Here is a 111335-nt window from a genome sequence, read left to right as displayed (position 1 = left end):
CCTCGGTGGACCTGCTGCGCACCGTCCTGCGACACGCGGGCGGACTGCCCGAGGCACGGCTGGCCGCACTGCGCCCGCTCGTACGGCGGCTGGTCGACGCGCTGACCCGGCAGCTGGCCACCCGCCTGCGCCCGGCCCTGCACGGCACCGCCCTGCCACGCCCCAGCCGACGCCCCGGCGGCGGCCTGGACCTGCCCCGCACCCTGCGGGCCAACCTGGCGACCGCGCGCCGCGCCGCCGACGGCACGGTCCAAGTGATCCCCGAGCGACCGGTGTTCCGTACCCGGGGACGCCGGGCCGCCGACTGGCGGCTGATCCTGGTCACGGACGTCTCGGGATCCATGGAGGCGTCCACGGTGTGGGCCGCGCTGACCGCCTCGGTACTGGCGGGCGTGCCCACGCTCTCCACCCACTTCCTGGCGTTCTCCACGGAGGTCATCGACCTCACCGGGCACGTGGACGACCCGCTGTCGCTCCTGCTGGAGGTCAGCGTCGGCGGCGGCACCCACATCGCCGCCGGACTGCGGCACGCCCGCGAGCTCGTCACCGTGCCCTCGCGCACCCTCGTCGTGGTCGTCAGCGACTTCGAGGAGGGGTATCCCCTCGGGGGCCTGCTCGCCGAGGTCCGCGCCCTCGTCTCGGCCGGCTGCCACGTCCTGGGCTGCGCCAGCCTCGACGACACGGGACGGCCCCGCTACTCCACCGGAGTCGCCGGTCAACTCGTCGCCGCCGGCATGCCCGTCGCGGCCCTCAGCCCACTCGAACTCGCCCGTTGGGTAGGGGAGAAGATCGCATGAGCCCGGACCTGCCCCCGGTCGTCCCGTCCGTCACCGCCGAACTCGTCGCGGCGCTCTCGCCCCGGCTCCGCAAGCGGCTGGACTCGGGCGTCACCAAACTCATGGCGCGTCCGGCCGTCCGCGAGGGCGACACCGTGCGGATCGCCGTCGACGACGACACCGATGTCGTACTGCACGCCCCCGGCGGGACAGTGACCGCCGCGGAGGCGATCAGCTGCGGATGCCTGCTGGCCCCCGACTGTCTGCACCGCGCGGCGGCGGCCTCGGCCGCACCGGTCGCCGACGAGGCCCCGGCCCCCGCCGCGCCCACGGAGGCGCCGGACGAGACAGAGGCGGAGCCGACGGCGGACGCTCCCACCGACGAGCAGCGCGCCGCCGCCCGAGCGGTGTTCGGAGCGGCCGCCGCCGTCCTGGAGGCCGGTACGGACGGGGCCGGCGCCGTCCTCCAGGCGGAGCTCCTGCACGCCGCGCACACCGCCCGCCTGGCCGGCCTCCCCAGGGTCTCCGCCGCGGCGGTGTCGGTGGTGACCGGGGTGCGCGCGGCCCGTTCCGCCGACCCCGCACACCGGCTCACCGACCTCGCCGACGCGCTGGCCGGTGCCCTCGGCGTCGCCCACCGCCTCCCGCACGCCACCGGCCCGGACCTCGCCGAACTGCGCGGCACGGCCCGGCAGCCGTACCGCCCGGACGGCTCCCTGCGCCTCTACGGGCTCTTCTCCGAGCCCGTCCTCACGGCGACCGGATACGCGGGCGCGGTCACCTGGACGGCCGACGCCGACGGACGCCTGTACACGGTCTCGGACGTGGCACCGGGCGGGCCCGCCCGCGCGACCGGCGCCGCCGACCGGGCCGTACGGATCGGCGACACCTCCCTGACCCACCGGGAACTGTCGCGCGCCGGCCTGGCCGTGTCCGGTGCGACCGTCTCCCCGACGGGCCGACTCGGCGCGGGAGCCGGGGTGCGTGCCGTCCGCGCGTCCGGCGCCGCGTGGCGCGCCGAGCCGCTGGACCGGCTGTGGGCGGTACCCGCGGCCGAGCAGGTGACACGGGCGCTGAACGGCGGACAGGACCTGCTCTTCCTGGAGGTGACCCTCACCGGAACGGTGCGGGAGACGACGGGCGACTGCCTGCTGGCGGACTGCGCGGGACTGCCCCTGGTGCTGGTCACCGCCCATGACGACCCGTCACTGCCCTACCGCGCGAACCTCCGCCTGCTCGCCGCCGCCGCGGGCAGCCGACTGCGGATCGTCGCGCGCCTGACGCCGGGACCGACCCCGCGCGCCCTGCTCCTCGCCGCCGAGCACCCCACCGACCCGGACGCCCGGGTGGACCTCGGCCTGGACCGCCTCCAGCACGCGGACCTGCCGGCCGGTGCGGTCGCGCCACCGGTCCACGTCCTGCCCACCGGGGACGAGGCGCCACTGCACCTGCTGCGCCGACGCGTCCACCAGGCGGTGGCGGGGGGCCGGCGGGTCCTCGCCTTCGCCCGGGACCGGTCGGGCGACGGCACACGCCTGCGCCGTCACGGCCTGTCCACGGCGGCCGATCTCCTCGACGCCCTCCACACCGCCGCCGCCGACCGCTCCCGCGACGCCTTCGGCCGGCTGCTCCCGGCGGACACGGACCACTTCGCCCGGTCCTGGCTCGCCGCCGCCGTCTACACCGACGCGGTCGAACGGTCCCTGTGCGCGGACGCCTGGGGAGCCGCCGCGACCGGGACCCACGCCGCGTAGCCCGGGCGCGCGGCCCGACCGGAGTCAGGCGGCTTCGTGGATGACGAGCTTGAACTCCGCCAGGACGATGTCCCGCGCCACGCCGTCGTCATGGGTGGCGCGCACGGCGAGCGGGACGGCCGGGTCGACGAAGATGCCCCACTGCTTCGTCCAGCACTGCATGCCGGGGCTGGGCGGGCGGTGCTCCGTCGCCGTGGTGTCGTTGGGTGCCGGGGTGAGGCCGAGCGGATCCCGGACGAACTGGTCCCGCAGTTCGCCGTATCCGCCGGCCTCCCACTGGATCATCGCGTACAGCACGCCCCAGCCGGCCGTGCTGGGCCATATGAGCCCGGACCGGTCGTCGGTGTCCCAGCTCGTGATCACGTAACCGTCGGGCTGGTTGACCTGGTGCATCGTGAACCGGTCCGTGGACTCCGCGGCCCCGAACGGGAATCTGATGATCGTGTAAGGGCTGTTCGCCGGGATCGACTGCGGTGTGTCCCGCTTCAGGGAACAGACCTGCACTCCGGGCGAAGCCGTCGCATGGGTGGACATGGTTCAAATCTGCCCGTCCGGGGCCGATTTGATGTCGGCACCCCAGGCCCCACGGACCGTCAGGCCGAGGAGCCGCTGTCGATGACCAGGTCGGCGCCGACCACCGCGCCGGCCGTGGGCGAGGCGAGATAGAGCACCGCGGCGGCCACTTCCTCGGCTTCCGCGAGCCGGCCGAGCGGGTTCTCCGTCTTCACCCGCTCGGCACGGTCGGCCTCGGTCTCGCCGGGCCGCAGCGACATGGGAGCGGCGGAGGCGCCGGGGCTGACGGCGTTGATGCGGATGCCCTGGTGGATGTGGTCGAGGGCGGCGGCGCGGGTCAGCGCCGAGACCGCCGCCTTCGAGGTGATGTACGCGGCGACGTTGGGGATCCGCAGGTGTGCGCCCAGGTTGGAGGAGATGTTGACGATGGCGCCGCCGCCGTTTTCCTTCATGTGCGCGATCTCGTGCTTCATGGCCAGCCAGACGCCCGTGACGTTGGTGCGCAGCACCGCGTCCCAGTCCTCCTCGCTCACCTCACCGGCGGCCACGGTGCCGCGGAGTATCCCGGCGTTGTTGACCGCGATGTCCAGTCCGCCGAAGCGGGCGACGCTCTCGCGCACCAGGTTCCGGAGTCGGCCGGAGTCGGTGACATCGGCGGTGACGGCGGTGGCAGTGCCGCCCGTGGCCTCGATGAGACCGACGGTCTCGTGCAGGGTCGCGGCGGTGCGTCCCGCGGCGACCACGGACGCGCCCTCGGCGGCGAAGGCGAGCGCGATGGCGCGGCCGAGGCCGGAGCCGGCGCCGGTGACGAGAGCGGTCTTGCCGGTGAAGCGGTTCATTTCGATGGCTCCTTTGAGCGATGGGCGGTGATGGACAGCGATGGGCGGTGAGCGATGGGCGGTGATGGACTACGTGGCGCGGTGGTTGAGGAGGGCCACGGCGGCGAGAGCGGCCCCTGTGGCGGCCAGGGACAGGGCATCGCTGCCGAGCGCGAGCAGGACCGCGAACAGGACGGTCGGACCGACTTCCATCGCGGTGTTCAGCACACCGCCCGCGAGCCCGGTCCGCCCCCGCGGCACGCCCTCGGTGGCGAGCACGGCGGCTGCCGCGAAGGAGGCCGCCGCGCCGGCCGGCAGCAGGACGAGGCCCGGCAGCAGTCCGTACGCGTAGGAGAGGTGTGGGTCGGTCCCGGTCAGCGCGAGGAGGGCGAGCCCGGCCGCGCCGGTGCCGAGCCCGGCCACCGTGACGGTTCGGGCCCCGTACCTTCCGATGAGCGGTCCTGCCGCCCGGCCCGAGACGATCAGCGCGGCGGCGAACGGTACGAACGCCGCCGAGGTCCGCAACTGCGACCAGTCGCGCTCCTGCTGGAGTTGGAGCGAGAGAACCACGAACGTCATCGCGGTTCCGCACGCGCTCAGCGCGACGGCGGCGAGCGCGGGGACCCGCCGCCGGCCGCGCAGGAAGCCGGGCGGCAGCAGCGGGTCGCGGGCGCGGCGCTCGGCGTACCGGAACGCGGCCAGCAGCGCGGCCCCGCCGAGCAGCGGCACGAGCACGCCGGCCGACGACCAGGGGCGGGCATCGGTGACGACGAGCCCGTAACTGGCGAGCGTGATCCCGGCGGTGGCGAGCAGGGCACCGGGCAGGTCGAGGGTCCTGCCTCGGCTCGGCGACGTGTCCGGCAGCAGCCTGAACGCGAGGGGGAGGGCCGCCAGGGCCACCACGAGCGGCACGGCGAAGGTCCAACGCCAGGACAGCAGCGCCGAGATGACGCCGGAGAGCAGATTGCCCGCGGTCGCGCCGAGCACCGAGAGTCCGCCCCAGGTGGCCATCGCCCTGCCGTACGCGGGCGGGGAGGGGAAGACGGCGCGGAGCACGGCCATGGCGGCGGGCGCGATCAGTGCCGCTCCCGCGCCCTGCGCGAAGCGCGCCGCGAGCAGTGTTCCCAGGTCGGCAGCGAGCGGGGCGGTGGCCGAGGCGGCGGCGAAGAGGACCAGGCCCGCGATGAGGGCGCGCTGTCCGCCGTAGCGGTCCGCGAGGCGTCCGCCGAAGAGCAGCAGCCCGGCGAAGGTCAGTCCGTAGGCGGCGCTGAGCAGGATCAAGTCCGAGCGAACCAGGCCGAATTCGCGCCCGATGCCGGGCAGCGGCACGGCGATCGCGGCGAGCGTGAAGATCAGCGTGGCCTGGACGCCGCCGAGGAGGACGAAGGCGCGTCTCTGTCGCCGCGCCGTGGCGGCGCGGGCCGTGCCCGTGGCGGTCATGCCTTCCTCCTGATATTTGACCGATCGGTTCATTATTTGGGCATGCGGCAGCGAGCCCGGTGTGGGTTCGGTGGCTACGGTGGGTGTGGGTCAGTCCAGCAGGGCCAGGGCCTGTTCGGCCGCGTCCCGTACCCGGGCGGGGTCGTTCGACGCCTTGCCGACGATCCGTACGCCTTGGAGCAGGACGAGCAGCATGCGGGCCAGCGCACGCGGATCGCGGTCCTCGGGCAGCTCGCCCTGGGCCCGGGCCCGTACGAGCGCGGAGTGCAGCGGGGTCTCGAGGTGCTCCCAGCTGATCTCGACCCGGCGGGCCGCCGCGGGGTCGTGCGGGGCCAGTTCGGCCGCGGTGTTGGTGACGAAACAGCCGTTCAGCCTGCCCTGCGGGGAGGCGGCCTCCGCGGCGAAGCGGCGCACCACCGCCCTTACCGCGGGCAGCGCGGGGCCCGGCTGGGACAACTCGGCGAGGAGAGCCTGGTCGCGCGTCTCGGTGTACCGGTCCAGGGCCTTCAGATACAGCTCGTGCTTGCTGCCGAAGGTCGCGTAGAGGCTGGCGCGGCCGATGCCGAGGTGCTCGACGAGGTCCGCCATGGACGTCGCCTCGTAGCCGCGCCGCCAGAACAGCTCGAGAGCCGACTGGAGCGCGGCGTCCGGATCGAATTCCTTGGTCCTGGCCACGTCGAGGAGCATAGAGGTGTCTGGAATGATCGGTCAATAACTGTCGACGCGCTCGGGAACAACCGTGAGGAGGGGCGTGTTGAAGGAGCAGTCTGACATGTTCGAGTCAAATGGCTCGGGCGATGGCGGAAGGAGCACCTCATGGCACGCAGTACCGCGCGGCCGGTCGTCCGGCTGAAGTCGACGGCCGGTACCGGAGTCACCTACGTGACCCGCAAGAACCGTCTGAGCGACCCCGACCGGCTGGTCCTGCGGAAGTACGACCCGGTCGTCGGCGAGCACGTCCTCTTCCGCGAAGAACGATGAACCCCGCCTCCGTCGCCCGGCGGCGGAGGCCCCAGAGGAAGGACACCCCCGTGAGGCACGGCATCCACCCCGTCTCCCGCCCCGTCGTCTTCCGTGACCGCGCGACCGGCTTCCGGCTGCTCACCCGATCCACCATCGAGACGGAGCGCACGGTCGAGTGGGAGGACGGCGTCACCTACCCCGTGGTCGACGTCGAGATCTCGTCGGCCGGCCACCCGTTCTACACCGGCACCTCCCGCGTCGTGGACACCGCGGGCCGCGTGGAGCGCTTCGAGCGGCGCTACGGCACGCGCCGCTGACGGCGGCGGTTTCAGGCCCGGCGACGGCCGGCGAGCCACCGCACCGGCCCGACGGCCCGGCACCGCGCTCGCGATGCCGGGCCGTCCGCGGTGTGGCGCGGCGTCCCGCCGGCCGTCGCCGGGCCAGGATGGAGCGGACGCACGGTCGGGAGGCGGAGATGACGGTGAACCGGGTCGGCATGGTCGTGCACGGCGGACGTCCCGAGGCCACGGAGGCCGCTCGCACGGTCCGGGCCTGGTGCGCCGAGCACGCCGTCGCCTGCAAGGACATCGACGTGTGGAACGACGGCGGACGGCACAGCGCCCGGCAGGAGGTGGCGGCCGCCGGCGATCCGGACCTGATCGTCACCCTCGGCGGAGACGGCACCTTCCTGCGCGGGGCCCGGCTCGCCGCCGCCATCGGGGCACTCGTACTGGGAGTTGACCTCGGCCGGGTGGGCTTCCTGACCGAAGTGCCCATGACCCAGGTCCGCGCGGCGCTGGACGCCGTACGCGAGAACCGGCTGGACGTGGAGCGGCGCCTGCTCCTGACGATGCGCGCCTCACGCCGGCTGGAGGTGCCCCCGGACATCGAGGCGCTGATGAAGTACGGCCGGGGCCCGCTGCTGCCCCCGACGAGCGTGCGCTCCGACTGCGAGACGGGCGGCGAGTGGGGCGTCCCGCTGGACGTGGCCGCCCTCAACGACGTGGTACTGGAGAAGCTCGCCAGGGACCGTCAGGTCTCGGTCGGGGTGTACATCGCGGGCCGACTGCTGGCCTCCTACTCCGCCGACGCCCTGCTGGTGGCCACCCCCACCGGTTCCACCGCCTACAGCTTCGCCGCCGGCGGTCCCGTGGTCTCACCGCGCGCCGAGATGCTGGTGTTCACACCGGTCGCGCCGCACATGACGTTCAACCGCTCGGTCGTGGCCGCTCCGGACGAACCCATCGGGCTGCGGGTGCTGGAACGCTCGGGCCGCGCCGCGGTCAGCATCGACGGCCAGCTCCGCGGGGTGATCGGCCCCGGCGACTGGATCGGCGTGTACGCGTCGCCCCGCAGACTGCGGGTCGCACGACTGGGCCCGATGGACTTCTACGGCCGCCTCCGTGACCGCATGAACCTCACCGACGCGCCCGCCGCCGTGGCCGACGGCGTGCCCGCACCCCTCTGGCCGGTGAGCAGCCCGCCGCCGGGAGACCTGGCCCACCTCGCCATGCCGCACGCCACGGCCGCGGCCGAGTGACCCGATATCGAGGTGCGCCCGGCGACGACCGTCTCGTACCGTGCGGTGATGCGCGTCGTTTTCACCAAGGGCCCCGGCACGAGCTACGACATCGCGGTGCACCGCGAGACCGGGGCGGCGCTCGCCCCCCGGAACGGGCCCGGCGGGCATCCGTATCTGCCGCACGACCTGGTGCACTTCCTCGTCGAGGCGGAGGCGGGCATCGAGCTCGGGGTCTACGGTCGGCTGGCCGCCGGTGACAACGGCCTGTTCTGGCCCGCCGACCCGGCGGAACGCGCCAAGGCCGCCAGACGCCGCAAGTCCAAGCCGGTGAAGTCGTCCCCCCGGGCCCAGGCGGACATGGCCCTGTCGGAGCACCTGGCGGGCATCGCCGTACCCGTGTGGGAGGTGCGGCGCGGCCACGCGGAGCAGCTGCCCGCCTATGTGACGGCGGGCGAGATCCCCCCGGTGGTCGACCGGATCGTGGCCCGGTTCGACGAGCACGCCGACCGCTGGCACACGCTGCCCGTCGGCGGTTCACTCACGCTGGCGTGGTGACGACCCGGCCCGCACCAGCCCCGTACCCCCACTGACCTCACCGGCGTTCGGAGCGGTTGTGGCGGACGGACGAGTGGAACGCGGCGCTGATGAGCGTGACGCCGACGAGGCCGGTGACGATGTCGTTGATCTCGTACTGAATGCTGACGAGCAGCATGAGGGCGAGCGCCCCGATCGCGTAGTGGGCGCCGTGCTCCAGATAGACGTAGTCGTCGAGGGTGCCCTGGCGGACCAGGTAGACCGTGAGGGACCGGACGTACATGGCGCCGATGCCGAGGCCCAGGGCCATCAGCACGATGTCGTTGGTGATGGCGAAGGCGCCGATCACGCCGTCGAAGGAGAAGGACGCGTCCAGGACCTCGAGGTAGAGGAAGGTGAAGAACGCGGCCTTGCCCGACAGGGGGACCGCGGACCCGCCTCCCGGCCGTTGCCCGCGCTCTTCGTCGGCCAGCCTGCCCTCGAAGAACCCCGAGAGCCCTCCGACGACCAGATAGGTGATCAGTCCCGCGACGCCCGAGACGAGGACCGTCTGCGCCTTGTCGGCGTGGGTGCCGCCGTGCTGGTGGGCGTGGGCGGCGAATGTCATGGAGGTGGCGAGGAGAACGCCGAGAGCGAGACAGACCGACAGCATGTCGATCCGGCCGAGCCTGGCCAGGGGCCGTTCGACCGGGCCGATCCACTTGGTCTCGCGGTCCTCGAAGACGAAGTCGAGGAAGATCATCAACAGGAACATCCCGCCGAACGCGGCGATCGACGGATGCGCGTCGGTGACGAGTCGCTGATACCGCTCCTTGTCGGTGAGCGCGAGGTGGACGGCCTCGGACGGCGCGAGCCGCGCGCTGACGGTGACGATGACGACGGGGAAGAGCAGCCGCATGCCGAAGACGGCGATCAGGATGCCGATGGTGAGGAAGATCTTCTGCCAGAAGGCACTGAGCCGCTTCAGGATGCCGGCGTTGATCACCGCGTTGTCGAAGGACAGCGAGACCTCCAGAACGGCGAGGATGGCGACCAGTCCCAGAGCCGTCCAGCCGTCGTACAGCACTCCGGCGACCAGGCCGAGGGCCGTGACGGCGAAGGCCCAGCGGAATGTCCTCAGCAGCACGCTGCACTCTCCGCTCTCTCGTCGCGCCCGTCACCGGACGACGGGCCTCCTTCCCGTGCCCCGCGCGGGAGTCAGCGGCGCCGGCGGCGTACGAGGCGGCGGAACGCCCTCGGCCCGCCGGCCGGCGCGGGCAGTGCGCCTGCCACCGCGTCGGCCAGCAGGGAACCGACGGTTTCGGCCGCGCAGGCACGGTTGGCACCGATGCCACCCGAGGGCCCGCGTTTGATCCAGCCGACGACATACGTACCCGGCCTGCCGGTCACCCGGCCGTGCTCGTGCGGCACGGTCCCAGTGGCCTCGTCGAACGGCAGCCCCGCCTGGGCCACCCCGCGGTATCCGACCGCCCGCAGGACAAGACCGGCCGGAATCTCCAGCTCACCGGTGCCGCCGGTGACGCGCACGGCCCGGGTGCCGTCCTCCCCGCACACCGCCACCGGGGAGGAGAGGAACCGGAACACGATGCGCCGCTGCCGTCCTTCCGCACCAGGCGACAGGGACCAGTCGACGGCTTCCCGTGCCACGCCCCGCAGCACCGCCGCCTTGTCGTCCGGGCCGGCGGAATCGATCGCCCCGCCGATGCGGGGATCGTGGTCGTCGACGAGCAGGTCCACGCCCGGGAGGTGCTTCAGGGCGAGCAGCTCCGGCCTGGTGCACGCCGCGTGCTCCGGGCCGCGGCGCCCGAGCAGCACCACCTCGCGCACCTTGCTGCGGCGCAGCTCCGCCAGCGCGTGACCGGCGATCTCGGTGCCCGCCAGCCCCCCCGGGTCCGACACCAGGATCCTGGCCACGTCGAGCGCCACGTTTCCGTTGCCGACCACGACGACCCGCTCGGCCGACAGGTCGACGGCGTCCGCGGCGACCTCCGGATGCCCGTTGTACCAGGCCACGAAGGTGGTCGCGGAGACGCTGCCGGGCCGGTCCTCGCCCGGGATGCCGAGCCGCCGGTCCGTGGCGGCGCCCACCGCGTAGATCACCGCGTCGTGGTGGGCGGCGAGTTCCTCCGCCGTGATGTGGGTGCCCACGTCGAGGCCCAGATACATCCGCACCCGCGGATGGGTGTGGAAGCGGGCGAAGGCCTCGCCGGCCTTCTTGGTGGCCGGGTGGTCCGGCGCCACGCCGTACCGGACGAGCCCTCCGGCGACCGGCAGCCGGTCGATGAGCGTGATCTCCGACCGCGTGTGCAGCAGCAGGTCCTTGGCGGCGTACATGCCGGCCGGACCGGTGCCGACGACGGCGACGCGCAGCGGCCCGAAGTCCGAGGGCAGTACGCGGTCGAAGGTCGGTTCGCCCCAGGCGTGGAAGACCGGGCTCGGACCCGGCGGTTCCTGCGCCGCCTTCTCCGCCGGCTCGGAGGACCGCTCGAAGTGGGCCGCGTTGATCCGCGCGTACTCCCGCTGCGCGCCCGTCAGCCGGTCGACGGGCAGGATGGCGTCCACCGGACAGGCGTCGGCGCAGGCACCGCAGTCGATGCAGCTCTTCGGGTCGATGTACAGCATCTCCGTGCTGCCGAAGGACCGTTCCTCGGGTGTGGGGTGAATGCAGTTGACCGGGCAGACGGACACACAGGTGGCGTCGTTGCAGCAGGTCTGGGTGATCGCGAAAGCCATGGTCGTCCGCTCCGCCGAAGGCCGGAATCGAGGTGGGGGCTGAAGGGTGTCAGATGAGGTTGGCGCGCTTGTAGAAGTGGAGCGCGGGCCCGGTGAGCAGGCCCACCGAGGCCAGGAACTCCATCAGGCCCGAACAGCTCGCGCGCATCATCGACTTGTGGTGCTCGTTGGCCTTCGCCTCGCGGACCGCGCGTTCCTCGTCCAGACCGGCGTTCGCGTAGACCTTCCGGTTCACCATGCTGGTGACGATGACATAGGCCGCGACGGCGATCAGGAGGGAGTGGACCTGACGGCGTACGCGCCCGGCGCGCGCGAGGTGCCTGCGCGTCTCCTCGCGGGCGAACTTCATGTGCCGCGACTCCTCGACGACATGGATGTTGTTGATGGTGCGGACGAAGGGGACGACCCGCTCGTCGCGCATCCAGTCGCGCTGCATGACGTCGAGGACCTCCTCGGCCACCAGGATCGCCGCGTACGCGGCCTCCCCGAAGGCGACCGTCTTGAAGAGCCGCCCCAGTTCGACCGCGATCCGGTGCGGGCGGTAGGCCGGGGCCCCGAGCTTCTTCGCGCCGCGGGCGAACATGATCGAGTGCCGGCACTCGTCGGCTATCTCGGTGAGCGCCCACTGGACGGTGTCGTCCGTCGGGTCCTTGGCGTAGATGTCCCGCAACACCATCTGCTGAAGGATCATCTCGAACCAGATGCCGGTACTGGCGACGGACGCGGCCTCCTGGCGGGTCAGCGCCTTGCGCTGCGCCTCGGTCAACTCCTCCCAGTACGCCGTTCCGTAGAGCGTGCTCCACTCCGGGCTGGCGCCGTGGAAGCCGGTGTCGAGCGGCGTTTCCCAGTCGACCTCGGTGAGCGGATCGTAGGAGAGCTGCGCGGACGAGTCGAGCAGCCGCCGGGCTACGCCGTCGTCGTAGGGCTGGTTCGTGCCCTCCGACGGGGAGGTGCTGATGGCCATGCTGAGGCTCCTCGAGTCGACTCCATGCACCATTACCACGGGTAACCCCCGCGCTTGCTGACGAACCTTATAGCAAGAGGAGCCGGGTTCCTACCCCCAAGTAGCAGTCGGAGTCGACGCGGGAGCCCAGGTGCGCCGCCCAGGTCAGTCGACGCCGCTGGGAGTGGGCTGCGGCGTGCGGCCGGCCAGGACTTCCTGGAGCCGCTGCGTGCCCTGCTCCACGGCGGCCGTGGTGGTCTCGTGAGCGGCGCCGTCGAGCCCGCCGTTGGTGACGGTGATCGCGTTCTCGCCGATCTGCACGACGGCGACGTCCAGGGTGAGGGTCACGGGCTCACCGTCGCTGGAGCCCTTCACCGTCACGGTCAGACCCTGCCGGGCGTCGCCCTCCTCGGGCAGCGACGCCTCGACGACCTGGACGGTGCGGTCCTCGTTGTCGCCGCCGGTCAGGGTGAACTGGTCGCAGGTGTCGGGAAGCGACCTCAGCCACGTCATCGACTCGTCGAGGTCCGCCTTCTCGTAGGCGGCGACCTGGTAGAGCAGCCGGGAGTCGCCCTGCTGGAAGCCGTTGAGCGCCGACGCCCCGGACGGGCGGCCCAGCAGGGTCTCGTCGTAGAGCGAGTCGACCAGACGCTGACAGTCCGCCGCGTCGCTCCTGCCCTCGATGAACGCGGCCACGTCGACCTGTCCGACGAGCAGGGAGTCCTTCCAGTCCTGAGGGTTCCTGACCTGGGTCCAGTCGTCCTCGATGTCGGCCGCGGTGATCAGCGCGTTCCGCGCGCCGGTCTCGGTGAGTTCGGCGGCGGGTGACGTCGTGGGGGACGTCGTGGGTGACGTGGTGGGCGAGGTGGTCGGCGACGGTGACGTGGGTGGGGTGGTCTGCGCGGCGGCCCGCTCGACCGCCGTGGTGGCGGCCCCCTGCTCGGGTGGCGCACCGTTGTCCGCGCTCGAACAGGCAGCCGTGGCGAGCAGCGTCCCGGTGCCCAGCACGGCGGCCAGGACGCGGGACGAGCGGACGATCGAGCGAGGGGTGGTCACGAATGCCTCCTGAGAACCGGTACGACCGCCCCCGGCGCCGACCTGCCGTGGGCGTCTCCTTCCCTTGCTCCTCCCACGGCACCACCGGTCCGGCCGGGCGACCAGCGCAGTTGGGGCATACAGGTGAGAACCGTCCCCAAGGGGCCTCCCGGTCCGCGTCGCGGGACACGTCACCCGGGCCGGTGCGCTGTCGGGCGCCTCCCCGAAGACGCTGATACGTTCCGTTTCCTACGGCTTGTCCCGGAAAGGAAGCCAGCCACGTCCCCCACCGACAACGGGCCCGTGCCCCCCTCCGCGGCGGTCAGCCGCCACCCGACCCTGTTCCGTGCCGCCATGCGCCGGCGCAATCCGCGGCTGCGCCGGTCGGACATCACGGTGACGGACGAACGGGCGGTCAAGCGCGCGGTGAAGGCAGCTTCCCTCGGCAACGCCATGGAGTGGTTCGACTTCGGCATCTACGCCTATCTGGCGGGCACCATCGGCCGGGTCTTCTTCCCCTCCGGAAGCGACACCGCGCAGTTGCTGTCGTCCTTCGCCACCTTCGCCGTCGCCTTCCTGGTGCGTCCTCTCGGCGGCATGGTCTTCGGGCCGATGGGTGACAAGGTCGGCCGCAAGAAGGTGCTCGCGCTCACGATGATCCTCATGGCGATCGGCACGGCCGCGATCGGCATGCTCCCCACGTACGCGGCCGTCGGTTTCTGGTCCCCGCTGCTGCTCATCGTCTTCCGGCTGCTCCAGGGATTCTCCACCGGCGGCGAGTACGGCGGCGCCTCTACCTTCATCGCGGAGTACGCCCCCGACAAGCGGCGCGGCTACTTCGGAAGCTTCCTGGAACTGGGCACGCTGGCGGGGTACACCGGCGCGGCGGGCCTGGTCACGGCGCTCACCACCTGGCTCGGCACCGACACGATGGACGCCTGGGGCTGGCGCATCCCGTTCCTGGTGGCCGGGCCGCTGGGCATCGTCGGCATCTACCTGCGGCTGAAGCTGGACGACACTCCGGCGTATCTGAAGCTGGAGCAGGGCAATGTCCACATCACCGAGGCCGCGGACTCGGTGGAGACCACCGCCCACGGCGACCTCGCCAAGATCTTCCGGGAGTACTGGCCGACGCTGGTGCTGTGCATCGCCCTGGTCGGCGCGTACAACATCACCGACTACATGCTGCTGTCGTACATGCCGACGTACCTCTCGGACGAGCTGCACTACAGCGAGACCCACGGACTGCTGATCCTCGTGGCCACCATGGTCGTGCTGATGCTGATCATCAATCAGGTGGGGCGGCTGAACGACCGGTTCGGCCGCAGGCCCCTGCTCATGACCGGCATGCTGGGCTTCTTCTTCCTGTCCGCCCCGGCGTTCCTGCTCGTGCGGCAGGGCAGCCTGCTCGCGGTGTCGGCCGGCATGCTGACGCTCGGCCTGTCGCTGGTGTGCCTGCTCGGCACCATGTCGGCGGCGCTGCCGGCCATGTTCCCGACACCGGTGCGCTACGGCTCCCTGTCGGTCGGCTACAACCTCTCCGCGTCGCTGTTCGGCGGCACGACACCCCTGGTCATCACCGCCCTGATCGACGTGACCGGCTCGGACATGATGCCGGCCTACTACTCGATGGCCGCGGCCCTGGTCGGTGTCGTCGCGGTGGCCTGCATGAAGGAGACGGCGCAGCAGCCGCTCGACGGTTCACCGCCCTCCGTGCAGACCGAGGAGGAGGCGGCGGAGCTGGTGCAGGCGCAGGCCCCGACACCGAAGTTCTGAGCGCCCGTTGCCCTGTGACCCCACCGCGCGACGACGGGCACGGCGGGAAGTGCCGCGTTAGCATGCGTGCCATGTCGGACTCGCGGCCTCACCCGGAACCCTTCACCCCGCGGACCGAGTCCGCGACGCTCGACGACCTCCGCGCACGGCTGCGTGCGACGCGCTGGCCGGACACGCCCGAGGAGGCCGGCTGGTCGCTCGGGACCGATGTCGCCTACCTGCGGGAGCTCACCGCCTACTGGGCGGACGGCTTCGACTGGCCGGCCCAGGAGGCGGCACTCGCCCGGCTTCCCCGCTTCCGCGTCCGGCTCGGCGGCCTCGGCATCCACTTCGTGCACGCCAGGGCGGTCGCGCCGGCCGGCCCCGTCCTGCCGCTGGTCCTCAGCCACGGCTGGCCCGACTCGTTCTGGCGCTACTCCAAGGTCGTCCCGCTGCTGACCGATCCCGGCGCCCACGGAGCCGACCCCGCCGACGCGTTCGACGTGGTCGTACCCGACCTGCCCGGCTACGGACACTCCGACCGGCCGAGCGGCCCGCCGCTCGACTCCATCGCCGTCGCCGGCCTGTGGGCCGAGCTCATGGACGTCCTCGGCTACCCGAGGTTCGGCGCGGCGGGCGGGGACCTCGGCAGTCATGTGAGCCGTTACCTCGCACTCGACCACCCCGACCGGGTGGCGGCCGTCCATCGTATGGACGCCGGTCTGCCCGTCCTCACCGGCGACCCGGCCGATCTCACGGCCGAGGAGCGCGCCTGGTTCGACGAGGTCAGGGCCTGGGGCGCGAGCGAGGGCGCCTACGGCGCCGTGCACCGCACGAAGCCCCAGACCGCCGCGTTCGGACTCACCGACTCGCCCGCCGGGCTGGCCGCGTGGATCGTCGAGAAGCTCCGAGCATGGAGCGACTGCGGCGGCGACATCGAACGGAGCTTCACGAAGGACGAGATCCTCACCAACGTCACGCTCTACTGGCTCACGGGGACGATCGCGTCGTCGATGCGCATGTACCACGCGAACGCCGCCATCCCGCCCGAGCAACTCGCACGCCGGGTCGAGGTGCCGTCCGGTTTCTCGCTCTTCCGCGGTGACGTCGTCCGCCCGCCCCGCGCGTGGCTCGAACGCACGACGAACGTCGTGTACGTGAACGAACCCGCGCGGGGCGGTCACTTCGCACCGTTCGAGGAGCCCGAGGCCTACGCGGAGGAACTGCGCGCGTTCTTCCGCCCCTACCGGACGGCGACGGGCTGACGACACCCTACGGGCGCGGACTCACAGCCCGGAGACCTTGCTGCTCGCCGAGACCTCGTAGACGAGGGTGACCGTGCGCCGGCCGCCGGGGGCCAGCGGGACGTCCCAGCGGACGATGCCGTCCTCGTCGATCGTGTCGGGCGCGGGGGAGCAGGCGTCGCGGCGCAGCCGCACCTCCACCGCCGAGACCTCGGAGACCGGGACGCGCTCCCGGACGACGATCACCCGGTCGCCGTGCTCGCCCGGCGCGGAGAACCGGGAGAGGTGCAGCCGCACCGTGCGGGTGAGGACCGTCCGTTGAGTGAGTCCGGTGGTGTCACGGGTCTCCTCGGTGTGCCGCACGACCCGGTGGTCGTCCCGGCTGCCGAAGGCGAGCTCGACGGGGGCACTGGGGGCGGTGAAGTCGAGGGTGCCGCGTCCGCCGAAGCCGCTGCCGCCGATGAGGTCGACGGGCCCGGCGAGCAGCGCGTGCCCGGACAGGTTGTCGAACCGCACCACCTGACTGACCAGGGTCGACAGCTCGGGCGAGCAGGCGTACTCACTGCGGGCCGGCGAGGTGAAGGAGGAGAGCGGAACCCGGTGGGCACGGCCGTCCGAGGGCACGGAGACGGGCGCGGGGGAGTGGAGCACCCGTACCTCGCCGCCGTCGTCCACTCCCGGCAGCCCGAGCACGGGGGCGGGCCCCAGGTCCGCGATCTCCTCCTCCCGCAGATCGACGTGGACGGTGCGGCGCTCCGCCGCGGAGCGATCCTCCAGCGTCAGCCGGTCCTCGCCGAGCCGGGGCGGTTCCGTGGCCCGCGCGGAGCGGGCCGTCGACAGGGTCAGCCGTACGTTCGACCAGTCCTCGCCCGTGCGCTGCCAGACCGTCGCCTCCGTGTCCAGCGTGAGGGAGTCCCCGTCGAGTACGGCCCGATAGGCGGGGCGCCACAGCGCGCACGGGGTGAGGTGGCTCAGACGCAGCTCGGCCGGCCCGGTGGCCGCGGCATGGACGGTCAGCTCGATGTGGCCGACCAACTCGGTGGGTCGCGTCTCGGAGAGCTCCAAGGCCCGCCGCGTCTCAAGGAGTTCGGAGGCGACGGCGGTCAGCCGGGCCTCCACGGCGCGCAGTTGCTCGCCGTGCTCTTCGCGTTCGCCGTCCACCCGGTCCAGTTCCCGGGTCCAGCGGTCCCGTTCGGCCTCCCCGAAGCCGGCGCCCTCGCCGATCTCCCGCAGCAGATCGGCGGCGAGACGGCCGAGCAGATCGCGCCGGGCGTGCAGCCGGTCACGCCGCTGCTCCAGGTCCGTACGCTCCTCGCCCAGGGCCGTCAGATGGCGGCGCAGGGCGGAGTCGTCCTCGGCGGGCTTGGGCCCGCGCGGGGTCCACGTGCGCACGATCCGCACGTCCAGCACGGTCGCCGGGTGGTCGGCCGTCAGCTCGGCATGGAGGGTACGGTCGACCGCCGTCGCGCCGACCGGACCGAGCCGCAGCCGCTGGGTGCCGGCCCGCAGCTCCAGCACGGTGGTGCGCTCCACGTGGGCCCGGTCCTCCGTACAGGTGACGGCGGTGACGGGGAGGGGGATGGGCTCGGAAGAGGTGGACATGACTGTGTCAGCTCCTGCGGTTGCCGCCGGTCAGGGCCTTGCCGGCCGGGATGCGGATGTCGTAGCCGCCGTCGAGGGCGGCGGTGCCGCCGGCGGGCAGCTCGATCCGCCACAGGCGGGTGCCGGGCTCGTGGTGCTCCGGGCCCGCGCCCTCCTCGGGCGCCGTCCAGTCGGCCCGCTCCTCGATCCGGACGTCCGGGTCGGAGGTGACGGGCACGCGCTCGCGCACCTCGACGGAGACGGGCACCGCGAGCCGGTTGGCCAGCTCCACGTGGACGCGGTGCTCCAGCACGGTGACGTTGTTGCGCAGACCCGAGGTCGACTCGTGCAGATTCGTACGGCGGGTGACCCCGATGGCCTCGGCCGGCCCGAGCCCCACCCGGCACACACCGCCCGGGGCGAGGGTGGGCAGGGCGGTGGTCAGCACGTAGTCCTCGTCCACCCCGACCTCCACCGGGCCGGCCAGCAGGGCCTGATCGGTGGCGTTGGACAGCACCAGCGTCGTGTACACGGTCTGCTCCACGGACGGTACGCAGATGTACTCGGTGCGCAGACCGACCGGGATCTCGCCGACGGTGACGGTGTGCCAGGTGCCGTCCGAGGGAATGTCGGCGGGGGCGGCGGCGTCGAACCGGTGGTCGAAGGACCCCGCCGACTCACGGGGCCGCACGGCGTGTCCGGGAAGGCGCAGCGCGGCCACCGTCTCGGCGCGGCGGCGGTACTCGGCGGTCACCGGGTCGAAGCCGGCGCCCGGGAACAGCCTGCCCCGGCGACCGTCCGGCTCCTCCGGGCCGCACAGGACGAGCGCGGTGTAGTCGAGTTCGGCGCCGTCCGGCTGGGGAGGACCGGCCGCGGGCGCCGTCGGTGCGGACTCGACGGGAGCCCCGGGCGCCGGGGGTGGTGCCGCCCCGGGAGCCGCGGGTGCCAGTGGGGCGCGGGCGGCCGCGGGCCGGGCGCCGGTACGGGGCTTGCCGCGCGGCGGGGACATGGACGCAGGCGCGGAGGCAGCGGGGGCACCCCCGAAGGCCGCCTGGGGGAAGGGGCCCTCCGCGCCACCGGGCATGGGAGGCGGGGCGGGCGGCCCGCCGTAGGCCGGCGGTGCGGGCGCGGGCGGCAGGGGAGCGGAGCCGGCTACGGCCGCCGAGCGTGAACCGCCGGTGTCGGGCCGGGGACCCGCCGTGTCGAAACCGGCGAAGAGGTCGGTCAGCCCGGCCGGTGGTTCACGCCAGCCCGAAGGGGCGGGAGCGGGCTGGCTGCGTCCGATCCGGACCGAGCGGAGCCGGGGCAGATCGGTGCGCCGGCGCAGGTCGGCGGTGGCCAGGGCGATCCGCACCCCGGTCCAGTCCTCACCCGTGCGCTGGGCGACCGAGGCGCGCAGCAACAGGCTTCCCGAGCCCTCGCCCTGACGGTGGGTCAGGCGGTACGTGGGCACCCAGACCGCGCCGGGCACCCCGTACTCCACCTCCACCTCCACCTCCGCGTCGCCCGCGCCGTCGAGTGTGAGGACGGCGCACGACGAGCGGGCCACGTGGGCCGACGGAGCGTCGTCGGAGGCACGGGAGAGCCTGTCCTCCGCGACGACGAGCTCGTGCTCGACCTGGCGCAGCTCCTCCTCCAGTTCGCTGAGTCGGCGGTGCAGCCCGGTCAGGCGCTCGTCGACGAAGTCGGAGAGCTCCAGCCAGGCGTCGACCGGGGTGCGGCGGTGCGGATCGTCCCGTCGGCGGGCCGGCGGCACCGGACGCAGCGCCCCGACCTCCTCGATCAGGCCCAGTTGCCGGTCACGGCGGCCCCGCGCCGCCGCACAGTCGTCGAGCAGCCGCTCCACCTCGCGCTGCAACTCGTCGCGCAGCTCCGTGTCGAGGGCCTCGGCCTCCACCTCAACCCGGGCCTCGGTGACGCGTGCTCCGGACGCACCGACGACGCGGGCCCGCAAGGACTGCGGGTCGAGCGAGCGGGGGAGTCCGGCCACCCGTACCCGTCCGTCCGGCGGCACGGTGCCCCGGGCCAGGCGACGGCAGAGCGCGCCCTGCGCGTACACCACCACCGAATCGAGTGCCGACGCCCACCTCGGTGCCGTCCCTGCCGTCATGCGCTTCCCCACCCCGCCGTCTCGTGCCGAGGGCAGCCTACGCCGTGGCGCACGGCTGATCACCCCGATCCGTCACCTCGGGCCGGCCGCCGCCACACGCCGTCTCACCAGATCAGACACCAGTAGGCGCCGTGGTGTCCGATGCCGATACGGCTGTTCCACGGAACCAGGCCGGGATCCGGCTGCCCCACGGCCGCCATGGCGCAGACGGGGTCACCGACCCGCCCGGCGGCGGCCATTCGTCCGGCGGCGGCCGTCGCGGCCGACGAGGTGTACCACGTGGTGGTCACCCGTTTGCCGACGCCGCTCGTCGGTGTCGGTGTCGTGCGCTGCCGGGTGGGTGACGCCGGCGCGGAGGTCCTGACGGGCGGCGGCGACACATGAGTCGAGGGTTTGGGGCGGGTCGTCGGCGTTCGCGCCGAGCGCGAGTCCGAGGGCGCAGGTGTCGCGGCGGGCGGCGGGTGCTTGGGGGTGGCGGACCGGGGCGGGGGCTCGGGCGTCGCGGACCGGGGCGGGTGCTTCGGCTCCGCGGTCCGTGCCGGCGGCTTGGGCGCTGTGGATCGCTTCGGTGCCGGCGGCGACGCCGGTCTCGTCTTCGGGGGCCGGGCGGCCGACGTGCCGGTCGCGGTCGGGCGGGCCTCCGGCCGGCGGCTGTGCGGTGCCGGCTGACTGGCCGGCCGCCGGGTCGCCGGTGCGGGCTGCTCGGCCGTCCGTTTCGGGGCGGGCGGTACCGGCTGCGTCGCCTGCTCACGGGTCGGCCGGCCCGGCTCGGTGGTGGGCCGTTGGCCGGGCGGTACCGGCTGGGTCGTCTGCCCCCGGCTCGGTGGTGCGGGCTCGGTCGTGGGCCGTTGGCCTGGCGGCACCGGGCGGCTCGTCGGCCCCTGGCTCGGCGCGGTCGGCTGACGGGGCCGGGACGCGGTCGGCGTGGGAGACAGCGTGCGGGGCGGCGTTCCCGGTGCCGTGGTCGACGGCTCCGTTTCGAACGTCCACGACGGCAGCGGGTTGAGCGTCGGAAGGGACAGGTCGTTCGTGGCCGAGGGCTCGGGCCGGGGTGTGCCGCCGTCCTGCCCGACCAACACCCACACACCGATGCCGCCGAGGACGAGCACGGCGGCGCCGCCCGCGATCCACGGGGCACGCCGGGGTGGGCGTCGGTGACGGTTCATGGTCTCACTGTCCTACGGGACCTGGCGGGGTGCCTGTCGCGTCGGGCTGGATGCCGTGCCACCCGTCAGGTCGGTCCGCCCGTCCGGGTGACGCGCACGGTGTGCGGGGCGGGGTCCCGTCAGCCCCGTGCGTCGACCTCGCGCCAGAAGGCGTCGACGCGGGCGTTGAACACCTCGGGCGCCTCTTGGAAGGGCTGGTGCGCCTCTCCCGGCAGCACTTCGAATCCGGCGCCCGGGATCCTCTCCGCGACTTCCCGGCCGAGGCGTGGTGGCGTGGCGATGTCCAGCTCTCCGGCCAGGACGAGCGTCGGCACGGTGATCTCCGCGAGCCGGTCGAGCGTGTCGTGGCCGCCGAACCCGGCGAGCTGCCGCTGGAAGGCCTCGGTGGACTGGGGGTGGGGGAAGGCCAGCGCCTCGTCGATGATCCGGTCGACCGTTCCGTCCGCGTGCGCACGCGGTGTGTAGACCCACAGGTAGAACGCCTCGAGCATGGCCCGCTCGCTCGGGGCGCGCTCGGCCATCCAGTGCCAGAAGCCCGTCATGGTGCGGAAATAGGCGTCCGGCCGGGCGCAGGTGCTCATCAGGACGAGACTGCGGACGAGTTCCGGATGGCCCAGTGCCAGTTCCTGGGCGATGAAGCTGCCCCCGGAGAAACCGGCGACGTGGGCGTTCGGGACGTCCAGCGCGCGCAGGAGTGCCGCGGCGTCCTCGGCCATCCGGGGCACCGAGAGCGGCCCGTCGGGCAGCGGTGTGCGTCCGGCACCGCGGTTGTCGAAGGCGGTCAGGCGGTAGCGGTCCGAGAGCCCGTCGAGCTGTGACTGCCACGCCTCGGCGACATCGCCGAGCCCGGCGATGAGGAGGACGTCGGGACCGGTGCCCCGACGCTCGACCCAGAGGTCGACGCCATCCGCATTGATCATTTCGCCCACGTCCAGCCTCCCGGCCCGCGCTCGGCTTCCACGCCTCGCCCCACGGTCTCACAGCCCGTCGGGGCCGGCCTTACCTGACAGGTCATCGCGCCCCGACCCTCCCGGGTGCCAGGATCACGGACGTACGGAGTCGAACGGACCGGAGAGGACACCATGCCCGCCTACGCCATAGCCCATTTGCAGCCGGCCGCACCGCACCCGGATGTCGTGGAGTACATCGAGCGCATTCCCGCCACCTTCGAGCCGTACGGCGGCCGTTTCCTCGTGCACGGCACGGAGCACGAGGTGAAGGAGGGCACCTGGCCCGGGCATGTCGTGGTGATCGGCTTCCCCGGGATCGCGGAGGCGCGGACCTGGTGGGACTCGCCCGCCTACCAGGAGATCGCCCCGTTGCGCTCCCGGCACATCGAGGGGGACATCATCCTGGTCGAGGGCGTGCCCGACGGCTACGACTCCGCCGCCACGGCGAAGGCCATGCGGGAGACGTTGTCCGCCGACTGAGTCGAGGAAGTCCGGCACGGCGACGGGGCCGGCACCGTTCGGTGCCGGCCCCAGCGGCGGTCGGGCCGCCGTGCCGCGTGGTCAGCAGCTGAGGTTGCCGCCGGGATCGACGCCGAGGAGGCCGGCGAAACGCGTGTAGTTGTCGATGCGGCTCTGCACCTGTGCCGGGTTGCCGCCGTCGCACTCGAGGCTGCCGTTGATGGCACGAATGGTCTCGCCGAACCCGGCGCCGTTCACCATGGCGTCGTGCGGTGTCATCGTGCCGGGCCCGCTCTGGGTGTTCCAGTACCACAGGCCCGTCTTCCAGGCGACGGACGCGTCGTTCTGCACCAGGTCGGGGTTGTTGAGCAGGTCGACGCCGAGGGCGTCACCGGCGGCCTTGTAGTTGAAGTTCCAGCTCAGCTGGACCGGTCCGCGACCGTAGTACTTGTCGTTGCCGGCGGGGCAGCCGTACGGCTGGGTCGCGTCGCAGTAGTGCGGGTAGTTGGCGGTGTTCTGCTCGACGACATGGACGAGCCCGCCGGTCTCGTGGCTGACATTGGCGAGGAAGGCGGCGGCCTCCTGCCTCTTCACGGTGTCGCTGCCGGTGTTGGTGAAACCGGGGTAGGCGCTGAGCGCGGCGGTGAGCCCGCTGTAGGTGTAGAAGGGGTTCCGGTTCGGGAACATGGCGTTGAACTGCGCCTCGCTGACCACGAATTCCGCGGCGGCGGTGTGCCGGTCGGTCTTCTGGGCCGTGGCCGTCGGGGCCAGCGCGAGGGTGCAGAGGGCAGCGGCCGCGCCGGTGGCGGCCAGCAGTGGGAGGGTGCGGGGGTGCACGATATCGGCTCTCCTGCTCGGTGGTGGGGGGAAGACGCGCGCGTCGTGACCGGGCGGCGGTCTCCTGTCAGCCGCCGACGTTGACGTCGATGCAGGCGTAGAAGGCGTTGGTGGTGTCAGCCACGTTCCAGACGGCGAGGACCTTCTGCTGTCCGGTGAGTCCGCCGAAGTCGACCTGGTGGTTCACCACTTCGCCCGGCTGGGCCCCGCCGTCGTCGAACACGGCGATCCGCTGACCGCCGACGTAGTACTCCCAGGTGCTGGTCGCGTGGCGTGCGGTGAGCTTCCACGAGAAGGTGGTGTTCTTCGGGACCGGTGTGACGGTCCAGCCCTTGCTGTCGTCGTCCAGTTCGGCGAAGCGGCTGTTCCCGCCGCTGCAACTGCTCAGCCCCTTGGGGCCTTCGACGCTCTGCGGTTCGTAGGTGATGTCCCCGCAGGAGACCGTGCCCGCCGCGCACTGGGCCTGGCGGCTGGGCGGATCGGAGATGTAGCCGTGGGCGCTCGCCGACGAGGCGGGGAGGCTTACGGCGACCACGGGGGCGAGAGCCGCGCCGATCAGCGCGGCGGTCTTCTTGCTGGTACGCATGAGGAACTCCTTCACATCGGATCGTCCCCGGGGCGTGCGCGGTCAGGGATGTGGGGGACCGCGCACGCGACGGGACGACCGCTCGTGGGTGGGGCCAAGAGGCGCGAAGGTGGCGCGCACTCACCGTCCTCGCGGGGAAGTGGTCGGGGCCCGCGAAGGATCAACTCACAAAGCGGAGCGGTGAGTTCTGTTGGACTAGACCATACAAGCGGTAAGCGTGACCCTGTCAAGAGTGGGCGACGGCGTGCCCGGGGGCGTCTCGGCGGAGAAGGCCGGACAAGGACAGGGCGCCGGGCCCGAAGAAGACCAGGAGCAGGAAGCCCCAGCAGAACAGGGCCGGTGACAGGCCGCCGTTCTGAAGGGGGAACAGACCGTCCTTCTGGTGTTCGGTGAAGTACGCGAAGGCCATCGCACCCGAGCTGAGGAACGCCGCGCCGCGGGTCACGACCCCGAGGAGGATGAGGCAACCGCAGACGAGCTCGATCACGCCCGCGTACCAGAACGGCCAGTCACCCGTCGGGCTGGCCTTCCTGTCCAGTACGCCGAAGACCGTGGCGGCGCCCTCGCTGGTGAACAACAGGCCGAGGACAATGCGGAACAGGCCCAGAACGAGAGGCTGATGGCCGGCGAGCCGGTCGTTCAGGCGTGCGGTGCTCATCGTTGTGCACTCCTTGTATCGGTCGGTGCGGCACAGATGTGCCGCACCGGGGGTGACGCGGACGGGAGACGTCCGTCCTTCTCGTACGCAAGCGCTGGTCCGACGGTTCAGCCGCGGCACGCACCGGAACCGGAGCAGCGAGTCCCCGTATCTTTGACACGCACGGAGGACGGGTGCGCGGGTCATGCCGTCGGACCCTGGCGCGGGCGAAGGAGGCGGGGTGCCGGAGCGGAACATCGAGTTCGGCAAATACGGGGCTCGCGCCGCCACAACGTCGCCAGGTATCTGCTCGCACGCCTGAACCGCCGGGGCCGCGGCACCCGCGTCGAGTTCCACCCGCTCAACCAGTCCCAGGTCGACCGCCGGCGCCAGCGCGTGGTGTCGTTCCGCACTCTCAACGTGCGGCACTGGGACCGGATCGTCGACGCGTGGGCCAGGGAGGACGACCAGCTCCTGGACGACGCCTGGGTCAACGACGCCATGGTCGATCTTGGCTCCGAGTGGGGTCAGTACGAGTACGTCACCAACATTGGCTTCGCGGCCTGACCGTCGTCCGCGGCGGTACCGGAGCGCCCGGCCGAGTCCGCTTTCCTCGCGAACCAGCGATGCGGAATTCGCATGGTGTATGAGTGACGCCTGGTAGATTTGCTCTCATGGGTATGAGCCTCGACGAGAGGGTTCGGTCCGCGGTGGCGGCGCTCCTGCACGCGGCCGGGGAGTCGCAGACCGAGCTCGCCTCGGCCCTGGGAGTGAGCCAGGCACAGGTGAGCCGCCGTCAGTCGGGAACGGCGGCCTGGAGCCTGACCGACTGTGAGGCCGTCGCCGCGCACTACGGCATCGACGTCCTCGACCTCCTGGCTGGACCGACCCGGGCCGTGGAGGCGCTCCCCGTCGAGCGGCGCCGTGTTTCCGGCCGCCGGGTCGGCACCGTACGTCCCGCGGCCGTCGACGGAGGCCTGCGATGACTGACTTCGGTGCGATCGACGCGCTGCTCGCCGCGGCCAGGAAGGAGATTCCGCTGCGTCGCCCGACGAGCGGCGCACCCTGCGCGAGGAGCTGAACCTCTCGCGCGTCCAACTCGCCCGGGCCCTGGGCGTCAGCCCGTCGACGGTCGAGGGCTGGCAGTCCGGACGCGACCCGAGCGGCGATGTGCACGAGAAGTACGCGTACTTCCTCGAGGGAGCGAGGACGAAGCTGGCCGCCGGAGCCCACGCGGACCACCGGCCGTGCGGAGGCTTCCGGCCGCCGGCGCGGCCCCGAGCGCGGCGTGCGGGTCGTACCCGTGGGCCGTCGTCTGAGGACGGACGACGCGCCGGACCTGATCGGATCCGCGGTCGCCGCCGCCCTCGCCGAGCACTCCGGGGATGTGGAGGCGGCGACCGGGGCCTTGGTGAAGCGGGTGATCCCGGACGCGATGGCACTGCTGGACCACGCCATCGGCGACCACCACGACCGGCGCCGCGCCGGCGTGCACCTGATCACCCCGCCCGTCTGGGAACACGACGCCGTCCTGCCCAACCCGATCGGCAGCCGGGACGAGCCGGGGCCACCAAGGGCCTGCTGGAGAAGTTCCGCGTCGCGCTGAAGGACGCCCGGGACCGGGCGATCGCCGAGGGCGACGAGGTGACGCTGGAGTACGTCATGGCGATGTACTCGAAGTTCGTCTCCACCCTGGGGGAGTCGAACTACAACCGCGAGCTGTACCGCACCGACTGGATGCACCTCATCCGCTCCCAGGCCTTCGCGAACCTGTGGTGGAAGGCCCACCGCGCCGACGACGAGGGGCTGATGGTCGTCCGCGCGATGGGCACCGACGAGCTGCACGTCATCGGTGACTGGCGCGCCGTCTTCGCCGAGGGCCGCGGTGTCACCGAGGTGAAGATCAAGGACGTCTACGCCGTCGGCACTCCCGGGACGGCGGACCAGTGAGGCACCGCCCGTCGTCCTGAGGAGGAGCCGGCGCGCTCGGGGCGGGCCGGCAATTGCCCTCAGGCGGCCGCCCGGCCGTCGACGGGGACGTCCAGGCGGCCGGCCACGGTGGTGAGGGCCGTGCCGAGCGGCAGTGCGACCCGGGTGAGGGCGTACCGGTCGCCCCGGGTCGGGTCCCGGTTGATGATCAGGACCGGCTTGTCGGCCTGGGCGGCCTGGCGGACGAACCGCAGCCCGGACATCACTGTCAGTGAGGAGCCCAGGACCAGCAGCGCGGCGGCCTCACGGACCAGAGCGCGGCAGTGCTCGACCCGCCGCGGCGGGACGTTCTCGCCGAAGAACACCACATCCGGTTTGAGGATGCCGCCGCAGACGGTGCACGGCACCACGTGGAAGTCGCCGACCTGCGCGTCGGTGAGGTCGGCGTCACCGTCGGGGTTGATCCCGGCGGCGACCGGGTCGAAGCCGGGGTTGGCCTCCTCGAGCCGCTGGGCGAGTTCGCGCCGCGGGCTGAGGTCGCCGCAGGTCAGGCAGACGACCCGGTCCAGGCCACCGTGGAGTTCCACGACGTCCTCGCTCCCGGCGGCCTGGTGCAGGCCGTCGACGTTCTGGGTGATCACACCCGAGAGCAGGCCGTGTCGCCCGAAGGCGGCCACGGCCCGGTGCCCGGCGTTGGGGTGGGCACGCCCGAAGGTGCGCCAGCCCAGGTGACTGCGGGCCCAGTACCGGCGTCGGGCCTGCGCGCTGCCGGTGAAGTCCTGGTAGGTCATCGGGGTGTGCCGGGTCAGGCTCCCGCCTTCGCCCCGGTAGTCGGGGATGCCCGACTCCGTGGAGATGCCCGCACCGCTGAGGACCAGCACACCGCCGCCGCGCAGCGCGTCGGCGACCGGCTCGAGATCGGTGGTGCCCGGCGGCAGGTCCTCGGGAGGGGTCCAGCTCAGAGTGGGGCGCATGTGCATGCCGCAAGGGTACGGAACGCACCGGCCTCGGGGGCTGGAAGGAAAACAGTAGCCATGTACATAGTAGCTATGTATGGTTTATCGGGTGAGTGAAGCAGCGGAGAGCGCCACCGCGGGGTTCCTGGTCTGGCGCCTGTCGATGAAATGGCGGGTCGCCGTCGACCGGGCGGTCGCGCCCCTGGGTCTGACCCATGCCCAGTACGCGGTGATGGCGTCGTTGTACGGCATGGCGCGTTCCGGGCTGCGGCCCAGCCAGCGCCGGCTCGCCGACCACACGGGGCTCGAACCGTTGTACGTGTCCAAGCTGGCCCGTGCGCTGGAGGCCGCCGGGCTCGTCACCCGCACCCGCGACCCGGACGACCCCCGCGCCATGCAGCTGGCGCTCACCGAGCGCGGACGCGACGTCACAGGCCGCGCGATCACGGTGGTCCAGGGCCTGCTGGACCAGTTGCTGGCACCGCTCGGCGGACAGCACGGCCCGCGCACGCGCGAGTTCACCCGTGAGCTGGCGACCCTGCTGGACGTACCGCTCGATCCGCGCACCGACAACGACGAGGAGCAGCCATGACCATCACCGCACCCACGGTCAACGGCCGGGTCATCGCCCTGGCGCACTTCGCGGGGCGCGCCCTGCTGGAGGACGTACTGGCACGCCACGGCGTCACGTTCCACCAGAGCGTGACGCTCCGGGCCGTGGTGGCCGCGGGCGGGTCCATCGGCTCCGGCGAGCTCGTCGAAGACGTCACCGGCTCGCTGAAGGCCGACGCGTCGGTCGTACGCGGCTTCATCGAGGAGCTCACGGCCGCGAAGCTGCTGGAGGAGGACCCGGCGGAGGCCTCCCGGATACGGCTCACCGACGCCGGACGGGAGCTGTACGAGAGCTGCACGGCGGAGACCGCCGAGATCTCCGCCCGCCTGTACGCCGATATTCCGGCCGAGGACCTCGCCGTCGCGGGCCGGGTACTGGCACTGGTCACCGAGCGCGCGAACGCGGAACCGCCCCACAGCTGAGGGCCGCCCGGCCGATGGCCGTGCTCCGAACCGGTGGTATCGGCGTGACGGTACGGGCCCGGACCCCGAAGCCGCGACGACCGGTGCTTGTCCGCACCCAGGACAGCCAGAACACCATCGCGTTGCTCCAGATGCATGCTCATCGAGCAACTGCGCGGTCTGGAGCTCTTCCAGTGGTTCGTCCGCGCGCACCTGGAGTCGAGCGGCGGCAGGCTCAGCACCCGTGGCGCCACCACCGAGACCGGTGCAGCCGACCAGGCCGCGGACCAGGCACGCAAGCAGCCGTGACCGTCGCTTCCGGCGCGCCGCGCGGTCATACGCGGCCACGCGCGAGTTTGAAGCGTGCCAGCCCGTCCGCGAGGTCGATCAGCGGTTCGGGGTAGTCCAGCCGGGCCCGCCGCGCTTCCGGGAGCCGCCAGGGCTCGTGCACGGACCCCTGCGGCACGTCGCGCAGTTCGGGCACCCACCGGCGTACGTAGGCTCCCCGCGGATCGAAGCGTTTGCCCTGGACCACGGGGTTGAGGACACGGTGGGGCCGGGTGTCCGTGCCGGTGCCCGCGACCCACTGCCAGTTGAGCTGGTTGTTGACGATGTCACCGTCCACGAGCAGGTCCAGGAAGTGCCGGGCCCCGATCCGCCAGTCCACGTACAGCGTCTTGGTCAGGAAACTCGCCACCAGCAGACGCGCCCGGTTGTGCATCCAGCCCTCGTGCCGCAGTTGGCGCATCCCCGCGTCGACGACGGGGTAGCCGGTACGGCCCTCGCGCCACGCGGCGATGTCCTCGGCCGCCTCGTCCTCGCCCCGCCAGCGGTCGTGCCGGGTGCGGTAGTCCCGGGCGGACGCCTCGGGCCGGGCCGCCATCACCTGGTGGTGGAAGTCGCGCCAGCACAGCTGACGCACGAACGCCTCCGCCCCGGGGCCGCCCCGCACACGGGACCGCTGGACGAGCTCCACCGGCGACAGGGCACCGAAGTGCAGGTACGGCGACAGCCGCGAGGTCGCGTCACCCTCCAGGTCGTCGTGCCGTTCCTCGTACGCCGCCAGTTCCGCCCGCGCCCACCGGGCGAACCTGTCCCGCCCCGCCTTCTCCCCTCCGACGGGCAGGTCCGGTGAGGTGCCGGACACGGACCCGCGGGGCGGCAGCGGTTCGCCGCGCACCTCCTCGGGCACCCGCACCGTTCGCGGTGCCCGGAGGGGCTCGCGCAGTCGCTCGGCCGACCAGCGGCGGAAGTAGGGGGTGAAGACCGCGTAGTGGTCGGAGCCGGACGGGGTCACGGCCCCGGGTGCCACCGCCGTGATCACGCCGTCGTGCACCCGCAGGGCGACACCCTGTCCGCCCAGTGCGTCGCGCAGCCGGTTCTCCCGCCGTTGCGCGTACCCGGTGACACCGGCCGCGATGTGCACCTCCGTCGCACCGCACTCGGCGACGATCGCGCCGACCTGCGGGCCCACCGGCCCGGTGCGCACGACGAGCCGGCCGCCGCGTCGCCGCAGCGAGGTGTCGAGGTCCGTCAGGCAGTCGGCGAGGAAGGCGCGGCGGTTGGGCGCGTCGAAGCCCAGCTCGTGCACCCCGGGATCGCGGACGAAGAGGGGCACCACCTCGTCGGCCGCCGCGAGCGCCGCGTGCAGCGGCGGATGGTCGTGCAGCCGCAGGTCCGAGGTGAACAGGACGACCGCGCGCCTCATGTCGTCACTCCCGGTGATGTGGGTCCCCGGGCGCTCATGCCCTTGGCGGCGGCCCGGGAGATGTTGCGGGCCATACCGCCGAAGACGACGGAGTGGAACGGTGAGACGGCCCACCAGTAGGCGTGGCCGAGCAGCCCGCGCGGATGGAACAGGGCGCGCTGCCGGTAACGGGTGCGTCCCTCGGTGTCCACCTCGGCGTACATCTCCAGCCAGGCGAGGCCGGGCAGCCGCATCTCGGCGCGCAGCCGCAGCAGACGGCCCGGTTCGATCTCCTCGACCCGCCAGAAGTCCAGCGAGTCACCGACCCGCAGGCGTTCGGCGTCCCGTCGTCCGCGTCGCAGTCCGACCCCGCCGACGAAGCGGTCCAGCCGGCCGCGCGCCGCCCACGCCAGGGGGAAGGAGTACCAGCCGGTGTCGCCGCCGATGCCCTCGATGACCTTCCACAGCGCGGCGCGGGACGCGTCGACCGTCAACTGCCGCTCGTCCCGGTAGAGACTGCCGCCGGCCCAGTCCGGATCGGTGGGCAACGGGTCACTGGGGGCGCCGGGTACGGCCGCGGACGACCAGCGGGTCGCCACCTGGGCCTCCCGGACCCGGCGCAGCGCCAGTGCCACCGCCTCGTCGAAGGGCAGCGGCCGGCCCGGGGCGTCGGGTACGTATCGGGCGATGTCGTGCTCGTCGCAGACGACCTCGTGACGCAGCGACTCGGTCAGCGGCCGTGCGAGGGAGGCGGGCACCGGGGTGACGAGACCGACCCAGTGACTCGACAGCCAGGGTGTGAGGACCGGAACCGGAACGACGATCCGCCGGCTGAGGCCGGCGACGGCGGCGTAGCGGGCCATCATCTCCCGGTAGGTCAGGACGTCCGGCCCTCCGATGTCGAACGCCCGGTCGACGTCGGCCGGCATAGGGGCCGAGCCGACCAGGTAACGCAGTACGTCGCGGACTCCGATGGGCTGGGTGCGGGTGTGCACCCAGCGCGGGGTCACCATCACGGGCAGCCGCTCGGTGAGATGGCGCAGCATCTCGAACGAGGCCGACCCCGAGCCGATGACGACGGCGGCGCGCAGCACGGTGGCGGGCACCGGGCCGTCCAGGAAGACGCGTCCGACCTCGGCCCGCGAGCGCAGATGGGGGGAGAGGGAGGACTCGGGCACGCCCTTCGGGGTGAGACCGCCGAGGTAGACGATGCGGCGTACCCCGGCGGCGTGCGCCTGCTCGGCGAAGGTGCGGGCCGCGCGGCGGTCCGTGTCCTCGAAGCCCGGGCCGGATCCGAGGGCGTGCACCAGGTAGTAGGCGACGTCGACTCCGCGCATGGCCTCGGCGACGGAGCCGGCGTCCGTGACATCACCGCGGACGGTCTCGGCGTCCGGCGCCCAGGGGTGGTCGCGGAGCTTGCCGGGGGAGCGGGCCAGACAGCGGACCCGGTGGCCGGCCCCGAGCAGCTCCGGGACCAGCCGTCCTCCGATGTACCCGGACGCCCCGGTGACCAGGCAGTGCAGCGGCTCCGCGTCCCGTTGTCCGTCCGTCGTGGCCACGGGTTCCTCCCGGTGTCTCGTGCCGACGTCGCCCTCTGGTGTCCGATCATGGCCGCGGCGACGTGGCCGTGCCCGTCGCCGCGGCCGTTCGACACCCTCACCCGCGGTCCCGGAGGGGACGGCCACGCCGCGGCGAAAGGGGGGCGCGCATACGCCGAACAGGTCAACCGGGCTGTCGCTCAGCCACTGCCGACGTCGCGCGTCGTGGTCCTGTCCGGCGGGTTCCCGCTGTCCGCGGGTTTGCCGCCCTCGCGTGCCAGGGCGCTGGGCCACCAGGCGCGCGGACCGATGTCGAGCACCAGCGCGGGAACCAGGAGCGATCGCACGACGAGCGTGTCGAGCAGAACGCCGAAGGCCACGATGAACGCGATCTGGGCCAGGAAGGCCAGCGGGATCACCATGAGCGCCGCGAACGTGGCGGCGAGCACCACGCCCGCCGAGGTGATCACCCCGCCGGTGGTGGTCAGCCCGCGCAGTACGCCCTGCCGGTTGCCGTGCACGAGTGCCTCCTCCCGCACCCGGCTCATGAGGAAGATGTTGTAGTCCACGCCGAGTGCCACGAGGAACACGAACCCGTACAGCGGCACCGACGCGTCTGTGCCGCCGAAGCCGAGGAGGTGCTCGAAGACGAGCGTCGACACCCCGAGCGTCGCCAGGAAGTTGAGGGCCACGGTCGCGACCAGCAGGACCGGTACGAGCAGGGAGCGCAGCAGCAGGACCAGGATCAGCAGGATGATGCCGAGCACCACCGGCACGATGAGCGTACGGTCCTGGGCGGCGGTCTGCTGGGTGTCGTACTGCTGTGCCGTGTAGCCGCCGACCAGCGCGTCGGCCCCGGACACCGCGTGCACGTCGGCGCGCAGCCGCTCGACGGTCTCCTTGGCCGCGTCACTGTCCGCGGCGGCCCGCAGGGTGGCGTCGATGCGGACCCTCCCGTCGACGACCAGGGGCTCACCGGCTCCCGGCCGTCCGGACGCGGTGACGGCACCGGCCGATGCCACGCCCTCCGTTTCCCGTGCCGCGGCCGTCACCTGAGCGGTGCGGTCGGCGTCGGCGATGATGACGGCGGGGTTGCCGGAGCCGGCGGGGAAGTGTTCGCCGAGCGCCTGCTGGGCGGCGACGGAGGGCGCGTCGTTCACGAAGATCTCGTCGAGGGGCACTCCCTTCGCGGACAGCGACGGGGAGAAGGCCGCGCAGGCGGCGAGGACGAGAGCGGTCACCACCCAGGTGCGGCGCGGCCTGGCGTCGACCTTCGCGGCGACGCGATGCCACACCCCGTGCCCGTCGGCGGGCACATCCGGCGTCCTGGACCGCGCGGGCCAGTACGCGGTCCTGCCCAGCAGCGCCAGCGCGGCCGGCAGGAACGTCAGGCTGGAGAGCACGGCGCAGACGATGCCGATGGCGCCGACCGGGCCGAGGGCACGGTTGTTGGTGAGGTCACTGGCGAGCAGGGCCAGCAGCGCGAGCGCCACGGTGGCCGCGCTCGCCGTGATCGCGCCGAAGGAACCGCGGACGGCCGCCAGCGCGGCCGAGGGCCGGTCCTCGCATCGGGCGAGTTCCTCACGGAAGCGCGCGGCCAGCAGCAGCGCGTAGTCCGTCGCGGCGCCGATCACGAGGATCGACAGGATGCCCTGCACCTGTCCGTCGACCCGCAGCACGTCCCGGTCGGCCAGCACGTAGACCACCGCACACGCCAGGCCCAGGGCGAAGACGGACTGAAGGATGATCAGGAACGGCAGCAGCACGCTGCGGTGGACCAGCAGCAGGATCAGCAGCACGGCGACCAGCGCCACACCCAGCAGCAGACCGTCGATGCCCGCGAAGGCGTTCGACAGGTCGGCCTGGCTCGCCGCCGGTCCGGCCAGGTGCACCGTGGTGCCCGGCACGCCGCGCGCGGACTCGTCCACCTCGTCCAGGACGTCGCTCAGTTCGTCGCCGAGGTCGGGTTCCAACTGGACGACGGCCTGCAACGCCTGCCCGTCGTCGGAGCGCAGGGCGGGCGACGGAGCGCCGACGACCCCGGGCCGTCCGGTGAGCCCGTCGACCGCGCGGGTGGCGGCCGCGCGCTGGGCCTCGGTGACGTCGGCCCCGTCCGTCGTCCAGACGACGATCGCGGGCAGGGTCTCCGACTGGTCGAACGCCTCGCGGGCCTTGAGTACCCGGGTGGACTCGGCGCTCTGCGGCAGGAACGAGGCCTGGTCGTTGGTGGCGACCTCGCCCAGTTTGCCCGCGTAGGGCCCGAGCGTGCCGCCCACGCCGAGCCAGATCAGCAGCAGGGCCAACGGGACGAGCCAACGGGCCCGGCGTGGCGCGGATCTCACAGCTGATTCCCATCGTCACAGGATCGAGGATCGGAGGAAGTAAAGGTCAACGACAAAGTAAGCCGACGACAAAGTAAGCCGACGACAAAGTATCTCAATGATTGAGTGACCCTATACTGGGGGCATGCACGGGACCGACAGCCCCACAGCGCCTCTCCCTCCCGGGGACGACCCGACGGGCCTTCAGTCCTTCGCCGTCCTCCTCCGCCGGATGAACGGCGAGTTCAACCGCATCGCCCACGAGTTCGCCCAGGCGCAGGGACTGCATCTCACGGATGTGCAGGCCCTCGTCGCGATCCTCGACGCCGACCCCGACGAAGGGCCCATGACGCCCGGGCGGCTGCGCCGGCGGCTGGACCTCACCTCGGGTGCGGTGACCGCGTGCATCGACCGGCTGGAGAAGGCGGGCCACATCCGGCGCGTCCGCGCGGCCGACGACCGCCGTGTCGTCCACCTGCACTACGCGGAGGCGGCCAAGAGTGTCGCCAGGGACTTCTTCCAGCCCTTGGCGCGCGGTACCGACGCCGCACGAGCGCGCTTCCGTGACGAGGAGCTGATGGTGGTCGCCCGTTTCCTGGACGAGATGAACCGGGAGCTGGCCCTCCTGCGCAGCGGGCCCTCCGGGCGCTGAACGCGTCAGGGCGCGGACGGCTGGATGCACGCGTCGCGGCGCACCCCAACTCACGGCGGTGCGGCGGCCATTGACGGAGCCCTGTGACGTCCCTAGCATGACGCCCCGTCATTACATCGATGTAAAACGCTGTGTGGCCCCTACCTCGTCATGGCCTTCCGGCCGAGATCCGCTCCCGGAAAGGACCCCCCTGTGCCTCCAAGGCCCCACCTCCGCTCCCGCGGGCACATCTGTCTTCTCGCCGCCGCCCTGCTCGGGCTCGTCCTGGGACTGCTTCCCGCGGCCGTCGCCCTGCCCGCCGCGGCGTCGCCCAAGGCTCCCGAATCACGGGCCGCCGCCGCGGCGGCCGGTACGTTCCGCAACCCGCTCAACACCGGGCCCGACCCGTTCATGACGCACTGGAACGGGAACTACTACCTCACCACCACCCAGGGAAACAGCATCCGCATGTGGCGCTCCCCGTCCCTGGGCACCCTCCTGACGGCCGACCCGATCACCGTGTGGACGGACTCCGACCCGTCCCGCAACCGCAACATCTGGGCCCCGGAGTTCTACCGCTTCAACGGCCGCTGGTACCTGTACTACACCGCCGACGACGGCATCGACGAGCACCACCGCCTGTACGTCCTGGAGTCGGAACGTGACGACCCGGCCGGCCCCTACCACTTCAAGGCGAAGCTCGCCCCGCCCAACCACGCCGACGACTTCGCCATCGACGCGGGCATCCTCCAACTGGGCGGACGGCTCTACCTCGCGTACAGCGGAATCAACCAGTACCAGCACAACGGGATCAACATCGCCCCGATGTCCAACCCGTACACCGTCTCCGGCAACGCCGTCGCGATCAACGCGGCCGGCGGATGCCCCGAGGTGCGGGAAGGGCCCGAGTTCCTGTACCGCAACGGCCGGGTCTGGATGACGTACTCCACCTGCGACACGGGCAAGCCGGACTACCAGGTCTGGATGATGTCGATGCCGCTGGGCGCCGACCCGCTCGTACCGGGCAACTGGCGGCAGCACCAGGGCGCGGTGTTCTCCCGGGCAGACGACCGGGGCGTGTTCGGGCCCGGCCACCACGCCTTCTTCAGCTCTCCCGACGGCACCGAGGACTGGATCGTCTACCACGCCAAGACCACGTCGGTGAACACCTACAGCAACCGCACCACCCGGGCGCAGAAGTTCACCTGGCGTGCCGACGGGAGCCCCGACTTCGGCCGTCCACTGGCGATGGGCGCCACCCAGGACCTGCCCTCCGGCGACCCGGGGTCCGGCAACTACTGGATCAACGACGACGGCCGCTCCAGCGGCCCCGGCGGCGTCACCTACACCGGCAACTGGAACTCCGGCACGGGCTGCGCCACCCAGTGCTTCTGGAGCGACGACCACTGGAGCGACCGGGCCGGTGCCACGGCCACCTTCTCCTTCACCGGCACCCGCATCGTCCTGCTCTCCGTCAAGGACACCGGCAACGGCTACGCGGCCATCAGCATCGACGGCGGCCCCGAACAGCAGGTGGACTTCCACAACTCGATCCGCGTCGGCGAGGCGGTGCAGTACACCAGTCCACGGCTCGCCCACGGCAGTCACACCCTCCGGGTCCGGGTCACGGGACAGCACAACTCCCAGTCAGGGGCGTCCTTCGTGAGCGTCGACCGCGCCGAGGTCTACGTGAACTGACACACCCCACCGGCCGTCGGTGCCCCTGACGCACCGACGGCCGGGCACGCCACTCCGACCCCTCCCGGGTGGACGCGCGCGCCGACGACTTTGTCTCACGCGAGGAAGAAGATGAGGGACTGCGCGCGAAAGGGGTTACGCGTTCGGGCCGCGCCCGCTAACTTCCTTGAAATGAACCGGTCATAACCCTGTGCGGGTGACGGCCGGTGTCCCCACGGCGCGACGGCGCGCGCCCGTACTCCTTCACGGCAGGCCCCCGGGCCCGCCGCCACCCCCCATATCCCGGGAGACATCCGTGCGCAGGAAACCGCTCGGACACAGACGTATCCGCACACTGCTGACCGCCGTGGCGTGTGTCATCGGCCTGGCGCTGCCCCTGGGCCCTGCCGCGGCAGCACCCACCGCCGCCCAGGCCGGACCCGAGGCCGCCGCGGCCGTCGACTTCCAGCAGGTCACCCTCGCCAAAGGCGTGGCCGAGACGGGCGAGCCGATGACCCTGGCCGTCCTGCCCGACCGCTCGGTGCTGCACACCTCGCGCGACGGCACACTGCGGCTCACCGACGCGGCGGGCACCACCACCGTGGCGGGCAGGCTGGAGGTCTACAGCCACGACGAGGAGGGCCTCCAGGGAGTCGCCGTCGACCCCGGCTTCGCCTCCAACCGCTTCGTCTACCTCTACTACGCTCCCAAGCTGAGCACTCCGGCCGGGGACGCCCCGGCCGACGGGACGGCATCCGACTTCACCCCGTTCGACGGCGTCAACCGGCTGTCCCGCTTCGTCCTCAGGGCCGACGGCACCCTGGACTTGGGCAGTGAGAGGAAGATCCTCGACGTGCCCGCCTCCCGCGGCCTGTGCTGTCACGTCGGCGGCGACATCGACTTCGACGCGGCGGGCAACCTCTACCTGTCGACGGGCGACGACACCAACCCCTTCGCCTCCGACGGCTACACGCCCATCGACGAGCGCTCCTCGCGCAACCCCGCCTACGACGCCCAGCGTTCCTCGGGCAACACCAACGACCTGCGCGGCAAGGTCCTGCGTATCAAGGTGAACGCCGACGGCACGTACAGCATCCCGGCCGGCAACCTCTTCGCCCCCGGCACCGCCCGAACCCGCCCCGAGATCTACGCGATGGGCTTCCGCAACCCCTTCCGGATGAGCGTCGACAAGGCGACGGGAACCGTCTACGTCGGTGACTACGGCCCGGACGCCGGCACCGCCAGCGCCTCCCGCGGTCCCGGCGGGCAGGTCGAGTTCAACCGGATCACCAAGGCCGGCAACTTCGGCTGGCCGTACTGCACGGGGAAGAACAACGCCTACGTCGACTACGACTTCGGCACCGGAGCCTCGGGCGCGGCCTTCAACTGCGCGGCGCCGAAGAACACTTCACCGCGCAACACCGGTCTGACCGACCTGCCGCCCGCCCAGCCCGCCTGGATCCCCTACGACGGCGGTTCCGTCCCGGAGTTCGGCAACGGTTCCGAGTCGCCCATGGGCGGACCCGTCTACCGCTACGACGCGAACTCCACCTCCGAGGTGAAGTTCCCCGCCGAGTACGACGGGGACTTCTTCGCCGGTGAGTTCGGCCGCCGCTGGATCAAGCGGATCGAGGCCGGCGGCGACGGCACCGTGCAGTCCATCAACGCCTTCCCCTGGAGCGGCACCCAGGTGATGGACATGGCCTTCGGTCCCGACGGTGCCCTCTACGTCCTCGACTACGGCACCGGCTACTTCAACGGCGACGCCAACTCGGCCCTGTACCGCATCGAGCACGTGACCGGCGGGCTCGCCCCGGTGGCCCAGGCCAAGGCGAACACCACCTCCGGCACCGCACCCCTCACCGTCGGCTTCTCCTCCGCCGGCAGCTCCGACCCCGACGGCGGCACGCTCACCCACGCCTGGACCTTCGGCGACGGCGCCACCTCCACGGCGGCCAACCCGTCCCACACCTACACCGCCAACGGCCAGTACACCGCGACGCTGAAGGTCACCGACCCCACCGGCAAGTCCGCCACGGCCTCCGTACAGATCACCGTCGGCAACACCGCCCCGACCGTCCGGCTCGACACCCCCGTCGACGGACGCATCCACGACTTCGGCGACGCCATCCCGTTCAAGGTGACCGTCACCGACCCGGAGGACGGCACGATCGACTGCGCCAAGGTGAAGGTCACCTTCATCATCGGCCACGACAGCCACGGACACCCGCAGACCTCGGCCACCGGCTGCACCGGCACCCTCCAGACCCTGGCCGACGGCGAACACGACCCCAACGCCAACATCTTCGGCGTCGTCGACGCCGAGTACACCGACAAGGGCGCGAACGGACAGACCGCGCTCACCGCCCACGACCAGCACATCACCCAGCCCAGCCACCGGCAGGCCGAGCACTACGGCGACTCCGCCGGCGTCCAGGTCATCAACCACGCATCCGCGCACGGCGGCAAGACGGTCGGCGACATCAACAACGGCGACTGGATCTCCTTCACGCCCTACAGCCTCGACAACACCACCGGCTTCACCGCCCGTGTCTCCTCCGCGGGCGCAGGCGGCACCCTCGAGGTCCGCGCCGGTTCCCCGACCGGCACCCTGCTCGGCACGGCCACCGTGCCGGTCACCGGCGACTGGGAGACCTTCCAGGACGTCACGGCGTCGCTGAGCAACCAGCCGGCCGGATCCACCACCCTCCACCTCGTCTTCAAGGGCGGCAGCGGCGCCCTGTTCGACGTGGACGAGTTCTCCTTCACCACCTCAACCGGCGGCACCCGCACGGGCGAGGTGAAGGGGGTCAACGGGAAGTGTCTGGATGTGGACAACGCGGGCACGGCGGATGGTACGGAGGTGCAGATCTGGACGTGCAACGGGTCCGCGGCGCAGCGGTGGACGGTGGCCGGTGACGGCACGTTGAGGGCGCTGGGCAAGTGTCTGGACGTGTCCGGTGGTGGGAGTGCGGACGGCACGAGGGTGCAGTTGTGGACGTGCAACGGGACGGGGGCGCAGAAGTGGGCGGCCCAGTCGGACGGCACGGTCCGCAATCCGCAGTCGGGCAAGTGCCTGGATGCCTCGGGCGGTACCTGGAACGACGGGACACCGGTCCATCTGTGGACCTGCCACACCGGAGCCAACCAGAAATGGACCCTGCCGTAGAAAGGAGGCGACCCGCGATGCGCACCATGCTCAGAACAGCGCTCGGCCTGTGCGCCGGCGCCATGCTCTGCCTTGCACCCCAGGCCACGGCACTGCCCGGCGCCGCACCGGCCCCCGACCACGTCGCGCACGCCCCGGCCCGCGCGGCCACCGCGGCGGCCGACCCGGCGTACCAGATCCTCGTCTACTCCCGGACGGCGGGCTTCCGGCACTCCTCGATCGACGAGGGCATCACGGCACTGCGCGACCTGGGAGCGGCGAACAACTTCACCGTCACCGCCACCGAGGACCCGGCAGCCTTCACCACCGCCAACCTCGCCCAGTACCGGGCCGTGGTCTTCCTGTCGACCACGGGCGATGTGCTTGGCCCCGCCCAACAGACCGCCTTCGAGCAGTACTTGGGCGCCGGTGGCGGCTACGTCGGCATCCACGCCGCCGCCGACACCGAGTACGACTGGCCCTTCTACGAAGGACTGGCCGGCGCCCTGTTCCAGTCCCACCCCGCCATCCAGCCCGCGACCGTCAAGGTCGAGGACCGCGCGCACGACGCCACCGCGCATCTGGACCGCACCTGGCAGCGCACCGACGAGTGGTACAACTACCGCACCAATCCCCGCACCACCGCCCACGTCCTGGCATCGTTGGACGAGTCCAGCTACTCCGGCGGCACCATGTCCGGCGACCACCCGATCGCCTGGTGCAAGGACTACGCCGGTGGCCGGGCCTTCTACACCGGCGGCGGCCACACCGAGGAGTCCTACGCGGACCCCGCCTTCCGACGGCACCTGCTCGGAGGCATCCGCTGGGCCGCCGGCACCACCAAGGCGGACTGCCGCCCGGAGACCGGCTACACACCCCTGTTCGACGGCACCGGCACGACCGGCTGGAAGCAGGCGGGACCCGGCGGCTTCACCCTCGCCGACGGCACCCTCACCTCGCACGGAGGACTGGGACTCCTCTGGTACCAGGCGAAGGAGTTCACCGGTGACTACTCCCTGAAACTGGACTGGAAGGCGAGCGGTGACGACAACTCCGGTGTCTTCGTGGGCTTTCCGTCGTCCGACGACCCCTGGTCCGCGGTGGACAACGGATACGAGATCCAGATCGACGCCACCGACGCGGCCGACCGCACCACGGGTGCCGTGTACGGATTCCAGTCCGCCGACCTGGCCGCGCGCGATGCCGCGCTGAACCCGCCGGGGGAGTGGAACACGTACGAGCTCCGCGTCACCGGTGAGCGGCTGGAGATCTTCCTCAACGGACGGAAGATCAACGACTTCACCAACACCGACCCGGCGCGCAGCCTCAAGCAGGGCCACATCGGCCTCCAGAACCACGGTGACGGCGACGAGGTGGCCTTCCGCAACATCCGGATCAAGCAGACCGGAACCCCCTCCGATCCCCGCACGGGTGAGGTGAAGGGGGTCAACGGGAAGTGTCTGGATGTGGACAACGCGGGCACGGCGGATGGTACGGAGGTGCAGATCTGGACGTGCAACGCGACCGCGGCGCAGCGGTGGACGGTGGCCGGTGACGGCACGTTGAGGGCGCTGGGCAAGTGTCTGGACGTGTCCGGTGGTGGGAGTGCGGACGGCACGAGGGTGCAGTTGTGGACGTGCAACGGGACGGGGGCGCAGAAGTGGGCGGCCCAGTCGGACGGCACGGTCCGCAATCCGCAGTCGGGCAAGTGCCTGGACGCCTCGGGCGGTACCTGGAACGACGGCACACCGGTCCACCTGTGGACCTGCCACACCGGCCCCAACCAGAAATGGACCCTGCCCTGACGGGCGGCACCACCGGCCGCAGCCCCGCATGAAGGCGCGTCCGGGCCCGGTTCGCTTCCCCACCGGGCCCGCACGCGCCACCGCGGGCGCCCCCACCCGCTACCGTGACCGTGTGGACCAGGATGAACGGCTCCTTCACGCCTCGTCGTTCGGGTCGGCGGCGCCCGCGTACGCCGAACACCGTCCGGACTACGCGCGGGCCGCGGTGCGTTGGGCACTGGAACCCGCGCCCGGCGCACGCGTGCTCGACCTCGGCGCCGGAACCGGGAAACTGACCGGCACGCTGGTCGCCCTGGGTGCCGAAGTCGTGGCGGTCGAGCCCGACCCGGCGATGCTGACGGAGCTGCGCCGCTCCCTGCCCGCCGTCCGTGCCCTGCCGGGCAGCGCCGAGTCGATACCGCTGCCGGACGCCTCCGTCGACGCGGTCCTGGCCGGCAACGCCATGCACTGGTTCGACATGGCCGTCGCGGGACCCGAGATCGCCCGGGTCCTCGCACCCGGCGGCGTCCTGGCCGGCCTGTGGAACGTGATGGACGACGAGGTCGAGTGGGTCGCCGGGCTCGCGCATGTCTGCGGGAGGGCAGCCGTCGGCCCGCGTGACACGCCCGCCGCATGGCGTGCCGAGACCGCCGACGCGCACCTTCCGAAGACCGGCGCGGCCGCCCGGTTCGGCTCGCCTGAGCAGGCGGAGTTCCCGCACGGCCAGCGCCGCACGGCCGACTCCCTCGTCGCGACCCTCGCCACGCGCGCGGGGATGCTGGTCATGCCGGCACGGGAACGGGAGGCCGCCCTGGGCAGGATCCGCGCCTACCTCGCGAGCAGACCGGAGACCGCCCACGGCGCATTCACCCTTCCGATGCTGACCGGAGTACTGCGCGTCCGGCAGCTGTGAGGCATCACGCGAGCCCCTGACAGCAGTCGGGTGAGACCGGCGCCGGACTTGGTCGCCCGAGCGGTGTCCCGCACGGCGGTGCCCGTACCGGACGTGATACTCGTGCCATGCCCCGCGGAGTCCGTCACCGTGTTCTGCCGGCCTCGCAGCGCCGGTCTCTGGAGGAATTGACGCAGGACCTCGACCTGTCGTCCGGGGACACCGGGGCCAAGCTCTCGGCGTTCTGGACAATGCTGGTGCTGTCGGCGGTCATCGCGGCCTGCGGGGTGCTCACGGACTCGACCGCCACCGTGATCGGCGCCATGATCATCGCGCCGCTGTCCACCCCGATCATGGGTATCGCCGTGGGTTCCGTGCGGCGCCGTCGCACCGGAGCGGTGAGGACGGTCCTCCTCGCCGCACTGCTGGTCATCGCGATCGGGACGGTGTTCTCGGTGGTCGTGCCCGGCAACTACGCGCTGCTCTCCAACAGTCAGATCGCGTCGAGGACGTCCCCGGGCCTGCTGGACCTGCTCGCCGCCCTCGCGACGGGACTGGCGGGCGCGGTGGCGCTGGCCCGCCGCGACGTCGCCGCGGTGCTGCCCGGTGTGGCGATCGCCATCTCCCTCGTTCCGCCCCTGGTCGTCGTGGGGGTGTGTCTGGGGCAGCTGGCCGGATGGCTGGCGCTGGGCGCGCTCGTCCTGTTCGTGTCCAACCTCTTCGCCCTGGTCTTCGGGGGCATGGTGACCTTCGCGGCCCTCGGTTACGGCACGGAGACGCCCCAGCCGGCGGGGCGGCCCGCGCGCAGGGCGTACGTCGCCATGGCCCTGCTGTTGGCCGTCGTGTTCGTGCCGCTGGCGGGGCACGCCGCGCTCACCCTGCTGCTCAACACCTGGACGGGCCGTGCCAAGGACGTGGCGGAGCAGTGGCTGGCCGGTGAGCCCGGCGCGTTGGTCACCGACGTGGACACGGCCTCGAGGACGATGCGCATCCACGTCCTCGTCCCCGGCGACCTGCCGCCCGTCGGGCGCCTTCTCGACCGTCTTGAAGGGCAGATCCCGGACGGCATCCCCGTCGTGGTGGAGCAGACGAACGGCCGGCGCGTCGACGCGGGCAAGGTCGGCGGCTGAGCGACGGTGCCCGGACGTCGCCCCCGCCGAGCGATGCGGACCCCCTCCGCACCGCGTGTGGCCTGGTGGCGCGGCCTGCCCCAGGCGTCGGCCGCGCGAGTGAGAGCGCTGCACGCTCGGCTCGAGGGCCGGTTCCCGGTGATCACGCGTCTCGTGGATCGCCTGGTGTCGGTGAACGTCTTCGACTCCGCCACCCGACTCGCCGCCCAGTGCTTCCTGACCGCGGTCCCGTTGCTCTTCGTGATCAGTGCCTACGCACCCACGGCGATGCGGGATCAGCTCGCGCGTTCGGTGAGTGACGTCTTCGGTCTGACGGGGGAGGCGCGGACCCAGTTGGAGCAGGTGTTCCGGCCGCCCACCGACGACCTGCGGCAGGCCACCGGGGTGGTCGGCGGACTGATGGTGCTGCTGTCGGCCACCGCCGTCAGCCGCGCGATGATGCGGCTGTGCAAACGGGCCTGGAGCATCCCGCGGGCCGGGACGAGGATCGCTCCCTGGCGGTGGCTGGCTTGGATCGTCGTCTGGCTCGGAGTGCTGATCGTGCAGGGTCCGCTGCGCGACGGGTTCGGCCTCGGTGCCTGGCTCGGGGTTCCGGTCACCCTGGTCACGCAGACGGCCCTGTGGTGGTGGACCCAGCACCTCCTGCTGGGCGGGCTGGTCCGCTGGGCGCCCCTGCTGCCGGGTGCCATGGTCACGGCCGCCGCGGTGACCGGTCTGTCGGCGACCGCCCACATCTACATGCCGCGGGCCCTCAACCGGGCCACGGCCGAGTACGGCCCCGCGGGTTCGGTCTTCGTCCTGCTCTCCTGGCTGATCGTGGTGTGCGTGGCCGTCACCGTCAGCATCAGCGTGGGCGCCGTCGCGGCCCGGGAACCCTTCCTGGCGAGCCGCCTGGGCGACCCGGCTTCCCCGAACCGTGCGACGAAGCACAGGTGATCACTCCGTGCCCCAGAGCTGTCGCAGGGCCGCGTTGACGGCGTCCGGTTGCTGGGTGTGGGGGTAGAAACCCGGGACGCGCAACAGCCGGGCGCCGAGGGTGTCCGCGAGGATCTCGGCGCATGCCATCAGTGGCTCGCCGACATGGGTCCGGTAGATGTCGGGGGCGTCCTCCCAGGTGCCGCAGATGATCTGCGTCGGCCACGGGGCGGAACGCAGGGGTTCCAGGGGCACGTGTGCCTCCCAGATGGGCCGTTCCCGCATCGACGTGGCCACCGCCCGCAGCCGCTCTGCGGTCGGCTCCGGCATGGGCAGCCCGATGCCTTCGGTGGAGGCGCGCAGGAACTCCAGAGGGGTCACGGACTCCGGCAGGTCGCCAGGCGCCGACTGGGCGACGCGTTCCAGCATCGTCGCGACGGTGGGGTGCTCGGCGGCGGCCGTGAAGGCGGAGGGCTGGATCAGCGTCAGTGACCGGACCAGTTCGGGACGGCGGGCGGCGGCGAGCATGGCGATCACCCCGCCGTTGCCGTGTCCGACCAGGTGCGCCGGGGCACGGGGATCGTCCGGCAGGGTCCGCAGGTCGTCGAGCAGGCCGACGACGTCGTCGGCGTCCGTCTCGAAGTCACCGAGCTCGGTGTCCGGACTGCGGCCGTACCCGCGCCGGTCCACGAGCAGCAGGCAGTGCTGCTCGGCGAGCGGGCGCTGGGCCGCGAAGCCGTACAGGTCGTCAGCGCCCCAGGTGAAGATGTTGTGCACGAAGACCGAGGGCGTCGTTCTCCGGCCGCCGGTCTCCTCCCACCTCGTGACGTGGACCGGTGCCAACGGTGCCGGCGCCTCACCATCCCCACCGGGCGGCCCCTCCCACCCGCGCATGTGCCGGTCGACCCGGTCACGCACCTGCCGCCACAGCCCCGCGTCCAGGCCGGCGTCCATTCCCTCCGCCGCGAACACGGCGTCGGTGAAGCGGTCCGCGTCGGAGGGGGGTGCTGTCTCCAGGGCCCGCTGCTCGTGGGGCGGGAGGCAGAAGCCGAGCTCGACGCAGAGTTCGTACAGGAGTTGCCGAACCGCGGTCCTCGGGTCGCGTGGGGTCATGGCACCGCATGGTCGCATGGTGCCGCCGGGCCGAAGAAGCCCATGCCGGGCCCGGGGCCGGCGCGCCGATCACCGACCACAATGATCGTCGTGACGTCACTTCACACCAACCCGCTCTTCACCCGGCTCGCCGATTCCGAACGAATCCTCGTCGCGGGCGCGGGCGGCGGGTTCGACATCTACTCCGGCCTGCCGCTGGCCCTCTCCCTCCTGCACCAGAAGAAGGAGGTGCATCTCGCGAACCTCTCCTTCAGCGCCCTCGCCGGGCTTCCTCCCGACAACTGGGCCGCCGACGACCTGGCCGTCGTCACTCCCGACTCCGCCCCGCACCAGACCTACTTCCCGGAGCGGACGCTCGCCCAGTGGCTGCACCTGCACGGTTACCCGGCCACCGTGTACGCCTTCCCGCAGATCGGCGTGCGCCCGCTGCGCGCCGCGTACCAGGCACTGGCCGAACTGCACGGCATCGACGCCGTGGTGCTGGTCGACGGCGGCACGGACATCCTGCTGCGCGGTGACGAGGCCGGCCTCGGCACGCCCGAGGAGGACCTGACCAGCGTGGCGGCGCTGGCCGCGCTGGACGCAATACCGAACCGGGTCGTGGTGTCGCTCGGGTTCGGTGTGGACGCCTACCACGGAGTGAACCACGTACAGGTCCTCGAGAACATCGCGGCCCTGGAGCGCGACGGCGCGTACCTCGGAGCGTTCTCCCTCCCACGCGCCACCCGTGAGGGGGCCCTGTACCTGGACGCGGTGGCGCACGCCCAGCACCACACCCCCGAGCACCCCAGCATCGTGAACGGCTCCATCGCGGCGGCCGTGCGCGGCCAGTTCGGCGACGTCCGGTTCACCGAACGCACCCGGGGCAGCGAGCTGTTCGTGAACCCGCTGATGTCCCTGTACTTCGCCTTCGACCTGCCGGGCCTGGCGGCCCGCTGCCTGTACCTGGACCGGATCGAGGACACCTATCTGATGCGTCAAGTGCACTCCCGAATCGCCGAGTTCCGCGATTCCACGGTGCCCCGCCCGCCCCGCACCTTCCCCCATTAGCGACGGGACCACCGCCCCTGCGTTCAGGCCTTGGCGTTCGCGCCCTGGGTCTTCTTGCGCTTCTTCCTCTGTGGTGGTGCCGCGGGGTCCCCGGCCGGAGTCTTGACCCCGATGGCGCTCTGACCGAAGAAATAGCCAAGGATGATCAGAAAGCTGTTGGAAAGAAGTGTGGACGGAACGATCTTCAGAAACATGGAGACGATGAACACGATGGTCAATATGATCAGCAGGGCGGCGCCGACGAGCGTGGCCATCGGCTCGCGAGCCACCCGGCGGTTCCATTTCCGCTCCGCGATCTCCTCGTTCAGGAGTCTTTCCTCGCGCAGTTTCTTGAGCTCGTCCCTCGCCTCCTCCTTCTCCTCCCGTTCCTTCTGCCAGCCCTCCACGACCATGGCCTGAGCTTCGCTGTCCACCTCTGCTGCCACGCGCTCCCGCTCGCGAGCGGCGGCAGCCTCCGCTTCCAAGGCCGTGAGCTGTCGCTTGAGTTCGTCCTTCTCATTTCCGGGTGGAAGCCGCTCGACGAGGTCCTGGAGGCCACCCAGTCGTTCCTGGCTCCGCAGCTCCTTGATGCGGTCCAGAATCAGTCGCTTACGGTCAAGAAGGAACGGAAGGATTCCAATGGAGACACTCGGGGTCTCGACCACCCAGACCTTTGCGGAACTCTGGGCCTGAAACATGCCGAATTGTTCCGGATGGCTGATCGCCTCGTTGACTCGCGTGAGGGCTTGTTCCAACTCCGGCAGGTCGTAGTCCTTGATGGCCTGTACCGAAAGGCCCAGGGCGTCCAGGAGCGGCTCGTACATTCCCCTCAGTCGAGCCATCGCGTCCGCAGCCGGGACAATTCTCTCGCCGACCCCCATACAGCCCTCCCCGGGACAAGATGTTCGAGGCGCTCATCCTGCCAAGCCGGCCCCCCGAGCACAGCCCGATTCCCAGAACCCGGGCGGCGAATTCATTCACGCACGCTGAACCTGGCCAGAGCCCAGATGGCCAGCAGGTCGAGCGTCATCAGGCTGATCGACCACAGGGGGTAGTACGGGATGAACATGAACTGGGTGATCAGGCTCACCGCGCCCACCGCCACGCCGGCCCCCGTGCCCCAGCTCTTGCCGAGCAGCACGCCCAGGCCCGCGGCCACGAGCGCGATCCCGATCACCAGGTGGAGCCAGCCCCAGGCTGTCAGATCGAACCGGTAGACGTACCGCGGTGCCCTGAAGATGCTGTCCTGGGCGATGCCGGTGATCCCCATGAGGATGCTCAGTGAGCCGCTCAACTCCAGCGCCAGACCGGCGAACAGATGTGGGCCGACCGACCACTGCTGTTGCGTTGCGCCAGGTGTACCCGCCATGGTCACCGCCTCCTCGGCATTCACCCTCACCCCACCGCTCCCATGCCGCGACCGCACCAGGCCGTCCGGGTGACGACCGCCGTGTGACCCGGCGAGGGGCGCGATCATGGGAGGCCCGCGGCGTACTCCGTGCTAACGTCCACTGTTTGCGTGTCGCTGTGCCGGTGCTTCGTTCGGTGTCCTGGCCGGTGACCGCGTCCCCGCCGCGCCTTCCTCGGTACGGTCCCCTCGGAGGAAGGCTCTCGGTGAGCGAATCAGTACACGGCGATGCCCGGCGGCAGCCCACGGCTGCGTCCTTCGCGCAGCTGGGGCTGCCGGCCGAGATTCTGCGGGCGCTCGACGAGCACGGTGTGACCGTGCCCTTTCCCATCCAGGCGGCGGCGCTGCCGAACGCGCTCGCGGGACGGGACGTCCTGGGCCGGGGCCGCACGGGCTCCGGCAAGACGCTCGCCTTCGGCCTGGGGATGCTCGCCCGGACGGCCGGGCGGCGCGCGCAGCCGAAGGAGCCGCTCGCGCTCGTTCTGGTGCCCACCCGGGAGCTGGCGCAGCAGGTCGGTGAGGCGCTCACCCCGTACGCCGAGGCGCTCCGGCTGCGGCTCGCGACCGTGGTGGGTGGAGTGTCCATCGGACGCCAGGCCGCCGCGCTGCGGGACGGCGCCGAGATCGTCGTCGCCACGCCCGGTCGGCTCCACGACCTCGTCGAGCGCAAGGACTGCCGGCTGGGACGGGTGCGCATCGCGGTCCTGGACGAGGCCGACCAGATGTGTGACATGGGGTTCCTGCCGCAGGTCACCGGAATCCTGGACCAGGTGCGTTCCGACGGGCAGCGGATGCTGTTCTCCGCCACCCTCGACCGCGACGTCGACCAGCTCGTGCGGGACTACCTGCGCGACCCCGCCGTCCACTCCGTGGACCCCTCGTCCGGCGCGGTGTCCGCGATCGAGCACCACGTCCTCGTCGTCCACGGCCCGGACCGGTACGCCGTGACCACGGAGATCGCCGCCCGGGACGGCCGCGTCCTGCTGTTCCTCGACACCAAGCACGGAGTCGACCAGCTCACGCGGCATCTGCGGGCAGGCGGCGTGGCCGCCGCCGCCCTGCACAGCGGGAAGTCCCAGCCGCAGCGCACCCGGACCCTGGCCCAGTTCAGGGACGGGCAGATCACCGCGCTGGTGGCGACGAACGTCGCCGCTCGCGGCCTGCACGTCGACGACCTCGACCTCGTGGTCAACGTCGACCCGGCCACCGACCCGAAGGACTATCTGCACCGGGCCGGCCGCACGGCGCGGGCCGGCCGCTCCGGCACCGTCGTGACACTCGTCCTGCCGGGACAGCGCCGCGAGACGAGCCAGGTCATGGCGGACGCCGACGTCGCTCCCAAGGTCACCAAAGTGCGGTCCGGAGAGGCGGAGCTGAGCCGGATCACGGGCGCCAAGGCCCCCTCCGGAGAGCCTCTCGACGGCGGGTCGGCCGTATCGCGCCCCAAGAACCACAACGCCCCGTTCCGCGGCCTGGGCAGCACCAAGGACGCGAAGAGCGGCTCCGGCGGCCGGTCGTCCCGCAGGAGCAGCGAGGCCCGCAAGCTCGCGGAGGCACGCAGGGCGGCCCGGGTGCGGCGCGGCGGCTGAACCGGGCTTCCCGGAGTGCCGGGCGGTGGCGGCTCACGCACCGTCCGTCCGCTGATCCCGTCCTCGCGTCGGCCGTTGCGCCGTTTCCTCCGTCCCCCCGCGCGTGGTGTCGGCGCCGATGGACTGACGGCGGGCACAGTGGCACGTCGGAGGGGCCGGTCGGCCCTGCCGGGTACCCCACGGGCAGAGGAGGGTGGGGACGTACGGGGACGTACGGATCCGCGAGCACCTCCGACCGAGACCCGATCCGCAGAGGAGCCCATGATGTCCGTCGACACGCATCAGGCGTCCGCCTCGCTCACCGACGGCGAGCTGAGGACGCTGGACGCCCACTGGCGCGCCGCGAACTACCTGTCCGCCGGTCAGATCTACCTCATGACCAACCCCCTGCTGACCGAGCCGTTGCTCCCCGAGCACGTCAAGCCGAGGCTGCTGGGGCACTGGGGTACCTCGCCCGGGCTGAACCTCGTGTACACCCACCTCAACCGGGTCGTCCGGAGCCGTGGCCTGGACGCCCTGTGCCTCTGGGGACCCGGGCACGGCGGCCCCGCGGTGGTCGCCAACTCCTGGCTGGAGGGGTCGTACACCGAGATCTACCCCGACGTCACGCGGGACGCGGCCGGAATGGCACGGCTGTTCAAACAGTTCTCCTTCCCCGGCGGGGTGCCCAGTCACGTCGCGCCCGAGACGCCCGGCTCCATCCACGAAGGCGGCGAACTCGGATACTCCCTGTCCCACGCGTACGGCGCCGCCTACGACAACCCCGGTCTGCTCGTCGCCTGCGTGATCGGCGACGGCGAGGCCGAGACCGGGCCGCTGGCCACGTCCTGGCACTCCAACAAGTTCCTTGACCCGGTCCACGACGGCGCGGTCCTGCCGATCCTCCACCTCAACGGGTACAAGATCGCCAATCCGGCCGTCCTCGCCAGGCTGCCCGAGTCCGAACTCGACCAACTGCTCAAGGGATACGGCCACGACCCGATCCACGTCACCGGCGACGACCCGCACACCGTCCACCGGGCCATGGCCCGGGCCATGGACACCGCGCTCGACCGCATCGCCGCGATCCAGCACGCGGCCCGCGCGGAGGGCGCCGGCGAACGCCCCCGCTGGCCGGTGATCGTGCTGCGCACCCCGAAGGGCTGGACCGGCCCGGCCGAGGTCGACGGACTTCCCGTCGAGGGCACCTGGCGCTCCCACCAGGTGCCGCTGCCCGCCGTCCGGGACAACCCCGACCACCTGCGGCAACTGGAGTCGTGGCTGCGCTCCTACCGGCCCGAGGAACTCTTCGACGAGCACGGCACTCCGCGTCCGGACGTGCTGGCCTGCGTCCCCGACGGCGCCCGACGGCTCGGTGCCACCCCGCACGCCAACGGCGGACTGCTGCTGCGCGAACTGCCCATGCCGCCGCTGGAGCGGTACGCCGTCCCCGTCGACAAACCCGGCGTGACCCTGCACGAGCCCACCCGCGTCCTGGGCGACCTGCTGGAGGACGTCCTGCGGGGCACCGCCGACCGGCGGGACTTCCGCCTCGTCGGCCCCGACGAGACCGAGTCCAACCGCCTCCAGGCCGTCTACGGGGCCAGTGGCAAGGCGTGGCAGGCCGGCACCCTCGACGTGGACGAGCATCTCGACCGGCACGGTCGCGTGATGGAGATCCTCTCCGAGCACACCTGCCAGGGCTGGCTGGAGGGCTACCTGCTGACCGGGCGGCACGGCCTCTTCTCCTGCTACGAGGCGTTCGTGCACATCGTCGATTCGATGGTCAACCAGCACATCAAGTGGCTGCGCGTCACCCGCCGACTGCACTGGCGCGCGCCCATCGCCTCCCTCAACTACCTGCTGACCTCCCACGTGTGGCGCCAGGACCACAACGGCTTCTCCCACCAGGACCCCGGTTTCGTCGATCACGTCCTCAACAAGAGCCCCGAGGTGGTACGGGTCTACCTGCCGCCGGACGCCAACACCCTCCTGTCGGTCGCCGACCACGCGCTGCGCAGCCGCGACTACGTGAACGTGATCGTGGCCGGCAAGCAGCCCTGCTTCGACTGGCTGACGATGGAGCAGGCGAAGTCGCACTGCGCGCGGGGCGCCGGGATCTGGGAGTGGGCCGGCACGGAGAGCGGCGAGCGCGAGCCCGATGTGGTGCTCGCGGCGGCCGGTGACGTCCCCACGCAGGAGGTGCTGGCCGCCGCCCAGCTACTCCGCACGCATCTCCCCGAGCTGACGGTGCGGGTCGTGAACGTGGTCGACATCGCCCGGCTGATGCCCGCCGAGGAACACCCGCACGGGATGACCGACTTCGAGTTCGACGGCCTGTTCACGCCGGACAAGCCGGTCGTCTTCGCCTACCACGGCTACCCCTGGCTGATCCACCGCCTCGCCTACCGCCGTACGGGCCACCAGCACCTGCATGTGCGCGGCTACAAGGAGATGGGCACGACCACCACACCGTTCGACATGGTCGTCCGCAACGACCTGGACCGCTACCGCCTGGTCATGGACGTCGTCGACCGCGTCCCGGGCCTGGCGGCGCGCGCCGCGGCCGTACGCCAGCGGATGGAGGACGCCCGACTGCGCCACCACGAGTGGATCCGCGTCCACGGCACCGACCTGCCGGAGGTCGCCGACTGGTCCTGGGAGGGCTGACAAGACTCCGGGGCCGGCCCGGCCGGCGGTGAGCCGGGCCGCCTCTGGCTCGACGCACACCCGGTTCACGGCCGGGCGACCGGCTCCTGCTCGATCGTGGCGTGCAGGCGCCGCGTGTGGTCCACGTGGCGCTCGGCTCCGGTCAGCGTGATCCTGGCCGTCAGCCGCGGATCCGCGCTGGAGGCGGCCAGCCGCAGCTCCAGCTCGCCCGGTTCGACGACGCGCCGGCCGTCGCGTCCCGTGAAGGAGGCGAGGTCGGCCGGGACCGTGGCACACAGGCGCCGGGACTCGCCCGGCTCCAGGTCGACCCGGGTGTAGCCGACCAGGCGCTGCACCGGCTGGACGACGGAGGCGACCGGGTCGTGCAGATAGAGCTGGACGACCTCGGTTCCGGACCGGCCGCCGGTGTTGCGGACGGTGAAGGCGAGGGTGAACTCGCCGTCCGTCGGGGCCTCCTGGACGTCCACGGTCAGGTCCGTCCAGTCGAACCGCGTATAGGACAGGCCGTGACCGAAGGGGAAGGCGGGGGTCGGGTCGACGGTGGACACCTCGCTGGCGTGCGCGAGCCGCGCCCCGAGGTACGTGGCCGGCTGGGAGCCCGGCCCGCGCGGCACGCCGACCGGGAGGCGTCCGGAGGGATTGGTACGGCCGCTGAGCACGCCGGCGATCGCGTGAGTGCCTTCCTCACCCGGGAAGAAGGACTGCACGATCGCGGCGGACTCCTCCACGGCGCGGCCGAGGGCGTACGGTCGTCCGGCGAGCAGCACGGTGACCACGGGTGTCTCCAGGTCGAGCAGGGTGTCGAGCAGTCGCTGCTGCGCGCCGGGCAGGTCCAGCGTCCCGACGTCGCATCCCTCGCCGCTGGTGCCCCGCCCGAAGAGCCCGGCGCGGTCGCCGAGCACCACCAGGGCGATGTCGGCCTCGCGTGCCACCTGCGCGGCCTCGTGGATGCCGGAGAGATCCCCGTCGTCGATTCCGGTGCCGCGGGCGACCGTGATCTCGGCGTCGGGGAACTCGGCGGCGAGAGCGTCGCGCAGCGTGGGCAGCTCGATGCCGAGTGGGGTCCCGGGATGGCGGACGCCGATGTGCTGGGGGAAGGAGTAGCAGCCCAGTACGGCGGTGGGCTCGTCGGCGTTGGGGCCGAGCAGGGCGATGCGGCGCGGCCTCCCGAGCGGCAGGGTGCCGTCGTTGCTCAGCAGCACGACCGCTTCCTCGGCGACCGTGCGGGCCAGCGCGCGGTTCTCCGGACCGTCCAGGTCGATCCGGCCGCGCAGGGCGGCCGGGTCGTCCAGGTCCGCCCCGTCGAGCGCGGCCGGCACGGGGTTCCAGTCCGGGTCGAGCAGGCCGAGCATCGCCTTCTGGGTGAGGATCCGGCGCAGGGCGCGATCGACCAGCGCCTCCGGTACGCGGCCGTCGGCGACGGCATCGGCCAGGGGCGCGCCGTACGTCTTGACGTTGGGGAGTTCGACGTCGACGCCCGCGCGTAGCGCCGTGCCGGCGGCGCCGGCCCAGTCGGCGGCGACGCCGTGGAGGGTCGTCAGGAAGGCGATGGCGAAGTAGTCGGCGACGACGGTGCCGTCGAAGCCCCAGGTGTCGCGCAGCAGCCCGGTGAGCAGGTCCTCGTCGGCCGCGGAGGGCATGCCGTCGGTGTCGGTGTAGGCGTTCATCACCGAACGGGCGCCGCCTTCACGGATCGCCATCTCGAAGGGAGGCAGCAGGACGTCGGCACGCTCACGCGGGCCCACGGAGGTGGGAGCGAGGTTGCGTCCGGCGCGCGAGGCCGAGTAGCCGACGAAGTGCTTGAGGGTGGCGACGATCCCGGCGGACTCCAGGCCCTGCACATAGGCCGTCCCGATGGTGCCCACGAGGTACGGGTCCTCGCCGATGGTCTCCTCGACCCGGCCCCAGCGGGCGTCGCGCACCACGTCCAGGACGGGTGCGAGTCCCTGGTGGACGCCGACGGCCCGCATGTCCCGCCCGATGGCGGCGGCCATGCGCCGCACCAGGTCCGGATCGAAGGTGGCGCCCCAGGACAGCGGCACGGGGTAGGCCGTCGCCCCCCAGGCGGCGAAGCCGGCCAGACACTCGTCGTGCGCGAGAGCGGGGATGCCGAACCGGTTCGTGGCGGCGATCCGGGTCTGGGTGCGGGCCAGGGAGAGCGCGCCCAGGGCCGGGTCGACCGGGACCGTGCCGAAGGGCCGCGTCAGCTGGCCCAGTCCGGTGGGCAGGAGCGCCTCGAGATCGACGGCCTCCTCCATGTCGTGCTGATGGGGGGCCACTTCACCGCCCTGATCGGAGGCCCCCACCCACACTCCGTACAGTTGGGCGGTCTTCTCCTGAAGGGTCATCGCGTCGATCAGCGCGTCGACCCTCGCGGTGACGGAGACGGTCGGGTCGTTCCAGAGCGCGGTTGCGGGGATGTTCTCTACATCCATGTCAGCGTTCACTTTCCTCCTACGCCCGTCGGGCCCCTGTCCGGGGCACGACGGGCGTACAGGTAGACGTGCGGAGGCATCGTCAGTGGCGATCAACGGCTGAATCCGGCGGTCAGACCGCTCAGCAGCTGGCGGCGGCCGAACGCGTACAGCACCAGGACGGGCAAGGTGGTGAGGACGACAGCGGCGAGGACCGCGGGGACGTTGACCCCGTACTGGCCCTGGAAGGACCACAGTGCCAGCGGCAGGGTCCGGCGGTCGGGGCTCTGGGTGAGGACCAGCGGCAGCAGGAATCCGTTCCAGATGGTCAGTGCGTTGAAGATGGTCACGGTGAGGATGGCCGGCCGGGTGAGCGGTGCCGCCAGCCGCCACAGTGTCGTCCATTCGGTGGCGCCGTCGACCCGCATCGAGTCGAACAGCTCTTTGGGCACGTCGCGGATGAAGTTGGCGAGCACCAGCACGGACAGCGGGATGGCGAAGGCGATCGACGGGAGGATCAGCGCCAGCAGGCTGTCGTACAGCTGGAGTTTGATGATGATCAGGTAGACCGGGATCACCGTCGCCTGGAGCGGGATGGCCAGGCCCATGAGGAACAGCCCGTTCACCGCGCGGAGGACCCGCATGCGCCAACCGCGAACGATCGCGTAGGCCGCCATGAAGGAGAACAGGACCGCCGGCACCACGGCGCCGGCGGTGACCACGACGCTGTTGACGAAGTAGCGAAGGAAATCGGACTCGATGACCAGCCGGTAGTTGTCCAGTGTCGGGTCGCCGGAAGGCACCAGGGGGTTGCTCGCGTAGTAGCGGCTCTGGGCCTTGAGGCTGGTGATGAGGGTCCAGTACAGGGGTACGGCGACGACGACGAGCCAGAGCCACCCGGCCAGGCCGCCGGCCCAGTTGCGTCGGCGGGCCGCATGGGGGGAGGGGCGTTGCCGCTCGCGGTCGGTGGTCTTCCGCGGTCGTCGTGTCTCCGGCAGCGTGGTGGTCACCGTCAGGCTCCCTCGAGTTGGCTCGCGCCGGGGTCCCGGCCCCCGAGGCGGCGCAGCAGCAGGGCGAGGGCCAGACCCACCAGGACGAGGATGACCGCGATGGCGCTGGCCGGTCCCATCAGGCTGGCCTGGAATCCCCGCTTGTACATGTCCAGTGCGAGGACCCGGGTGGCGTCGCCGGGGCCGCCCTCGGTCAGGACGAAGATGAGGTCGAAGAAGGTCAGCGACCCGACCACCATCAGCGTGGATGAGGTGATGATGGTGTACTTCAGCTGGGGCAGCGTGATGCTGAAGAACTGCCGGATCCGTCCGGCCCCGTCCAACTGCGCCGCTTCGTAGAGGGACTTCGGGATCTGCTGGACACCGCCCTGATAGATCAGGGAGTGGAACGGGATGAACTGCCAGGAGACGACGAAGACGACGACCCCGAAGGCGAGTCCGGGCCGCCCCAGCCAGTCCTGGCTGAGCGCCCCGATCTTCAGCCCGGCACCGAGCCCGAAGTTGGGGTCCAGCAGGGCCTTGTACGCGATCGCGATCGCCGCGGAGCTGAGCATCAGCGGGACGAAGTACACCACGCCCAGCACCGCACGGTAGCGCTGGCGGCCTGCCAGGAACGTGCCGAGCAGAATGCTCAGCGGCGTCTGAACGGCCCAGGACACGGCCATCACCAGGAACGTCACCCAGAGGGCATGCGGCAGCCCGGGGTCGGTGAGGACCGCACGCCAGCTGGTCAGTCCTGAGGCCTGGATGCCGCCGATCCCGTCCCATGTGGTGAAGCTCAGGACGAAGACCCCGATGAGCGGGATCACGGCGAAGCAGATGAAGACCGCCAGCGCCGGCGCTGCCAGCCACGGCAGGATGCTGCGCGGCTCGCGGCGCGGCGGATGGCTGGTGAGCGCGCTCATGCGCCGGTGACCGCGTTGAGGTTGGTGGCGAACTGCCGCGGCGATATGGACAGTTGGAACAGCTTGACGATGTTGTCCAGCAGCGTCTCGGCGGCCGTCGGGCTGAGCGCCTGGTCCCAGGACTGTACGAACGTCTTGGCGTTGCTGGCGATGTTGTAGGTGAGCTGGAGGAAGTCGGCGCTGTCGGAGGCGGCGAGCAGCTTCTCCGTGCCCAGCCGGACGGGAACCGACCCGTTGCCGATCCACTTCTTCACCTCGTCGTCCTGGAGGACGCCGGTCGCGAAGAATTCCTTGGCGATCTCCTTCTCCTTGGCGCCGGCCTTCGAGGAGATGGACAGGTACTGGGCGGGGTTGCCGACGGCGTTGGCCGGATCGCCCTTGCCGCCTTCGACGGGCGGGAAGTTCATGAAGCCCAGCTTGCCGCCGGAGACGAAGTCGCCGCCGTCGGCCTTCTGGATGCCGTACGACCAGGCGCCGTGCAGCATCATCGCGGCCCTGCCGGTGTACAGCAGCGCCTGGTCCGCGTTGGAGTCCGCGGTGATCGAGGAGAAGCCCTTGATGAAGCCGTCGGCCTTGACCAGATCCTGCACCCTGGTCAGCGCGGTGATGGCGTCCGGGTGGGACCAGGCGTTCTTCTCGCCTTCGATGATGGCCTGGAACACCTCGGGGCCGCCGATGCGGTCGAACAGGAACTCCAGCCACATCATGTTCGTCCACCGGGACTGCCCGCCGAGGGCGAACGGCGCTATGCCCTCGTCGTTGAACCTGGGCACCAACGCCATGATGTCGTCCCAGGACTCCGGCGGCTTCACGCCGACTCGGTCGAAGACCTCCTTGTTGTAGAAGAGGACGATCGGCTGCACGTTCTCGCACGGCATCGCGTAGATCTTGCCGTCGACGGTCGCCGCCCCGAACGCGGCCGGGAACAGCCGGTCCTTGACCTCGGAGTGCTCGTCGAACCACGAGGTGAGGTCCTCGACCTGGCCCGCTTCCGCGTAGGTGCGCAGTGTCCCGCCGCCCCAGCCCCAGATGATGGTGGGCGCCTGCCCGGCACCGATGGCGGTCTTGATCTTCGTCTTGTACGCGTCGTTCTGGAAGGTGGTGTCCTCGATCTGCTCCTCGGGGTGGGCCTTGTTGAACGCGTCCACCGCGCCGGCTCGGACACCTTGCTGCGGCTGGCCGCTGAGGTACCAGTACGTGGCCCCGCCACCGCTCTTGCCGGGTCCGGACGAGCCGCAGGCCGCCAGTGCCGCGGAGACCGGCACGCCGGCGGCCAGGGCGAGGAGGGTACGTCGGGAGAGCGCCATGTTTACTCCGCACTCGAGAGCCACAGGCTTCTCGTGAGTCATGGTGAAAGGTTTTCGAAACAGCCTTCTTCGAGCTCTGTTCGTGCAAATTAGGTTTCGGGCTGACGCGCTGTCAAGGCATGTGCAGGTGCGCGTTGCAGAGCCATAGGAAGCCGCCTGGTACCGGGCCTGAGCGACTCTCAAGTAGCCTCGCAGGAGGGCGAAACGTTTTCGAAAGTCTCTGGTTGAAGGCGAGGGGCGACATGATGACCGCGGCTGACACACTGTCGGTGCAGGTCATGCCGCGCAGGCAGTGCCCGGTGCCGGGTTGCCGTACGGTTGACCGGCTCCCCCCGCGTTGCCGGCCCGGCCGGCGGCTCACCACACCGGTGGACGTACAGCTGAGAGGAACCGATGCGACCGAACGGCAGGCGCACCACGTTGGCGGACATCGCCCGAGCTGCGGGGGTGTCCGTCGCCACCGTGTCCAAAGTGGTCAACGGTCGCGGTGACGTGGCGCCGCACACCCGTACCCGGGTGCAGGAACTGCTGCATCAGCACCAGTACCTCGCGCCCGTGTTCCGGCACATCGAGGTCGTGGAAAACCCCACCATCGAGGTGCAGTTCCAGGGCGGCCTCAAGTCGTACGTGGCCGAGACCCTGGAAGGCATCATCGACTCCGCGGCGGAGTCGGGGGCCTCGGTGGTGATCAGCAAGGCGTCCCATGCCCCGCACTGGGCCCGGGACCTGGCCTCGGCCGGGCGGCGCGCCGTCATCGCGGTCACCAGCGTGTACACCGCGGCGCACCTGAAGGAACTGGCCCGGGCCGGGCTGCCGTTGGTCGTGCTGGACCCGCTGCACCTTCCGGACAGCCGGGTCAACAGCGTGGGGGCGACCAACTTCGCCGGCGGCCTGGCCGCGACCCGGCACCTGCGCTCCCTCGGCCACCGCCGCGTCGCCTATCTCGGCGGACCGACCATGGCCGTGTGCAACCAGGCGCGCATGCACGGCTACCGCGCCGCCATGGAGGCGGAAGGAGCGCGGGTGCCCGACGCCTACGTCCGGCCCGGAGAGTTCACGTACGAGACCGGCCTGCTCGGCGCCGAGGAGCTCCTGGCCCTGCGAGAGCCCCCCACGGCCATCTTCGCGGGCAACGACGAGATCGCCCTCGGTGTCATCGAGGCCGCCCGCGCCCGCGGCCTGCGCGTCCCCGAGGACCTGAGCGTGGTCGGCTTCGACGACACGAGCCTCGCCCAGATGGCCTCACCCCCGCTGACCACGGTGCGCCAGCCACTGAGGGAGATGGGCGCTGCCGCCCTGCGCACCGCCCTCCGGCTCGCCAACGGCGAGAAGGTCGAGTCCCACCACATCGAACTCGCCACCGAACTCGTGGTACGCGCCTCCACGGCGCCGCCCCGCGAGGGCGGCGAGTAGGCGTCGTCGACGGACCGGAGACGCCTCGAAAGTTTCGATCATTTCCCGCACGCTTCGACGACACAAGCTAGGAACGTGGGTTCCTCCGGTCAAGGCCTGGCGCCGAACTGTCCATAAACGGCGCCCGTGGGCTCGTCTTCCTGCTTGCTGGGGGATTAGAAAGTTTCGATCGCTGAATCGAAACTTCTCTTGCGAAAGGTATTGACGGGTCATCATCAACGCCCCGATCATCCCTGTCTGAGAAACCGGCCGTAGTTCGAGATGTCGGACGACGTCGGACTGCGCCACCCCCGTTTCGTGTTTCTACCTTGGAGGCACAGCCATGGGCTCGTATGCCCTTCCCAGAGCCGCAATCCGCCGGAGGATCCGCGGCCCGCTCCTGGCGCTGGTCGTCGGCGTCGTCGGTGCGGCCACCGCACTGGTCTCGCCGCCGGCCGCACACGCCGCCGAGAACACGCTCGGCGCCGCGGCGGCGCAGAGCGGCCGCTACTTCGGCACCGCCATCGCCTCCGGCAAGCTGGGCGACTCGGCGTACACGACGATCGCCAACCGTGAGTTCAACTCGGTGACGGCCGAGAACGAGATGAAGATCGACGCCACCGAACCACAGCGTGGCCAGTTCAACTTCACCGCCGCCGACCGCGTCTACAACTGGGCGGTGCAGAACGGCAAGGAGGTGCGCGGCCACACCCTGGCCTGGCACTCCCAGCAGCCCGGCTGGATGCAGAGCCTCAGCGGCAGCGACCTGCGCCAGGCGATGCGGAACCACATCAACGGCGTGATGGCCCACTACAAGGGCAAGATCGCCCAGTGGGACGTCGTGAACGAGGCGTTCGCCGACGGCAGTTCGGGGGCCCGGCGCGACTCCAACCTCCAGCGCACCGGCAACGACTGGATCGAGGACGCGTTCCGCACCGCGCGCGCCGCCGACCCGAGCGCCAAGCTCTGCTACAACGACTACAACGTAGAGAACTGGACCTGGGCCAAGACCCAGGCCATGTACAACATGGTCCGGGACTTCAAGGCGCGCGGCGTGCCGATCGACTGCGTGGGCTTCCAGTCGCACTTCAACAGCGGCAGCCCCTACAACAGCAACTTCCGCACCACCCTCCAGAACTTCGCCGCACTCGGCGTCGACGTGGCCGTCACCGAGCTCGACATCCAGGGCGCCTCGGCCACGACCTACGCCAACGTGGTCAACGACTGCCTGGCCGTCTCGCGCTGCCTCGGCGTCACCGTCTGGGGTGTGCGCGACATGGACTCCTGGCGATCGGGGGACACGCCGCTGCTGTTCAACAACGACGGCAGCAAGAAGGCCGCCTACACCGCCGTCCTCAACGCACTCAACGGCGGCTCCACCACGCCCCCCACGGATCCCCCCACCGATGCCGGACAGATCAAGGGCGTCGGTTCGGGCCGCTGCCTGGACGTGCCCAACGCCAGTACCACCGACGGCACCCAGCTCCAGCTGTGGGACTGCCACACCGGCACCAACCAGCAGTGGACCCGCACCGACGCCGGTGAGCTCAGGGTCTACGGCAACAAGTGCCTCGACGCCGCCGGCACCGGCAACGGCGCCAAGGTCCAGATCTACAGCTGCTGGGGCGGCGACAACCAGAAGTGGCGCCTCAACTCCGACGGCTCCATCGTCGGCGTCCAGTCGGGCCTCTGCCTCGACGCAGCCGGCACCGCCAACGGCACCCTGATCCAGCTCTACTCCTGCTCCAACGGCAGCAACCAGCGCTGGACGCACAGCTGAGGGGAGTGTTCGTCATAGCGGGTTGCCCGGTGGGGATCAGTGCCCCCACCGGGCAACCCACTTGAGGCCCTAGAAGAAGCCGAGCTTCCGAGGGCTGTAGGAACACAGAATGTTCTTCGTCTGCTGGTAGTGGTCCAGCATCATCTTGTGCGTCTCCCGGCCGATCCCGGACTGCTTGTAGCCGCCGAAGGCCGCGTGGGCGGGGTAGGCGTGGTAGCAGTTCGTCCAGACGCGGCCCGCCTGGATGGCGCGCCCGGCCCGGTAGGCCGTGTTGATGTCACGGGTCCACACCCCCGCGCCGAGGCCGTACGACGTGTCGTTGGCGATCTTGACCGCGTCGTCGAAGTCGTCGAAGGAGGCCACCGAGACGACGGGGCCGAAGATCTCCTCCTGGAAGACGCGCATCCGGTTGTCGCCCTCGAAGATGGTCGGCTGCACGTAGTAGCCGCCCTTCAAGTCGCCGTCGTACTCGGCGCGTTCACCGCCCGTCAGGACCTTGGCGCCCTCCTGTCGGCCGATGTCGATGTAGGACAGGATCTTGGCCAGCTGCTCCCCGGACGCCTGTGCGCCGATCATCGTGTCGGTGTCGAGCGGGTGCCCGGGCCTGATCAGCTCGGTGCGGGCGACGGCTGCGGCAAGGAAGTCCGGGTAGTTGCCGCGCTGGATCAGCCCGCGTGAGGGGCAGGTGCACACCTCGCCCTGGTTCAGCGCGAACATCGTGAACCCTTCGAGGGCCTTGTCGCGCAGGTCGTCGTCCTTCTCCCACACGTCGTCGAAGAAGATGTTCGGCGACTTGCCGCCCAGCTCCAGCGTGACCGGCTTCAGGTTCTCGGCCGCGTACTGCATGATCAGCCGTCCCGTGGCCGTCTCGCCCGTGAAGGCGATCTTCGCCACCCGCGGACTGGAGGCGAGCGGCTTCCCGGCCTCCGGGCCGAAGCCGTTGACGATGTTCAGCACGCCCGGCGGCAACAGGTCGGAGACGAGGCTCAGCCAGTAGTGGATGGAGACCGGCGTCTGTTCGGCGGGCTTGAGGACGACCGCGTTGCCCGCGGCCAGGGCGGGCGCCAGCTTCCACGCCGCCATCAGAATGGGGAAGTTCCACGGGATGATCTGGGCGACGACGCCCAGCGGCTCATGGAAGTGGTAGGCGACCGTGTCGTCGTCGACCTCGCTGAGCGAACCCTCCTGGGCGCGCACGGCGCCGGCGAAGTAGCGGAAGTGGTCGATGGCCAGCGGGATGTCCGCCGCCAGGGTCTCCCGTACGGGCTTGCCGTTCTCCCAGCTCTCCGCGACCGCGAGTGCTTCGAGGTTGGCCTCCATGCGGTCGGCGATCTTCAGCAGGATGTCGGACCGCTCGGTCGCCGACCCGCGCCCCCAGCCGGGTGCGGCCGCGTGGGCGGCGTCGAGTGCCGCCTCGACGTCCTCCGCCGTGCCCCGCGCCACCTCGGTGAAGGGCTGCCCGTTCACCGGGCTCGGGTTCTCGAAGTACTGCCCCCTGGCCGGAGGTACGTACTCCCCGCCGATGAAATGGTCGTAGCGGGGCAGATAGGAGACGATCGCGCCCTCGCTTCCGGGCGCCGCGTAACGAGTCATGCGGAACTGGCCTCCTTCAGCAGCGCTGCCCGCCGTTGGACAGCTCTGCGCCGGAGCGTAAGGAGGCGGACGTTGCATCCACGTTGCGGACGGGAAGCGGCGCTACCGGCCCTGGAGGCGGGCCCAGCCGTCCGGGGCCGACAGCTCCGCTTCGAGCGCGGCCAGCCGGGCCCGGTTCGCCGGCGTCGGCCGGGCCGTGGCCAGTGCCCGCCACACCTCCAGGTCCTCCTCGCCCCACGGCGCGTGGACCCAGTCGGACAACAGGTCGGGGTCCGAGCGGGCGATCAGCGCCGCGCGCAGCCCGTCGGCGAGACGGCGCCTGAGCCGTACGACCGCCGGGGCCCGGGACGCGGGCAGCAGCGGGCCGGGGTAGCCGGCCAGGGCGGTGGTGACCGCGCCGGCCGCCAGCCGGCGTTCGACGACCGCGACGTCCGACTCCACGGGCGCCGTGAGCCGGTAGGGGCGCGACGCGAGCAGTCCCGGCCCCAGTGCCTGACGCAGCCGGGCGAGCTCCGCGCGCAGCGTCACCGGTGTCACCGACTCGTCCTCGTACAGGGCGCACAGCAGTTCGTCACCGGTCAGGCCATGGGGGTGCGCGGCCAGAAGCACGAGGATCTCGCTGTGCCGGCGGCTGAGCCGTATCCGGCGGCCGCCCGTCGTCAGCACGGCCTGGTCGCGGCCCAGCGCCGCCAGCTCGAGTCCCCCGGCGGCCGGGCGTCCCGGGAGGAGCAGTGCCAGATGGGACTCCGCCGCGCGTGCCACGGCCTGCACGAAGCCCAGGCTGTGCGGATGCGCGAGACCGTCCCCGCCGGTGATGTCCACGGCACCGAGCACCCGCCCCGTGCGGGGGTCGTGCACGGGGGCCGCCGCGCACGTCCACGCCTGCACGCGCCGCACGAAGTGCTCGGCCGCGAACACCTGCACCGGACGGCCGACGGCGACCGCGGTGCCCGGCGCGTTCGTCCCCACCGCGCTCTCCGACCACCGGGCGCCCGGCACGAAGTTCATCCGCCCCGCCTGACGCAGCGTCGACGCGTGCCCCTCGACCCACAGCAGCCTGCCGCGCGCGTCGCACACCGCCAGCAGATGCCGGCCGTCGGAGGCGAACGTGCCCAGCAACTCCCGGAACAGCGGCATCACATGAGCCAGCGGATGCTCGGCACGGCAGGCCCCGAGGTCGCCGTCCGTGAGTTCGACGTCGGCGGTGCCGTCCGGGTGCACTCCGGCGCGCGCCGAGCGCCGCCACGACTCGGCGACCACCCCGCGTACCGGGCGCGGCACCGTCCCGGCCTCGGTGAAGGTGTCGTGCGCCCGGTGCAGCACGCGTACGCGCTCGGCAGGGTCGGCTCCTGGCTCCAGGGCCACCCAGGAATCGGTCACCATGGCCTCCCGCGGGGCGTGCGCTGGGGGACATCGTCGCTCGGGGTGCGCGTGGCGACAACCGTCCCGACGCGGACGCGAGTCGCGGTGCCCCGCGCCCTGCGGAACAATGACTGAGCGGGCCATGGCCGTTGGCCGGCCCGGGAACGACGGGTGAGACCTGGTCTCACGGCCGTCTGTCACGAGGGAGACGCTCATGTCCTCGAAGAGGCGCCGCAAGAAGAAGTCACGCCGCAACCACCCGGCGAACCACGGGAAGCGGCCGCAGTCCTGAACGCGAGCACCACCGTCCGTCAGAGGACGTCGTAGGTCAGGTGGGTCGCGGTCGATGTGGGGATCACGGTCCGCTGCACCAGCGTGCGCGGCGCGGTGCCGGTGAACAGTGGCGTCCCGGCGCCCAGCACGACCGGCGCGAGGTGCAGTGACAGCGTGTCGACCAGCCCGGCGGCGAGGGCGGAGCCGACCGTGGCGCCGCCCCCCATGACGATGACGTCGAGTTCCTTGCCGCTCGCTGCGGACGCCGCCTCGGCGCGCCGGCGTGCGGCCGCGACGGCGTCGTGGAGACCGGTGCCGACGAACGTCCAGTCGAGATGGGTGAGCCGCACCGACTCCGGAGGGGAGCCCGTCACGACGAAGAACGCGGGCGTGCCGACCTCACCGGCGCCGTAGCCGGTGGTGTCGTCCCAGCCGTGCGGTCCGTCGACCACGTCGAAGAGGCGGCGGCCGAGGACGACGGCGCCCGAGCGGTCGGTCGCCTCGCGCAGGATCCTGCGGTCCTCGGGATCGTCGGAGAAGGCCCAGGTGTGCAGGGCCTCGCCGCCGGTGCCCAGACCGTTCTCCGGGCCGGGGTCGGGGCCGGTGACGAAGCCGTCGAGGGAGACGGAGATGTCGGCGATGATGCGTGTCATACCAGGGTGGACCCGATTCGTCGCCCCGACTCATCGCTGAGACGCCCGGTGCGTGTCCCGGGCCGACGGGACACGCGGCTCACCCGGCCGGCGACGCGCGGACCGCCGTCGCGAGGGCCTGGCCCATGACCCGGGAGCCGAGCGCGTTGGGATGCAGGGGCGCGGCCACACCCGTGGGTGCCAGGCCCTCGATGTAGCGCTCGGCGGGGGCGGCGCAGATGTCGTGTCCGATGCCCGGCGTGTAGGTGTCGACGAAGGTGGCGCCGTGACCCTCGGCCGCGTCCCTCACTACGGAGCCGAGGTGATTGATCGCCCCCTGGAGGTAGTCGGCGTCCGCCTTCCAGAAGGGCTGGACGGGGTGGCAGCCGCCGGGGCGGAAGTAGTTGCCGTAGCCGACGACGAAGATCTCGGCGTCCGGCGCCCGCCGGGCGATCTCGTCCAGAACGGTGCCGAAGACCGGCGCCCACGCGTCGATGCGGGCCCTGAGCTTGTCGGTGCCCCCGGCCGTGTTCTCCTCCGCACAGCTGACGCCATGGGGCTCGGGCAGGACGTTGACGCAGCCCAGCGCTTCGTCGACGAGGCCGACGTCGTTGCCGCCGATGGTGATGCTGACGATGTCGGTGTCGGGTGTGAGCGCGTCGTACTGGGGCGCGGTGCCCGGGTACTGGGACGCGCTCAGGTCGTCGCTGGTGGCGGCGGAGCAGCTGACGTCGGTGAGCGTGGCCCCGAGCGCCTCGGCGGCGACACCCGGATAACCCGCCAGGGAGCGCAGACACGCCAGGCCGTCCGGGTCGGGCGGCGGCACCAGCGGTGCGGCCGCGTAGGAATCGCCGAGGGCGACGTACCGGAGAGGGTCGTCGGGTGCGTCCTCGGCCGCCGTGACCGGCGCGGTTGCCGAGAGTGCACCTATGGACAGAGCGGTCGCCAGGATCAGGCGCGGGGCCGTCTTCAAGGACGCCTCCTTCGCATACGGGCGGTTGGGTGGTTCTGCCTGGTGCCGAGCCTGCCCGGAGAGCCGGGCCGCCGCACGGCGGCCCGGTCCGAATGCGCCGACGCCCTGCTGGACCGGCCTGCCCGTCCGAACCTGGTCAAGCGGGAGGCCGAGCGGGTTCGGGGTCGTCGAGGGGGAGGCGGAGGGCGAGGATCGCCATGTCGTCCCGGCCGTCGCCCGGGTGATGGTCGGCCAGTGTCCCGACGAACTCCTGAAGTGGGCGTGAGGCGTGGGTGGTGGCGAGGTCGGCGAGCATGGTCAGGCCCTCGTCGATGGAGCGGGCGGGGTGTTCGACGAGCCCGTCGGTGAAGAAGACCAGGATGGAACCCGGGGGCAGGGGGCGGGTGTGATCGGGACGATGCTCGTCGGCACTGACCCCGAGCGGCAGGCCGGGCTCGGCGTACAGGTACTCCGCCTCCCGGCCGGGGCTGATCAGCAGGGGCGGGAAGTGCCCGGCCGTGCTCCAGCGCAGCACCCAGCCGGATTCATCGGGTTCGACGCGCGCCAGGCAGGCCGTGGTGATCGGGATGTCCGTGGTGGCGTGCAAGGTGCGGTCGAGTTGGGTGAGTACTCCGCTGGGCGGGGTGCGGCGGTCGTAGAACAGCGCACGGAGCATGCTGCGGGCCTGGGCCATGGCGGCGGCCGCGTACAGGTCGTGGCCACCGACGTCTCCGATCATGACGCCGAGCGAGCCGTCGGGCAGCACGAGGGCGTCGTACCAGTCCCCGCCGAGCCTGTTCGGTTCGGCGGCGGGCCGGTAGACGGCGCCGGCGGAGAAGGGCCGCAGGTCGGACAGGGTGGGCAGCAACAGGCGTTGGAAGATCTCGGCACTGTCGCGGACCTGCGCGAACAGGCGGGCGTTCTCGATCGCGATACCCGCGGCGCCGGCGAGGGCGACGACGATGTCCTCGTCGTCACGGTCGAAGGGCCGCCCGTCGTGGCGTTCGGACAGATAGAGGTCGCCGTAGATCTCGCCGCGGACGCTGATGGCGACCCCCAGCAGGGTGCGCATGGGCGGGTGACCGGGCGGAAAACCGGCCGAGGCGGGATGGGACGGGATGTCGCCGACCCGCAGCGGCTCGGGATGGTGGATCAGATGTCCGAGCACTCCCCGGCCGTGGGGGAACTCCACCCCGGCCAGGTCGGCGCGCTCGGCCTCACTCAGCCCCGCCGTGATGAACTCCTTGAGGTACTCGCCGGACTCGTGCAGCACTCCCAGGGCGCCGTAGCGGGCGCCGACCAGGTCCATGGCGGTGGTGACGATGCGCCGCAGCACCACCGACAGGTCCAGTTCCCTGCTGATGGCGAGCACGGCGTCGAGCAGTCCCTGGAGCCGGTCCTTGGCATCGGTCAGGGCTCGCAACCGCGCGCCGACCTGCTCCAGCCCGTCACTCGGACGCGGGGGCAGGTCGGGAACGTCCGGCTGCTCGGGCCGGCCCTCGTCACTCACCTCGGAGGCCTCCGTCGCTGACACGACCGTGCTCGACCAAGGGCTCAGCGTGACACGGGTGCTGAGTCGAGCCCTCCCATTACTCCGAAAGCGGCATGCCGCCCGGCGGTCGACGGGTGCACCGCTTCAGGGTGCGGTGGCTGAGGCCACGAACACGGGCAGTGCCAGGAGCAGGCGGTCGGTTTCGGCCCGGGTACGCTGCTCGGCGGTCCAGTTGTCCGTCCGCTCGCGGGTGACGGCGCCGGCGGAGCAGGCTCGTTCTGCCAGTCCGATGATCATGGGCAGCATCGCGGGCCCGGTGGACACGCTCGTGTGGACTTCGACCGCCACGTCGCGGAAGCCGGCGTCCAGCAGGAGGCCGCGGTAGCGGCGGGCGGCGTGCGGGCTGGTGGTGAGGTCGGCCCGGGCGTGCACGATGGTGCGGGTGAGAGCGGGGTCGTCGGCGTCGATGACGAGGGTGTCCCAGTCCTGGCCGGCCAGCACGATCCTCCCTCCGGGCCTGAGCACCCTGCGGGCCTCCGCCAGCGCCCGCCCCGGTTCGGACAGTTCGTGGAACACCTTGTCGGCCCGGTAGCCGTCCACCGAGGCGTCGGCCAGCGGCAGGTCGTACGCCCCCGCGACACGGAAGTCCGCCGCGGGCCGGCGCCCGCGTGCCGTGGCGATCATGAGTTCGTCCGGGTCCACGCCGACGGCCCGCACGCCCCGTTGGTCCAGTTCCGCCACCGCCCGTCCGGCGCCGCAGCCGACGTCGACCACACAGGTTCCCGGCCGGGCGCCGAGCAGGTCATAGGAGAGGGCCCGCAGCGCGTCGGCGCCCGGCAGGCGGTCGGCGGCGTCGAGTCGCGCGATGAGATCGTCGGCCGGCTGATGTGTCTGTTCGGTTCTCCTGGTCATGCGGGCCAGGCTGGGTCTTAATGTCGGCATGAAGTCAAGCGAGCACGGGACGATGAGTATCGGCGTTCTGGCCGGACGCGTCGGTGTGGCCACGCACGTCCTGCGTCACTGGGAGACGATGGGGCTGATCACGCCCGAACGGGACGGGGCCGGCCGGCGCCGTTACGGGTCCGCGGACGTCACACGTGTCGCCGTCATCCTGCGGGCCAAGGAGGCAGGGCTCGCCCTGGACACCATCCGCTCGCTGATCGCCACGGATGGCGCCGTGGGGCGACGGGACATCCTGTCCCGGGAGGCCGAGGCGCTGCGCTCCCGTATCGCTGCCGCGCGGGCCTCACTCGAACTCATCGAATGCGCCCTGGGCTGCGATCGGGACGACCACCTCCAGTGCGCCCATTTCCGGCGGGCGGTCGCGGACCGGGATGTCCCAACAGTGCGATGACTCCGGCTATTTCGGGTCCTCCGGCAGGGGCGCCTTGATCACCGGTCACCTCAGGCCGGTTGCCAGATCCGGGCGAGCGTCGAGGCGGTGAGGAGCTGCCCGGGGTGCCCCTGGCCCACCAGGTGCCCCTCGCGGAGCAGGAGGCAGGCGTCGGCCGAGCGGGCGGCGTCCAGGTCGTGTGTGGCGTGCACGACGGTCACGCCGTCGGCGACCAGGTCCGACAGCAGCGTCGCTATGCGTTCCCTGGCCTCGGGGTCCAGCCCGGTCGTCGGCTCGTCCAGCAGCAGAAGGTCAGATTCCTGGGCGAGTCCCTGGGCGATCAGAGCGCGCTGTCTCTGCCCGCCCGACAATTCGCCGAGTTGACGCGCGGCCAGGTCGGCGATGCCCAGGCGGTCCATGGCCGCCTCCACGGTGGCGCGGTCCCGCCGGGTCAGCCGGCGCCAGGGGCCGCGATCGCCCCAGCGCCCCATCTCCACGGTCTGCCGGACCGTCAGCGGCAGCGCGTCGCCGACCGCGCCGCGCTGGGGGACGAACGCCGGAGGCCGATCGCCGGTGTGGTGCAGCTCGCCGGCCGTGGGCTGGATCACACCGGCCAGGACGCCGAGCAGGGTGGACTTCCCGCTGCCGTTCGGGCCGACCAGAGCCGTGGTGGCCAACGCCGGTATGTCGGCCGCGAGTTGGTGCAGTACCGGATGACCGGTGTAGCCCGCGGACAGGTCGGTGAAGCGGATGCGGAACGTCGTGTCCAGGGGGGTGGGGAGCGGGGGGCCCGGTTTATTGAACATGATTGTCATTGTAGTGTGCTCGCATGGAGTGGTTGACAGGCCCTTTCGAGGTGACCTTCGTGCAACGGGCCTTGTGGGGCGGAATTCTGGTGTCGGCGATCTGTGCCCTGGCGGGCACCTGGGTGGTCCTGAGGGGAATGGCCTTCCTCGGTGACGCCATGTCCCACGGGCTGCTGCCCGGGGTCGCACTGGCCGCGCTGCTCGGCGGCAACCTGTTGGTGGGGGCGCTGCTGAGCGCGGCCGTGATGACGGCCGGCGTGACGGCCCTCGGCCGCACCCCGAGGCTGTCCCAGGACACCGGCATCGGTCTGCTCTTCGTCGGGATGCTGTCGCTCGGTGTCATCATCGTGTCGCGCTCGCAGTCCTTCGCGGTCGATCTGACCGGTTTCCTCTTCGGTGACGTCCTCGCCGTCCGGGAAAGGGACTTGACGCTGCTGGGCGTGGCCCTGCTGCTGGCACTCGTCGTGTCGGTCCTCGGCCATCGCGCGTTCCTGGCCCTCGCCTTCGACGCGCGCAAGGCCCGGACACTGGGCCTGCGTCCCCGACTCGCCCACGCCGTACTGCTGGGGCTGCTGGCACTGGCCATCGTCGCGTCCTTCCACATCGTCGGCACGCTGCTGGTGCTGGGCCTGCTCATCGCCCCGCCGGCGGCCGCGCTGCCGTGGGCGCGGAGCGTGCGGGCCGTGATGGTGCTCGCCGCCCTGCTCGGTGTGACCGCCACGTTCTTCGGCCTGCTGCTGTCCTGGCATCTGGGCACCGCGGCCGGAGCGACCGTCTCGGCCCTGGCAGTGGGCCTGTTCTTCCTCTCCCACCTGGCGTCCGGCATCCGCCACCGCCACACACGCCCGGCCGGCATCCGTCCGGCGGCAACCGACTGAGAGAAAGCCCTGAGGCGATGTCCTTGTTCGTCCGAAGAAACGTCAGCGCAGGCGCGCCGGCCGCGCTCGTGGCCCTCGCGCTGCTCACCGCCGGCTGCGCGGAGCAGGACGACAACACGTCCTCCCCGAAGAGGAGTTCCGCGGCCTCCGCCACTCCGCACGGCTACGTCGAAGGAGCACAGGAGGCGGCCGAGCAGCAGTCCCGGCTGCTGCTCAACGACCCCGCGACCGGAGACACCCGGGTACTGGACCTGATCACCGGAAAGGCACGAGAGGTGTCCCCGACGAAGGGAGCCGCGCAGCTCACCACGGACGGCCGGTTCGGCTACTTCCACACCGCGCGGGGCACACATGTCCTCGACGGCGGCGCCTGGATGGTCGACCACGGCGACCACGTGCACTACTACCGCGCCGCGATACGCGACGTCGGCCGCATACCCGCCGGCACCGGCGCACACGTGCGCGGTGACGCCGCGGTGACCGCCGTGACCGGCGAGGACGGACGGGCCGTCACCTATCGCCGCGCCGACCTGGAGGAGGGCCGCATCGGCTCCCCCCGCACGCTTCCCGGGAAGCACGCCGGGGCGGTGGTGCCGTACGCGGAGCACCTGGTGACCCTCACCGACGACGGCAACGGCATGCCTGAGGTCACGGTCCTCGACCGTGACGGCGGGCGCTCCGCGTCCCCGGACGCCACCTGCGAGGACCCGATGGGTGACGCCGTCACCCGGCGGGGCGTCGTCCTCGGCTGCGCCGACGGCGCCCTGCTGATCAGCGAGGACGACGGACGGTTCACGGCCCAGCGGATTCCCTACGACCGCCAGGTGCCCGCAGACGAACGGGCGACGTCCTTCCGTCACCGCTCGGGCAGCGACACGCTCACGGCGCCGGCCGGGGACCGCGCCGTGTGGGTGCTGGACGTCACTGAGCGCACGTGGACCCGGGTGGAGACCGGTCCCGTCGTCGCCGCCAACACCGCCGGCGAGGGCTCCCCCCTCCTCGTCCTGGAGACCGACGGGGCGCTGCACGGCTACGACATCGCCACCGGCAAGCAGACCGCCCGGACCAAGAGGCTCCTGACGGGGGACCGGCGGGCGGACGCCGACGGCAGCGAACCGGTCGTCGAGGTCGACCGCAGCCGTGCCTACGTCAACGACCCGGCGGGCAGCCGCGTGTACGAGATCGACTACAACGACGGCCTGCGCATCGCCCGCACCCTCGATACGGACGTCAAGCCGGGACTGATGGTGGAGACCGGACGATGACGACACCGAAGCGAACCGTGCTGCGGCTGCGCCGGCTGCCGGCGGCGCTGATCGCCCTCGTCTGCGCGGGCACCGTCACCGCCTGCGCGAGCGGCGACGACCGGCCCCAAGTGGTGGTGACGACCAACATCCTCGGTGACGTCACCCGGGAGATCGTCGGTGACGAGGCCGACGTCACCGTCCTGATGAAGCCCAACGCCGACCCGCACTCCTTCGGCCTGTCGGCCGTGCAGGCCGCCGAGTTGGAGAACGCCGACCTGGTGGTCTTCAACGGGCTCGGCCTGGAGGAGAACGTACTGCGCCACGTGGAGGCCGTCCGCGAGTCCGGGGTCGCCGCCTTCGAGGTCGGCAAGGCGGTGGACCCCCTGACCTTCCGCGCGGACGCCGACGGAGGCCCCGAGGGGGAGGCCGGGCAGCCCGACCCGCACTTCTGGACCGATCCCGACCGTATGCGCAGAGCCGCCGCCCTGATCGCCGACGAGGTGATCGAGAACGTGGACGGCGTGGACAACAGGTCCGTCCGCCGCAACGCCGCCCGCTACGACGAGCGACTCGCCGGTCTCTCCACCTGGATGGAGGAGTCCTTCGACCGCATCCCCGCGAACCGGCGGTCCCTGGTCACCAATCACCACGTCTTCGGCTACCTCGCCGACCGCTTCGGCTTCCGGGTGATCGGCGCGGTCATCCCCAGCGGCACCACGCTCGCCTCACCCAGCTCCTCCGACCTGCGCTCGCTCACCGACGCCATGCGCGAGGCCGGTGTGCGCACGGTGTTCGCCGACTCCTCCCAGCCGACACGGCTGGCCGACGTCCTGCGCACCGAACTGGGCGGCCGGGTCGAGGTCGTCGAGCTGTACTCCGAGTCGCTCACCGCGAAGGGCGAGGGCGCCGACACCTACCTGCGGATGATGCGCGCCAACACGACCGCCATGACCGACGGCCTGACCACCCACTGAACCCGCGGCACCGCGCCGACACCGGCACGACCGGCCGACCCCACCCATCCCACGAAAGGCATGCACCGAAGTGAGCAAGCGCATACACACCAGAGCCGTCACCGGTACGGCCCTCGCCCTGGCGATGTCCGCCGTCCTGACCGCCTGCGGCGGAGGGGACGACGCCTCGTCCGACACGAAGGCGGCAAAGGAGAGCGCCACACCCGCCCAGGTCGAGAACCCGCTGGTCGCCACCTTCGACGGGGGCCTGTACATCCTGGACGGCGCGAGCCTCGAACTCACCGGCACCATCGAGCTGCCCGGCTTCAACCGGGTCAATCCCGCCGGAGACGACGACCACGTCATCGTCTCCACCGACAGCGGCTTCCGGGTCCTCGACGCCACCGGGCAGTCCCTCACCGACATCACCTACGAGGGCGCCAAGCCCGGCCACGTCGTCCGCCACGCCGGGAAGACGGTGCTCTTCACCGACGGCACCGGCGAGGTCAACGTCTTCGACCCCGCCGACCTGAGCGCCGGCAAGAAGCCCGAAGGGCGCACCTACACCTCCGCCGAGGCACACCACGGCGTCGCCATCGAGCTGAGCAACGGCGAACTGCTCAGCACCCTCGGCACCGAGGAGAAGCGCACCGGAGCGCTCGTCCTGGACAAGGACAACAAGGAGATCGCGCGCAGCGAGAACTGCCCCGGCGTCCACGGCGAGGCCGCCGCCAAGGGCGAGGCGGTCGCCGTCGGCTGCGAGGACGGTGTCCTCCTCTACAAGGACGGCGAGTTCACCAAGGTGGACGCCCCCGACGACTACGGCCGCATCGGCAACCAGGCCGGCAGCGACGTCTCCCCGGTCCTCCTGGGCGACTACAAGACCGACCCGGACGCCGAACTCGAGCGCCCCACCCGCGTCTCCCTCATCGACACGGAGACGGCGAAGCTGCGCCTGGTCGACCTCGGCACCAGCTACTCCTTCCGCTCCCTCGGACGCGGACCCCACGGCGAGGCGCTCGTCCTCGGCACCAACGGCGCCCTTCACGTCATCGACCCGGAGACGGGCCGGGTGGAGAAGAAGATCAACGTCGTCGACGAGTGGCAGGAGCCCCTCGACTGGCAGCAGCCCCGGCCCACCCTCTTCGTCCGCGACCACACCGCGTACGTCTCCGAACCGGGCACGCGGAAGCTGCACGCCGTCGACATCGAGTCCGGTGAACGGCTCACGTCGGTGACCCTGCCGAAGAGCACGAACGAACTCTCGGGAGTCGTCGCCGGCCACTGACGACAAGGCCCGGCACAGGCACCGCCCCCACCCGGTGGGGCGGTGCCGACCGCGCACTGATCCTCATGACACCGCAAGATGGAACGAAGGGATCGGCGGAACCGGGAGGTGCGGTGATGCACGACAACGCCGAGGACGAGGAGGCGCTCGTCGAGGAGGGTGACCCGTACGACGGCGAACCCGTCCCGGAGGCCACCCTGGCCGGCGAGGGAACCCCGGACGTCTTCCTGGATGTGCCCGTACTGAAGGTCGACGAGATCGACCTGGACGTCGAGAACCTGCGGGCGCACGTCTCGCTCCAGACCGAGGTGCTGGATCTGCTGAGGCTGAACGTGGGCGCCGACGTCACCCTCGGCCGAGTGCACCTGGGCATTTCAGGCGTGGAGGCACAGGCCCAGCTCAAGGTACGGCTGGACAATGTCGCCGCGATCGTCAATCGGGTGCTCACCACGCTCGACCGCAATCCGGAAATCCTGCACGACCTCGCACGAGGCGTCGGATCCGCCGTGCGCGACGTCGGTGGTGGAGCCGGTCAGGCCGTGGGTGAGGTGGGTACGGGTGCCGGACACGCCGTCCGGGACGTTGGCCACGGTGCCGGGGCCGCCGTGCGGGACGTGGGCCCCGGGGTCGGCTCGGTGGCGGAGGACGTCGGCCGAGGGGCCGGCAGGGCCGTTCAGGACGTGGGCGGGGACGTAGGACGCACGGTGGAGGACCTCGGTGGGGAAGCGGGCCGGGCGGCTGTCGGTGTGGCCGGCGCGACGGAAGAGACCGCGCGGACGGGCCGCCGTGCCGACGTGGACCCGACGGAACGCACCGCACGCCGAGCCGGGTCGGGCACACGGAGTGCGCGCACGCCGGGGGAACGGACCGTCCGGCGCCAGAGCGCCACCCGCAAGCGCCGAGTCCGCGCCGAGGACGAGGAGCCGCCACCGCGCCCCAGCCGTCGCCGCGCCGCCGAGGACCGCGAGGAACCGCCCTGAACGGCGGCGGGAGCGGACAGTCCGGTGCGGGACATCTCGTTCCGGTCGACGGTCCACGCGGACCGTCTCCGCTTCAGGCAACAGCCCCGAACAGCCGTCCGCTTCCCGGGCACCGGCGACCGGGAGTCGACGAGCCGCAGCGATCGCGGCCACCTTCCCGAGAGGGTCGAGCCGGGACGCGACTACCACGATGTCACCGTTGACTACCGCCTGGAATCCGGGTTCACCGGGCCGCTACTTGATCAGGGCGTTCGCCGCGATGATCACTAGGCCGATGGCCATGTCGGTGGCCCCGGCCCGGAGGGAGGCCGCCCATCCACGGCCCGCCCCACGCGCGGTCCACACTCCCCAGCCGGCGAGGATCAGCGTATTGAGCACCAGCGCGGTGTTCACCGCCTCCGTCTCTGTCCACCAGGACGGCACCGCGGTCAGCAGCAGTACGACGGTGGGGGCGGCCGCCACGACGACGGGCCACTCCGCGAGCATGGCCCGCAGCCCGACCCCGGCACCGGAGTGGTCCCCCGACCGCCGGTGTGCGACCACATGGGCATAGCCGTGGGCGGCCGCCGAGGCCAGAGCGGTGAGCAGGACCCACAGCGCGTCGGACCCGGGATTGTCCGCCTCGCCGGGGGAGTCGAGTGCCGCAGCCAGCGCACTGGCGAGGACGAGCCCGTAGACGCCGCTGAACAGCGTTGTCTCCGACGGCTGGTGAGATGTCGCCCGCTGGGGGGTGGTCGCCCGGCGGAAGCGGTAGGCGCGGTGGTGCATCGACACAACTGTCGCCCTGGGTACGTGGCGCGGCAACACGGCACGAGTCGGACGGGTGGTGCCTGTCCCTTAACCTCGTGCATGGGGACGTCAGGCGCCGTGTCCGTGTGCCGGCATTGGGGAGGCAAGGGTGTTCGGAAGGGCCACGCGGTTGCTCGGGGGTGCCGTGATCGCGGTGTGCATGCTGCTCCTCGGCCCCAGCGCACCGAGCGGAACTCCCTTCGCGACGTCCCTGCCCGTCGTGGCCGACCGGGATGTCGTGCCGAATCGGGTCATGACCTGGAACATCTGCAACCCCTGCGGGGAGAGCGACGTCGACCGGGCGGCGGAGATCGCCGGATTCGCGCCCGAGGTCATCGGCCTGCAAGAGGCGTGCGTACGTGACGTCGAGAGGATCCGGGAGTATCTGGAGAGCCTGCACGGGCTGGTCTATCACGTCGAGTACGGGACGGTTCTCCGGAATTGGGGCCGTTGCGGGGGCATGCCGTGGAGTCCTGGAGGCTACGGCCAGGCGATTCTCTCGGCGGCACCGATGACGGAGCGGGTCAGTGTGGAGTACCCCGACGGAGGATCCGAAGACCGTGGATACATGGCCGTCACCACCACGGTGGGGGGCCGATCCGTCCGTGTCTTCAACACCCACCTCGCGGAACGGCGTCAGGAAGAGGTCCGGGCGGACCAGGCCGAGGTACTCGCGGGAGTCGTCGCCCGGCACGATCGCGCGATCGTCCTCGGGGACTTCAACGCCGTACCGGACGCTCCCGAACTCTCCCCGATGTGGGCACTGGCCGAGGACACGGACCCGCGGTGCCGTCCCTCGTCCGCCGGTGCCTGCGAGCAGACCACCGACTGGCACCTCAAGTTCGACTACGTCTTCCTGCGGGGCATCACCCCGCTCCGGCACCGCGTCCACCACACCCGGTACTCGGACCACCACATGCTGCACACCGACCTGGACCTCACCTGAACCGTGCCGGACGTCCCGGTTCCGACTCCGCGGCGCACGCAATGCCGTACCACCCGCTGCCGGCCCTGAGCCCTGATCCTTTCGGATGGTTTCCCGGCCACCGGGGACTGGTGCATGCCCTCCGCCGGCAGGACGCGCTCAGCGGGCGGTCGTGCGCTCAGGCGGCGGCCGCCCGACGACCCGTCGCCGAGGAAAGGACGCTCCCGCGACCGCGCCCGCCGTCATCGATCACCACGCCACCGGCTACAGCCTGCGGCACGCCTACTGTCTGGCCCAGGCCCCGGGCACAGCCTCGGCGGCGCACGCATGTATCTGGAGGAGCCGCGGCCGCGGCCGACGGCGTCCACACCTTCGGCCGGCCCCGCACCTGCGACAGCGGACTCGCCACCGCCTACAACACCGGCTTCAAGAAGCGGATGTACCGCTTCGTCAACACCAACGACGTCGTGCCGCAATTGCCCCCGCCGCCCGCGTACACCCACGTCGACGCAATCCGGTACGTCGACTCGCACGGGGTGGTCCGAGACTCCATGCCTCTGATCGGCGGCCTCACGGACCGGGCCAGAGGCAGGACAGCCGACCTCTTCGCGCCCGCCGGCGACGGCGTACGCGGCCACTTCATCGACAGCTGTCCGACGGCACTGGAGCAGAACCTGAAGTAGGGGGACGCGGTGCGAGCAGCAGGGGGAAGGCGAGGAGCAGGGCCCCAGCCACCAGGAGTGTGCTCACCCACAGCGGGCCGAGGTTCCCGGCCGAGCCGCCGAGGGTGGACGCGGCGACGAGAGGGCCGACGACGGCGCCGGCGTTGAGCGACGCGGTCGCGTACGACCCCGCCATGGTGGGGGCTCCGGCGGCCTCGTAGAGAACCCGGGTGATCAGCGTGCTGCCCAGCGCGAACGACAGCGCCCCCTGCGCGAACACGAGGATGAGCAGCGCGGCCGGCTCGTCGGCCAGCACGGCCGCGGCGGGCCAGCCGACGAGCAGCAGCGGACCACAGACCGCGACGACCGGACCGGGATGCCGGTCGGACAGCCGGCCGGCGACGGTGACCCCGGCGAAGGAACCGGCGCCGAACAGCACTAGGGCGACGGAGATCCACAGTTCACCCAGCCCGGCGGTGTCGGTCACGACCGGAGCGAGGAAGGTGAAGCTCGCGAACGTCGCCGCGTTCACCAGCGCGCCGAGCAGCATGACGAGGACCAGCCTCGGCCCGGTGAGCTGGGCCAGCTCGGCTCGCAAGGCCGGTCCGCCGGCCGCCTCGTCCCTCATGCGTCCCGCCGGGACCCCCTTCAGGACGCCCAGAGCCGCGGGCAGGCAGAGGGCGGCCACTGTCCAGAACGTGGCCCGCCAGCCGAACACCGCGCCGAGTACCGACCCGCCCGGGACACCGGCCACCGTGGCCACCGTCGTACCCGACAGCAGCACGGCCAGCGCACGTCCCTTCCTGTCCGGCGGGACCAGTGCGGCCGCCGCCGTCAGTGCGACGGCGAGGAACCCCGCGTTCGCGAGCGCGGCGACGACCCGGGTGGCGAACAGGACCGGGAAGCTCGTGGTGCCGGCGCCCACGGCGTGGGCCGCCGCGAAGGCGAGGAGGAACACGAGCAGGCTGGAGCGCCGGGGCCAGCGGCGGGCGAGCGCCGCCACGAGGGGAGCGCCGACGATCATGCCGATCGCGAAGGCCGGGGTGAGCCCGCCGGCGGTCCCGATGGTGACGTCGAGGTCCCCGGCGATGTCCGGCAGGAGGCCGGCGAGCATGAATTCCGAGGTGCCCATGGCGAAGACGGCCATGGCGAGCAGGTACAGGGGGAGAGGCATCGAGTGGCTCCGGGGTGAGGAGAGGCACGAGAAGGTCATCTCGTCACCGCGGCCAACCCCACGGGCACGCTCGTCCCACCGCGGGATGCGGTGCGACGGCGGGGTCAGAGGCTCAGTGGTTCAGGGGCTGACGGCGTGACCGAAAGCCCCCACCCTGTCCGACTCAGGACTCGACATGGCCCGCACGCTACCCGACCGGCGCCCGTCGAGGCACCTCGGTTTCACCACGCCGCCGGGCTCACCCGCGACTCACCCGCCGTGCGGCGGATCGCCCGATTCCCGAGTGCCGTGAGCCGACGACCGCTCACCGGCCGGCCTCCGGACGTCCGCGTTCTCGTCCGGCACGGTCGGCGCGGTGCCGTCCTCGACGGGCGGGCGCCGGATGCTCAGTACGACGGACACGGCCAGGACCGTGGCGATGACCGCCAGGCTGATCGGTGACGGGATCTCCGGGATGCTGTCGCTGAACAGCTCGTGGGACGCCTGGAGGATCAGCTTCACGCCGATGAAGGACAGGATGAGCGCAAGACCCCTGCTCAGATAGTGGAACCGGTCCAGCAGTCCGGCGAGCAGGAAGTACAGGGCGCGCAGGCCGAGGATGGCGAACGCGTTGCTGGTGTAGACGATGAAGGCGTCGTCACTGACCGCCAGCACGGCGGGCACGCTGTCCACGGCGAAGATCAGGTCGGCCGCCTCCACCGCGGCGACGACCGCGAGCAGCGGGGTGGCGACCCGCTTGCCGGCCTCCTTGACGAAGAACCTCATCCCGGCGTACTCGTCCCGAACGGGCATGATCTTGCGCAGCAGGCGCACGGCGACGCTCTTGCCGGGGTCGAAGGTTTCCTCGTCCCCCTTGAGGATCTTGTAGGTGCTGTAGAAGAGGACGGCCGCGAACCCGAACAGCACCGCGGTGAAACGGCTGACCACGGCCACTCCCGCTGCAAGGAAGACGCCTCGGAAGACCAGCGCGCCCATGACGCCGAAGAACAGCACACGGTGCTGGTAGGCGCGTGGCACCTTGAAGTAGGCGAAGATCAGCGCGAAGACGAACAGGTTGTCGACCGACAGGCTCTTCTCCAGCAACCACGCGGTCGTGTACTCCACGCCCGGTGTCACACCCAGCACCAGGAAGACGACCGCGCCGAAGACGAGGGCGAGACCGATCCACACCCCGCTCCAGGCGGCGGCCTCCTTGAAGCCGATGACATGCGCCTCGCGGTGCGCCAGCAGGTCCACGGCCAACGACACCACGACGGTGACGGCGAACACCGCCCACAACCAGAACGGCACATCGAGCACGGCGGAAGATCCCTCATGCGGGCAGGGAGGAAAGACGTCTTTGTGAAAGTCTGCCCCAATACTCCGGGCTTGTCGCCCGCGTCGTCACGTCGTCCAGGGGTGCAGGACGATCTTTCCCACATGACCCCTGCGGGCGAGTTCCTCCTGCGCCCGCGCCGCCTGGTCCAGGGGGAACGTCGCGGCGACCACGGGGTGGATCTCCGCCCGTCGAGCCAGGTCCATGAGCAGGCCGAAGTGCCTGGGCGTGTGCATCGCGGAGCCGATCACCTGCGCGTTGTGCAGATAGAGCCGGCGCACGTCGAAGGCCACGTCGTACCCGCCGAGAGCGCCGGCGACCACCCACCGGCCGCCCTCGCGCAGCAGCGGCAGTCCCTCACTCACCAGGTCCCCGGCGACGACGTCGAGGGCGACGTCGATGCCCTCCGGGGCGGCGGCGCGGATCTGCTCCGCGACGTCCCGGCCGCGGTCGACGACCTCGTGGGCGCCGGCCGCGCGCACCGACTCGATCTTGCGTCCGCTGCTGATCGCGACCACCCTCGCACCGCGGGCGAGGGCGATCTGCACCAGCGCGATGCCGACACCGCCGGACGCCCCCGAGACCAGAACGGTCTCTCCCCTTCGCAGACGACCGCGTTCGATCATGCCCAGCGCGGTGCCGTAGGCGATCGGCAGGGTCGCCAGCTGATCGTCCGTGAGCGGGGATTCGGTCACGTCGTGCACACGCTCCACCGGGGCGGTCACGAACTCGGCGTAACCGCCGTCGCGTTCGCTCCCCATCAGGCCCACCGGGTTGGCGTCCGGCCCTTCGGTGTCGTAGACGGCCGGGTCGACGACCACACGGCGACCGACGAGACCCTGGGACCGGTCGGCGCCCACCGCCACGACCCGGCCTGCCGCATCGGCACCCTGGATGCGCGGAAAGTCGATCGGACCCCGCCAGCCCGACCGCGCCGTCGGGTCCCCCGGGCGACCGTACGCGCCCTCCCGGGTCCACAGGTCGGTGTTGTTCAGCGCCGCCGCGCCGACCCGGACCAGTGCCTCGCCGGGCTGCGGGGCGGGCACGGCCACCTCCACGAGTTCGAGAACCTCCGGCCCTCCGTGCTCCCTGATCCTCATCGCGCGCATGCTTTCGGGCGTACCCACCGCTTCGACCTCCTCGCGGGTATACTGATCTGTGAAGTTACGGCCACGGTACACCGATCAGTGAAGAGGCGCGCCCGATGCGGGAAGCACGGCCCATGACACCGGCCGGCCGCCGCATCGTGGCGGCGGCGGAGGAACTGTTCTACGAGCGCGGCATCACGGCCGTCGGCGTGGATCTGATCGCCGAGCACTCGGGGGTGACCAAGCGGACCCTGTACAACCAGTTCGGTTCGAAGGACCACCTCGTGGCCGCCTGCCTTGCCGAACGCGACCGGCGGTGGCGATCGCTCGTCCGCGCCGAGGTCGACGCCTGTGACGACCCCGTCGAGGCAGTCACCGCCCCCTTCGACGCGCTGCGCACCTGGAGCAGGACCAGCACCCGCGGATGCGCGTTCATCAACGCCCTGGCCGAACTCCCCGACCCGTCGCATCCCGCGTACCGCATCGCCGAGAACCAGAAGCTGTGGCTGCTGAACCTGTTCGAGGAGCTCGCCACGGCGGCGGGCTGCTCGGGCCCCCCCATGCTCGCCACCCGACTCCTCGTGCTGCACGAGGGCGTCCTCGCCACGCGGCCGCTTTCCGTCGACACCCTCGCCACCAGCACCCACCTGGCACGATCCCTGGTCCGCGCCGACGCGCCACCGCGTTGATAGGGTGCGCGACAGTGGCACCGCTGGGGGAGCCGCAGCAGAGTCCAGGGAGGGGCCGGGCGACGATGCAGGCGTCAGAGGTCTCACGCGCGGTGGCCTCGGCCACGTCGACCGCCTCGTCACTCGGCCTGACAGCCGACGACGCGATCATCCTTCACAACTCGAACAAGCTCACTCTGCGCCTGCTGCCCTGTGACGTCCTGGCCCGGGTGGCACCTGTGGCGGATCAGGTCGCCCGGTTCGAAGTCGAGCTCGCACAGCGGCTCGCCGAATCCGGGTGCCCGGTGGCCGCGCTCGATCCGCGAGTGGAACCGCGCGTCCATGAGCGTGACGGCTTCGTGGTCACGTTCTGGACCTACTACGAACCCGCGACGCCCGGGCAGCTCTCACCGGCCGACTACGCCCACGCGCTCGGACGGCTGCATGCCGGCATGCGCCGACTCGATGTCCCGGTACCCCACTTCACGGACCGGGTCGAACAGGCTCAGCGACTCGTGGCGAACCGCGACCGCACTCCGGCGCTGGCCGAGGCGGACCGGGAACTGCTCGGCGACACGCTGCGGAGACTGAGACGAGTGATCGGCGAGCGCGGCGGTGCCGAGCAGCTGCTGCACGGCGAGCCGCACCCGGGCAACGTGCTCGGCACGAAGAACGGGCCGCTGTTCATAGACCTCGAGACGTGTTGCCGTGGGCCCGTCGAATTCGACCTCGCACACGCGCCCGAAGAAGTCGGCGAGCACTGTCCGGATGCCGATCAGGACCTGCTCCGCGAGTGCCGGATCCTCGTACTGGCGATGGTCACGGCGTGGCGCTGGGACCGGGACGACCAATTCCCGGACGGGAGACGGCTGGGTACCGAATGGCTCGGCCGAATCCGAGCGGCACTCGACCGCGACAACAGCCCTGACATCCCCGGCTGATCGCGGACCCCGGAGGGGGGAGACCGCCCAGGCGCCAGGAACTATCGTCGCGGGCATGGTCGAACACGATGCCCTCGGCACCACCCGCGACGCCTACGATGCCGCTGCCTCCACCTATGCGGAGCTGTTCCGCGACTCGCTGCGCGACAGTCCTCTGGACCGCGCCTTCCTGGCCGCCTTCGCCGAGGTCGTACGCACGAGTGGGGGCGGGCCGGTCGCGGACCTGGGGTGCGGACCGGGCCACATCACCGCCCACCTCCACGAGCTGGGACTCGACGCGTTCGGCGTCGACGCCTCGCCAGAGATGATCAAGCTGGCTCAACAGGCCCACCCGGCCCTGCGGTTCGACGTGGGCTCGATGGCCGCGTTGGACATCGCCGACGGCGCGCTGGGCGGCGTACTCTCCCGTTGGTCCGTCATCCACACTCCGCCGCGGGAACTGCCCGTCATTCTGGCGGAGTTCCATCGCGTGCTGGCCCTCGGCGGCCACCTCCTGATCGGCTTCTCGGCCACCGACGGTCCGTCCCACCCCCACCAGGTCTTCGACCACGCGGTCGTGCCGGCCTATCGGTGGTCGCCGGATCACCTCGCCGCGATGCTGCGCGAAGTCGGGTTGGCCGAGGTGGCCCGGATGGTTCGCGAGCCCCGGCCCACCGATCGACGGCAGTTCCAGGAGATCCACCTGCTCGCCCGCAAAGCCACGGCGGAGGCAGCCTGAGACGCATGGACGAAATAGGTCACGGACTGTACGCGGCCGACCGGAAGAGGCCCTCCGGGTCGTACGCGGCACGGGTGCGCTCGAGCCGCTCCTCGTGCGAGCCGAAGACCGCACCCCGCAGCTCACCGGCGTCCTCGCCGAGCCCCGCGAAGTTGACATACGTCCCACCGCTGGAGAACGGCTTCATCGCGTCCCAGGCCGCGCGTGCCCAGCCGATCGCGGTGTCGTCCAGCGCCGGGTCCTGCCAGCCGGCGTCGATGCTGACGTTGTAGCGCGCGGACCGGTGCGCGAAGGCGCTGTCGTCCGGGCCGACGCGCCCCACGGCGCCGCCCAGGGTCCGGACGACGATCAGGCTCTCCGGAGTCGGCCGCCGGGAGTACCAGTCCAGAAGCGTCCGTATGGCCTCGTCGCTGAGCTCGTCCATGAAGTGCGACTTCATGAAGTACCGCTCCCCGTCGGGGAACCGCCAGGTGTTGGCGCTCTGCAACGCGACGTAGGGCACGGTTCCGCTCAAGTCCATGAGCGGCCGGCCCAGTTCGCGCTGCGGGGCCAGCGCCGCGGCGGCACCGTCTCCTGGCGGTCCCCCGTAGACGGCGCCGACCATCACGCAGTCCGCCCGGTGCAGTTCGGGCGGGATCGCGGGGTCCGCGGGGACACTCCAGAGCAGCAGCTCCGGCGTGACCGTCTCCGGCGCGACGGCCGCGGCGTCCCGCCAGGCCCGCAGCACCTCCTCGGCAGTCTCGTACGGGTGGAGGACCAGCACACCGGCCACTTCGGGGCCGAGCGGGTGCAGATCGAACTCGAACGAGGTGACGACACCCATGCCCCGGCCACCGCCGCGCGCCGCCCAGAACAGTTCGGGCTCCTCGTCCCGGCCGGCGGTGCGTACCGTACCGTCCGCGGTGACGACCGTCAGTGAGCGGACGTTGTCGCAGCTCAGCCCGAACGTCCGCATCACGAAGCCGAAGCCGCCGCCGAGGGTGAGGCCGGCGATCCCCGTCGCCGAGATCTCCCCGCCCGGCGCGGCCAGCCGGTGCAGCTGGGTCTCGCGGTCGAACTCGCCCCAGGTCACTCCCGCCTGGGCCCGAGCCGTGCCCGCGACCGGATCGACGTGCACGCCCTTCATGGGCGACACGTCGATCACCAGCCCGTCGTCGCAGACCGCGCTGCCCGCCACCTGGTGGCCCCCACCGCGCACACTGACGACGGGACGGTACTTCCGCGCCGCCCGCACCGCCTCGACCACGTCCGCGGTGCCCGAGCACCGGGCGATGACCGCGGGACGTCGGTCTATCAGCCCGTTCCATACGGCTCGGGCCTCGTCGTAACCCGGATGGCCGCGGTCGATCACCTCACCGCGCAGCGAGGAGCGCAGCTCGTCCACCAGGGCTTGCTCCGCTACGGGTGTCGACGTGGCACCTTGGATCTCCGGCATGGGCGTCACCTTCCCGGGTGCGCGCTGCTGGCTGCTGCCGCCGATGGTCCCCACGCTAGTGCGCGGTCAGTGGGTCCGCATGTGGATCCGAGGGCGGCGTCAGCGCACGCTGTTGCGCAGCCGGGTGACTGCGGCCTGCAGATTCTCGAAGGCGTGCTGCTCATGACGCGGGGTGGTGCGCGCCGCCGGCAGGAGGCTGTCGCGCGCCGCCCGCGCCCGGGCGTAGGCGTCGAAACGGGCGACGACTTCGTTGACGAGATCCGAAGGAGGGGGAGTGGGCACGTGGGGGTCGTCTTGGGACGGCATGGCGGGTCATTTCCGGGCAGGGGGGCGAGGTGTCGAAGTGGCGGACCGGGCGCTGGACGCACGGCCGCGCACGTCGCGGTGAACCATACGCGGACGCCTCTCGCCCCGGCAGGCGCACAGGTCGGCAACCTGGCGTGCCGCCACATTGCCGGAACCGGCCATGGTGGGCCTCAGGACCGACCCGACTCGCCCTGGGCGGACTCCGTGGCCGGGGACTCGGTCGCCGCCCAGCTGGCGAGGAGACGGAGCCGGTCCTCCGCGGCACCGCCCGGCTCGGCGGTGTAGACGGTCAGGTCGTGCACCTCCCGGTTGGACACCGGCAGGTTCATGGAGCGGTAGGTCAGCTCCACGCCGCCGACCTCGGGGTGCCGCAGCCGCTTGACGCCGTGGTGGTGGACACGGACGTCGTGCCGGGCCCACAGGGTGCGGAACTCGGGGCTGAGCGTGGACAGTTCGCCGATGAGTTCGCGCAGGGCCCGGTCGTGGGGATCGCGCCCGGCTTCCGCACGCAGCATCGCCACGCTGATCCTCGCCCCGGCCTCCCAGTCGACGAAGAAGTGGTGGGAGCCGGGGTCGAGGAAGAAGTAGCGGGGGAAGTTGGCCTGGCCCCGCTCGTTGGTGGTGTCGCTGTCGAACATGGGTGAGTACAGGGCTCGGCACAACGGATTGCTCGCCACGATGTCCATGCGGCCGCTGCGTACGAAGGCGGGGGCCATCGTCATGGCGTCGAGCATCCATTGCACCGATGGCGGGATCTCGGCGTTCTTGCGACGCGGTGGCGTGCCGCGCGTCGGACGGGCCGCCCGGGCCAGATCGAACAGATAGGTGCGCTCGTCCTCGCCCAGGCGCAGTGCCTGGGCGACCGCGTCCAGCACGTCCTCGGAGACGCCGCTGATGTGGCCCTTCTCCAGCCGCGTGTACCACTCGGTGCTCACACCGGCGAGGACGGCGACCTCCTCGCGCCGGAGGCCCGGGACCCGGCGCCGGCCGCTGGTGGGCAGCCCGACCTGATCCGGGGAGAGCTTGGCGCGTCGGCTGACGAGGAAGCCCCGGATGTCGGAGCGGTTGTCGGCGTCGTCGCCGGGTCGGGAAGCCATGGCATTCAGCGTAGCCGGGGACCTGCGGGCAGGGAGGTCGAGCTTGTACCCCCCATAAACGCAGCCTTCCCCGCCTGCGCCGACGCCGGTTTCGTGGCATCGACAGCCCGACCTCCGAAGGGGCACGCATGTCCTCCGAACTCCCTGACTCCGCCGCTGCGCCCACCCGATCCGACGGGCCCTCCCCGGCGCCGACGCGGCGCACCTTCATCGCGACCACCACCACCGCCGTCGGCGTCGTCGTCGCGGGCGGCACGGTCGGCACCCTGCTCGCCGAGGGGGAGGCGGCGGCCGTCCAGGCGCCGCCGGGCAGCCGGGTCTCCCTGACGGTCAACGGCGCCCGGCGGACGGTGACGGTGGACAACCGCACGTCGCTGCTGGACCTGCTGCGCGAGCACGTCGGCCTCACCGGTACGAAGAAGGGCTGCGACGCCGGTGCCTGCGGGGCGTGCACGGTCCTGGTCGACGGACGCCGGGTCAACTCGTGCCTGACGCTCGCGGTGCGCCTCACCGGCGCCGAGGTCACCACGGTCGAGGGCTTGGCCGACGGCGACGAACTGCACGCGTTGCAGCAGGCGTTCATCGACCAGGACGCCTTCCAGTGCGGCTACTGCACCCCAGGTCAGATCGTGTCCGGCGTCGGCTGCATCCGGGAGGGCCACACCGGCTCACCGGAGGAGATACGGGAGTGGATGAGCGGCAACATCTGCCGCTGCGGCTGCTATCCGAAGATCGTGCGCGCCATCGAGCAGGCCACGGGCCGGAAGTGAGGGCCTGATGTACCCGTTTGCCTTCACCAAGGCGTCCGACCTCCGCGAGGCCATCGACGCCGGCCGCCGGGGCGGCCGTTACCTCGCGGGCGGTACCGCCCTCGTCGACCTGATGCGGGAGACCGTCGAACGCCCCGAGACCGTGGTCGACATCTCCGGCCTGCCGCTGCGGGGGATCACGGTCACCCAGCGGGGGGCCCTGCGGATCGGCGCGCTGGTGCGCATGGCCGAGGCCGCCGCCCACCCGGAGGTACGCGCGCTGTATCCCGTCGTCTCCCAGGCACTGGAGCTGAGCGCGTCGGCCCAGCTGCGGAACATGGCGACCATCGGCGGCAACATCATGCAGCGCACCCGGTGCACGTACTTCCGCGACATCACCGCGGCCTGCAACAAGCGTCAGCCGGGCGCAGGCTGCTCCGCCCTGGAGGGCTTCAACCGCGCTCACGCCATCCTCGGTACCTCGGGCCAGTGCGTGGCCGCCCACCCGTCCGACGTCGCCGCGGCGTTCGCGGCGCTGGACGCACGGGTGCACCTGCGCGGCCCGGACGGCGAACGCCACCTCCCCCTCACCGACTTCCTGCTGCGTCCCGCCGGCACACCGGATCGCGAGCAGGACATCCGGGCGGGCGAGCTGATCACCGCCGTGGAGATCCCGGCCCATCCGCGTCCGCTGCGGTCGGGCTACCTGAAGGTCCGCGACAGGCGGTCCTACGAGTTCGCCCTGACCTCGGCGGCCGTCGTCCTGCATGTGCGCGGCGGGGTGATCCGCGAGGCGAGGGCCGCCGCCGGTGGCGTGGGCACCGTGCCGTGGCGGCTGCCCGAGGTCGAGCGGCGACTCGTCGGTGAACGCCCCTCCGAGGCCCTGTGGTCGGCCGCCGCCGCGCGGGCCGCCGACGGAGCCCGTCCACTGCGGCACAACAGCTTCAAGACCGAGCTGCTGAAGCGGACCGTCGAACGCCAGCTGCGCATCGTAGGAGGTATGGAGTGAGCCCTCAGCCGCAGGCAGCCGTGGGTGCGCCGCTGTCCCGGGTGGACGGACGGCTGAAGGTCACGGGACAGGCACCGTACGCCGCCGACCACGCGGTCGACGGGCTCGTGCACGCCGTGATCGTCGACAGCGCCGTCGGACGCGGTCGCATCGCGTCGATCGACACCCGCGCCGCCCTGGCCCACCCGGGCGTGCTGCGGGTGATCAGTCACCGCAACGCGCCGAAGCTCCCGTACCGCGACGTTCCCGACTCGATGAACCCACCCGGCCGCCGGCTGCGGGTCTTCCAGGACGATCGGGTCCTCTTCCACGGCCAGCCGGTCGCCGTCGTCGTCGCCACCACCCTGGAGGCCGCGCAGCACGGCGCGAGCCTGGTCGACGTCCGCTACGACGCCGAGCGGCCGTCGACGGACCTGCGGGCGGCCGAGCCGGACGAACCGACGAAGTACGCCCGTGGGGACGCCGAAGCCGGACTGAGTTCCTCGGCTGTCCGGATGGACCTGAGCCACCGGATGGCGCGCAACCACCACAACCCGATGGAGCCGTACGCCACCATCGCCCGCTGGGAGGGCTCCAGGCTCACGGTGTGGGACAAGACGCAGTGGGTCGCCGGCACACAGCGGGAACTCGCCGCGGCGTTCGGCCGGCCCGACGATCTGGTGCGGGTCATATCGCCCTTCGTCGGCGGCGCCTTCGGCAGCGGCCTTCGCTGCTGGCCGCACGTGGTGGTCGCCGCCCTGGCCGCGCGGGAGACCGGGCGCGCGGTCAAGCTGGTGCTGACCCGCAGGCAGATGTACTTCGGCACCGGCTTCCGTCCCTCCTACGAGTACCGGCTGCGATTGGGCAGCGACCGCCGGGGCCGCCTGAGGGCCATGGTCCACGAGATCGACGCCGAGACCTCGTCGTACGAGACCTACACCGAGGAAGTCCTGCCCGCGGGGCAAACGCTCTACAGCACGCCCCACGTGAGCCAGGCGTACCGGACGGTGCCGCTGGATGTGAACACCCCGCTGTACATGCGCGGCCCCGGCTTCGCCACGGCCTCGTTCGTCATCGAATCGGCCCTGGACGAACTCGCGCACCGACTCGGCGTCGACCCGATCGAACTGCGCCGACGCAACGAACCGGCCGAGGACGAGTCGTCCGGACTGCCGTTCTCCACCCGTCGGTTGCGCGAGTGCTGCACCGTCGGGGCCCGGGAGTTCGGCTGGCACCGCCGCGCCCTCAGGCCACGCGGCCGACGCGAGGGGGACTGGCTGATTGGCATGGGCATGGCCGTGGGCCTCTACCACACCAACCGTATGACGGCGCAGGCCGGAGTCCGTCTGGACGCCGACGGCACCGCCGTGGTCCGGGCAGCCGCGAGCGACATGGGCCCCGGCACCTACACCGCCCAGACCCAGGTCGCCGCCGACGCCCTGGGGCTGACCATGCGCAACGTCACCTTTCGGCTGGGCGACACCCTCTACCCGTCGGCCCCGCCGCACGGCGGCTCACTGACCATGGCCAGCGTCGGCTCCGCCGTCCTCGACGGCTGCGACCAGGTACGACGGCAGGCCATCGAACTGGCCACCGGGGACCGCGAGTCACCGCTGTACGGGGTCGCCGCCGCCGACGTCGTCGTACGCGGCGGCCGACTCCAGTCGCTGCGCGACCCGGCCCGCGGCGAGACGTATCGGAGCCTGCTCACCCGCAACAAACGCTCCCATCTCGAAGCGCTCGGCACCTTCACCGCGCCGTCCGGTCCCGAGCGGCGGTCCATCTACGCCTACAACGCCACCTTCGCCGAGGTCGGCGTCGACGCGACACTGGGCCTGGTGCGAGTGCGGCGCCTGCTCGGTGTGTACGACGCGGGCCGCATCATCAGCCCCAAGCTCGCCGAGAGCCAGGCCATCGGCGGCATCGTCGGAGGCATCGGCACCGCCCTGCTGGAACACACGGTCACCGACCACCGTGACGGCCGCATCGTCAACGCCAACCTGGCCGACTACCTCGTCCCCGTCAACGCCGACGTCCCCGACGTCAAGGCGATCTATCTGGACGGCGAGGACCGCGACGCCGACCCGCTCGGCGTCAAGGGACTCGGAGAGGTCGTCCACGTCGGCGTGGCCCCCTCGATCGCCAACGCGGTCTTCAACGCCACCGGCCGCCGCGTCCGCGAACTGCCCATCAACCCGGAGGCCCTGCTCTGACACGAGCACCACGGCCGCCGATCACCTCAACCACCACTCAGCCATTCAGGAGCATGACCATGACCAGCAAGACCGTACTGATCACCGGCGCCACCAGCGGGATCGGCGCCCACACCGCGCGGTTGCTTCTCGACCGCGGCCACCGGGTGGCCGTCACCGGCCGCGACGAGGCGAAGCTCAAGGCCTTCCTCGACGCGGCCGGACACCCCGACCGGCTGCTGGGCCTCGTCGCGGACGCGGCGGACTGGGAGGCCACGCTGTCCGCCGTCACCCGCACCGTGGAGCGCTTCGGCGCCCTGCACGCCGCGGTGGCCAACGCCGGCTTCGTCTCCGCCGACGACCTGCGCACCGAGGGCCCGACGATCAGCGACGGCGATCCGACGCTGTGGCCGCCCATGGTCCTCACCAATGTCCTCGGCCCCGCCCTGCTGGCCAAGGCCACCCTGCCCCACCTCGAAGACACCGGCGGGCGGCTGGTGGTCATCGGCAGCGTCGCCGGGACGAAGAACGCCCCCGCCAGCCTCTACTCCGCCACCAAGTGGGCCGTCACCGGACTCGCCGAGAACCTGCGGATGCACGCCACGACCCGCGGCATAGGTGTCACCCTCGTCAACCCCGGCGTGATCGACACCCCCTTCTGGCAGGACGCCGGCGCACCCCCCTTCGCCCTGCCTCCCCAGCACGTCGCCGAGGCCATCTGCTTCGCCCTGGACCAGCCGGCGGGCGTCGACCTCAACACCCTGACCGTCCGGCCGATCGGACAGCCCATCTGACCCATCTCGTCGAGCAGAGGGCTCGTGGCCCGGAACACGACGGTCGCGACCCCCTGCCGCGGCGCCGGACCTCGTATCCGGGGATAATCGGTTGCCTGCCGGCGAGGGTGGCGGATGCAATGTCCGCCATGGTCACCCAGGCGCGACTGCCACGGCACGACGACACGACCGCGGGCGGAGCGCCGGTCCGGGTCGGTGTCCTCGTTCCGCTGACTCGGCCCGGCTGGGTCGAGGCGGGCCGGCACCTGCTCGCCGGACTCGAACTGGCCGTTCGCGACGTCAACGACGGCGGCGGGATCGCCGGAAGCCCCCTCGAACTGCTTGTCCGGGACACCGCGGCCGACCCGCGGCGGGCCGCCGCCGCCGTGGACGAACTGGCCGGCCTGGGCGTGGCCGCCCTGGCGGGGGAGTATCACAGCGTCGTCGCTCGCGCCGCCGCCGCCCGGGCCGAGGCCCTGGACCTGCCGTTTCTCTGCTCGTCAGCGGTCCTTGACACGCTCACCGAACAGCCGGCCCAAGGGGTCGCGCGCCTCTCCCCGCCGCAGTCGCGGGGCTGGCAGATCTACGCCGACTTCCTCCTGGGCTCCGGCCACAGGCACATCGCCGTAGCGGCCGAGCCGAGTGTGTACTGGGCATCCGGAACCCGCGTTCTCCGCGACTACGTCACATCGCGCGGCGGAACCGTCATCGAACTCGACATGCGCGCGCTCACCCCCGAGGCCGTGTGCGACGAACTGGTCGACCACCGCGCGACAGCCCTCCTTCTTCTGGTCGGCCACCCGGAGCCGGGCGTGTCGCTCGTCAGGTCCGTCCGACACGACCGGCGCCTCACCGACATCGTGATCGGTGCTCCGGCCGGGCAACCGGAGTTCGAAACCTGGGCGACCCTGCTGGGCGACGACAGTGCCGCGATCCCGTTCCTGCGCTACCTGCCCGAGCATCTCACCCCGCTCGGGACACGGGTCGGGACGGCGCTCCGTGAACGGCTGGCCCGAGAGCCCTCGTTCGTCGCCTTCGAGGGCTACGACACGGGTGTCGTCCTCGCCGAAACCCTGCGCTCGCACGGCGTGGACCGGGCGCGCACGGCGGCGGCCTGGCCGCGTGTCGCGGTCGAGGGCACCCGCGGGCGGATCCGGTTCATCCGCACGCCGGGCACCGGCGTGTGGCAATGGGCCGGGGCGCCCATCCAGGTCGTCGACCGGGATCCGGCGGCACCCGATCGCTTCCGGGTCCTCCACTCCGGCTGAGCGAGCACCGGTGGATCGGAACCGCGGCAACGGGTCCCGCCGGCCCGGCATTCAAGGGGTCAGGGCCGTGTCCTCGGCCGGACGGCGGTAGGTGCCGTCGCTCCGGTGCAGATGGTGCAGGTCGACCAGGTAGCGGCGCAGGGTCACATGGTCGAGTCGGCTCCCCTCGCACCAGGCGCGCAGTCGGTCGTTGACTTCGCTCTCCGTGTAGTCCCGCTCCGTCTCGAACGTGCGCTCAGCGATGTGGTGCAGTACGAGCTTCTTGCGGTTCCACTGCGCCGGCAGCTTCATCAGCCGTCCGTCCCGTACGAACGTGCGGAGCACCGTCTCCAGCCGCTCGTCCCCGGTGCCGTGGTCCTGCGCGGGCCGGGGTCCGGCCGCGTCGCGGGCCAGGCCGCGGAACGTGTCGTAGGAGACGGCGAGTTCGTCGCCGTTCGCCGCGACGGCTCCCCGCTGCTCGAGCCGCCGCAGCGCGAGGAGCGCCTCCTTGGGCGGCAGCCCGGTCCGTTCGACGATCTCAGCGGTGCTCGTCGCGCCCAGTGCCACCGCGGCGAAGACCCGCACCCGGGTCTCGTCGGCGAACAGCCCGACCACGTCCTCGGCCGTCATGCTCCCTCTCCGTCCCTTCCGGGGCGCGGCGCACAACCCCCGCACCGCCCCGTGGACGGTACCCCCGCGGCACATGGGACGCCCCTCATTTTCCGCACGCACGCTCCTTGCGCCGAGCCCACCGGCAGCGGTGGGGTCGGCGCGGGTCACACCCGGTTCACCGGGAGCGTACGAAGGCCTCCAGGAACTCGTGGACGGTCTTCGCGGGGCGGCCCAGAGTGGTTACCAGCGTCGGGTCGGCAACGTCGAACTCGCCCCGGCGCGACGCGGCGAACATCGTCAAGCTGAACTCGGCGGCCGGCCGCGGCATGCCGCCGGCGACTGCCGCGGCGGTCCAGTCGTCGTCGTCCATGACGACTCTGGTGACGGTCCGGCCGGTGATGCGGCTGAGAATGTCGGCGACGTCGGCGAAGTCCAGCGTGTGAGGGGCGGTCAGCGGCGCCGTGACCCCTTCGAGTGCCCCTGCCCCGCCCTCGGTCAGAGCGACGACCGCCGCTTCCGCCAGGTCCTCGTGTGCCGTCCAGGACACCGGGCCGTCCTGCGGCACGGCGAGCGTGCCGGTCTCCAGCGCGGAGCCGATGTAGTAGCCCAGCGTGGAGGCGTAGAACCCGTTGCGCAGGGCGGTGTAGGGGACTCCCAGTCGGGCGAGGTGCTCCTCGGTGGCCGCGTGGACCTTCTGCGGCGGGAAGAGCGACGTGGGAGAGGCGGCCTGGTGGCTCGTGTACAGAATGCTCCGGGCGCCCGCGTCGAGGGCCGCGTCGATCGCGGCCGTGTTGGCGGTCAGTGCTCCGGTGCCCCGTATGGACGCGGAGACGACCAGGACGCGCTCGGCCCCCTCGAAGGCGTGCTTCAGACTGTCGGGCTCGGTGAAGTCCCCGGCACGCACTCGGACGCCGCGCTCGGCGAGGCCGGCGGCCTTGCTCACGTCGCGCACACTGACGCCGATCCTGTCGGCCGGTACCCGCTCCAGCAGGCGGTCGACGATCAGCCCTCCGAGGTGGCCGGTGGCTCCCGTGACGATCAGCATTGACGAACTCCCGTCGGACGATGTTTCCAATGGAATCACCAAGACGGTATCACTGATATTTCCAATGGAAGCAACGATGGCAGGCGGCAGTTCTGGTGATGAGCGGTTTAAGCAGGTCAGGGGATGGATCACGCGATGAAGCATGTCCGTATCAGCGATAACATCGCCTGTCACGCAGGGGCGATACCATCGTCCCCATGGCATCGAACACGCAGCGGCGAGACATCACCCGGGACCGCATCGTGAGGGCTGCGGCCGACCTGCTGTGCGATCACGGTCCGGCCGCTGTGACCACGCGCCGTGTGGCCCACGAGGCCGGGCTGCAGCCTCCCGCCCTCTACCGCTTCTTCCAGGGCAAGGACGACCTGCTGGTCGCCGCCGTGGAGCAGGTCTTCGCCGACCATGTGGCGAACAAGGAGGCCACCGCGCCTTCGGACGACCCCGTGGAAGACCTCCGCGCCGGATGGGACACCCAGATCGGCTTCGGCCTGGCCCACCCGTATGTCTACGGCCTGCTGCTCGACCCGGCCCGCGCGCGTGACACACCGGCACAGGTCAAGGGCGTACTGGTCCTTGCCGAACGGGTGCACAGAATCGCCGCTGCCGGTCGGCTGCGGGTGAGTGAGGAGCGCGCCGTCAACCTCATCCGCTCGGCGGGGGTCGGGACCATCCACACCCTGCTGACCCAGCCGCCGGAGCAACGCGACCCGCACCTGGCCGACGCGGCGTTCGACGCGATCACCAGCGCCATCCTGGTGGACGGGCCCGCTGTCCCCACCCGGGACCAGGCGGCCGTCGTCGCGGCCTTCCGTGCCCTTCTGCCCGAACTGCCCGGTCTCAGCAAGGCCGAAGCCGCGCTGCTCGACGAGTGGCTGCGACGCTGACCGGAGGGCGAGCCCCGCGCACCCCTCCCGTCCGGCGCGGGTCGGCGTGTCAGCTCGTACCGGCCGGCGGGTCGGCGAAGACGCCCTGAAGCATTCCGGTGGCCTGCCCGACTTCGATGAGATAGCCGTCCGGGTCGCGCAGATAGCACCGCAGTTCGGCCTTGCGGTCGAGGGGTTCGGTGAGGAATTCGGCTCCCTTGGCGCTCCACTCGCGATGGCACGCCTCGATGTCGGCGACGCGGATGTTCAGAAAGCTGCTCGCGGTGCTGGGGTCGGTGGGCGGGCGCAGGGTGACGTCGGGCTTGTCCGGGGTGGGGCCGCCGCCCGGGTTCATGATGATCCATCCGTTGGCGAGCTTGACGATGCAAGGGTTCTCGGCGAGCACCACCTCACCCCCCAGCACGTCGGCGTAGAAGGCGCGCGAGCGGGCGACGTCGGCCACTGTCAGGAAGTGGGTGAGAACCATCCCGGTGTCCGGGGCGGGAAGATCATCGCGGCGCATACGAGGCCTCCAGGCGAATCGGATGTTTCCGTCCATAGTGAAGTAAGGAGGTCCGTGTCGATGTATGGACACGATGGGGCGAGGCCGGACATTGCCCCCGGCTGCATTCTCTGACTAAGGTCAGAGAATGCAGAGGGAGCAGGTGGATCAGGTAAGACGCTTCAACCGGACCGTCGCCGAGCGTGTCGGAGTGCTGCACGATCAATACCTGGGCGGTGCGCGCCCCTACGGTCAGGCACGGTTGCTCTGGGAGATCGGTGACGGCGGCACGCACGATGTCCGCGGCGTTCGGGACCGACTCGACCTCGACTCCGGCTATGTCAGCCGGCTGCTGCGGGCACTGGAGCGGGACGGTCTCGTCGAGGTCGAGACCCACCCCCGCGACCGGCGGGTACGCACCGTACGCCTGACCGAGGAGGGCCGGCGGGAGCGCGCCCTCCTCGATGACCGCAGCGACGCACTCGCGACTTCGCTCCTCTGCCCGCTCGACGCCCGGCAGCGGGACAGGCTGACCTCGGCCATGGCGGAGGTCGAGCGACTGCTGACCGCCTCGGTGGTTTCCCTGTCCGTGCTCGACCCCGACCACCCGGACGCGGTGCACTGCCTGCGGTCCTACGCCACCGAACTGCAAGAACTCTTCGAGAGCGGATTCGACCCGGCGAACAGCCTGCTGCCCGACCCGGGTGCGCTGCGCGCACCACGCGGACTGTTCCTCGTCGCCCGGCTGCACGGCGAGCCCGTGGGATGCGGCGGGATCAAGCTCCCTACCGGCGCCCCCGCGGAGATCAAACGGCTGTGGGTCGCTCCGCGTGTCCGAGGACTCGGGCTGGCCCGACGCCTGCTGGCCGAGCTCGAGGACCGTGCGGCCCGGCACGGCAGCGAGCTGGTGCGGCTCGACACCAACAAGGCGCTGAAAGCGGCCACTCGCCTCTATCGCGACACCGGGTACACCGAGGTTCCCGCCTTCAACGACGAGCCCTACGCCCACCACTGGTTCGAGAAGCGGCTGATCCCGGCAGCGCAGTAGGGCCGAGTCGGCACCGTATTCGACGGCCACTCGGCTGTGCCCGTGTTGTGACGTGATCGGCGCCGGCGCACGGTCCGGCCCCATTAGCGTCGGCTCCATGATCGTATGGCTCAACGGAACGCACGGCGCGGGCAAGACGACGACCGGGCCGCTCGTGCAGCGACTCCTCCCGGACTCACGGGTGCTCGATGCCGAGAAGGTCGGCGAGACGCTCATGGACATCACGCCCGGGTTGCCCGGGACGGACAACTTCCAGCACTGGCCGCCGTGGCGGCAACTCGTCGTCGAGACGGCCCGCCGCGTGCTCGACTACACGGGCGGAACCCTCGTGATGCCGATGACCGTCCTGGTCGAGCAGTACTGGCGGGAGATCAGCGCGGGGCTCGCCCAACACGACATTCCCGTACGGCACTTCGTACTCCACGCCGACCAGGACACCCTCCGGGGGCGCATCGAGGGGGACACCGTCCTCGGCCCCTCGTCGTTCCGTCTCGCCCACCTCGAGCCCTACGCCGAGGCCGCCCGCACCTGGCTGCACCGCGAGGCCCGGGTCGTCGACACCACACACCTCACGCCCGCCGAGGCCGCCCTGGAGATCGCGGAAGCCGTCAAGGCCGAAGCGTGACCCTCGCGTCGTAGGCGGCGCGGGCATCGTCGATCCGGCCGAGGTGCGCGATGCTCCAGTCGAGCAGGGGCGCGGTGGCCTCGCGCAGGGTGATGCCCATCTCGGTGAGCTCGTAGCTGACGTGCGGCGGCATCACTTCGTGGACGGTACGGGTCAGGATCCCGTCACGCTCGAGGCTGCGCAGCGTCACGGTGAGCATGCGCTGGCTGATGCCGTCGATGGCCCTCTTGAGCTCGGTGAATCGGCGCGGCCCGTTCCTGAGGTTGCGTACGACCAGCAGCGACCACTTGTCCCCGACGATGTCGAGCACCACGCGGGTCCGGCACGCGTCGCTGGGCCCTGCTGCCGCGTCCATGGTTACCTCCCGGGAACCGGGGCACCGAAAAGTGCCTTATTGCCTGCGCATGGTGACTGCACCAGCATGCTGACAGTACTCAAACAGTACCGAGGCACGAAAGGTAACCAACGACATGGCCACATTCCTGCTGGTGCACGGTGCTTGGCACAGCGGACAGTGCTGGGAGCGGGTGGTGCCGCTGCTGGAGTCCGCCGGGCACCGGGTGTTCGCGCCCTCCCTGACCGGCTACGGAGACAAGGCGCACCTCCTCGGTCCCGAGGTGGGGCTCGATACGCACGTCGAGGACGTGGTCGGGCTGATCACCGAGGAGGACCTCAGTGACGTCGTACTCGTCGGCCACAGCTACGCCGGGCTGGTGATCTCCTCCGCGGCCAACCGCATTCCGGAACGCATCGCGCACCTCGTCTACCTCGACGCGATGGTCCCGGAGGACGGCGAGTCCGCGGTCGACGTCCAGCCCGTGACGCGGCGGCTGATCGAGCTCGCCGAGAAGTCGGAGAGCGGCTGGCGCGTGCCACCGATGCCCGAGCAGCCCGCGCCCTTCGGCCTGTTCGGCGTCACGGACCCGGCGGACGTCGCCTGGCTGCGCGGGATGCTCTCGGACCAGCCGGTGCGCTGTCTGCAACAGCCGGTGCGGCTGGACAACCCGGGCGTGAACGCGATCCCGCGCACGCACATCCACAATGTCGGCGCGATGCCGGCGGGCGTCACCCGTCGCCCCGTCCCCCCGATCCAGCCCAACAACACCCCGGCGCAGGTCTGGGAACTGCCGACGGGCCACGACTGCATGATCACCATGCCGGGCGAGCTCAGCGAACTGCTGCTCAAGCTCGCCTAGGCCGAGCCGGACACGCACCTCACTCCGGTGGCTCCGAAAAGTCCGTCAAGGCGGTATTGCGCTGTTAATGTCGCCTGAGTTGATGTGCGCGACGACGGTGTCGCCGCCCTGCCGCGCGCCCAGGTCGCCGTCGACCGCCGATCCCATGGCGAGGAGCCACCGATGTATCCGCCCACCGTCTATCACTGGATCATCACGTTGCGGTGGGAGGTCGCCGGAACACCGGCCCTGCGCACCGTCGAGGGCACCGTCCAGATCGAGTCGGGGCAGACACGCCAGGAGGTCTACCGGCGCATCGTCGCCTCCGTGAACGAAGAGGTCGGCGCCGCCGAGTCCTCGGTCGTCTTCTTCGCCCTGGAACCCGACCAGGTGTAGCCGCCCCTCACCCAAGGAGCCGCGTCGTGCAGCAGCCCGTCATCGCCGGGGTCGACGGCACTCCCGACAGCCTGGTCGCGGCGGGCTGGGCGGCGGAGGAGGCACGACGGCGCGGGGCGCCGCTGACACTGCTCTACGGGTACGCGCCGCCGTCGGGAGCACACCGGCTGCTCACCGGCGACACCTCCCGCGTGCACGACGCGGCCAGGCAACTCGTCGACGATGCGCTGGCATGGGTGCGGGAGCGCTACGACGACGTCGAGGTCGACGCCGAGTTCGTGGTGCAACCGGAGGCGGAACTGCTCGCCGAGCGCGGCCGACGGGCGCAGATGATCGTGCTGGGATCCCGGCGGCCGGGTCCGGTGGCCGGTTTCCTCCTCGGATCGGTGGGACTGCGCGTACTGAGCCGGGCCACCTGCCCCGTGGTCATGATCCGAGGCGGCACGGCAGGCCGCCCACCGCGGGACGGTGAGATCGTGGCAGGCGTCCCCGGACAGGAGGCCGAGGCCGAAGCGGTCCTGGACTTCGCCTTCCGGGCCGCCGCCGCGCGCGACGCGCCGCTGCGTGCCGCGCGTGCCTGGAGCCTGCCCACGGTGCTCACCTACCGACCCGGGCTGCTGCGCCGCTCGGACGAGCACGGTGGGCTGGAGGCGATGTACCGGCACGACCTGGCCGCCCTCCTGGCGCCGTGGCGGCAGCGCCATCCCGAGGTGACCGTGGTGGAACAGGTCGAACCGGGGCCGGCCTCGGAAATGCTGGTGACCCTCGCCGCCTCGGCCCAGCTCCTCGTCGTCGGTCGCCGTACCGAACCGGGCAGCCGCTATGTCGGACACGTCGCCCACGCGACCCTCCACTTCGCCGACGCGCCCATGGCCGTCGTCCCCACCCGATGAGATACCCCGTCCGGGCCAAGGGGACGGTCATCGATGTGTCACCGAGCAGTCACATGATGTAACAGTTTTATATGATCTCTAGGAGAAATGCCCCTATAGACAACGTGTGCGGCGCGCGCAGGAGTGGCATCCGAGTCGCCATGATCGTCCTGATCGCCGCGACCGCCCTGGGCACGACAGCCGAAGCGATGGCGTCCCAGTCGGCCCCCCGGGCGACCGACTGGGACGCCATCGCGGCATGCGAATCCGGGGGCAACTGGAAGACGAACACCGGCAACGGCCACTACGGCGGCCTCCAGTTCACACAGTCGAGCTGGGAGGCGGCCGGCGGACTCAAGTACGCCCCTCGCGCGGACCTCGCGACCCGCGAGGAGCAGATCGCCGTGGCCGAGCGGCTCGCCCGGATCCAGGGAATGTCCGCCTGGTCCTGCGCCTGACCCGTCCCCGCGAGGTCGCGGGGAAGTGGACGCGGACCGCGTCCAGACGCCGAGTCGAGGAGGGACATGGCTGACCGGAGCGAGGAAGCGGACCGCATCGTGGTCGGAGTGGACGGCTCGGAGTCGTCCAAGCAGGCGCTTCGCTGGGCGGTGCGTCAGGCACGACTCACCGGTGGTGCGGTGAAGGCGCTGACCGCCTGGGACTTCCCGTCCTACCACGGCGCGCTCGGCTGGCTGCCGCCGTCGAGCGGTGATGAGGCGGCCATGGAAGCCCGGGCACGGGAACAACTCGAAGAATCCGTTGAACAGACCGTGGGAGCACGCCCGCCCGCACGGGTGAGCGCCGAAGTGCACTACGGAACGCCCGCGAGCGTGCTGCTCCGCGCGGCCCGCGACGCGTCCCTGCTCGTCGTCGGCAGCCGCGGTCTCGGAGGGTTCGCGGGGCTGCTGCTGGGATCCGTCGCCCAGCACTGTGCTCAGCACGCTGCCTGTCCGGTCGTCGTGGTCCGCGCGGAGAGTGGACCCGACGGCCGGGACGAGAGTGAGGTGTGAGGGCAGCCGGTCGGCCGGCCGACGGGGCGTTATTGGATCGCTCCGTGGACCCGATCACGTTACGTTGACGGGATGTCCGAGCTGAGAACCGAGCGCCTTGTGCTGCGTGGGTGGCGGGAGACCGACCTCGCCCCCTGGGCGGCGATGAACGCCGATCCGGAAGTCCGCGAGTACTTTCCAGGGGTACTCACCCGCGAGCAGAGCGACGCGTCCGTGGCCCGCTTCCAGGCGGACATGGACCAGCGGGGCTGGGGCTGGTGGGCGGTCGAGGTGATCGCCACCGGTGAGTTCATCGGGTTCACCGGCTTGGATCCGGTGGAGGACGGCATGCCGTTCACGGGAGTGGAGGCAGGCTGGCGCCTGGCCCGCTCGGCCTGGGGACACGGCTATGCGACCGAGGCGGCCCGGGCAGCGGTGGACTTCGGTTTCACGTCCCTGGAGTTGCCCGAGATCCTCGCGGTCACGGCGGCCACCAATCTCCGGTCCCAGGCTGTGATGCGTCGCATCGGCATGACCCGTGATCGGGCCGAGGACTTCGACGACCCGACCGTGCCGCCCGGACCGCTGCGTCCGAGCGTGGTGTACCGACTCCCTCGCGGCAGGCGGCGGACCGTTGAGCAGTAGCGATCACGACCGGATGGACGCTCGTTTCCTCGGCATCGCCGAGCTGGTCGAGACCCCGCCCGTGGCGGTCGTGGTCGACGTCATGCGCGCCTTCACGGTGGCTGCCTGGGCCTTCGCCCAGGGGGCGGAAAGGATCGTTCTCGCCGAGTCACTGGACGACGCCCTGGCACTCAAGGCCCGCCACCCGGACTGGGTGGCGCTCAAGGACGGTCCGCCCGCGCCCGGGTTCGACGCCGTCAACTCGCCGGGACTGCTGCGGTCCGTCGACCTCGGCGGACGGACCGTCGTGCAGAAGACCACGGCGGGAACGGTCGGCGCCCTCGCGGTCAAGGAGGCGTCGCTGGTGCTGTGCGCGAGCTTCGTGGTGGCGGAGGCGACGGCCCGGCTCCTGCGGACGGACGGGTGCGACCGGGTCACGTTCGTGGTCACCGGCGAGGACGGGCGGGCCGACGAAGATCTGGCGTGCGCCCAGTACATCGCGCGCAGGGCCACCGGGGCCGGGACGGACGCCGCCGAGTTCCTCCGCCGCGCCGGCGAGTCGCGTGCCGCCGCCGAACTGGCGGAGGGTGTGCGTCAAGGCGTCCACCCTGACGACGTCGCACTCTGCCTCGAACTCGACCGGTTCCCCTTTGCCATGGTGGCGGCCCCGGAGGACTCGCTGATGGTGCTGCGCCCGTGCGCCGGGCCTTCACCCGAAGGCCCGGCAGGCCCGGGCGCCCGTCGAGGGCTCGGGCGCGCCTCTCGGGTTGGGTGACCGGCGTCACATCCGGTTCCTGTCAGCAATCGGGCGGCGGTCTCGTTCAAGGGGCACGCGAACGAGACAGGAGCAGCGTCATGAAGCACCGCATCGTCGTACTCGGGGCCGGATATGCCGGAGCCTTCGCCGCGGGGAACCTGGCCCGTCGGCTCTCACCGGCCGACACCGAGATCACCGTCGTCAACGCCGCGCCCGACTTCGTCGAGAGGATGCGGCTCCACCAGGTCGCGGTCGGCCAGGACTTCACGGCCCGTCGGCTCGCCGACGTGTTCGCGGGCACCGGGGTGCGGCTGCGCCTGGCGCGCGTCACCGGGCTCGACCCCGAGCACAGGACCGTCGCCGTCACCGGCGATGACGGTGACGACGCGCTCGCCTACGACACACTCCTCTACGCGCTCGGCAGCTCCGTCGCCGACCACGGCGTCCCCGGCGTGGCCGAGTACGCCTTCGACGTGACCGGCTGGTCCTCGGCGCTGCGTCTGCGCGAGCGCCTGGCCGATCTGGGCGCGGGCGGCACCGTACTGGTCGTCGGTGAGGGGCTGACCGGCATCGAGACCGCGACCGAGTTCGCCGAGTCCCGGCCCGACCTCTCGGTCGCGCTCGCCGCCCGCGGGGAGCTGGGCGCCTGGCTGTCCCCGAAGGCCCGCAGCCACCTGCGCCAGGCCTTCGACCGGCTCGGCATCACCGTCCACGAGCACACCGCCATCGAAGCCGTCGAGCCGACACGGGCGATCGCCGCCGACGGCAGGTCCATCCCGGCCGAGGTGACCGTGTGGTCGGCCGGGTTCGCCGTGCACCCCATCGCGGCCGCCGCCGGACTGGAGGTCGCCGAGACCGGCCAGATCGTCGTCGACCGCACCATGCGCTCGGTCTCGCACCCGGACGTCTACGCCGCCGGTGACTCGGTGTACGCGATCGGCGAGAACGGCCGGCCGCTGCCGATGTCCTGCGCCTCGGCCGGCTTCACCAACATGCAGGCGACCGCCGCGATCATCGCGCGGCTGACGGGCGGCAAGGTCCCGACGACCGGGCTGAAGTACTACGGCAACCACATCAGCCTCGGACGGCGGGACGCCATCTTCCAAATGGTGGACGAGGAGGCCCGGTCGAAGTCCTGGTACCTGGGCGGCCGGACCGCCGCACGGCTCAAGGCGGGCGTGCTCAAGGGGGCCGGCTGGGGCATCGCCTACCCGACCTTCGGCATGCCGAAGCGCAGGCGCCGCCTGGCCACCGCGCCCGCCCAGGTCGGGGCGAGGGTCGCCGCATAAGCTGATCCGCATGGACAGCGCAGCCATCGATCGGTTCGAGGCCAGCCGGGGCCGGCTGGCCTCGCTCGCGTACCGCCTGCTCGGTTCGGCCGCCGACGCCGAAGACGCCGTGCAGGACACGTTCCTGCGCTGGCAGGCAGCCGACCGCGAACGGGTCGAGGTACCGGAAGCGTGGCTGACCAAGGTCGTCACCAATCTCTGCCTCGACCGGCTCCGTTCGGCGCAGGCGCGCCACGAGCGCGCGGCCGGCGCCTGGATGCCCGAGCCGCTCCTCGACGGCGACCCGATGCTCGGCCCCGCCGACACCTACGAGCAGCGGGAGTCGGTGTCCCTGGCCGTACTGACCCTCATGGAGCGCCTCTCCCCGGTCGAGCGGGCCGTCTATGTCCTGCGTGAGGCCTTCTCGTACAGCCACGCGGAGATCGCCGGGATCCTCGACATCACCGAGTCCGCGAGCCAGCAGCATGCCCACCGGGCCCGGATCCGGGTGGCCGCCGAGCGCCGCCGCGGAGGCGAGGCCGACCCCGAGTCCGCGCGCCGGGTCGTCGAGGAGTTCCTGGCCGCCGCCACGACGGGGCGCACCGAACGGCTGGTGGCGCTGCTCACCCACGACGTGAAGGCGGTCTCGGACGGCGCCGGACTGGGCAAGCGGCTCCTGTGGGCCAGGACGCGCGAGCGGGTCGCCTCCTACGTGCGGGCAGGCTTCAAGCCCACGCCGGCGAAGCGGAGGATGGCGGGCGGCTCGCCCACGATGCACATCGCGCGGGTCAACGGCTGCCCGGCCGTCCTCGCCGTGGTCGACGACCGGGTCGTGGGTGTCGTCGCGTTCGAGGTGAGCGAGGACAGGGTCTCCTTCCTGACCGGCGTCGCCGCCGCAGCCCGGCTCTCGCGCCTCAACGAGGCCTGGCGGCAGCACGAACCCGACGCGCCGGTCATCAGCACGTGGTGACCGGACGAGGCCACGCGGTCCGTCGCCCCTCGGCCGCGTACCGGGGGAGGGGACATCCGAGGGGTTCTCGCGCGTCGCGATGAGTCCTGCCGTGTCCGGCGGTCGTACTGTCGAGCCCACGACCGAGGAGGACCCCCGATGCGCAACGTGACCTATTCGATGAACGTCTCACTCGACGGCTACATCGTCGGGCCGGACGGCGACTTCGACTGGAGCGGGCCCCAGAAGGACGTCTTCCGCTTCTGGATCGACGAGATTCGACAGGTCGACGTCCACCTGTTGGGCCGACGGCTGTACGAGACGATGCTGTACTGGGAGACCGCCGACCAGGACTCATCGCTCGACGACGCGGAGCGCGAGTGGACCGCGCTCTGGAATCCGCTCCCGAAGGTGGTGTTCTCCACCACGCTGTCGACGGTGCGGGGCAATGCCCGGCTGGCCTCCGGCGGCCTCGCGGAGGAGATCGAGCGGTTGCGAGCCGAGCCGGGGGAGGGCGAGATCGCGATCGGCGGCGCGACCCTCGCCGCCGAGGCGGCCTCGTTGGACCTGATCGACGAGTACCGGGCCATGGTCTACCCGGTGCTGGTCGGCGGCGGCATTCCGTTCTTCCCCCGGCGCGAGCGCCGGGTGGACCTCGAACTCGTCGAGACCCGCACCTTCGGCTCAAAAGTCGTCTACCTCAGCTACCGCGTGGATCGGGGCTCGGAGACGACGAGCCGGTAACCGACGTCGATGGTGTCCAGCGCCGACAGGTCGGCGTACCGGGAATGCCAGCGGCCCGTCGCCAGGTCGGCGCCGAGTCGGGTCAGCCCCGGCGCGAGTGCGTCGTCACCGGTCTGGGCCAGCATGGAGATGCCGGCGCGCACCCGCGGGTCGAGGTAGGAGTGCGGGCGGCGCCAGTAGGCCGCGGCGAAGCCGTCGACGCAGTCGTGGGGGATGCGGACCGGCTCCTGGCGACCTCCCCCGAGCAGGTCGATCAGCCGGTCGGTCGGGATGGCGCGGGTGTCGTCGAAAGCGGCGGCCTCCGGGAGATAGTCGCGTACCAGCCAGAACCGCTCGCGGAAGACGCGCTGATCCCACGTCAGGATGACGATGCGGCGGCGGGCGACCCTGCGCAGTTCCGCGATTCCGGCCGCCGGGTCGGCCCAGTGGTGGATGGTCAGCAGCGCCATGACGGCATCGGCGGCGTCGACGGGGAGCGGGAGGTGTTCCGCCACCGCCCGCACGGCCGGCGCCGCTCCCGGCGGTCGCTGGGCGATCATGACCTGGCTGGGTTCCACGGCGAGGACCGTCCGTGGCGGCTCGTAGGAACCAGCGCCCGCTCCGACGTTGATCACGTCCGAGGCATCGCCGAGTGCCGCGTGGATCTGCGCGGCGATCCGTGGATCGGGCTGTCGTGTCCGGGCGTACGTCGCACCGAGCGTGTCGTAGGTGGCCATGGCGGTCAGTGTGGCCGCTCGGACGGGGCCGCGTCCGGGCGGAATCGGGCCTTGATGTGGACGCGTTCGCCTTGCGGTCCGAGGATGCTGAGGAATTCCACCGATCGGTCGTCGGCGTTGCCGAACCAGTGGGGGAGGTGGGTGTCGAATTCGGCGACCTCGCCCTCCGTGAGGACGAAGTCCTTGTCGCCGAGCACGACGCGCAGGCGGCCGTTGAGGACGTACAGCCAGTGGTAGCCCTCGTGCGACCGGGGATCGGGTTCGCGGCCGTCGGTCAGACCGGCGGGCAGGATGTGCTTGAACGCCTGGAGTCCGCCGGGTTTGCGTGTCAGCGGCACGACGGTCATGCCGTTGCGGGTGAACGGTTGCGGATACACCCGGGGGTCCAGATCGGCCGGGGCGCCGATGATCTCGTCGATCGGTACCTGGTAGGCCCTGGCCAGGGGCAGCAGGACTTCCAGACCCGGTTTGCGGTGCCCGGACTCCAGCCGGGACAGGGTGCTGACCGGGATGCCGGTGGTCTCCGAAAGCGCGGTCAGTGTGGCGCCGCGGCGACGGCGCATCTCACGCAGCCGGGGGCCGACCGCGGCCAGCACCGCGTCGAAGTCGTCGCTCATACGTCCACTGTGCCCACGCTTTGCGTTTTCCGCAAAGAACTTTGCCCGATCGCCAACGTGGGTGCACCTTGGCGCCGGACGCGGTCGCCGACCGCGACCGAGTCACCAGAGAGAGGACCGGGCATCATGGACGCCGAGCACTGGGACGAGATGTATCGCGGTCGCGACCGGATATTCGGCGGCAACCCCAACCCCGTACTCGTCACGGAGGTCACCGGTCTGCCGCCGGGCCAGGCGCTCGACGTCGGGTGCGGTGAGGGCGCCGACGCGCTCTGGCTCGCCGGGCGCGGCTGGCAGGTCACCGCGGTCGACGTCTCCCGAGTCGCCTTGCAACGTGCCGCCGCCGCTGCCACCGGCATCGAGGGCCGCGTCGCGTGGGCACGGGCCGACATCACCACCACACCGCCGCCCGCCGGCGCCTTCGACCTCGTGTCCGTCCAGTACTTCCCGCTCCGGCGCCGGCCGGGCCACGCGGCGCTGCGCGGCCTGCTGAACGCCGTCGCACCCGGCGGCACCCTGCTCTTCGCCACCCACGCCCCCGCGGATCTCACCCAGCGCGAGGACTTCGATCCCGCCCACTACTACCAGCCCGACGACATCGCCCAACTCCTCGACTCCGCCTGGAACGTCCTGGTCAACGAGACCCGCCCCCGGGCCACCGCCGCCCCGGCCGGCACCCACCACACCCACGACACGATCCTGCGAGCACAACGCCGTCCCTGACACGGCTCTATGTCGTGGTGCTCGGCGTGGGCGTCGCGTCGGCGCTCGCCCGGAGGATCCCCTCGACGCCGTGCAGGAAGGTCTCGGAGACCAGTCGCGGGTCGAAGAGACAGCCGGCCGCCATGGCGCCGTCCCGGAGCATGACGAGGTGCCGACCGGCCGCGTCAGCGGGCTCGTGGCCTGTCCCTGCCAGCAACTCGGTGACGGTCTCCAGGAACCACTGCCGGTGGGCCAGCACGGCTTGGTGGATGGGGTGGGCGGGGTCGGGATACTCGGCCACCGCGTTGAGGAAGGCGCATCCGCGGAAGCCCGGGGACCGGATGCCTTCGACGATGGACCGGCTGACCGCCCTGACCTTCTCGGGGGCCGACTCGCTGCTCGCGCGTGCGGCCGCCACCTGCGCCCGGATTCCCTGGTCGGCCCGGTTGAGGTAGGCGAGGACGAGTTCTTCCTTGCCGGCGAAGTGCCGGTACAGCGTGGCCCGGGTCACCTGCGCCTCCGCGATGATCCGGTCCACGCCGACGGAGTGGATTCCCTCCGCGTAGAAGATCCTCGTCGCCGTGTCGAGCAGCCTGGCTCGTGCCTCGGACGTGCTGCCGCCTTCTGTGCCCCGACTCATGGGTCCCACCCTACCAACCCGATGAGGGAGAACGTTCGGTCTTGACAGTCACCGCCGCGGTCCTCTTTGATGCTCGGTAGACCGAACGTTCTCCCTCATGCGGCACTGAAAGGCACGCACATGGACACCCTCGTCGACACCCACCCCACCAGCGCTCCCACGGCCCTGCGGAAGCTCTACTTCGTACGCTTCGCGTTCGCCGCCGTATGGGCCGGCCTGCTGTTCGCGACGGCCGACACGCTGGGCCCGCTGAGCGGGACCCTCCTGGTGATCTACCCCCTGTTCGACGTGGCGTGCGCCGTCGTCGACGTGCGCTCCGCCAGGACGAACGGCGGTCCGGTACGCGGGCTGTACGTGAACATCGCTCTCAGCGGCCTCACCGGCATCGCCCTCGTCGTCGCCGCCACGTCCGGGGTCCCGGCGGTCCTGCGTGTCTGGGGCGTCTGGGCCGTCACGGCGGGCCTCGTCCAGCTCGTCGTCGGTGCCGTCCGCCGCCGCCTGGGAGGCCAGTGGGCGATGATCGCCAGCGGCGCCATCTCCACCGTCGCCGGCGCGTCGTTCTTCGCCCAGGCGGGCAAGGACGACGCCTCCCTCGGCAGTCTGGCCGGCTACGCCCTCCTCGGAGGCATCTTCTTCCTCGTCTCCGCCCTCCGTCTGAACCGCGCCGGAAACGTCGGATGACCGTCTAGGGGGCGGCCGTCTCGTACCGCGGGCGGCCGGTGGTGCGGTAGGTCTGGATCGTCAGACCCTTCGGGGTGGACCGGAGATCGACCAGCTCGAGTCCCAGGTCCGGGCCCGTGGCGGGGAAGAGCCGTGTGCCTTGGCCGACGACCACGGGATAGGTGAGCAGTACGAACTCGTCGATCAGCCGATGGTCCAGCAGCCAGTGGACCAGGGTCCCGCTGCCCCACACTTGCAGCTCTCCGCCCGGCTCGGCTCTCAGCTCCTCGACGGCGCCCTCGACGTCACCGGACAGGACGGCCGTGCCCGCCCATCGCGGATCGGTGAGCGTGGTCGACGCGACGTACTTGGGCCGCGTGTTCAACGCCTCTCCGACGGGGTTTCCCGGATCCATGCCGGCTCCCCAGGAACCGGCGAAGATCTCGTACGTCCGCCGGCCGAACAGGAACGCGTCGGCGCGCCGGAAGGTCTCGCTGATGAACGTCGAAGCCTCGTCGTCGAGCAGTGGCGGAGCCCAACCGAAGCGATCGAATCCGCCACTTCCCTCCTCGGCCGGCGCACCGGCTTCGCGCCCCCGGATCCCCGCGTCAATCCGTCGATGCCCCTGCGTCACTCCGTCGACGGAGACGTTCGTGACGGTCGTCAGCTTCATGAGCGGTGTTCCCTTCGCGCTGGTGTCGTTGACTACGACCGGCCCGGAGGGCCGATCTGATCGGTCGTGCACGGTCGTCCACGACCGGCCCGCGTTCATTCCTTCTCGATGCCCAGCAGATCCAGGAACGCGGCGGCCGCCGGGGTGTGGCCGTCCCGGCCCCAGACCACGTACTCGGCGCGGGCCGGTGCGTCCGTGACCTCGATCGTGGCCATACCGGAAAGACCCTCGACGTACGTGGGCGGGAGCAGGGCCACGCCCAGGCCCGCACCGACCAGACGCGCCAGGTAGTCCGCGTTGGTCACCTCGAAGGCGATCTCGCGGGTGAGACCGGCGGCGGCGAAGGCCAGATCGGACTGCGCCCGGCCGGCGGTCTTCGCGGGAAGGTCCACGAACACCTCCGAGGAAAGCCGACGCAGGTCGACCGAACTCTCGTGGGCGAGCGGGTGATCCGGGGAGACCACGGCGACCAGCCGCTCCCGGCCCAGCTCCCGGGCCACGACGCCCCGGGGGCGGGCCGAGGCGGGGATGCCGATGAAGGCCAGCTCGATCTCGCCCTGCTTGACCTGTTCGACGAGTTCGTCGCTGGCTCCCACACTGAGGCTGATCCGGGCCTTCGGATGCCGCTGGTGGAACTCTCCGAGCACGGTGGGAACGTCCACGGCGGCGACCGTGGGGATGAGCCCCAGCGTGAGACGTCCGCGCACCTCCCCGACGGCCGCCGCGACCTCGGCGGCGGCCCGCTCCGCCGCGTCCAGGCACTGGCGGGCGGCCGGCAGGAACGCCGCGCCCGCCGCGGTCAGCCGGACCCGACGACTGGTGCGTTCGAAGAGCCTCGCACCCAGTTCCTTCTCCAGGCGCGCGATCTGGTGGCTGAGCGCGGACTGCACCACCAGGCAGCGCTGAGCGGCCCTCGTGAAGCTGTTCGTCTCGGCCACGGCGATCACGTAGCGCATCTGCTGAAGCTCCATCGATCCATCGTGATACGAGATGCATCACGTGACAAGCATGTGTTGGACTCATAGATGCCCCGGGCCCGACACTGGTGGTGATCGCATTCCGGCGGCCCGCGGCCCGCGGCCCGCGCCGCCGCTGCCCTCTCCCTGCTCCCGTACCTGGGTGTATCCCCGCCGAGGCATGCCTGCGTGCGCCCGTGACACCGAAAGGACGAGCGACCACCATGACCACCACCAAGCCGACCCTCACGGCGGCCCTGACCGGCCTGGCGCCGGCGGTCTGGGGCAGCACCTATCTGGTGACCACCGAACTGCTGCCACCGGACCGGCCGCTCCTGGCGACCACCGTGCGGGCCCTGCCCGGCGGCCTGGTCCTACTGGCCCTCGGACGACAGCTTCCGTCCGGCATCTGGTGGTGGCGCGCGCTGCTGCTGGGCATTCTGAACATCGGCGCCTTCAACGCCCTGCTCTTCACCGCGGCCTACCGGCTGCCGGGCGGTATCGCCGCCGTGATCATGTCGGCGCAGCCCATGTTCGTCGTGGTCCTGGCGGCCCTCTTCCTGGGCGAAAGGATCAGAGCCCTGCACGCCCTGGCCTGGGCCATGGGTGTGGGAGGGGTGGTGCTGCTGGTCGTCAAGGGAACGATGTCACTCGATCTCGTGGGAGTCCTCGCCGCGGTCGGCGGAGCGCTGTGCATGGCCTCGGGCATCACCCTGACCAAGCGGTGGGGCCGGCCCGACGGCGTCAGCCTGCTCACGTTCACCGGATGGCAGCTCACCGCGGGCGGCCTGGCCCTGCTGCCGTTCTGGCTGGCACTGGAAGACCTTCCCGATGGTCTCACCGCCACCAACGTCGTCGGGTTCGCCCACCTCATCACCCTCGGAGCGGTCCTCAGTTACATCGTCTGGTTCCGGGGCATCGAACGCCTGCCCGCCGTGGCGGTCTCCTTCCTCGCGCTGGGCAGCCCGGTCGTGGCGACCCTGCTGGGTTACCTCGTCAAGGACCAGACGCTGTCCGCCCTCCAGATCGTCGCCGTGGGCGTCATCTTCCTGGCGATCCTCCTCGGCCAGCTTCGCCCACCGGAGAAGAACTCCGAGCGAACTCCGTCGGCCGCACCCCGCGCCGCCACCCCGCGCCTCGGCCACCGACCCGCTCGCGAACGGGAACGCGTCGGCTGACAGCGGGACCTCCCCACCACGTGGCGGTGCGGGTGAGGCGGGCGCGGTGTAGAGAGGAGTCATGTCGCAGGGTCTCGATGGAGTGGGCCGGCCCGATCGAGCGAGCCGGGCGCTGGTCGCCATCCCGATCGCGTGGATCGTCGCGGTGTCCGTGATCGACGTACTCGCGCCGCCCCACATCCACCTGGGTCCGCTCCTCGTCGCGGCCCCGGCGATCACGCCGTCGTTCGGCGGGCCCCGAACGGTGGGACTGGTGGCGGCACTGGCGGTGCTCGCCCAGACGGTCATCGGGGTGCTGCGCGATCCCGACGAGCTGCTCTCGGCCAACCACGAGGCGCAGATCGCCGCCCTGTTGCTCGTCGGAACGAGCCTCGTCGTCTTCTGTGTCCTGCGCGAGCGTCGCGCGAAAGAGCTGATGCAGGTGCGGCATGTGTCCGAGGCCGCCCAGCGTGTGGTCCTGCCTCCGCTGCCCAGGCAGCTCGGCCCGCTGCGCGCCGCCTCCCTCTACCTCGCCGCGGAGGCCGAGGCGCAGATCGGCGGGGATCTGTACGCGGCGGCCCGCACCACCTCCGGCACCCGGCTGATCGTCGGCGACGTACGGGGCAAGGGGATGACCGCGGTCAACGACGCCGCCCTGCTGCTCGGAGCGTTCCGCGTCGCGGCTCACCGCCAGGCGAGCCTCGGCGAGCTGGTGGCCTATCTCGACCGGAGCGTGTGCTGGGAACTGGCGGAGCCGGGGGAGACGAGCCGCTACGGAGAAACGTTCATCACCGCCACCATCCTGGACATCCCCGACCGGGACGGCCAGGTCCAGATGATCTCCTGCGGGCACCCGCCGCCGGTCGTCCTGCGCAACGGCCGGCCGACGACGATGGACGCCCGCCATCCCGCGCCTCCGCTGGGACTGGCCGAACTGACGGCTCCGCACTACCACGTCGACAGCTTCCCGTTCGATCCGGGAGATCTGTTGTTGCTGTACACGGACGGCGTCACCGAGGCCCGCGACTCCACCGGCACCTTCTACCCACTCGCCGAGCGCATCACCGGCTGGGCCGAGAACGACTGCGACGCCTTCGTCAGCCGCTTCCGGCGCGATCTGCTGCACTACGTCGGCGGTCACCTGGACGACGACGCCGCCATGATCGTCATTGCGCGCCCCGCCACCCCCCGGGCCTGACCACTCCGCCGTACCGGCGTGGGGGGGGGGGGGGGGGGGGGGGGGGGGGGGGAAAAGGGAGAGGGGAGGGGGGGGGGGGGGGGGGGGGGGGGGGGGGGGGGGGGGGGGGGGGGGGGT

General features: G+C 71.5%; 109 protein-coding genes and 3 pseudogenes (1 of these 112 cut by a window edge). 63 read left to right on the top strand and 49 right to left on the bottom strand.

The window, feature by feature from the left end; genetic code table 11:
- Both ACZ470_RS14325 and ACZ470_RS14320 read left to right on the top strand, forming a co-directional pair.
- Positions 1 to 797, top strand: partial view of a vWA domain-containing protein gene (locus tag ACZ470_RS14325; RefSeq protein ID WP_468427171.1) — the 3' portion only. It extends 2734 nt beyond the left edge of the window; only the last 797 of its 3531 coding nucleotides appear in the window; its start codon lies beyond the left edge, outside the window; its stop codon occupies positions 795 to 797.
- A complete protein-coding gene (locus ACZ470_RS14320) occupies positions 794 to 2530 on the top strand; it encodes a hypothetical protein (protein WP_468427170.1) in 1737 nt (578 codons plus the stop codon). Before ACZ470_RS14325 ends, ACZ470_RS14320 begins: the two co-directional genes overlap by 4 nt.
- A 24-nt stretch (positions 2531 to 2554) precedes the next feature.
- Here ACZ470_RS14320 and ACZ470_RS14315 read toward each other — a convergent pair whose 3' ends face one another.
- From ACZ470_RS14315 to ACZ470_RS14300, 4 genes are all read right to left on the bottom strand, one after another.
- A complete protein-coding gene (locus ACZ470_RS14315; protein ID WP_468427169.1) occupies positions 2555 to 3064 on the bottom strand; it encodes a hypothetical protein in 510 nt (169 codons plus the stop codon).
- 59 nt (positions 3065 to 3123) lie between these two features.
- Complete coding sequence (locus ACZ470_RS14310) at positions 3124 to 3882, bottom strand: SDR family NAD(P)-dependent oxidoreductase (RefSeq protein ID WP_468427168.1); 759 nt, start codon at positions 3880 to 3882, stop codon at positions 3124 to 3126.
- Between the two features lie 69 nt (positions 3883 to 3951).
- Positions 3952 to 5301 (bottom strand): MFS transporter, encoded by a 1350-nt coding sequence (locus tag ACZ470_RS14305; protein ID WP_468427167.1) that lies wholly within the window; start codon positions 5299 to 5301, stop codon positions 3952 to 3954.
- 90 nt (positions 5302 to 5391) lie between these two features.
- Entirely contained in the window at positions 5392 to 5976 is a 585-nt protein-coding gene (locus tag ACZ470_RS14300; protein WP_468427166.1) for a TetR/AcrR family transcriptional regulator, read from the bottom strand.
- 141 nt (positions 5977 to 6117) lie between these two features.
- Here ACZ470_RS14300 and rpmG point away from each other — a divergent pair, with 141 nt between their 5' ends.
- The 4 genes from rpmG to ACZ470_RS14280 all read left to right on the top strand — a co-directional run bounded on the left by rpmG (position 6118) and on the right by ACZ470_RS14280 (position 8341).
- On the top strand, positions 6118 to 6282 hold the full coding sequence (gene rpmG, locus ACZ470_RS14295) for a 50S ribosomal protein L33 (protein WP_468427165.1): 165 nt from the start codon (positions 6118 to 6120) through the stop codon (positions 6280 to 6282).
- 50 nt (positions 6283 to 6332) lie between these two features.
- Positions 6333 to 6581, top strand: coding sequence for a type B 50S ribosomal protein L31 (locus tag ACZ470_RS14290; RefSeq protein ID WP_468427164.1), 249 nt, complete (start codon positions 6333 to 6335; stop codon positions 6579 to 6581).
- 158 nt (positions 6582 to 6739) lie between these two features.
- Positions 6740 to 7804, top strand: a complete 1065-nt coding sequence (locus ACZ470_RS14285) for an NAD(+)/NADH kinase (protein ID WP_468427163.1) — start codon at positions 6740 to 6742, stop codon at positions 7802 to 7804.
- Between the two features lie 48 nt (positions 7805 to 7852).
- Positions 7853 to 8341, top strand: coding sequence for a hypothetical protein (locus tag ACZ470_RS14280; protein ID WP_468427162.1), 489 nt, complete (start codon positions 7853 to 7855; stop codon positions 8339 to 8341).
- 37 nt (positions 8342 to 8378) lie between these two features.
- Here ACZ470_RS14280 and ACZ470_RS14275 read toward each other — a convergent pair whose 3' ends face one another.
- The 4 genes from ACZ470_RS14275 to ACZ470_RS14260 all read right to left on the bottom strand — a co-directional run bounded on the left by ACZ470_RS14275 (position 8379) and on the right by ACZ470_RS14260 (position 13052).
- The gene (locus tag ACZ470_RS14275; protein ID WP_468427161.1) at positions 8379 to 9446 is read right to left on the bottom strand and encodes a DUF475 domain-containing protein; all 1068 of its coding nucleotides are present in this window, start codon (positions 9444 to 9446) and stop codon (positions 8379 to 8381) included.
- Positions 9447 to 9517: 71 nt separating this feature from the next.
- Positions 9518 to 11053: an FAD-dependent oxidoreductase gene (locus tag ACZ470_RS14270; RefSeq protein WP_468427160.1), complete on the bottom strand. Its 1536-nt coding sequence runs from the start codon at positions 11051 to 11053 to the stop codon at positions 9518 to 9520.
- A gap of 49 nt (positions 11054 to 11102) precedes the next feature.
- A complete protein-coding gene (locus tag ACZ470_RS14265) occupies positions 11103 to 12017 on the bottom strand; it encodes an AurF N-oxygenase family protein (RefSeq protein WP_468427159.1) in 915 nt (304 codons plus the stop codon).
- A gap of 144 nt (positions 12018 to 12161) precedes the next feature.
- The gene (locus ACZ470_RS14260; RefSeq protein WP_468427158.1) at positions 12162 to 13052 is read right to left on the bottom strand and encodes a hypothetical protein; all 891 of its coding nucleotides are present in this window, start codon (positions 13050 to 13052) and stop codon (positions 12162 to 12164) included.
- A gap of 333 nt (positions 13053 to 13385) precedes the next feature.
- Here ACZ470_RS14260 and ACZ470_RS14255 point away from each other — a divergent pair, with 333 nt between their 5' ends.
- Positions 13386 to 14807: an MFS transporter gene (locus ACZ470_RS14255; protein WP_468427212.1), complete on the top strand. Its 1422-nt coding sequence runs from the start codon at positions 13386 to 13388 to the stop codon at positions 14805 to 14807.
- A 71-nt stretch (positions 14808 to 14878) separates the two neighbouring features.
- Positions 14879 to 16051, top strand: coding sequence for an epoxide hydrolase family protein (locus ACZ470_RS14250; RefSeq protein WP_468427157.1), 1173 nt, complete (start codon positions 14879 to 14881; stop codon positions 16049 to 16051).
- Between the two features lie 21 nt (positions 16052 to 16072).
- Here ACZ470_RS14250 and ACZ470_RS14245 read toward each other — a convergent pair whose 3' ends face one another.
- The 4 genes from ACZ470_RS14245 to ACZ470_RS14230 all read right to left on the bottom strand — a co-directional run bounded on the left by ACZ470_RS14245 (position 16073) and on the right by ACZ470_RS14230 (position 21807).
- Positions 16073 to 17632, bottom strand: coding sequence for a mucoidy inhibitor MuiA family protein (locus tag ACZ470_RS14245; RefSeq protein ID WP_468427156.1), 1560 nt, complete (start codon positions 17630 to 17632; stop codon positions 16073 to 16075).
- A gap of 7 nt (positions 17633 to 17639) precedes the next feature.
- Positions 17640 to 19721, bottom strand: coding sequence for a DUF4139 domain-containing protein (locus ACZ470_RS14240; RefSeq protein WP_468427155.1), 2082 nt, complete (start codon positions 19719 to 19721; stop codon positions 17640 to 17642).
- Positions 19722 to 19825: 104 nt separating this feature from the next.
- Positions 19826 to 20011: a hypothetical protein gene (locus ACZ470_RS14235; protein ID WP_468427154.1), complete on the bottom strand. Its 186-nt coding sequence runs from the start codon at positions 20009 to 20011 to the stop codon at positions 19826 to 19828.
- Between the two features lie 995 nt (positions 20012 to 21006).
- A complete protein-coding gene (locus ACZ470_RS14230) occupies positions 21007 to 21807 on the bottom strand; it encodes an alpha/beta fold hydrolase (protein WP_468427153.1) in 801 nt (266 codons plus the stop codon).
- 162 nt (positions 21808 to 21969) lie between these two features.
- On the opposite strand from ACZ470_RS14230, the gene ACZ470_RS14225 reads away from it, so the two are divergent.
- Positions 21970 to 22317, top strand: coding sequence for a DUF1330 domain-containing protein (locus ACZ470_RS14225; protein ID WP_468427152.1), 348 nt, complete (start codon positions 21970 to 21972; stop codon positions 22315 to 22317).
- Positions 22318 to 22398: 81 nt separating this feature from the next.
- Here ACZ470_RS14225 and ACZ470_RS14220 read toward each other — a convergent pair whose 3' ends face one another.
- The 3 genes from ACZ470_RS14220 to ACZ470_RS14210 form a co-directional block, all read right to left on the bottom strand.
- A complete protein-coding gene (locus tag ACZ470_RS14220) occupies positions 22399 to 23133 on the bottom strand; it encodes a chitinase (protein WP_468427151.1) in 735 nt (244 codons plus the stop codon).
- Between the two features lie 67 nt (positions 23134 to 23200).
- Positions 23201 to 23719, bottom strand: coding sequence for a lytic polysaccharide monooxygenase auxiliary activity family 9 protein (locus tag ACZ470_RS14215; protein WP_468427150.1), 519 nt, complete (start codon positions 23717 to 23719; stop codon positions 23201 to 23203).
- Between the two features lie 226 nt (positions 23720 to 23945).
- Positions 23946 to 24377: a DoxX family protein gene (locus ACZ470_RS14210; RefSeq protein ID WP_468427149.1), complete on the bottom strand. Its 432-nt coding sequence runs from the start codon at positions 24375 to 24377 to the stop codon at positions 23946 to 23948.
- Positions 24378 to 24629: 252 nt separating this feature from the next.
- Between ACZ470_RS14210 and ACZ470_RS14205 the strand changes: the two are divergent.
- The 5 genes and pseudogenes from ACZ470_RS14205 to ACZ470_RS14185 all read left to right on the top strand — a co-directional run.
- Positions 24630 to 24923: pseudogene (locus ACZ470_RS14205) on the top strand (transcriptional regulator); the annotation flags it as partial.
- A 107-nt stretch (positions 24924 to 25030) separates the two neighbouring features.
- Positions 25031 to 25342, top strand: a complete 312-nt coding sequence (locus tag ACZ470_RS14200) for a helix-turn-helix domain-containing protein (protein ID WP_468427148.1) — start codon at positions 25031 to 25033, stop codon at positions 25340 to 25342.
- Between the two features lie 79 nt (positions 25343 to 25421).
- Positions 25422 to 25481 (top strand): annotated as a pseudogene (locus ACZ470_RS14195) (hypothetical protein); the annotation flags it as partial.
- Positions 25482 to 25659: 178 nt separating this feature from the next.
- Positions 25660 to 25962, top strand: a complete 303-nt coding sequence (locus ACZ470_RS14190; RefSeq protein ID WP_468427147.1) for a hypothetical protein — start codon at positions 25660 to 25662, stop codon at positions 25960 to 25962.
- Positions 25963 to 26000: 38 nt separating this feature from the next.
- Positions 26001 to 26306, top strand: a complete 306-nt coding sequence (locus tag ACZ470_RS14185) for a hypothetical protein (RefSeq protein WP_468427146.1) — start codon at positions 26001 to 26003, stop codon at positions 26304 to 26306.
- A 59-nt stretch (positions 26307 to 26365) separates the two neighbouring features.
- Here ACZ470_RS14185 and ACZ470_RS14180 read toward each other — a convergent pair whose 3' ends face one another.
- Positions 26366 to 27265, bottom strand: a complete 900-nt coding sequence (locus ACZ470_RS14180) for an NAD-dependent protein deacetylase (RefSeq protein WP_468427145.1) — start codon at positions 27263 to 27265, stop codon at positions 26366 to 26368.
- An 85-nt stretch (positions 27266 to 27350) separates the two neighbouring features.
- Between ACZ470_RS14180 and ACZ470_RS14175 the strand changes: the two genes are divergently transcribed.
- The 3 genes and pseudogenes from ACZ470_RS14175 to ACZ470_RS14165 form a co-directional block, all read left to right on the top strand.
- On the top strand, positions 27351 to 27833 hold the full coding sequence (locus ACZ470_RS14175) for a MarR family winged helix-turn-helix transcriptional regulator (RefSeq protein ID WP_468427144.1): 483 nt from the start codon (positions 27351 to 27353) through the stop codon (positions 27831 to 27833).
- Entirely contained in the window at positions 27830 to 28276 is a 447-nt protein-coding gene (locus ACZ470_RS14170) for a MarR family winged helix-turn-helix transcriptional regulator (protein WP_468427143.1), read from the top strand. Before ACZ470_RS14175 ends, ACZ470_RS14170 begins: the two co-directional genes overlap by 4 nt.
- Before the next feature lie 135 nt (positions 28277 to 28411).
- A pseudogene (locus ACZ470_RS14165) lies at positions 28412 to 28564 on the top strand (DNA starvation/stationary phase protection protein); the annotation flags it as partial.
- Between the two features lie 25 nt (positions 28565 to 28589).
- Here ACZ470_RS14165 and ACZ470_RS14160 read toward each other — a convergent pair.
- From ACZ470_RS14160 to ACZ470_RS14150, 3 genes are all read right to left on the bottom strand, one after another.
- Complete coding sequence (locus tag ACZ470_RS14160) at positions 28590 to 29963, bottom strand: cryptochrome/photolyase family protein (RefSeq protein WP_468427142.1); 1374 nt, start codon at positions 29961 to 29963, stop codon at positions 28590 to 28592.
- Positions 29960 to 31501 (bottom strand): SDR family oxidoreductase, encoded by a 1542-nt coding sequence (locus tag ACZ470_RS14155; protein ID WP_468427141.1) that lies wholly within the window; start codon positions 31499 to 31501, stop codon positions 29960 to 29962. Before ACZ470_RS14155 ends, ACZ470_RS14160 begins: the two co-directional genes overlap by 4 nt.
- A gap of 179 nt (positions 31502 to 31680) precedes the next feature.
- Positions 31681 to 33822 (bottom strand): MMPL family transporter, encoded by a 2142-nt coding sequence (locus ACZ470_RS14150; RefSeq protein ID WP_468427140.1) that lies wholly within the window; start codon positions 33820 to 33822, stop codon positions 31681 to 31683.
- 124 nt (positions 33823 to 33946) lie between these two features.
- Between ACZ470_RS14150 and ACZ470_RS14145 the strand changes: the two genes are divergently transcribed.
- The 7 genes from ACZ470_RS14145 to ACZ470_RS14115 all read left to right on the top strand — a co-directional run bounded on the left by ACZ470_RS14145 (position 33947) and on the right by ACZ470_RS14115 (position 43999).
- Complete coding sequence (locus tag ACZ470_RS14145; protein ID WP_468427139.1) at positions 33947 to 34453, top strand: MarR family winged helix-turn-helix transcriptional regulator; 507 nt, start codon at positions 33947 to 33949, stop codon at positions 34451 to 34453.
- A gap of 150 nt (positions 34454 to 34603) precedes the next feature.
- Complete coding sequence (locus ACZ470_RS14140) at positions 34604 to 36130, top strand: family 43 glycosylhydrolase (RefSeq protein WP_468427138.1); 1527 nt, start codon at positions 34604 to 34606, stop codon at positions 36128 to 36130.
- Between the two features lie 295 nt (positions 36131 to 36425).
- Positions 36426 to 39278, top strand: a complete 2853-nt coding sequence (locus tag ACZ470_RS14135; protein WP_468427137.1) for a lectin — start codon at positions 36426 to 36428, stop codon at positions 39276 to 39278.
- 17 nt (positions 39279 to 39295) lie between these two features.
- Entirely contained in the window at positions 39296 to 41062 is a 1767-nt protein-coding gene (locus ACZ470_RS14130) for a lectin (RefSeq protein WP_468427136.1), read from the top strand.
- 112 nt (positions 41063 to 41174) lie between these two features.
- Positions 41175 to 41954, top strand: coding sequence for a class I SAM-dependent methyltransferase (locus ACZ470_RS14125; RefSeq protein ID WP_468427135.1), 780 nt, complete (start codon positions 41175 to 41177; stop codon positions 41952 to 41954).
- Between the two features lie 107 nt (positions 41955 to 42061).
- Positions 42062 to 43063, top strand: coding sequence for a TIGR00341 family protein (locus ACZ470_RS14120; protein WP_468427134.1), 1002 nt, complete (start codon positions 42062 to 42064; stop codon positions 43061 to 43063).
- A 153-nt stretch (positions 43064 to 43216) separates the two neighbouring features.
- Positions 43217 to 43999 (top strand): YhjD/YihY/BrkB family envelope integrity protein, encoded by a 783-nt coding sequence (locus ACZ470_RS14115; RefSeq protein WP_468427133.1) that lies wholly within the window; start codon positions 43217 to 43219, stop codon positions 43997 to 43999.
- On the opposite strand, the gene ACZ470_RS14110 is transcribed toward ACZ470_RS14115, so the two are convergent.
- Entirely contained in the window at positions 44000 to 45091 is a 1092-nt protein-coding gene (locus tag ACZ470_RS14110; protein WP_468427132.1) for an alpha/beta fold hydrolase, read from the bottom strand.
- A 90-nt stretch (positions 45092 to 45181) separates the two neighbouring features.
- Between ACZ470_RS14110 and ACZ470_RS14105 the strand changes: the two genes are divergently transcribed.
- Complete coding sequence (locus tag ACZ470_RS14105; protein ID WP_468427131.1) at positions 45182 to 46141, top strand: DUF1152 domain-containing protein; 960 nt, start codon at positions 45182 to 45184, stop codon at positions 46139 to 46141.
- A 23-nt stretch (positions 46142 to 46164) separates the two neighbouring features.
- Here the strand turns inward: ACZ470_RS14105 and ACZ470_RS14100 are convergent, their stop codons facing one another.
- Both ACZ470_RS14100 and ACZ470_RS14095 read right to left on the bottom strand, forming a co-directional pair.
- Positions 46165 to 46944 (bottom strand): hypothetical protein, encoded by a 780-nt coding sequence (locus tag ACZ470_RS14100; protein ID WP_468427130.1) that lies wholly within the window; start codon positions 46942 to 46944, stop codon positions 46165 to 46167.
- 149 nt (positions 46945 to 47093) lie between these two features.
- A complete protein-coding gene (locus tag ACZ470_RS14095; RefSeq protein WP_468427129.1) occupies positions 47094 to 47489 on the bottom strand; it encodes a DUF7144 family membrane protein in 396 nt (131 codons plus the stop codon).
- A gap of 245 nt (positions 47490 to 47734) precedes the next feature.
- On the opposite strand from ACZ470_RS14095, the gene ACZ470_RS14090 reads away from it, so the two are divergent.
- A complete protein-coding gene (locus tag ACZ470_RS14090; protein ID WP_468427128.1) occupies positions 47735 to 49117 on the top strand; it encodes a DEAD/DEAH box helicase in 1383 nt (460 codons plus the stop codon).
- 264 nt (positions 49118 to 49381) lie between these two features.
- Positions 49382 to 51766: a phosphoketolase family protein gene (locus ACZ470_RS14085; protein WP_468427211.1), complete on the top strand. Its 2385-nt coding sequence runs from the start codon at positions 49382 to 49384 to the stop codon at positions 51764 to 51766.
- A 65-nt stretch (positions 51767 to 51831) separates the two neighbouring features.
- Here the strand turns inward: ACZ470_RS14085 and ACZ470_RS14080 are convergent, their stop codons facing one another.
- The 4 genes from ACZ470_RS14080 to ACZ470_RS14065 form a co-directional block, all read right to left on the bottom strand.
- The gene (locus tag ACZ470_RS14080; protein ID WP_468427127.1) at positions 51832 to 54201 is read right to left on the bottom strand and encodes a beta-xylosidase/alpha-l-arabinosidase; all 2370 of its coding nucleotides are present in this window, start codon (positions 54199 to 54201) and stop codon (positions 51832 to 51834) included.
- 92 nt (positions 54202 to 54293) lie between these two features.
- On the bottom strand, positions 54294 to 55190 hold the full coding sequence (locus tag ACZ470_RS14075; protein WP_468427126.1) for a carbohydrate ABC transporter permease: 897 nt from the start codon (positions 55188 to 55190) through the stop codon (positions 54294 to 54296).
- A 2-nt stretch (positions 55191 to 55192) separates the two neighbouring features.
- Positions 55193 to 56095, bottom strand: coding sequence for a carbohydrate ABC transporter permease (locus ACZ470_RS14070; protein WP_468427125.1), 903 nt, complete (start codon positions 56093 to 56095; stop codon positions 55193 to 55195).
- Complete coding sequence (locus tag ACZ470_RS14065) at positions 56092 to 57402, bottom strand: extracellular solute-binding protein (protein WP_468427124.1); 1311 nt, start codon at positions 57400 to 57402, stop codon at positions 56092 to 56094. Before ACZ470_RS14065 ends, ACZ470_RS14070 begins: the two co-directional genes overlap by 4 nt.
- 393 nt (positions 57403 to 57795) lie before the next feature.
- Here ACZ470_RS14065 and ACZ470_RS14060 point away from each other — a divergent pair, with 393 nt between their 5' ends.
- Both ACZ470_RS14060 and ACZ470_RS14055 read left to right on the top strand, forming a co-directional pair.
- A complete protein-coding gene (locus ACZ470_RS14060; RefSeq protein WP_468427123.1) occupies positions 57796 to 58815 on the top strand; it encodes a LacI family DNA-binding transcriptional regulator in 1020 nt (339 codons plus the stop codon).
- A 322-nt stretch (positions 58816 to 59137) separates the two neighbouring features.
- On the top strand, positions 59138 to 60574 hold the full coding sequence (locus tag ACZ470_RS14055) for an endo-1,4-beta-xylanase (protein WP_468427122.1): 1437 nt from the start codon (positions 59138 to 59140) through the stop codon (positions 60572 to 60574).
- A 69-nt stretch (positions 60575 to 60643) separates the two neighbouring features.
- Here ACZ470_RS14055 and exaC read toward each other — a convergent pair whose 3' ends face one another.
- Both exaC and ACZ470_RS14045 read right to left on the bottom strand, forming a co-directional pair.
- A complete protein-coding gene (gene exaC, locus ACZ470_RS14050; RefSeq protein WP_468427121.1) occupies positions 60644 to 62167 on the bottom strand; it encodes an acetaldehyde dehydrogenase ExaC in 1524 nt (507 codons plus the stop codon).
- Between the two features lie 102 nt (positions 62168 to 62269).
- Positions 62270 to 63547, bottom strand: coding sequence for a GAF domain-containing protein (locus ACZ470_RS14045; protein WP_468427210.1), 1278 nt, complete (start codon positions 63545 to 63547; stop codon positions 62270 to 62272).
- Between the two features lie 196 nt (positions 63548 to 63743).
- Here ACZ470_RS14045 and ACZ470_RS14040 point away from each other — a divergent pair, with 196 nt between their 5' ends.
- On the top strand, positions 63744 to 63821 hold the full coding sequence (locus tag ACZ470_RS14040; protein WP_465270565.1) for a 50S ribosomal protein bL37: 78 nt from the start codon (positions 63744 to 63746) through the stop codon (positions 63819 to 63821).
- Between the two features lie 19 nt (positions 63822 to 63840).
- Here ACZ470_RS14040 and ACZ470_RS14035 read toward each other — a convergent pair whose 3' ends face one another.
- The 4 genes from ACZ470_RS14035 to ACZ470_RS14020 all read right to left on the bottom strand — a co-directional run bounded on the left by ACZ470_RS14035 (position 63841) and on the right by ACZ470_RS14020 (position 67790).
- The gene (locus ACZ470_RS14035; RefSeq protein WP_468427120.1) at positions 63841 to 64455 is read right to left on the bottom strand and encodes a dihydrofolate reductase family protein; all 615 of its coding nucleotides are present in this window, start codon (positions 64453 to 64455) and stop codon (positions 63841 to 63843) included.
- Positions 64456 to 64534: 79 nt separating this feature from the next.
- Positions 64535 to 65407 carry an SGNH/GDSL hydrolase family protein gene (locus ACZ470_RS14030; protein WP_468427119.1) on the bottom strand — a complete coding sequence of 291 codons (873 nt, stop codon included), beginning with the start codon at positions 65405 to 65407 and terminating at the stop codon, positions 64535 to 64537.
- Positions 65408 to 65543: 136 nt separating this feature from the next.
- On the bottom strand, positions 65544 to 66920 hold the full coding sequence (locus tag ACZ470_RS14025) for a PP2C family protein-serine/threonine phosphatase (protein ID WP_468427118.1): 1377 nt from the start codon (positions 66918 to 66920) through the stop codon (positions 65544 to 65546).
- 102 nt (positions 66921 to 67022) lie between these two features.
- Positions 67023 to 67790, bottom strand: a complete 768-nt coding sequence (locus tag ACZ470_RS14020; protein ID WP_468427117.1) for a methyltransferase domain-containing protein — start codon at positions 67788 to 67790, stop codon at positions 67023 to 67025.
- 52 nt (positions 67791 to 67842) lie between these two features.
- Between ACZ470_RS14020 and ACZ470_RS14015 the strand changes: the two genes are divergently transcribed.
- Positions 67843 to 68232 carry a MerR family transcriptional regulator gene (locus tag ACZ470_RS14015; RefSeq protein ID WP_468427116.1) on the top strand — a complete coding sequence of 130 codons (390 nt, stop codon included), beginning with the start codon at positions 67843 to 67845 and terminating at the stop codon, positions 68230 to 68232.
- A 50-nt stretch (positions 68233 to 68282) separates the two neighbouring features.
- Here the strand turns inward: ACZ470_RS14015 and aztA are convergent, their stop codons facing one another.
- Positions 68283 to 69026, bottom strand: a complete 744-nt coding sequence (aztA, locus tag ACZ470_RS14010) for a zinc ABC transporter ATP-binding protein AztA (RefSeq protein ID WP_468427115.1) — start codon at positions 69024 to 69026, stop codon at positions 68283 to 68285.
- A gap of 14 nt (positions 69027 to 69040) precedes the next feature.
- On the opposite strand from aztA, the gene aztB reads away from it, so the two are divergent.
- From aztB to ACZ470_RS13985, 5 genes are all read left to right on the top strand, one after another.
- Positions 69041 to 69895 carry a zinc ABC transporter permease AztB gene (gene aztB, locus ACZ470_RS14005; protein WP_468427114.1) on the top strand — a complete coding sequence of 285 codons (855 nt, stop codon included), beginning with the start codon at positions 69041 to 69043 and terminating at the stop codon, positions 69893 to 69895.
- Between the two features lie 17 nt (positions 69896 to 69912).
- Positions 69913 to 71160 (top strand): hypothetical protein, encoded by a 1248-nt coding sequence (locus ACZ470_RS14000; RefSeq protein WP_468427113.1) that lies wholly within the window; start codon positions 69913 to 69915, stop codon positions 71158 to 71160.
- On the top strand, positions 71157 to 72116 hold the full coding sequence (aztC, locus tag ACZ470_RS13995; RefSeq protein WP_468427112.1) for a zinc ABC transporter substrate-binding protein AztC: 960 nt from the start codon (positions 71157 to 71159) through the stop codon (positions 72114 to 72116). Before ACZ470_RS14000 ends, aztC begins: the two co-directional genes overlap by 4 nt.
- A gap of 124 nt (positions 72117 to 72240) precedes the next feature.
- Positions 72241 to 73383 carry a zinc metallochaperone AztD gene (gene aztD, locus ACZ470_RS13990; protein WP_468427209.1) on the top strand — a complete coding sequence of 381 codons (1143 nt, stop codon included), beginning with the start codon at positions 72241 to 72243 and terminating at the stop codon, positions 73381 to 73383.
- A 116-nt stretch (positions 73384 to 73499) separates the two neighbouring features.
- The gene (locus ACZ470_RS13985) at positions 73500 to 74363 is read left to right on the top strand and encodes a hypothetical protein (protein ID WP_468427111.1); all 864 of its coding nucleotides are present in this window, start codon (positions 73500 to 73502) and stop codon (positions 74361 to 74363) included.
- A gap of 234 nt (positions 74364 to 74597) precedes the next feature.
- Here ACZ470_RS13985 and ACZ470_RS13980 read toward each other — a convergent pair whose 3' ends face one another.
- The gene (locus tag ACZ470_RS13980) at positions 74598 to 75131 is read right to left on the bottom strand and encodes a hypothetical protein (RefSeq protein ID WP_468427110.1); all 534 of its coding nucleotides are present in this window, start codon (positions 75129 to 75131) and stop codon (positions 74598 to 74600) included.
- A gap of 181 nt (positions 75132 to 75312) precedes the next feature.
- Here ACZ470_RS13980 and ACZ470_RS13975 point away from each other — a divergent pair, with 181 nt between their 5' ends.
- The gene (locus tag ACZ470_RS13975; protein WP_468427208.1) at positions 75313 to 76098 is read left to right on the top strand and encodes an endonuclease/exonuclease/phosphatase family protein; all 786 of its coding nucleotides are present in this window, start codon (positions 75313 to 75315) and stop codon (positions 76096 to 76098) included.
- Between the two features lie 110 nt (positions 76099 to 76208).
- Entirely contained in the window at positions 76209 to 76760 is a 552-nt protein-coding gene (locus ACZ470_RS13970; RefSeq protein WP_468427109.1) for a lipase family protein, read from the top strand.
- On the opposite strand, the gene ACZ470_RS13965 is transcribed toward ACZ470_RS13970, so the two are convergent.
- The 3 genes from ACZ470_RS13965 to ACZ470_RS13955 all read right to left on the bottom strand — a co-directional run bounded on the left by ACZ470_RS13965 (position 76717) and on the right by ACZ470_RS13955 (position 80337).
- Complete coding sequence (locus ACZ470_RS13965) at positions 76717 to 77913, bottom strand: Cmx/CmrA family chloramphenicol efflux MFS transporter (protein WP_468427108.1); 1197 nt, start codon at positions 77911 to 77913, stop codon at positions 76717 to 76719. The two genes, ACZ470_RS13970 and ACZ470_RS13965, sit on opposite strands and share 44 nt — an antisense overlap.
- Before the next feature lie 249 nt (positions 77914 to 78162).
- On the bottom strand, positions 78163 to 79212 hold the full coding sequence (locus tag ACZ470_RS13960) for a TerC family protein (protein ID WP_468427107.1): 1050 nt from the start codon (positions 79210 to 79212) through the stop codon (positions 78163 to 78165).
- Between the two features lie 84 nt (positions 79213 to 79296).
- Entirely contained in the window at positions 79297 to 80337 is a 1041-nt protein-coding gene (locus ACZ470_RS13955) for a zinc-binding dehydrogenase (protein ID WP_468427207.1), read from the bottom strand.
- A gap of 95 nt (positions 80338 to 80432) precedes the next feature.
- Between ACZ470_RS13955 and ACZ470_RS13950 the strand changes: the two genes are divergently transcribed.
- The 3 genes from ACZ470_RS13950 to ACZ470_RS13940 all read left to right on the top strand — a co-directional run bounded on the left by ACZ470_RS13950 (position 80433) and on the right by ACZ470_RS13940 (position 82643).
- Positions 80433 to 81005: a TetR/AcrR family transcriptional regulator gene (locus ACZ470_RS13950; RefSeq protein ID WP_468427106.1), complete on the top strand. Its 573-nt coding sequence runs from the start codon at positions 80433 to 80435 to the stop codon at positions 81003 to 81005.
- Positions 81006 to 81070: 65 nt separating this feature from the next.
- Positions 81071 to 81925: a phosphotransferase enzyme family protein gene (locus tag ACZ470_RS13945; protein WP_468427105.1), complete on the top strand. Its 855-nt coding sequence runs from the start codon at positions 81071 to 81073 to the stop codon at positions 81923 to 81925.
- A 55-nt stretch (positions 81926 to 81980) separates the two neighbouring features.
- A complete protein-coding gene (locus tag ACZ470_RS13940) occupies positions 81981 to 82643 on the top strand; it encodes a class I SAM-dependent methyltransferase (protein ID WP_468427104.1) in 663 nt (220 codons plus the stop codon).
- Between the two features lie 19 nt (positions 82644 to 82662).
- Here the strand turns inward: ACZ470_RS13940 and ACZ470_RS13935 are convergent, their stop codons facing one another.
- From ACZ470_RS13935 to ACZ470_RS13925, 3 genes are all read right to left on the bottom strand, one after another.
- Positions 82663 to 84078 (bottom strand): FAD-binding oxidoreductase, encoded by a 1416-nt coding sequence (locus ACZ470_RS13935; protein WP_468427103.1) that lies wholly within the window; start codon positions 84076 to 84078, stop codon positions 82663 to 82665.
- A gap of 99 nt (positions 84079 to 84177) precedes the next feature.
- Positions 84178 to 84384 carry a hypothetical protein gene (locus tag ACZ470_RS13930; RefSeq protein WP_468427102.1) on the bottom strand — a complete coding sequence of 69 codons (207 nt, stop codon included), beginning with the start codon at positions 84382 to 84384 and terminating at the stop codon, positions 84178 to 84180.
- Positions 84385 to 84554: 170 nt separating this feature from the next.
- The gene (locus ACZ470_RS13925) at positions 84555 to 85481 is read right to left on the bottom strand and encodes a helix-turn-helix transcriptional regulator (RefSeq protein ID WP_468427101.1); all 927 of its coding nucleotides are present in this window, start codon (positions 85479 to 85481) and stop codon (positions 84555 to 84557) included.
- Positions 85482 to 85609: 128 nt separating this feature from the next.
- On the opposite strand from ACZ470_RS13925, the gene ACZ470_RS13920 reads away from it, so the two are divergent.
- The 5 genes from ACZ470_RS13920 to ACZ470_RS13900 all read left to right on the top strand — a co-directional run bounded on the left by ACZ470_RS13920 (position 85610) and on the right by ACZ470_RS13900 (position 91451).
- Positions 85610 to 86251, top strand: coding sequence for a (2Fe-2S)-binding protein (locus tag ACZ470_RS13920; protein WP_468427100.1), 642 nt, complete (start codon positions 85610 to 85612; stop codon positions 86249 to 86251).
- 7 nt (positions 86252 to 86258) lie between these two features.
- Positions 86259 to 87239 carry an FAD binding domain-containing protein gene (locus ACZ470_RS13915; RefSeq protein WP_468427099.1) on the top strand — a complete coding sequence of 327 codons (981 nt, stop codon included), beginning with the start codon at positions 86259 to 86261 and terminating at the stop codon, positions 87237 to 87239.
- Positions 87236 to 89431, top strand: coding sequence for a xanthine dehydrogenase family protein molybdopterin-binding subunit (locus tag ACZ470_RS13910; RefSeq protein WP_468427098.1), 2196 nt, complete (start codon positions 87236 to 87238; stop codon positions 89429 to 89431). Before ACZ470_RS13915 ends, ACZ470_RS13910 begins: the two co-directional genes overlap by 4 nt.
- A 59-nt stretch (positions 89432 to 89490) precedes the next feature.
- Complete coding sequence (locus tag ACZ470_RS13905; RefSeq protein WP_468427097.1) at positions 89491 to 90204, top strand: SDR family oxidoreductase; 714 nt, start codon at positions 89491 to 89493, stop codon at positions 90202 to 90204.
- 119 nt (positions 90205 to 90323) lie between these two features.
- The gene (locus tag ACZ470_RS13900; RefSeq protein ID WP_468427096.1) at positions 90324 to 91451 is read left to right on the top strand and encodes an ABC transporter substrate-binding protein; all 1128 of its coding nucleotides are present in this window, start codon (positions 90324 to 90326) and stop codon (positions 91449 to 91451) included.
- Between the two features lie 51 nt (positions 91452 to 91502).
- Here ACZ470_RS13900 and ACZ470_RS13895 read toward each other — a convergent pair whose 3' ends face one another.
- Entirely contained in the window at positions 91503 to 92060 is a 558-nt protein-coding gene (locus tag ACZ470_RS13895; RefSeq protein ID WP_468427095.1) for a DUF2087 domain-containing protein, read from the bottom strand.
- A gap of 157 nt (positions 92061 to 92217) precedes the next feature.
- Entirely contained in the window at positions 92218 to 93087 is an 870-nt protein-coding gene (locus ACZ470_RS13890; protein WP_468427094.1) for an NmrA family NAD(P)-binding protein, read from the bottom strand.
- 197 nt (positions 93088 to 93284) lie between these two features.
- Here ACZ470_RS13890 and ACZ470_RS13885 point away from each other — a divergent pair, with 197 nt between their 5' ends.
- Positions 93285 to 93971 (top strand): TetR/AcrR family transcriptional regulator, encoded by a 687-nt coding sequence (locus ACZ470_RS13885; protein WP_468427093.1) that lies wholly within the window; start codon positions 93285 to 93287, stop codon positions 93969 to 93971.
- 49 nt (positions 93972 to 94020) lie between these two features.
- On the opposite strand, the gene ACZ470_RS13880 is transcribed toward ACZ470_RS13885, so the two are convergent.
- The gene (locus ACZ470_RS13880) at positions 94021 to 94473 is read right to left on the bottom strand and encodes a VOC family protein (RefSeq protein ID WP_468427092.1); all 453 of its coding nucleotides are present in this window, start codon (positions 94471 to 94473) and stop codon (positions 94021 to 94023) included.
- Between the two features lie 127 nt (positions 94474 to 94600).
- Between ACZ470_RS13880 and ACZ470_RS13875 the strand changes: the two genes are divergently transcribed.
- Both ACZ470_RS13875 and ACZ470_RS13870 read left to right on the top strand, forming a co-directional pair.
- The gene (locus ACZ470_RS13875) at positions 94601 to 95500 is read left to right on the top strand and encodes a bifunctional helix-turn-helix transcriptional regulator/GNAT family N-acetyltransferase (protein ID WP_468427091.1); all 900 of its coding nucleotides are present in this window, start codon (positions 94601 to 94603) and stop codon (positions 95498 to 95500) included.
- 97 nt (positions 95501 to 95597) lie between these two features.
- Complete coding sequence (locus ACZ470_RS13870; protein ID WP_468427090.1) at positions 95598 to 96125, top strand: AAA family ATPase; 528 nt, start codon at positions 95598 to 95600, stop codon at positions 96123 to 96125.
- On the opposite strand, the gene ACZ470_RS13865 is transcribed toward ACZ470_RS13870, so the two are convergent.
- Complete coding sequence (locus ACZ470_RS13865) at positions 96109 to 96480, bottom strand: winged helix-turn-helix transcriptional regulator (protein ID WP_468427089.1); 372 nt, start codon at positions 96478 to 96480, stop codon at positions 96109 to 96111. The two genes, ACZ470_RS13870 and ACZ470_RS13865, sit on opposite strands and share 17 nt — an antisense overlap.
- Positions 96481 to 96595: 115 nt before the next feature.
- Between ACZ470_RS13865 and ACZ470_RS13860 the strand changes: the two genes are divergently transcribed.
- From ACZ470_RS13860 to ACZ470_RS13815, 10 genes are all read left to right on the top strand, one after another.
- A complete protein-coding gene (locus tag ACZ470_RS13860; RefSeq protein WP_468427088.1) occupies positions 96596 to 97321 on the top strand; it encodes an alpha/beta hydrolase in 726 nt (241 codons plus the stop codon).
- Positions 97322 to 97405: 84 nt separating this feature from the next.
- On the top strand, positions 97406 to 97696 hold the full coding sequence (locus ACZ470_RS13855; protein WP_468427087.1) for a hypothetical protein: 291 nt from the start codon (positions 97406 to 97408) through the stop codon (positions 97694 to 97696).
- A gap of 26 nt (positions 97697 to 97722) precedes the next feature.
- Positions 97723 to 98589 carry a universal stress protein gene (locus ACZ470_RS13850; protein ID WP_468427086.1) on the top strand — a complete coding sequence of 289 codons (867 nt, stop codon included), beginning with the start codon at positions 97723 to 97725 and terminating at the stop codon, positions 98587 to 98589.
- A gap of 140 nt (positions 98590 to 98729) precedes the next feature.
- Entirely contained in the window at positions 98730 to 99026 is a 297-nt protein-coding gene (locus ACZ470_RS13845; protein ID WP_468427085.1) for a transglycosylase family protein, read from the top strand.
- Positions 99027 to 99092: 66 nt separating this feature from the next.
- Complete coding sequence (locus ACZ470_RS13840; RefSeq protein WP_468427084.1) at positions 99093 to 99578, top strand: universal stress protein; 486 nt, start codon at positions 99093 to 99095, stop codon at positions 99576 to 99578.
- Between the two features lie 72 nt (positions 99579 to 99650).
- Entirely contained in the window at positions 99651 to 100202 is a 552-nt protein-coding gene (locus ACZ470_RS13835; protein ID WP_468427083.1) for a GNAT family N-acetyltransferase, read from the top strand.
- A 13-nt stretch (positions 100203 to 100215) separates the two neighbouring features.
- Positions 100216 to 100956 (top strand): 2-phosphosulfolactate phosphatase, encoded by a 741-nt coding sequence (locus ACZ470_RS13830; protein ID WP_468427082.1) that lies wholly within the window; start codon positions 100216 to 100218, stop codon positions 100954 to 100956.
- Positions 100957 to 101036: 80 nt separating this feature from the next.
- Positions 101037 to 102227 carry an NAD(P)/FAD-dependent oxidoreductase gene (locus ACZ470_RS13825; RefSeq protein ID WP_468427081.1) on the top strand — a complete coding sequence of 397 codons (1191 nt, stop codon included), beginning with the start codon at positions 101037 to 101039 and terminating at the stop codon, positions 102225 to 102227.
- A 10-nt stretch (positions 102228 to 102237) separates the two neighbouring features.
- Complete coding sequence (locus tag ACZ470_RS13820; protein ID WP_468427080.1) at positions 102238 to 103176, top strand: sigma-70 family RNA polymerase sigma factor; 939 nt, start codon at positions 102238 to 102240, stop codon at positions 103174 to 103176.
- A gap of 138 nt (positions 103177 to 103314) precedes the next feature.
- Entirely contained in the window at positions 103315 to 103899 is a 585-nt protein-coding gene (locus ACZ470_RS13815; protein WP_468427079.1) for a dihydrofolate reductase family protein, read from the top strand.
- Here ACZ470_RS13815 and ACZ470_RS13810 read toward each other — a convergent pair.
- Both ACZ470_RS13810 and ACZ470_RS13805 read right to left on the bottom strand, forming a co-directional pair.
- On the bottom strand, positions 103860 to 104615 hold the full coding sequence (locus ACZ470_RS13810) for a methyltransferase domain-containing protein (protein WP_468427078.1): 756 nt from the start codon (positions 104613 to 104615) through the stop codon (positions 103860 to 103862). The genes ACZ470_RS13815 and ACZ470_RS13810 overlap by 40 nt on opposite strands.
- Positions 104616 to 104620: 5 nt before the next feature.
- Positions 104621 to 105232 (bottom strand): helix-turn-helix domain-containing protein, encoded by a 612-nt coding sequence (locus ACZ470_RS13805; RefSeq protein WP_468427077.1) that lies wholly within the window; start codon positions 105230 to 105232, stop codon positions 104621 to 104623.
- A gap of 126 nt (positions 105233 to 105358) precedes the next feature.
- On the opposite strand from ACZ470_RS13805, the gene ACZ470_RS13800 reads away from it, so the two are divergent.
- The gene (locus tag ACZ470_RS13800) at positions 105359 to 105955 is read left to right on the top strand and encodes a class I SAM-dependent methyltransferase (protein ID WP_468427076.1); all 597 of its coding nucleotides are present in this window, start codon (positions 105359 to 105361) and stop codon (positions 105953 to 105955) included.
- 7 nt (positions 105956 to 105962) lie between these two features.
- Here the strand turns inward: ACZ470_RS13800 and ACZ470_RS13795 are convergent, their stop codons facing one another.
- Positions 105963 to 106574 (bottom strand): TetR/AcrR family transcriptional regulator, encoded by a 612-nt coding sequence (locus ACZ470_RS13795; RefSeq protein WP_468427075.1) that lies wholly within the window; start codon positions 106572 to 106574, stop codon positions 105963 to 105965.
- Positions 106575 to 106694: 120 nt separating this feature from the next.
- Between ACZ470_RS13795 and ACZ470_RS13790 the strand changes: the two genes are divergently transcribed.
- Positions 106695 to 107255 carry a hypothetical protein gene (locus tag ACZ470_RS13790; RefSeq protein WP_468427074.1) on the top strand — a complete coding sequence of 187 codons (561 nt, stop codon included), beginning with the start codon at positions 106695 to 106697 and terminating at the stop codon, positions 107253 to 107255.
- Between the two features lie 4 nt (positions 107256 to 107259).
- Here the strand turns inward: ACZ470_RS13790 and ACZ470_RS13785 are convergent, their stop codons facing one another.
- Together ACZ470_RS13785 and ACZ470_RS13780 are read right to left on the bottom strand one after the other, a co-directional pair.
- Entirely contained in the window at positions 107260 to 107907 is a 648-nt protein-coding gene (locus ACZ470_RS13785) for a dihydrofolate reductase family protein (protein ID WP_468427073.1), read from the bottom strand.
- A gap of 95 nt (positions 107908 to 108002) precedes the next feature.
- On the bottom strand, positions 108003 to 108878 hold the full coding sequence (locus ACZ470_RS13780) for a LysR family transcriptional regulator (RefSeq protein WP_468427072.1): 876 nt from the start codon (positions 108876 to 108878) through the stop codon (positions 108003 to 108005).
- A gap of 209 nt (positions 108879 to 109087) precedes the next feature.
- Between ACZ470_RS13780 and ACZ470_RS13775 the strand changes: the two genes are divergently transcribed.
- Positions 109088 to 110041, top strand: coding sequence for an EamA family transporter (locus tag ACZ470_RS13775; RefSeq protein ID WP_468427071.1), 954 nt, complete (start codon positions 109088 to 109090; stop codon positions 110039 to 110041).
- Positions 110042 to 110102: 61 nt separating this feature from the next.
- The gene (locus ACZ470_RS13770) at positions 110103 to 111218 is read left to right on the top strand and encodes a PP2C family protein-serine/threonine phosphatase (protein ID WP_468427070.1); all 1116 of its coding nucleotides are present in this window, start codon (positions 110103 to 110105) and stop codon (positions 111216 to 111218) included.
- The last annotated feature ends 117 nt before the right edge of the window (positions 111219 to 111335 follow it).

It is taken from the genome of Streptomyces sp. NPDC031111 (assembly GCF_055570675.1).
This window is presented reverse-complemented; position numbering and strand designations above follow the sequence as displayed.

Excerpts from the sequence above, each read along its gene's own strand:
- ACZ470_RS14320 (WP_468427170.1), top strand. The coding sequence starts at position 794 with ATGAGCCCGGACCTGCCCCCGGTCGTCCCGTCCGTCACCGCCGAACTC.
- ACZ470_RS14315 (WP_468427169.1), bottom strand. The coding sequence starts at position 3,064 with ATGTCCACCCATGCGACGGCTTCGCCCGGAGTGCAGGTCTGTTCCCTG.
- ACZ470_RS14310 (WP_468427168.1), bottom strand. The coding sequence starts at position 3,882 with ATGAACCGCTTCACCGGCAAGACCGCTCTCGTCACCGGCGCCGGCTCC.
- ACZ470_RS14305 (WP_468427167.1), bottom strand. The coding sequence starts at position 5,301 with ATGACCGCCACGGGCACGGCCCGCGCCGCCACGGCGCGGCGACAGAGA.
- rpmG (WP_468427165.1), top strand. The coding sequence starts at position 6,118 with ATGGCACGCAGTACCGCGCGGCCGGTCGTCCGGCTGAAGTCGACGGCC.
- ACZ470_RS14285 (WP_468427163.1), top strand. The coding sequence starts at position 6,740 with ATGACGGTGAACCGGGTCGGCATGGTCGTGCACGGCGGACGTCCCGAG.
- ACZ470_RS14280 (WP_468427162.1), top strand. The coding sequence starts at position 7,853 with ATGCGCGTCGTTTTCACCAAGGGCCCCGGCACGAGCTACGACATCGCG.
- ACZ470_RS14270 (WP_468427160.1), bottom strand. The coding sequence starts at position 11,053 with ATGGCTTTCGCGATCACCCAGACCTGCTGCAACGACGCCACCTGTGTG.
- ACZ470_RS14265 (WP_468427159.1), bottom strand. The coding sequence starts at position 12,017 with ATGGCCATCAGCACCTCCCCGTCGGAGGGCACGAACCAGCCCTACGAC.
- ACZ470_RS14255 (WP_468427212.1), top strand. The coding sequence starts at position 13,386 with ATGCGCCGGCGCAATCCGCGGCTGCGCCGGTCGGACATCACGGTGACG.
- ACZ470_RS14250 (WP_468427157.1), top strand. The coding sequence starts at position 14,879 with ATGTCGGACTCGCGGCCTCACCCGGAACCCTTCACCCCGCGGACCGAG.
- ACZ470_RS14245 (WP_468427156.1), bottom strand. The coding sequence starts at position 17,632 with ATGTCCACCTCTTCCGAGCCCATCCCCCTCCCCGTCACCGCCGTCACC.
- ACZ470_RS14240 (WP_468427155.1), bottom strand. The coding sequence starts at position 19,721 with ATGACGGCAGGGACGGCACCGAGGTGGGCGTCGGCACTCGATTCGGTG.
- ACZ470_RS14230 (WP_468427153.1), bottom strand. The coding sequence starts at position 21,807 with ATGATCAATGCGGATGGCGTCGACCTCTGGGTCGAGCGTCGGGGCACC.
- ACZ470_RS14225 (WP_468427152.1), top strand. The coding sequence starts at position 21,970 with ATGCCCGCCTACGCCATAGCCCATTTGCAGCCGGCCGCACCGCACCCG.
- ACZ470_RS14215 (WP_468427150.1), bottom strand. The coding sequence starts at position 23,719 with ATGCGTACCAGCAAGAAGACCGCCGCGCTGATCGGCGCGGCTCTCGCC.
- ACZ470_RS14210 (WP_468427149.1), bottom strand. The coding sequence starts at position 24,377 with ATGAGCACCGCACGCCTGAACGACCGGCTCGCCGGCCATCAGCCTCTC.
- ACZ470_RS14200 (WP_468427148.1), top strand. The coding sequence starts at position 25,031 with ATGGGTATGAGCCTCGACGAGAGGGTTCGGTCCGCGGTGGCGGCGCTC.
- ACZ470_RS14180 (WP_468427145.1), bottom strand. The coding sequence starts at position 27,265 with ATGCACATGCGCCCCACTCTGAGCTGGACCCCTCCCGAGGACCTGCCG.
- ACZ470_RS14170 (WP_468427143.1), top strand. The coding sequence starts at position 27,830 with ATGACCATCACCGCACCCACGGTCAACGGCCGGGTCATCGCCCTGGCG.
- ACZ470_RS14160 (WP_468427142.1), bottom strand. The coding sequence starts at position 29,963 with ATGAGGCGCGCGGTCGTCCTGTTCACCTCGGACCTGCGGCTGCACGAC.
- ACZ470_RS14145 (WP_468427139.1), top strand. The coding sequence starts at position 33,947 with ATGCACGGGACCGACAGCCCCACAGCGCCTCTCCCTCCCGGGGACGAC.
- ACZ470_RS14140 (WP_468427138.1), top strand. The coding sequence starts at position 34,604 with ATGGCCTTCCGGCCGAGATCCGCTCCCGGAAAGGACCCCCCTGTGCCT.
- ACZ470_RS14130 (WP_468427136.1), top strand. The coding sequence starts at position 39,296 with ATGCGCACCATGCTCAGAACAGCGCTCGGCCTGTGCGCCGGCGCCATG.
- ACZ470_RS14120 (WP_468427134.1), top strand. The coding sequence starts at position 42,062 with ATGCCCCGCGGAGTCCGTCACCGTGTTCTGCCGGCCTCGCAGCGCCGG.
- ACZ470_RS14110 (WP_468427132.1), bottom strand. The coding sequence starts at position 45,091 with ATGACCCCACGCGACCCGAGGACCGCGGTTCGGCAACTCCTGTACGAA.
- ACZ470_RS14100 (WP_468427130.1), bottom strand. The coding sequence starts at position 46,944 with ATGTACGAGCCGCTCCTGGACGCCCTGGGCCTTTCGGTACAGGCCATC.
- ACZ470_RS14095 (WP_468427129.1), bottom strand. The coding sequence starts at position 47,489 with ATGGCGGGTACACCTGGCGCAACGCAACAGCAGTGGTCGGTCGGCCCA.
- ACZ470_RS14085 (WP_468427211.1), top strand. The coding sequence starts at position 49,382 with ATGTCCGTCGACACGCATCAGGCGTCCGCCTCGCTCACCGACGGCGAG.
- ACZ470_RS14080 (WP_468427127.1), bottom strand. The coding sequence starts at position 54,201 with ATGGATGTAGAGAACATCCCCGCAACCGCGCTCTGGAACGACCCGACC.
- ACZ470_RS14070 (WP_468427125.1), bottom strand. The coding sequence starts at position 56,095 with ATGAGCGCGCTCACCAGCCATCCGCCGCGCCGCGAGCCGCGCAGCATC.
- ACZ470_RS14065 (WP_468427124.1), bottom strand. The coding sequence starts at position 57,402 with ATGGCGCTCTCCCGACGTACCCTCCTCGCCCTGGCCGCCGGCGTGCCG.
- ACZ470_RS14060 (WP_468427123.1), top strand. The coding sequence starts at position 57,796 with ATGCGACCGAACGGCAGGCGCACCACGTTGGCGGACATCGCCCGAGCT.
- ACZ470_RS14055 (WP_468427122.1), top strand. The coding sequence starts at position 59,138 with ATGGGCTCGTATGCCCTTCCCAGAGCCGCAATCCGCCGGAGGATCCGC.
- exaC (WP_468427121.1), bottom strand. The coding sequence starts at position 62,167 with ATGACTCGTTACGCGGCGCCCGGAAGCGAGGGCGCGATCGTCTCCTAT.
- ACZ470_RS14040 (WP_465270565.1), top strand. The coding sequence starts at position 63,744 with ATGTCCTCGAAGAGGCGCCGCAAGAAGAAGTCACGCCGCAACCACCCG.
- ACZ470_RS14035 (WP_468427120.1), bottom strand. The coding sequence starts at position 64,455 with ATGACACGCATCATCGCCGACATCTCCGTCTCCCTCGACGGCTTCGTC.
- ACZ470_RS14020 (WP_468427117.1), bottom strand. The coding sequence starts at position 67,790 with ATGACCAGGAGAACCGAACAGACACATCAGCCGGCCGACGATCTCATC.
- ACZ470_RS14015 (WP_468427116.1), top strand. The coding sequence starts at position 67,843 with ATGAGTATCGGCGTTCTGGCCGGACGCGTCGGTGTGGCCACGCACGTC.
- aztA (WP_468427115.1), bottom strand. The coding sequence starts at position 69,026 with ATGACAATCATGTTCAATAAACCGGGCCCCCCGCTCCCCACCCCCCTG.
- aztB (WP_468427114.1), top strand. The coding sequence starts at position 69,041 with ATGGAGTGGTTGACAGGCCCTTTCGAGGTGACCTTCGTGCAACGGGCC.
- ACZ470_RS14000 (WP_468427113.1), top strand. The coding sequence starts at position 69,913 with ATGTCCTTGTTCGTCCGAAGAAACGTCAGCGCAGGCGCGCCGGCCGCG.
- aztC (WP_468427112.1), top strand. The coding sequence starts at position 71,157 with ATGACGACACCGAAGCGAACCGTGCTGCGGCTGCGCCGGCTGCCGGCG.
- aztD (WP_468427209.1), top strand. The coding sequence starts at position 72,241 with ATGTCCGCCGTCCTGACCGCCTGCGGCGGAGGGGACGACGCCTCGTCC.
- ACZ470_RS13985 (WP_468427111.1), top strand. The coding sequence starts at position 73,500 with ATGCACGACAACGCCGAGGACGAGGAGGCGCTCGTCGAGGAGGGTGAC.
- ACZ470_RS13980 (WP_468427110.1), bottom strand. The coding sequence starts at position 75,131 with ATGCACCACCGCGCCTACCGCTTCCGCCGGGCGACCACCCCCCAGCGG.
- ACZ470_RS13975 (WP_468427208.1), top strand. The coding sequence starts at position 75,313 with ATGCTGCTCCTCGGCCCCAGCGCACCGAGCGGAACTCCCTTCGCGACG.
- ACZ470_RS13965 (WP_468427108.1), bottom strand. The coding sequence starts at position 77,913 with ATGCCTCTCCCCCTGTACCTGCTCGCCATGGCCGTCTTCGCCATGGGC.
- ACZ470_RS13955 (WP_468427207.1), bottom strand. The coding sequence starts at position 80,337 with ATGCGCGCGATGAGGATCAGGGAGCACGGAGGGCCGGAGGTTCTCGAA.
- ACZ470_RS13950 (WP_468427106.1), top strand. The coding sequence starts at position 80,433 with ATGCGGGAAGCACGGCCCATGACACCGGCCGGCCGCCGCATCGTGGCG.
- ACZ470_RS13945 (WP_468427105.1), top strand. The coding sequence starts at position 81,071 with ATGCAGGCGTCAGAGGTCTCACGCGCGGTGGCCTCGGCCACGTCGACC.
- ACZ470_RS13940 (WP_468427104.1), top strand. The coding sequence starts at position 81,981 with ATGGTCGAACACGATGCCCTCGGCACCACCCGCGACGCCTACGATGCC.
- ACZ470_RS13935 (WP_468427103.1), bottom strand. The coding sequence starts at position 84,078 with ATGCCGGAGATCCAAGGTGCCACGTCGACACCCGTAGCGGAGCAAGCC.
- ACZ470_RS13930 (WP_468427102.1), bottom strand. The coding sequence starts at position 84,384 with ATGCCGTCCCAAGACGACCCCCACGTGCCCACTCCCCCTCCTTCGGAT.
- ACZ470_RS13925 (WP_468427101.1), bottom strand. The coding sequence starts at position 85,481 with ATGGCTTCCCGACCCGGCGACGACGCCGACAACCGCTCCGACATCCGG.
- ACZ470_RS13920 (WP_468427100.1), top strand. The coding sequence starts at position 85,610 with ATGTCCTCCGAACTCCCTGACTCCGCCGCTGCGCCCACCCGATCCGAC.
- ACZ470_RS13915 (WP_468427099.1), top strand. The coding sequence starts at position 86,259 with ATGTACCCGTTTGCCTTCACCAAGGCGTCCGACCTCCGCGAGGCCATC.
- ACZ470_RS13905 (WP_468427097.1), top strand. The coding sequence starts at position 89,491 with ATGACCAGCAAGACCGTACTGATCACCGGCGCCACCAGCGGGATCGGC.
- ACZ470_RS13900 (WP_468427096.1), top strand. The coding sequence starts at position 90,324 with ATGTCCGCCATGGTCACCCAGGCGCGACTGCCACGGCACGACGACACG.
- ACZ470_RS13895 (WP_468427095.1), bottom strand. The coding sequence starts at position 92,060 with ATGACGGCCGAGGACGTGGTCGGGCTGTTCGCCGACGAGACCCGGGTG.
- ACZ470_RS13890 (WP_468427094.1), bottom strand. The coding sequence starts at position 93,087 with ATGCTGATCGTCACGGGAGCCACCGGCCACCTCGGAGGGCTGATCGTC.
- ACZ470_RS13885 (WP_468427093.1), top strand. The coding sequence starts at position 93,285 with ATGGCATCGAACACGCAGCGGCGAGACATCACCCGGGACCGCATCGTG.
- ACZ470_RS13880 (WP_468427092.1), bottom strand. The coding sequence starts at position 94,473 with ATGCGCCGCGATGATCTTCCCGCCCCGGACACCGGGATGGTTCTCACC.
- ACZ470_RS13875 (WP_468427091.1), top strand. The coding sequence starts at position 94,601 with ATGCAGAGGGAGCAGGTGGATCAGGTAAGACGCTTCAACCGGACCGTC.
- ACZ470_RS13870 (WP_468427090.1), top strand. The coding sequence starts at position 95,598 with ATGATCGTATGGCTCAACGGAACGCACGGCGCGGGCAAGACGACGACC.
- ACZ470_RS13865 (WP_468427089.1), bottom strand. The coding sequence starts at position 96,480 with ATGGACGCGGCAGCAGGGCCCAGCGACGCGTGCCGGACCCGCGTGGTG.
- ACZ470_RS13860 (WP_468427088.1), top strand. The coding sequence starts at position 96,596 with ATGGCCACATTCCTGCTGGTGCACGGTGCTTGGCACAGCGGACAGTGC.
- ACZ470_RS13845 (WP_468427085.1), top strand. The coding sequence starts at position 98,730 with ATGATCGTCCTGATCGCCGCGACCGCCCTGGGCACGACAGCCGAAGCG.
- ACZ470_RS13840 (WP_468427084.1), top strand. The coding sequence starts at position 99,093 with ATGGCTGACCGGAGCGAGGAAGCGGACCGCATCGTGGTCGGAGTGGAC.
- ACZ470_RS13835 (WP_468427083.1), top strand. The coding sequence starts at position 99,651 with ATGTCCGAGCTGAGAACCGAGCGCCTTGTGCTGCGTGGGTGGCGGGAG.
- ACZ470_RS13830 (WP_468427082.1), top strand. The coding sequence starts at position 100,216 with ATGGACGCTCGTTTCCTCGGCATCGCCGAGCTGGTCGAGACCCCGCCC.
- ACZ470_RS13825 (WP_468427081.1), top strand. The coding sequence starts at position 101,037 with ATGAAGCACCGCATCGTCGTACTCGGGGCCGGATATGCCGGAGCCTTC.
- ACZ470_RS13820 (WP_468427080.1), top strand. The coding sequence starts at position 102,238 with ATGGACAGCGCAGCCATCGATCGGTTCGAGGCCAGCCGGGGCCGGCTG.
- ACZ470_RS13815 (WP_468427079.1), top strand. The coding sequence starts at position 103,315 with ATGCGCAACGTGACCTATTCGATGAACGTCTCACTCGACGGCTACATC.
- ACZ470_RS13810 (WP_468427078.1), bottom strand. The coding sequence starts at position 104,615 with ATGGCCACCTACGACACGCTCGGTGCGACGTACGCCCGGACACGACAG.
- ACZ470_RS13805 (WP_468427077.1), bottom strand. The coding sequence starts at position 105,232 with ATGAGCGACGACTTCGACGCGGTGCTGGCCGCGGTCGGCCCCCGGCTG.
- ACZ470_RS13800 (WP_468427076.1), top strand. The coding sequence starts at position 105,359 with ATGGACGCCGAGCACTGGGACGAGATGTATCGCGGTCGCGACCGGATA.
- ACZ470_RS13795 (WP_468427075.1), bottom strand. The coding sequence starts at position 106,574 with ATGAGTCGGGGCACAGAAGGCGGCAGCACGTCCGAGGCACGAGCCAGG.
- ACZ470_RS13790 (WP_468427074.1), top strand. The coding sequence starts at position 106,695 with ATGGACACCCTCGTCGACACCCACCCCACCAGCGCTCCCACGGCCCTG.
- ACZ470_RS13785 (WP_468427073.1), bottom strand. The coding sequence starts at position 107,907 with ATGAAGCTGACGACCGTCACGAACGTCTCCGTCGACGGAGTGACGCAG.
- ACZ470_RS13780 (WP_468427072.1), bottom strand. The coding sequence starts at position 108,878 with ATGGAGCTTCAGCAGATGCGCTACGTGATCGCCGTGGCCGAGACGAAC.
- ACZ470_RS13775 (WP_468427071.1), top strand. The coding sequence starts at position 109,088 with ATGACCACCACCAAGCCGACCCTCACGGCGGCCCTGACCGGCCTGGCG.
- ACZ470_RS13770 (WP_468427070.1), top strand. The coding sequence starts at position 110,103 with ATGTCGCAGGGTCTCGATGGAGTGGGCCGGCCCGATCGAGCGAGCCGG.